The organism is Sheuella amnicola (genome assembly GCF_010499255.1).
Lineage (GTDB): Bacteria > Pseudomonadota > Gammaproteobacteria > Burkholderiales > Burkholderiaceae_B > Zwartia > Zwartia amnicola.
Genome location: NZ_JAAGRN010000009.1, coordinates 1 through 115,343, shown reverse-complemented (window position 1 = coordinate 115,343; position 115,343 = coordinate 1). Strand labels below are relative to the sequence as shown.

Genomic DNA, 115,343 nt, shown 5'->3' with positions numbered 1-115,343 from the left:
TTTTTATTTGAGTTGAGCATTTTTGTCTCCAACGGCTTGTTTTATCCAGCATAGAGAACGGTTGCTCAGCTCACAACATTGAAATATTTATCTTAATGGTTTCAAAAAACGCAATAATCACTGTGTATTTAATTTTATAAAAGTTAATAAGGGTGCCGTTTTATGCAAAATGTGTAATTAATGCGTGAAATAGAAATGACTTGTCATCTATCGGGTTGAAACTCTAACCTTACTGAGAATTAGATTTTCGTTGGACGATCCAATGCTTTCGATGCGTAATGACAGGTTTCCATGAGCGAATCAGATCTTTCCATTCTTACCAGTACAGTTCTTGAAGTCGAAGATGCCTTCGAGGTGAATGAGCTTTATCAGCGTAATGGTTGGACTGATGGCCTGCCGATTGTTCCGCCGACTGAATCCAGGGTCCGGCAGTTTTGCGATTCCATGGGATTGCCGCCTGGGCACACGATTGGAACCGAACCGGTACGTCGACGCCGGATTACAGCTGAGAAAGTTGCAATTGCCGCAGTCATGGCTGGATGTCTGCCTGAATATATGCCTGTTGTCAGGGCTATTGTCGAAGCGATGTGCGAGCCCCAATTCGGTTTGCATGGATCGACTTGTAGTACGGGTGGTGCCGCTCCGATGATCATTGTGAATGGTCCGATTCGCAAGCAGATCGGCATGAACGCGACGCATAATGCCTTGGCCAACGGTAGCCGTGCAAATGCCAGCATCGGACGTACCGTGCGGTTGATGCTATTAAATGTATTAGGAGGCATTCCGGGGCAGCTTGATCGAGCAACGCTTGGACATCCCGGCAAATTCACATTCTGTCTTGCCGAGGATGAGGATGAAAGTCAGTGGATTCCCTTGGCGCAAGAGCGAGGAATCGCAGAAGGTGTATCTGCCGTGACTGTGATGTCGGTCGAGTCGCCGCATCAGGTGATGAACGAATGGACGCATAATCCGAAAGAATTGCTGGACACATATTCAGCTGCGGTTCGAAGCAATATGCTCGAATATTCAATCTGGGAGGGTAACTATGCAATGGTGGTTGCCAAGCAGCATCGGGACATTTTCAATGCCGCAGGTTGGACTAAACAGGACATTCGCGAATATATGTTTGATCGCTGTGAAGTGCGGCGCAAGCAGTGGCGCGATGTGGGCAAGGGAGCGATCGCAGGCCTGAAGGACGAGGAGCGCATATATAAGGCGATGCGTAGTCCGGATGACTTGCTTGTGATTTCTGCAGGAGGTCCGGCGGGAGGTTTTGGTGCGATTGCACCGCCATGGTACGGTAAAAAATCACTGGCAGTGACTATGCCGGTGACCGTTGTTTGATGTTGTGAAAGGAGCAGGCATGACTATTAGAGTCCTGGACCCGCGATTATCGGCTGAGGGGGAGGCGTTGCGCCTTGCTCCTCCCCTGAAGTCGCTGGAAGGTGCCGTCATCGGCATGATTGATAACGCAAAGATCGGTACATCGAAGTTGTTCGACTATATCGCCGAGATTTTGAAAAAAGAGCACGGGGCGCGTGAGTTTTTGCGTGTGCGCAAGCCTGATGCAACCAAACCCGTTCCGCCGGAAATGCTTGCGAGTATCTCAGGCGCGGACGCGATTTTGGCTGCAACCGGCGACTGAGGGTCTTGTTCGTCGTGCAGTCTGCATGACGCCATTGAAGCCGAGCGTCTGGGGATTCCCGCCGTCGGCATTATGACCGATCGATTTGTGCGCAGCGCCGAGGTCATGGGAGAGCTTAATGGCTTGCCAGGGTATCCTTTTGCTGTGATTGGTCATCCCATCGCAAATAATAGCGATGAAATACTTCGCGAGAAGGCAGTAGTTGCGGCTGCGCGTATTGTGTCTTTGTTGACTGAGCGCCAGGCGTAAGGATTGTCAGGCATTATCGACCACCTTGTCTTTAAAAGACGGTGGTCGATTTGTATGAGTCAGTTTGAGTGTTTCACCTGCTTTTTGCCTGTCTGTTTAAGTGGCGCTTTCATTGAACCGACTTCAATGATTCGCCAATCTGATTGAAGATGAGTCAGAAACCCTTTTGCGCTGGGCGTAAGCGCACGATCTTTTAAGGTCAAAATCCCCATTGATCGTTCGAAGTGCGGCTTGACTAGGGGGCGAGAGATGAGTCCCGCACTGACTGCCACCGGCACGGCTCCGCTTGGTACGACCGAAACGCCGACCCCAGCCCGAACGCATTGCATGACTGTGGCGAATTGATGCACCGTGATTGCATGGTGAAGGCTGAAGCCTGCCAAAGATGCGGCACCGTCCAGTAATTTTCGGGCGTGGGCTTCCTTGGGTAGCGACACGAGGGTGCAATCCGCAATATCCTCGATTCGGATTTCATCCAGGCAGGCCAAGCGGTGCTGCTTGGGCATGACGACGTGAAAACCCTCAGTGCTCAGTTCTATCGTCGCGAACTCTCTGGGAACTTCGTCCAGGTATGTGATGCCGAGATCTGCCAGGCCACTGCGTACATCTTCCATGACAGTGCCGTGCACGCCTTCACGTAGCTGGATTTCAATTTTGGGTCGACTAAGAAGATAACTTGCCACTAGTCGAGGCAATTGGGAATATGCTGCAGACATCACTGAGGAAATGATGACACGACCGCGTTGTTCATCGGAAATGTCACGCATGTTTTCATATGAAATCCGCAGGTCGGAGAGAATTCTGTTCGCCAGGTCGATAAATTCCTGTCCTGCGGGTGTTGTTTCGATTCTTCTTGTGGATCGACGAAATAATTCTAGCCCTAGCGCGCTTTCGACACGCTGCACCATGCGGGTGAGGGCCGGTTGAGAGATGCTTAAGGTTAATGCCGCTGCCATGAAGCTGTTGTATTCGGCAATAGTGCAGACTGCTTGAAGTTCGCGGGAACTCAAGTCCGGAATAGTTCCAGATTGGAGTAGAGAGGGGGCGGATTTTTTCTTCATCTTGAAAGCGGTCCTGGTGGCACAAAAGCGTTAAGTAAGAGAAATCACTGGCAGCGGTTAAAACAGTTTAAATGTATTTATGCAATTAATGAAATTAAAAATAGTAAAAGATTAATATTGTAAATAATCGTTGCCAGATTTACTCTGTCGCAAGATTGAAGTTGATATGGAAGAAGGACAAAAGATGACACCCGCGTTTGATTTGATCGTGATCGGAGAAGGTTTTGCAGGCCTGACTTGCGCATCCGAGGCGGCTAAACTTGGCCTTGTCGTTGCGACATTCGAAAGCGAGTTCTACGGCGGCCTTGTAGTCAATGTGAATGAGCTTGAACATTTCGAAGAGGCCGACGGCCTATCCGGCATGGACTATGCCGGTATGCTTGCAATGGGCAATAAAAGGGCTGGAGTAAAAAGTATTCAGGCTGAAGTGCGTTGCGTTCGTCGGGTGGATGGCGGATTCGAAGTGGATACCGACTCAGGGGCTCAAACAGCTCGTTTTGTTGTTATCGCCACAGGAGCGAAGTTGAAAAAACTTGGTGTGCCTGGTGAAGCCGAGCTTGAAGGTCGAGGCGTGTCACATTGCGCGGATTGCGATGCGCCAATGTTTACCGGTGCAGAGGTGGTGGTTGCAGGAAACGGTGATTGGGCCTTGCAGGATGCATTGCTGCTTGCGCAGGAATGTGCCGCTGTACATATCGTATACCCAGGCACTGGATTGAAGGCATGCGACGACTATATTTCGCGCGTTACGTCGGAATCAAAAATCATTCTCCATCCGAATCATTCAATCATCGAAGTTTTAGGGGATGAAACGGGCATGACCGGTGTGACGGTTCGAAACGATCAAGGCGAATCCGCACAATTGAAGGCAACCGGTTTGTTCGCGCTGCCGGGGCTCGAACCCAACGGTGCGATCGCCCCTAAAGAAGTTGAGCGTGATGTTTCAGGCTATTTGAAAGTCGGTCCGGAACTTGAAACATCTATTTCCGGTCTCTGGGCGATTGGTCAGGTTAGATCCGGATTCGGTGGTTGGCTGAAAGACGCCGTTCTAGAGGCTCGGCAGGTGGCCAAGCATGTAAAGTCTAGATCCGCCTAAAATCCGGACCATTGCCACTACTACTTTTATGCCAAACCATGGCATGACATTCGATGATCGTAGCTACTGCAGGACACATAGATCACGGTAAAACAAGCCTCATCAAGGCGCTGACGGGAATAGAAACGGATCGCCTGCCCGAGGAGCGCGCACGCGGCATGACGATTGATCTTGGTTTTGCTCATGCCGAACTTGGCCAGAATAGTTGCGTGAGTTTTATCGATGTCCCCGGACATGAAAGATTTGTGCGTAACATGCTTGCGGGTGTTACCGGGATCAATGCCGCGCTATTGATCGTCGCAGCCGATGATGGTTTGATGCCCCAAACCCTAGAGCATCTTCATATTCTGGACTTGCTCAATGTCGAACGTGCAGCAATCGTGATTACCAAAGTGGATAAAGTGGATGCCGCCAGGGTCGAGGGTGTATCAGCTGATATCACTGCGATGATCCACTCCACATCTATCGCTGGAGCTCCTGTCTTCAGGGTGAATTGCATAACCGGCGATGGCATTTCGACTGTGCGAGATTGGCTGTTTGATTTATCCGGTCGATCTTCTTCCGTAGACGATATTTCTCAGGGATTTCGTATGCCCATCGATCGGGCATTTACCATAGCTGGGAGTGGAACTGTTGTAACGGGTACGGTTCATAGCGGAAAAGTCAGTGTGGATGATCAGTTGATGATATCGCCCGAAGGCATCCAAGTCAGGGTCAGAGGCATACAGGTTCATGGTGTGGCGACTGAATTTGCCTATTCCGGTCAACGATGTGCTTTGAATCTGGTTGGCGTGAACGTGTCTGAAGCTGGTCGTGGTAACTGGATACAGGATTCAAATACGCATGCGCCGACTAATCGTTTGGATGTCAGGCTTAAAGTGATTGAATCAGAGGATCGTTCATTGTTGCACTGGTCTTGTGTTCATCTTCATTTGGGGACGACGGATGTGTTGGCGCGGGTTGTCGTGTCTGGCGAAGGCAAGATTGAACCCGGTCAGACTCGCTACGTCCAGCTGATTACCGATAAGCCAATAGCAGCATTGCATGGCGATCGATTCATTATTCGAGATCAATCGGCAACTCGTACGATCGGTGGTGGCATAGTCATGAATCCCTTTGCGCTCAAACAAAGACGCGGGGCGGGCGTCAGAGAGGCTGAGATGCAAGTCTACGAAAGATCAACGCCTGAGAAAATTCTTTCCGGATTGCTTGATCTGAGTGAAGCAGGCGTGGATATACATTCGTTTTGCCGGGCAATGAATCTGTTGCAACAAAATGTCGGAAGCATGATTCGTGATGCGGATGCGATTGTCTTGGGTAAAGCCATGCCGATTGGAATCTCGCGAGCCGCATCGGATGCTTTGAAAGTGAGTGTGCTGGAAAAAGTCCGCAAGCATCACACACTCTACCCTCAAGACCCGGGTATCGGAGTGTCTGCTTTAAGATCAATGATTACAAAACGCATTCCGTTTGAAGCATTTCAGGCGTTGATACGGGACTTGGCTAACCGAAAGTTGTTGGTGCTATCCAATGATGTCGTCAGTCTTCGCGATCATGATGTATCCGCAAACCCGGAAGACGAAATGCTTTGGAAGCTGGTTCACGAAACATTGCTTTCATTCGGCGTGAATACTCCGTTAGTTGGTGTGCTGGCAGAAAAATTGAAGGTCAAAGAACAGCCATTACGCGACTTTCTTCATCGTAAAAGTAGAACGGGTGACATCAGGCGAGTTACTCCTGATCGATTTTGCTTAAGAGAGACGCTTACAAGGCTCGCGGCAGTTTTGGTTGATGTGGCAAACAAACAGCCGGGCGGTTTTTTCAATGCAGCGCAATTCAGGGACGCCATCGGAACTGGACGTGGGCTTGCAATTCATTACCTAGAGTTCTTTGATCAGCTTGGAGTGACGCAGCGATTTGGCGATCGTCGCAGGATTGGCAAGCGTATTAAAGAATTTCTTTGAGCGATGGTTCGCTATATTTTCCCGGCTATTTTTGTGATCGTCTTGCGGTGCTGATCGTAATACCGGGCAAGCTCCATCAGAGTGTTTAGATTGAGCTTGTTTTTCAGAAGGGAACGATACATTTTTACTGTACGTACCGATATGCCCAGTTTTTTCGAAACTTCACTTTGCTGATGTCCCTGACCGAGTAGTGCCAAAACTTGAGCTTCGCGCTTGGTGATGGGAAGTTGAGACATTGACTCCGATGCATTCGATACTTGTTTTTGTAATAAATGCTGTTTCAATAAATTGAATTGTTTTTCCAGAGCTTCAGTGATCTGTACGGTGGTAAAGGGTTTCAGTACAAAGTCTACAGCGCCATGATGCCAGGCCGTAATGATGTCGGCTTTTTTAGCGTTACCGCTGATGAAGATGATGGGAAAATTGACATTCAGAGATTGAAGACTTGATTGCAATTCGATTCCGTTCATGCCATCCATTTGATAATCGAGAAGAATACAAGTTGGTATTCCGTCATCGGGATCGAATTGATTGATCGCATTTAAAAATGCCTCTCCCGATGAGAAGCATAAAACTTCATATTCCAGGGATAACCACTCTCCAAGACTGTCCCGTATGACTGCTTCATCGTCGACGAGAATGACTCTGGATTTGATCATTCGTGCACCTTAGCTGAGAAACGCTGGGCGAGTGGGATGCAAATTTCAAAGATTGCACCGCCATCGGGATTGTTTTTTGCAGTGATGTTGCCCTGGTGCTTGTCCATGATTTCTTTGCTTAACCATAAACCTATTCCGAGTCCGCCTTTTTTTGTTGTCTTATACAGTTCGAACATGTTTTGCAGCAAAACAGGATCAATTCCACTGCCGCTGTCGGCGATGGAAAGGATGGCGAAAGAATTATTTTGAGATATGTCAAAACGAATCTCTTTCGAATTTGATTCGTCTGTATTCACTTTGCTTTTAATAGAGTCGATTGCGTTGTTAAATACGTTGATCAATACCTGTTGAATTTGAATTGCATCGCCCATGCAGACCAGGTCGTGGTGGTACGTCCTAACAAGATTTATTTTATTGGATTTGAGAGTGGGCTCGATAATTTCGAGAATCCCTTCACTGATCTGAATCAAATTAATTGGTTCAAATTCTGAGTTCTGATTTTCGAAAAGCTTTCTTAGGTTTTTGACTAAATCGGTAACTTTGTTAAGTTCAATGCTCATCTTGTCGAGAGTCGATACTGCTTTTTGATTATTTTCAATCTTTATTAAATCGCGCTTGATAGCCTCTGCTTGAAAATTAATACCAGTTAATGGTTGACTGAGCTGATGCGCCAGTGAACTGGCTAGCGTGCTCATTCCTAACGCTCTGTTTGAGGTGATCAGACCAGTCAATAATTTGTTTTTGTCCTCAAGTACTTTGACCAGGTTTTTATTTAATAGGTTGGCCTGATCTGCGATGGGGTTGACCCAACTGATTCTGAGGGATAGATAGAAAAAATATCTAAAAACATTCACTGAAACAAAAAACGTGTACAACAACACGACCGCCGTTGACGGTTGTCGCGGCATAATTGGAGTCGATGAGAAGTAACTCGCCATTCGAAACAAAGCGAAAACAACCAAAATAATTTCCAGATAACTAATCCATTTCAGAAACAGATTGGACTTCAGTTCTTCATTCGTTGAAGTGATGCAAATATAAAAAGTCGCGATGGCTAAACTTGCGGAGGATATCCCCGAAAGCAGGATGGGTAGCATTGGGTTGATGTGAAAGCGGCAATATTCGATCAATGCGCAATATCCACAACCAATGAATAGGGAGATGCCGAACTTGATAAAGTCCACATTTCTGGTGAGCGTGTAAATACTAAAAAAAATGGCTATTTCGGAAGCAATGTAAAACGCATTTCCGGCGAAAAGTATGTACCACTTCATTCCCAGTTCCGGATACCAGTTCGTTGCGATCACCTGAGACAAGACTGGCAAAACGAGTAATTCAGACGTCAAAAAATATTTCCCTGACGCATCGACTCGTTCCCTGAACGAAAAATAGAGGATGCTTGCCGACCCTATCGTCAGCAGGCCATAAATAATCACCAACGTGATAAATGAATTCATTTCATTGACTTAGAAACTGTGGATTGCTTTGGCGTGAACGTTTGTTTCATAAATTATTCAATTAAATCAATATGTTTTGAAATTACTGTACTCAAGTACATAGTCTTAAATGGGTAAAGTCCTTAATCTTTACGCATTGCTCATGGATTGATGTCACGGATGCCTCAAAGGCTCAAATTTTGATCAATTTCAGCTAAAGAGCACGATGTCCACATGGACTGGTAATTAATTTAAACATCAAGATATCTGATTTTTATCAGTTTTAGTTTTGATTTATTTCGAGCGGTTAGTCCGGAGGACGTTTTATGAAAAATTTTGCCAAATTATCTGCAATTAGCGTGTTTTGTTTTTCTTCGTTGTCTTGCTTCGCCAGTAATTCTGGCGGTACTGCTGACACCATTTTTTATGGCGGCCCTGTCTTGACTGTAAATGCCAAGAATGAAGAGGTTCAGGCATTGGCTGTGCAAAACGGCAAAATTGTCGCTGTCGGAACCAAAGATAGCGTATTGAAGAACTGGAAGTCTGATAAGACCTCAGTTGTCGACCTGAAGGGCCAGACGCTTATGCCGGGTTTTGTCGAGCCACATGTTCATTTCATTGTGACATCGTTGTTTGAGGGGTTATGGACGAACCTGAGCAATTTCAACTTACCGTATGACACGATTGAGACATTGACTGAAAAGTTGAAGGCCAACTTAAAAAACGTTCCCGCTGGCGGATGGTTGACCGCGTTTGGAGTCGATCCGTCACGCACCAATCCTTTCCTGGCTGAGCTAAACGCAGATATTTTGGATAAGGTATCCACCGAAGTGCCCATTTTTGTGGTTAATCAATCCGGCCATATCGCGTATGTCAATCGTAAAGCTTTTGAGTTGGCAGGCATCACGAATAAGACACCTAATCCTGTGGGTGGAGGCGTGTTTGTTAAAGACGCGCAGGGAAATCTCACCGGAAAACTGATTGAACCCACATCTTATTTGCCATTTATGGCGAAAATGCCTCAGCCCTCCGAGGCGCAACTGATTGGTGCCATACAGTCGACCATGAAGAAGGTCGCCGCCACAGGGGTGACAACTGCCTCCGAAATGAGTGTCGGGAGCAATTTGGGAGTGGATCAAGAGATCGCTATCTACAAGAAATTGGCAGCCGCAGATGCATTGCCCGTCAGAGTGCGTGGATATCTATGGGGGGAAGCATTACCCAAGGGTAACTTGAGTATCAAGCCTAACGAAGGCGATGACCGGTTGCGTTTTATCGGAATTAAATACATCGCCGATGGCTCAACGCAAGGAATGACAGCGGCCTTGAATGCTCCTTATATTCATCCGCATGGAACGACTTTCAGTGGCGATCTGGACTACAAGGATGATGAAATCCTGAGCTTGATGAAACCATATTTTGATCAAGGCTGGCAGATTTCGATTCATTCGAACGGAGATAAAGCAATTGATCAGACCTTGAATAATTACGCAAAATTGCTTTCGGGTAGTGCCAAACCGCAAGAGCGTCGCTTGAGGATTGAACACTTCACCGTCAATAACAAGGATCAAGTTAAAAAGGCTGTCGAATTAGGTGTCATTCCAAGTTTTACGATCGATCATGTTCGCTATTGGGGAGAGGCTTTCCACAATCACCTCATTGGATCCGAGCGTGCTGATCGCATTGATCCTACGGGTGATTTCAAGAAGGCGGGTGGTCGCTTTACGCTTCACAGCGATACGCCCGTTTCACCTGTAGGTCCGCTTAGTTATATCTCTGAAGCCGTCACGCGAGAGTGGCAGTTGCCACCCACGAAGGTGTTAGGTCCTGATCAAAGGGTGACAGTGGATGATGCCATCCGAGCCGTCACTATCGATGCTGCTTATCAAGTGATGTCGGATGATAAGGTGGGCAGCCTTGAGGTTGGCAAGCAGGCGGACTTTGTTGTGTTGGCGAAGAATCCCCGAACCACAAAACCTGAAGAGATTCGGGATATCCAAGTGAAAGAAACGTGGATTGATGGAAAAAAGATTAAATGATCATTATTAAAAGGAACAATGTGATGCACAAAATCAAAACAATAGAAAAATCCATTATTTCGGGTTTAGTTTTAAGTTTGATTTCGTGCATTTCTTTTGCACAATCGTCGGGTAATGATGCGAAAGATCTTGCTTCGAAATTGACCAATCCTGTCTCGGACTTGATATCAGTCCCTTTTCAATACAACTATGACGCCAATATTGGAATTGATAAAAAGGGAACGAGCAATTCGTTGATCGTACAGCCCGTTGCCCCGGTCAAACTGAATAATGACTGGAATTACATTCTTCGACCGGTTATCCCGTTTCAAGCTTTAAGTGGAGTGGATGGCTTTAGTGGAACGGGCGTTGGGTCTGTGGTCGTGGAAACATTTTTCTCGCCCCGCGCTGCAAGTGAATATATCTGGGGTGTTGGACCAGTCGTGAGCACTCCATCCTTATCCGGGAAAAATTTCGGAACCGCCCAAACCGGTGTAGGCGTGAGCGCGGTTGGCTTGGCGATGAAGGCACCCTGGACAATCGGCTTACTGACATACAACACATGGAGCACTGGAGGCGATGCCAGTTATGGCACTGCCAACAACTTGTATTACCAACCATTTATCAGTTATGTTACGCAGAATGCGTGGACGTATTCCCTGAATACTCAATCCACATTTAATTGGGACACGCGTCGGGCTGAGAACCCCATGAATTTCACCGTTTCCAAGCTGGTTAAGTTTGGCGAAACACCGGTTTCCCTGTCTGTTGGTGCACGCTACTACCTGAGTAGTGTGCCTGGTGGGCCCAGTGGTTGGGGTGGTCGGGCGAGCATCACCTTTATCATTCCCGAATAAGTTGGAATTTAAGCGCCGTTAAGCGCAAGTGATATGACCGAAGAAAAACGAGATTGCCAAATGCGTAATGCAAGATACTTTAAAAATGCACTGGCCTTATGTCTAGTGACAATGACTTCAGGAGTTGGAGTTGCTGCCTGGGCTGATGAAATAAAGAAACCGGTCGCGATTCCTCAGGTCTCAAATGACTGGCGTGGATCGATTACGCCATATCTTTGGGCCTTGAATGTCAACGGTAGTGTCTATCATGGTGGCAATGAGTTAGTCAGCGCAAATATCGACACCTCTTCATTATTGTCGACCCTGAATATGGGCGCGATGCTAATTGGCGAAGTTCATAAGGGTAATTGGGGCTTATCGGCTGACTTGATGTACGCCGATATCACCAAAACTTCATCGCACCCCGTTGGCAATTATGTCGATCTAGGCTCCAAAACATCATTGTCCCTGGGTATATATACGGTGACGGCGAGCTATACGCTGCACAACTCAAAAGATGTCTATCTGGATGCGTTGCTTGGTGCACGAGTGTTAAACAACAATGGGTCGACGAGCTTTAACGTTGATGGATATCCGCTACTTCGAAAAAACATTAACACCACTGTGACGGACCCTGTTGTGGGCGTCAAAGGACGCTTTCGCATTTCGGATAGCGAGTACTTTGTACCGTTCTATGTGGATGTTGGCGGCGGTGGCGGCAACACACAGGTCACGACCCAAGCTTATTTGGGGGTGGGGCGCGCATTTGATTGGGGCGATGTGGAACTCGTCGTTAAAAACCTTTACTACAAACAGAAGAATCAAGGCGTGACAACCAATCTGGATTTGTTTGGTGCCGGAGTTGGTGTGACATTTAAGTTTTGAGGGTGAAAGAGGGCGTACCCCGGGCAGAAGTAAGTGTGCATGCCGATCGTTTCAGTCAACGATCGGCAATTCGTCCCAACGCGTGGTGTAGCGTGGTGATCTGTTTTCGGACAGCATGGACCATCCCGTCCCGATTCCGCTAGCCCCCCAACGTAGTGTTCCCCGACCGAAGTCGGCGTTGATCAGGTCGACTGTGGACATCAGTTCGCTCGATCTTTGATTTCCGATCGAATCGTCAAACAGGGATGACTGACGCGTATGCTTGTCTGACAACAACATCAGCATCACACCCGCTTTTTTATATCGGTAACCTGGGCGGTAGATGAGGGTGAGTCCGCTTAATGCCGCGCGAGTCAACGTTCGCGTATCGTCGGTCGGATCCATTGTGGGTACTGTCAGGCCGGCACTGTACTGCTTGTCCCGGTTAAACCGATTTGTTTGTATGAAGACGTAAATAGCAGCTGCTACCGAACATTGTCTTCTTAAACTTTCGGTTGCGCGTGTTACATATGTGGCAACAGCCTCTTTTAATTCCTCGATGCATTCAATAGGTCTGCCGAAACTGCGTGAGGACATGATCTGTTGTTTGGGCTGGTGCATCTCTTCGAGTGAAAGGCACGAAATCCCGCGCAACTCATTGCATGTTCTTTCCATGACGACACCGAAGTGGGTGCGGATTTCTTTTGGCGAGGCGTTGCGCAGATCAAGCACGGTCTGTATGCCGATTGCATCGAGACGTTTGCGGATCTGCGCGCCAACGCCCCAGACTTCGCCGACCTCGACCCGACTCATCCATGCAAGACGATCGGGGCGGGGGATAATATGCAGATCGCAGACGCCATTGAATTCCATATTTTTTTTAGCCAGATGATTAGCGAACTTCGCTAGCGTTTTTGTCGGAGCGATGCCGACGCATACAGGCAATCCCGCCCACTGCCGAATTCGTTGACGGATTTGTTGTCCCATCGCCATTGCGCCGCCGTATAGGTGTGCAACGTTTTCAATGCGCAGAAACGACTCGTCGATGCTGTAGACCTCTATGTCAGGGGTGAAGTCCCTAAGAATTTGCACGACCCGGTTGCTCATGTCTCCGTACAGAGCGTAGTTGGATGAAAAGGCCAGAATTCCGTGCTTGCGGGCAAGATCTTTCATCTTGAACCATGGCGTACCCATCTTGACCCCAAGCGCTTTGACTTCATTGCTGCGCGCGACTGCACAGCCATCATTATTCGACAGGACCACAATCGGAATGCCTTCAAGTTCGGGCCTGAATACGCGTTCGCACGAGACGTAGAAGTTGTTGACATCCACCAGTGCGAATTGAGCGCCAATCCTGATCGCCGTCGACATCTTTACCCCCGCATCGCATAGCGACGAACTACGCCGATCACCACCCCCCATACGAACAGTTCTCGTCCGTCTTTGAATTCAATGGCCGGATAGTTTGGGTTTTCCGCGCGAAGTTCGACGCGTCCCCTATGTTGATATAAGCGCTTTAACGTGTAGTCGCCATCGACTACGGCCACCACGATGTCGTTATGTTTCGGATTCAATCCGCGATCCACGATCACTTTGTCGCCTTCTTCGATGCTGGCTCCGCTCATCGAATCTCCCTTGACGTTAAACAGAAAGGTCGCGGGTTTGTTGCGCACGAGGTAATCGTTCAGATCCAGTCCGACTTCGATGTAGTCGGCAGCGGGCGAGGGGAACCCGGCGCTGATGCGATGTGCCATCAGCCGTAAATTGAGTGCAGCCGGTTCCGACGCCACAGTTTGCGGCGTTTGACTCAAAGTGGGCTCCGACTTTGTCGGCAAGATGGCTGATGGCTGTATACTGTACATATATACAGTATACAGCCATCATTAAAACATTCACTCTGTCGTGCTGGGGCTCCAGTACGCCTGGTTGATGCACGCCTGTTGTTGCAGTTTTTGAATGATCATGTCTATCTGATCGCCATCAATGGCTGTTGCCGACAAGGTTGCTTCAATTTGAACGGCGTCATCACCAAAGGCCTCGACTTCAAGGCTATGCGCCGGGTAATTTGCTTGTTCCAACGCATCTGCCAGGCGTTGCATGGCTTCTTTTTGCCGAGCGAGTGGGGCGATGACGTAGACGGTATTGGTGACCTCGACGGACTCGGTGTCCATCGGTTGCCGGTTGATTCGGTTAACTACGGGACGCAGCAAAGTATTTGCAGCGAGTACGAATATCGTGGCGAGTACCGCCTCGACAATCAGATCGGCACCGGCGCAGGCACCAACCGCGGCTGACCCCCACAAGGTTGCGGCGGTATTGATTCCCCGGACATTGCCTTCTTCGCGCATGATTACCCCCGCGCCCAGGAACCCGACGCCCGAAACGACATAGGCTACGACGCGGACAATTCCTTCATTTCCTCCGATCCGGTTTCCTATGTCGATGAAAATGGCTGCTCCTACTGCCACGAGCACGTTGGTTCTCAGACCGGCTGTTCTTTGGCGGTATTGACGTTCCAGACCGATGATCCCGCCCAGTACAAAGGCAGATAACAAGCTGATCAGAGTATCGAGTGCCGAGGCGAGGTTCAAGTTTGCGATGATTTGCATGATGATCCGATGGGTGATTTCACTTGCACAGATCGAAGTTTAATGTATACTTTATCAAATACGAATCATTATCATTACCATTTATTCAGGAAATCATCATGGCACTCAGATTTAACCCGTCGCACCGTCAAAAGATGGCGGGTGTATTGATTTCGGCGGTGCTTGGAGTGTGTTCGCATCCTGCCAATGCGCAAACTTCCGGTTCAATTAATCTCTACACGACTCGCGAGCCAAAACTGATTCAGCCTTTGTTGGACGAGTTTTCCAAATCGACAGGCGTGAAGGTGAATGTTGCGTTCTTTAAGGACGGCATGGCAGAGCGCGTCAAGGCGGAGGGCGTCAATTCGCCCGCCGATGTGCTGATGACAGTTGACATAGGGAATCTGCTTGAGTTGGTGGATAAGGGGTTGACTCAACCCGTTGTCAATAAAGAGCTGGATGAGTCGATTCCGGTGGATTTGCGCGGAGCAAAAGGGCACTGGTTTGCGCTTTCGTTGAGAGATCGTGTTTTGTATGCGAATAAAAATCTGGACATCAAAAGCTTTCAGTATGAAGACCTGGCCAAACCGGAATGGAAGGGTAAGGTGTGCATTCGATCCGGACAGCATCCATATAACTTGGGGTTGATTGCCGCCATGATTGCGCATAACGGAGAAGCGGAAACAGAGCAGTGGTTGCGTGGCGTCAAGAGTAATCTGGCGAGAAAAGCAACAGGCGGTGACCGTGACGTCGCTAGGGACATACTTGGCGGTATATGCGACATTGGTATTGCGAACGCGTATTACGCAGGCCAGATGAAATCGGCATCTGACGGTAGCGATGCCCGCAAGTGGGGCGATGCGATTTCGGTTGTACGCCCAACTTTCAAAAAATCAGGCGCGACATTTGTCAACATTACCGGAGTTTCGTTGGCAAAGTCATCGCCCAATCAGGCGAATGCGATCAAACTGATGGAGTTTTTCGCATCGGACAAGGCGCAGTCAATGTACGCAAAGGTCAACCATGAATATCCGGTCAAGCCGGGCGTTGCGATCGATCCGCTCATGAAGAGTTTTGGTCCATTGCACCCCGACATGAGCGTCATTCACGAAATCGTGAAGAATCGGCAACTGGCAAGCAAGCTTGTTGATCGAGTTGGGTTCGACCAATAAGCCTGTTTAATCCTGCTGCATGTTGGCCTTTTCCGCAATCGGTTTCAACTTTGCAATATCACTACGCACTAAAGGCAGGTAAGCGCCCGGAGGTTGAAAACCGGGCGCGATTCCCGCTGTGGCAAGTTTGCTCAGCGTTTCTTTATTTGCCAAAGTTGTAGCTAGCGCTTTTTCAAGCTTTTGTTGAATATCGGATGGCAGGCCACTTGGCCCAACTATTGCAAACCACGATTCCATCTTGAATCCAGGGAAGCCGCTTTCAGCTATGGTGGGCACATCAGGGAACATTGGCGAACGTGAGGAAGTCGTCACCGCGATAGGTTTGATTCTTCCATTTTTAACTGCAGCGGCGGCAGCGGGAATCGCATCGAATCCAAGAGGGATTTGACCGGCTGCCAAATCGGTCAATGCAGGTGCCCCGCCTTTATAAGGCACATGCACGACATTGACTTTCGCGGAGGACCAAAGCATTTCGGCTGCGAAATGAACCGTCGACCCTTTGCCGTGCGAGCCGTAAGAAAAATCGTTTGGCTTCGCTTTAATCGATTTCAATAACTCGGCCAAGGTCGAGGCCTGCACATTTTGATTTGCCAACAGAACCAATCCGGTCGAACCAACGATACCTATCGGGGTGAAACTTGTTTCTTCGTTGTAAGGGAGTTTTTTATACAGAATCGGATTGACGGAAAACGTCGTGGCAGTTCCCAGCAAGAGCGTATATCCATCAGGAGCCGACTTGGCAACATAATCTGCTCCGACAATTGTGGCCGCGCCCGCTTTGTATTCGATGACGACAGTTTGACCAAGGCTGTCCCCTAGGCCGGGAGCGATGATTCTGGCAACCGTATCGACGGTGCCTCCTGCTGCGAAAGGCACAACCAATCTGATTGGTTTAGTTGGATATTGTGCAAGAGCCGACTGACCAAACAGTACGGATAAGGCGATAAACAGTCCGCTACATAAATTTTTCATGTTCTTCATAATCTTTCTCCGATCAGTTTTTATTGACATCCAGTTCAACGATTCGATTGAAGTCTTCGGTATCTGCTAATAACGCAGCACTATCAGCCCAAGTGCGGCCCGCATTCGAGATAATTGGCAGGTCCAGTCCTTGATCCTGCATCATCGCGACAGCAAGACGGATATCCTTGCGCATGAGTTGCATCGTGAACCCGGAATCAAAGGCGTTATTCAGGATTCGACTGGGATAGTTGTACATCGTCACGCCTGATCGTCCCGATCCAGCATTGATCGATTCGATCAGATTTGCGGTATCCACCCCCGCCGCTTTGGCAACGCGAAAGACCTCGCTTGCGGCCAGCAGGTTGATGCCCGTTAGCATATTGTTCGCCAACTTGGCCACGCAACCGGCACCAACTCCTCCGATATGGAATCGCTTTGTCCCCAATGCGGCCAGAATAGGCGTGGCATATTGGATATCGCTTGCGGATCCTCCCAGAAACATGGTCAGTTCACCAGATGCCGCGCCGCGTGCACCACCACTGACGGGGGCATCGATAAATCTCAGACCTTTATCCGCTAGGGTTTTCGCCAGCTCTTTCGTTGTGTTCGGTTCGGCTGTTGTGGTGTCGATGATCAATATGCCGGGTTTTGCCGTGGCCGCAATTCCCGATGGACCTTCGACAAGTGAGCGAACGATTGCGGAAGTGGGGAGCGATAAAACGATTGCATCACAGGATGCAAGTAACGCATTCACTTGGCTAATTACTTGAATTCCTTCTTCTTTTGCAACCGTTTGTGCGAGCTCGCCATTGGCATCGTTACCGATTACGTGAAAACCTGCACGCTTGAGCGATGCGGCCATGCCCCGCCCCATTTTGCCCAGGCCGATGACGCCGACTGTCTTCAATGTATTCATTTGATTCTTAACCTTGATTCGAAATATTTACTGCTTATCCTGATTGGTGGCGGCCGCATCTATTTCGGCAAACAACTGTTTTGCGATACGGGTGCATTCACTGCCTGTCGGAATGCCGCAGTAAAGAGCAGCCTGCAGAAAGGCCTCTCCGATTTCTTCTCGAGTTAGTCCATTGTTCAATGCACCGCGAATATGGATTTTCAATTCCGCCGGACGATTGGACGCAGCCAGTATTCCGAGATTGATCAAGCTACGTGAACGACGGTCAAGTCCTGGACGATCCCAGATGTCACCCCAAAGGTTTTTGATGGCGAAGGCTCGCATGGGTTCGCTAAACGCATCAGTCGAAGCTGTCGAATTTTTCACATAATCTGCACCAAGCACTTCATTTCTGATTTCTTCGCCGCGCTTGAATAAGTCTTTACTCATTTCGGACTTCCTTTAATTATTTGGTATCGATCGAAAAGAGTGTATTGAGAGGGTGTACATGACGTAAGATGCAACATATGCCATCATGATCGCCATAAGTTCTCGGTATTAACCCTATGACTCTTGATCAGTTGAAAGCCTTTGTTGCCGTAGTTGAAAACGGTAGTATCCGTTCGGCTGCCCGCACGCTGGGAGTGGCTCAAAGTGGTTTGACCAAGCAAATAAAGCGACTGGAGCAAACCATCGGCACCACGCTTTTTGTTCGAGCAAGTAGTGGAATCGTGTTGACAAGCTATGCCACGACGCTACTGGCGCGAGCCAGAATTATTTTGAGCGAGTGCGCGAGGGCCGAACAGGACGTCATTGCATTAAGGGGAGCGGTTTCCGGCAAAATCAATGTAGGTGCTTCATCTGAAGCATTCGCCAGACTGATGCTCAGTAGTGTCGGTCAATTGCGTGTTGCGCATCCGATGTTAAGCATGCATATCGCAAGCGGGCCATCTTCCTTGCTACTGTCCGCATTGCGGGAGGGTAAGCTTGATTTTGTTGTTACCCTGATCACTCGACATAGCGACATGACTGATTTGTCGAGCGTGCGATTGACGGGATCCTCGCCGAAAATTCTGTGCAGAAAAGGGCATCGACTAGAGGCAAAGACATCCATCAGGGATTTGGTCGGCTCCGAGTGGGTCAATACCGGAAGGCTTGATCAGGAGGGAACGCCATCGAATCGTTTGGGCGATTGGTTTGTTCAAAATGGATTACAAAAACCGACTATTGCGGTTTCGGTCGAGTCATTGCTGGATACATTGAATCTTGTTTCAAATAGCGACTATCTGTTTCTTGGTCCGCAATATGTTCTCGAACAAAGTGGATTCGAGCATAAGTTGTCGTCCATTGAGGTTTCGCAAAGCATCCCCGAGTCGGACATATGTCTGGTGCAGCGTAGCGCGGCACCGCTTACTCCCGGTGCACAGGCGTTTGCATCCATGCTGATTTCATACAACCGAATGACGGGATCCGACAGTACGAAGTGATTTCGTGATCCGATCCACTCCGGCCGTCAGGAGTGCGCATACGCAGAAATATGTGATTGCCAGCAAAGCATAAACCTCAAAAGGTTTGGTGAGCAGCTGGCCATTGATCTGATATGCCGCGTTGGTTAACTCATCGACACCGATGATGTAGGCGAGAGACGTGTTTTTAACTACGACAACGAATTGATTCAGTATGCTTGGAATCATGTTGAATAACGCTTGCGGCAAGATAACTTTTTGCATCATTGCCCAATAGGACAGGCCTAACGCTTTGGACGCCTCCGTTTGTCCTTTCGGCAGGGCTGTTATGCCTGCTCGAACCACTTCGCCCAGATACGCAGTTTCGTAAGCGACCAGTGCACATAGCATTGTGGTGAAAGGACTAATTCCTTTGCCGGCTAGCAAGGGAACGGCGAAATATGCCCAGAAAATTACGAGCAACAGGGGAAGGCCGCGAATCGTATTGACATAGATGGCTGCAAGATTTGAAAGCCAGTGCAATGGACTTGTTCTGGCGATTCCTATCAAGATCGCCAAGGGCAGTGTCAGTATGAGCGTAGAAGCGGCCAGGATCAGCGTCATGGTCAACCCGCCAATCGGACCAAGGGGGTACTGACCAATCAGCAGTATTAAGCCGTAGCGTTCGAGAATCTCTATCATGATGCCGCCTTGATCGCTTGGCGACGGGTAACCCACCAGCCAATGCCCATCAATAACCAGGATCCGGCAAGATAACAAATCGAGACAATCAGAAAAGCGTCGAAGGTGCGATAGGTTTCATTCTCTATTCGGCGGGCGGCATGCATCAACTCCGCAACGCCAATCGTCATCGCAAGACTGGTTGCTTTAAACAGGGAAAGGCTTTGATTGACCAGAGGGGCGACTGTCATTCTCAATGCTTGTGGCAAAAGCACGTAAAGCATGGTTTGATAGCCCGACAAACCTAGAGCGCGGGCGGCTTGGGTTTGACCTGGCGAAATCGACCTAAAGCCACTACGGATGTCCTCGGACATGTAGGCTGCGGCATAAAGGCTCAGTGCGATGCACGAAAGAATAAACTCGCCGTTGTGTCGATTGAGCCAATCTTGCCATGGCATCGGTAACAACTGAGGCACGCCGAAGTACCAGACAAATATTTGAACAAGTCCGGGTACATTGCGGTGATAGGCAACAAACAGTCCGACGACCATTTGAACCCAGCGTACGGGTGATAAACGCAAGCTGGCCAGTAAGCAGGCCAGCATCATCGCTGCGATCCAACTGACACAAAACAATTGAACTGTCAGGCCCAGGCCATGCAACAGTAATGTCGTGTAGTCAGGATTGGAAAGCAGTAATGATTTCATTAAAACGATTGCTTAACGACTCACTGAGCAAACGTTTGGATTGGCGTCAATTTTTTCTCGCGCTTAAATGCGAACTTGGTGTTAGGGCCGTACCATTTGTTCCAGATCGCATCGATTTCGCCGTCTTTTTCCATGCCCTCAAGCGCGTTATTAACAGCGGCTAGCAAAGCAGGTTCGTTCTTCTTAACACCCAAAGCAGTAGGTTCCCAGGCAAGACTGTCGTTGATGTACGCACCCTGACCCTGCGTTTCGGCTAAGTAACGCATGCCGGCTGTTTCGGATGTCGAGAATCCATCAACTTTGCCTTGCATGAATGCCAAAAAGGCTGCGGGACCGTCCTGAAATGAAACGATTTCTGTTTTGGGTAAGCCGCGACGAGCAAAGATTTCGGTTGTCGCGCTTTTCACTGCGCTGACACGCTTGCCTTCGAGTTGGGCAAAGTTATTTATGTTCGATGCTTTTTTGACCATGACGCGAATCGGCACTTGGTAGTGCGAAGCTGTGAAGTCAACCTGTTGCGCGCGTTCTTTCGTGTAGCCCAGCGCTGCGGACACCAGATCGACGCGGCCAAGACTGAGTTCAGGAATACGGGCTTCAACCGATAATCCCTTGTGTTCCATCTTCAATCCGAGTCGCTTGGCGATCGCGTTGCACATATCGACATCGAAGCCAACGATTTGGCGTGTTTGTGGATCCTGGAATCCAAGCGGTTCGGTTGTGGTTAACGTGCCGCAAACAAGCGTGCCGCGTGCTTTCATGTCTGCCAATTGATCTGCGCTCGCATGCGCGGTGAGGAGCAAGCCGCCTACCATCAGCGCCGTTTGAAATATCGATTTCAGATGATTCATGATTTCTCCGGATTTGTTTTTTGCATGGATACCGGACGGTAGAATACCTGTTTGACAAGCTTGTTGCCAGTTTTGGCTTCAAAATGCTTGTAAACAGGTACTCCGAACTTGATATTTGCCTTAAATCACGAGATCAATCAAGAAGGGTGATGCTGATTTGAAACTGGTTTTCATGAGTTCGGCGCATTCTTCGAGAGTGGTTGCTCTTGCAGCTTCCACGCCCATGCCATTGGCCAGCTTGACCCAGTTCAGATTTGGATTGCCGAGATCCAGCATGCTCATTGCCGTTTCCCCGGGAACAGCCCCGACGTTCTTATACTCACCGATCAGGATGTTGTATTTGCTATTGTTCAGGATAATGGTCGTGATCGGAAGTTTTTCGCGAGCTTGCGTCCATAATGATTGAACCGAATACATGGCCGAACCATCAGCCTGCAGGCTAATTACGCGACGTTGTTTTCCGGCGCCAATCGCAGCGCCAGTGGCAACAGGTAAGCCATCACCAATCGCTCCACCAGCCAGATGCAACCAGTCATGCGCAGGAGATGCATGGGTAAATGGATAAAAGCCGCGACCAAATGACACGCTTTCATCAGAGATGATTGAATTGTCCGGCATCAGAGCCGCCACGGTCTGAGCGAGTCCCTCGGGCGTCGGCTTTCCGGACGCGGCTTCAGGGCGTGGGCCGGGATCCGGTATTTCGACCTCAGGTGCATTCAGAGCCTTCACCAGAGCCTGCAGCGCTTGAATTGGATCCTGATCCTGACGCGAGAGAGTGTGCAATTGCGCGCTGGACGAATATTGGATCGAAGGCAGTCCGGGGTATCCGAAGAATCCAACGGGCTCTTTTGCATTGACCAGAATGATGTGCTCGTAGGGTGCAAGCGCTTTAATCGCGGCTTCCATGTTGTAAGGAGGGCGCTCCAACTGGAGGCGTCCACGACCACGTTGAACGTGTCCGATGACATAATCGGCCATCAGTTTTGCCCCAGTCGCACTGGCAACGCGCAAAGCCAGTTTTTGAGCTTGCGTGAATACAGCTTGTCCGCCGAGCAAGATCAGAACATTTTTATTGTTTCGCAATATGCGTGCAGCTTGATCTACTGCGTGATTGTCCACAACAGGAGGAGCTGGTGGCGTCAAAGGTGCTGCCACCACGCCTCCTTCGCTCCATGATGCGTCAGCCGGCAGGATCAGTGAAGCGATTCGTCCCGGAAAAGTCTTGGCCTCACGAACTGCTCTAGCCGCATCTTGACCCACGTCAGCTGATTTTGTGCTGGTTTGAACCCAGTGCGATACGGTACGCGCCATGCCTTCAGTGTCAGCAGTCAAAGGAGCGTCGAATGGGCGGTGGTAAGTAGCCTGATCCCCGATGACGTTAATCATCGCGCTTTGTGCCCGTCGCGCATTGTGAATGTTTGCCATGCCATTGGCCAAACCGGGACCACAGTGCAGTAATGTGCACGCGGGTTTGCCCGCGATCCTGTTATAGCCGTCAGCCATCCCGGTCACAATGTTTTCTTGTAGGCCTAGAACGCATTTCATCCCAGGAATCTGATCCAATGCAGCAACGAAGTGCATTTCGCTGGTGCCGGGATTGGCGAAGCAGGTGTCGACACCTGCAGCCAGTAGTGTTTTAACGAGACTTTGCGCTCCATTCATTTTTTCTTGCTCCTTAAAGATTTCATTGCATCCCCCAATCTGATCACGCCTTCTTTTACTTCTTCTAAATTAGGCATGGCAAAAGAAAGGCGAAATGCGGATAAGTCCGGATCACTGATCTGAAAACCGGCGCCTGGGACAAACATGACTTTACGAGGAATCGACTCTTCAAGAAGATCCGTCGCTTTGAATCCATCGTTCAATCGGGCCCAGATGAACATACCACCATTCGGTTCGTTAAAGGAGACTGCGTCGCCGAGTTCTGCGCGCAGTCCGGCCGCCATCGCCCGACATTTTTCTCCATATGCTGCCTGAATTTTCTTGATATGTCCCTCAAGTCGGCCGCCAGCCAGATATTCAGCGGCAATTCCTTGCATCCAGGGCGAGCATCCTACATCAGCGCTCTGCTTGGCGACCGAGCAGCGTGAAGCAATTTCGCTCGGGGCGATGATCCATCCCATACGCATTCCGGGGGCGACGATTTTAGATAGGCTGGCAAGATGAATCACCCAGTCGCTCGCGTTCGGGATTTGTTGCGCAAGCGCGGCCAGTGACGGAACGGGAGGGCCGGAAAAGCGTAGATCGCTATACGGCGCGTCTTCGACAATAATCAATTGATAGCGCACGGCCAGTTCGAGTAGGCGCAAGCGGTGCTCGACCGGCATGGTCACGCCGGAAGGATTGCCAAAGGTCGGAATTGTATAAAGTAGTTTGGGGCGGTCCCCTTTTTCGCTTGCGTTTTTCAGTATTTTTTCCAGCACATCGATATCGAGTCCGTCTTCCAGGACCGGAATGGGGTCGATGCGGGTCTGATAAGTACGAGCGGCTTGTATGTTTGATGAATATGTCGGTTGTTCAATCAGGATGCGATCCCCGGCATTGATCAGTACACGTAGCGTCAGATCAAAACCTTGTTGAGAGCCGGTTGTCACGACAATGTTTTCGGGCTTGGTCTCGATTCCGCGGTCATGCATCAAACGAATGATCTCGGATTTGAATTGTGGTGTTCCGTCCGTATTCCCATATTGCAGGCATGAACGGCTATTTACAAAGGCACGCTCGGAAGCCTCCTTTAGGCCGTCGGTGTCGAATAAGTCCGGGTTGGGGTATCCGCCGGCAAATGAAATCATGCCAGGTTCGCTTAGATACTTGAATAGCGCACGAATGGGTGACCCCTGCGGATTGGCAAATACGTTCGAAAATCTATACACGAATATCCCCTTTCATCGCAAAATAGGGTAAGGCGACCGCTTGGTCAAGGTGTTTCATTTTTACGATTCTCGTAGATGGCGTAAAGCGATATAAAATTACGACATGATGACTTTTAGGAATCAACATGCCCTTGGCACGACTTCCTTCGATGTCCGCACTGATTGCCTTCGAGGCTGCTGCAAGACATGAAAGCTTTACACACGCAGCGCGTGAGCTGTGTCTGACTGAAAGCGCGATTTCCCGTCAAATCAACGGTCTTGAGTCTAGTCTTCAAATTCAATTGTTCGTGCGAGTCAAGCAGCGCGTCATGCTCACAAAGGCGGGTAGTCTATACAGCGAGCAGGTGCGGGATATTCTCCGTACGCTTGAACGCAATACGATTTCGATTGCGGCGCATGGAAGCGGAGAGGGAAGCCTTGAATTGGCCGTCCTTCCCACGTTTGCGACAGAATGGTTGATTCCGCGATTGCCCGGGTTTTATGAGCAACACCCTAAAATGAAAGTGAACATGGGTGTCAAAACCAATCCCTTTTCATTTGAGGAGGAGCATTTCGAGGCGGCCATCCATCACGGCAAACCCATCTGGCCAAGGGCGACATCCGATTTTCTTTTCAGAGAGGAAATGATTCTCGTTGCCAGGGCTGATTTAATTGGAACTTCCATCAAAAAAACGGCCGATGTGCTCAAGTTTCCACTTCTATATTCGACCACGCGGCCGGAGTCATGGAAACAATGGTTTGCAGCCGCCGGGATACCATCAAACTCTACACCAGTACAAAGCTTCGGGTTCGAGTTGCACTCTATGCTGGTGCGTGCAGCACAATCAGGATTGGGAATAGCTTTGGTCCCGGGGTTTCTTGTCCCCGAGCAGGCATGGAGGGACGGGCTTGTTCGGGCCCATGAAATATCCATTCCCGCAGATGATTCTTACTATCTTGTTTATCCCAACAATATGCGCCATAGTGCCCCGCTTGAGGCATTCAGGGAATGGATACTTGAACAGGCACAAAAATTCGGAAACGAAAAACCGAATTAGTTGTGAAATCAAATGCGACTAAATAGCCAATAATCGTCATACCGATCGATGGCTATCACTGCTGTTCAATATCCGCTGCCTTGACAACTTTTTTCCATTCGGCGATGTCATCCGTTAGCCATTTTTTAGCTTGAGCCGGGGTGTCCGCCACTGGTTCCAAACCTTTTTCACTCAGCCATTGCACCATTTTGGGAGATTTCAAAATCTCGACAAATGCTTCATTGAGTTGTTTCACGACCTGTGGCGAAGTTTTGGCCGGTACATATAGTCCGTACCAGACTGAGCTGTCGAATCCAGGCAAAGCTTGTGCGGATACGGTCGACATTTCAGGCCAGAGTTCCGATCGTTTAACGGTTGTGACCGCTAGGGCCCGCACCTTGCCCGACTGAGCCAATTGCTTGGCTGTTGCCAGTGGATCGACGACGATCTGCACCTCATTACCTAAGAGAGCCTGTAGGGCCGCGCTTGCGCCCTTATAGGGAATATGGTTGATATCGATGCCGGCAGCGACTTTGAACTGTTCGCTTGCCAGATGTACAGATGTCCCGATCCCCGGGGTGCCAAAGTTCAGTTTGGCAGGGTTAGCCTTGGCGTAGGCAATTAATTCCTTAACATTTTGAGCGGGGGTCTCATTGCTGACTAAAAGTGCAAATGGACCTTTCACTGCCGTGGTCACCGCAACGAGATCCTTTTCAACATCGTAGGGTAGGGATTTTTTAAGGGCAGGTTCGGTGGCGATCGCGCCGCTATGTAACAGAATGGTCGTGCCGTCAGGCGTAGCACGAACAGTCGCCTCGGTGCCGATTGAGCCTCCTGCACCTGCTTTGTTTTCGACGATCACTGTTTTTCCGAGCCGATCACTTAGGTTTTGAGCGAGCATTCTCCCCAGAATATCGGATGTACCACCCGCGACATACGGCACAATGATTCGAATCGTTTTGTCTGAAGGTAATCCTTGGGATATCGCGTTAAAACATAGGGTCGCCAACCCTATTGCCAATGCAGATTTTTTCAGGAATTCGTACATGCTTGTCGTCCTCGTCTTTTTTATTCGAACCGAATATGCTCGGTTAGTTCATGTTTAAGTCATTTTTATGCTGACTTTTCAATTGTTGCCGTTCCGATAATCTTGTCTTCAGAATTGCGCTCATCTCGTACAAAGACTTCGTATGCAAGTGCTTCTCTTTCCTCTGTAGACTCTTTTAGTCTTCCACCCGCGATCAGGTTGTCTCCCAGTCGCACTGGTTTGATAAATCGGATATCCAGTCGGATATCGGAAAGTAAGTCGGCTCCAAGGCTTTTTTCCAGCGCTTGCCAGATCAAGCCAATAGACATGGTTCCGTGTGCGATGACTCCTCCCATCGGCGTTTTAGCAGCAAACAGTGGATCCAGATGAATCGGGTTGAAGTCATTGGTCAGATCGGCATAAGCTGCAATCACGTTTTGATCGATTGCCAAGTTTGCGCTCTGTAGAGTTTGAGGAAGTTGATTCATGTCGTTTCCTTACGCAGCCCAGATCAGACTCATTCGAGCCTCGTATATCAGATTGCCTGCAGGATTGGTGCCAATCACTTCAAAATCGACATAGCGACGATCTCTTTTGATTTCCTTGTTCAGGCATTTCACTACGCTATGGATAGTTTCATTTAATTTGGGTAGTGCGTGATTTTTGAATTGCTGTCTCGCATGTACGTTGCCGGGTGGCCTGGGTGCAACCACCGTCAACATCGCCCGCATGGCTAGAACGATTGCAATACTTGCATTTTCAGACGCATGAACCTGACGATCATTGATTGAAGATTTGAATATGGATTGCCATTTATCTGACATCTCTTTGGTGTATAGGTCAATGTGTTCACCTATTACCGTGTTTGGTGTCAGGTCTGCATACAAGATTGGTTTTTTCATGGCTTGAATCCTAGCCCGCGGGCAATAAGATTGCGTTGGACTTCACTTGTGCCTTCACCGATGACATAGACCAGAGAATCACGGTGGATTCGCCCGACCGGATATTCGCGCATGATGCCGGCTCCACCGTGAATTCGGATAGCTTGCTCGCTGACGGAAACCGCGGTTTCGCTAGCCATCAACTTGACTCTGGCTGCGGTTGCAGAGTCCAGCTTGCCTTGATCGACACACCAGGCACCGTAGTAGACCATCCATTTAACGGCTTCAATTTGCGCAGACATGTCGGCAAGTTTGTGTGCGATTGCTTGATAGTCACCAATACGCTTATTTGCGACTGTTCGTTCGCTTGCGTAACGATGCGCTGCGTCAAATGCCGCGCGTGCCATTCCTAGCGCATTGGCAGCTACGCCTACCCGGTTTTCGCTCAGGCACTCCAGAATGATTGGATAGGTGCCCTCAATGTTTCCGAGTAGTGCTTCCTCAGGAACGAAAGCTTCGTCTATGTGAATCAGGCCCGTTTCGGATGCTTTGATCGCTTCCTTTTGTAGTTTATGAATGTCGAACCCCGGATTTGGCAATTCGACGATGAACAAGCTGATCGCATCCGCAGTGAATTCGGATTTTGTTCTGGCTGCAAGCATCAAAAAGTCCGCATAGGGTGCATTAGTGATGTAAAGCTTGCTTCCGGTAATTTTCCAACCGCCCGGCACGCGCTCGGCTCTTGTCTTAAGAGCTCTCACGTTTGATCCGCCATCGGGTTCGCTCAGTGCGAATCCCGCAATTTTTTCTCCCTTGAGGGCAGGCTTGAAATATTTTTCTTTTTGTTCGGGTGTTCCAATTTTCCAGATTGGCCAGATTCCGAGATGTGTATGAGCCGACCATGTTGTGGCAAAGGCTTGACTCAGATAACTCAGCTCCTCCCTGACAATACAGTCAGAAATTTTGTCCATGCCACTGCCGCCAACATCTGTCGGGTACCGTACACCAAGCAAGCCTTGTTCACCCCAGAGCTTGAAGACATGCTTTGGAAACGATTCGGACTCTTCAGCCTGTCTGACTAGCGGGGAGAGTTCTTCTTGACATAAACGCTTGACCACGTCGCGCACGGCCACGTGTTCGCTGGAAAATTCAAAAGACAACGACATTTCAGCCTCTTGGTTGTTATTCTACATAGAGAATGATATTCTTCTAAGAAAATATTATTTCCGAGCGTACTGCTTGTCAACAACTGATATGTCAACTTCAAAGACTAGTCTATTACCTGAAAAGCCTGTGGGCGCTTTAATGAGTGGTCTGGCTATTTTGCGATATCTGGCACAAGTAAACGATCCGGTCGGGGTCACTAAAGTTGCAAAGGATTTGAAGCTTAATCCCAGCACCTGTTTCAATTTGCTCAAGACGCTTGTGCATGAAGGTCTAATCAATTTCGACGAGACAACAAAAGCATATTCGATCGGTATCGGATTGATCGAATTGGCGAAAGGGGCATTGGAACGTAATTCCTACGTACAGTTGGTCCGACCGTATTTGCAGGAGATCGCTGATCGATTCGGAGTGACTGCAACGCTATGGCAGCGTGTCCAAAATGAAAGGGTCGTCCTGCTTGACCTTGCGAATAGCGACTCAACAATTCGCGTTCATATGTCGATCGGACAGAGATTGCCGATGTATGTGGCAGCGATGGGACGTTGTTTTATTGCTGTTTCAGAGTTGACACGTGAAGAAGTGAAGCGGAAATTTCAAGCGATACGATGGGAAAGTCCTCCGACTTTCGAAAGTTATCTAAAAGAAATCGATAAGGCCCGCCACAATGGGTACGCGACGGATGTGGGGCATCACGTCAAAGGTGTCACAACCGTTTCATCTTTAGTGATGAATGGTCGTCGTGAGCCAGTCGTCGCGATTAGCGCCGTTGGCTTTAGTGCCCAACTTGATAGTGCGACGGTCGCTGAACTCGGGCGATTTATCAAATCGCGATCAGATCAAATTATTCCGGTTTAAGTTTCAAGAAATGGTTAACCAAAATTCGCGTGCTTCCGAGGTGTCGCAATACCCCCGTTTGGCGATGCTGGCACTTATGAGCGCCTCGGTGCTCGTCTCGCTTGATACAACGATCAGTAATATTGCACTGCCACAAATTGCACGGGAGCTGCAAACAACCGATGCCTCTATCATTTGGGTCGCCAACGCGTATCAGATCGCAATGATTGCCGTGTTGCTGCCGTTTGCGTCACTTGGAGATGCTTTAGGTTACCGTCGCATCTATCTAGGTGGTTTGACACTCTTTATATTTGCATCCCTCATCTCGGGTGTTGCGCAATCCTTTGCCTGGCTGGTTGTAGGACGTACGCTGCAAGGAATCGGCGCGGCGGCGGTCATGAGTGTCACTGCCGCATTTATCCGGCATATTTATCCCATCGAATTGCTTGGTAAAGGATTAAGCCTGAATGCACTTGTTGTCGCAATAGGATTTACGCTCGGACCACCGCTGGCATCCGCAATACTGTTGGCAAGCAACTGGCATTGGCTTTTCTTATTGAATGTTCCGATCGGATTGACTGCATTTTTTCTGTCGCGTCGATTTTTGCCGATTCTGAGTGGCAAACAGCATGCGTTCGATCAATCCGCCGCGCTACTTTGTTTAGTATTCCTCGGCAGTTTTGTCTATGCATTCTGTTCGTTGAAGAATGGTTTCGGGGATATGCTAACGCTGATTGCTATCGCAGTGTCTCTTTTATCCCTGATCGGATTGCTGCGCGTTCAAAGAGGGCACCCCGCGCCCATGCTTGCGCTGGATCTATTGAAAATACCCTTGATCGGGCTGTCATCGGCTACTTCGATCTGTGCTTTCATGACGCAGTCCCTGGCATTGATTTCGCTGCCTTTCTTTTTGCAAAATACGTTGAACATTCCGCTTGTGACTACAGGATTTTTGCTTGCAAGTTGGCCGATTGCTGTGATTGCCATGGCGATTGTCGTGACACCTCTAAGCGACAAATTGTCTGCAGGTGTTCTATGCACGATTGGACTATTGTTGTTGTGTCTGGGAATGATTTCACTTGCAACAATATCAAGTGAATCGAGTCACATTGCAATGGTGATGCGTCTTGTGATCTGCGGGATCGGCTTTTGCTTGTTCCAGGCCCCCAACATGAAATCGATTATGGGCAACGCACCGGCACACCGCAGTGGTGGGGCAAGCGGAATTATTGCGATATCAAGGCTGATGGGACAGACAGCTGGAGCTGCGATTGTTGCCCAGTGCTTTTATATCTGGAACCAGCAGGGCGCAGAGGTGGCACTCTGGATTGGTGTGGGAAGCGCTGCATTCGGAACAATTTTCAGTGCGCTTCGATTGCGGTGAAGCCAATTACAGATGATTTCTCTCGAGTGCATTAAACTCGTAAGGACAGGGCAGATCTTAAGGTTCACTATTCCTATCAAACTACCTATGCCAGCTGACAGCACAAAAAAGAAAAACAGCTCCAAATTCACGATTGCTGATCTCGCGACGGAATTTGATGTGACGCATCGAGCGATCCGATTTTATGAAGATCAAGGCTTGCTCGCGCCAGAAAGGGTAGGCAAAAACTCACAGGTCAGAATGTATTCCGGCTCGGATCGGACTCGCCTCAAACTCATTTTGCGAGGCAAGCGTTTAGGGTTTTCGCTTGCTGAAATCAAAGAAATCCTTGATATAAATCTTTATAACAAGCCAGGCGGTTCAATTCTGCAGCTTGAACGTTTTATTGAAACACTTGCCAAGCATCGGCACGCTTTGGAGCAACAAATGGAGGATTTGAAGGTTCTTCTAGACGAGTTGTCTTCACATGAGATGCAGTGCAAAAAGCTGCTGGCCGATAAAAAAGCTGGCTGAATTACATTCCTGTATTACTTGTTTGCATAGTTTATTTTAGTTTTAACTCACTGATTTTTATTGAAAAACTTAATTGACGTTTACGTTAACGTAAAGTAAATTGAATGCATCTATTCACTGGAGCTTCAGATGAGTGAGTTATCCATCTCGCAAAAAGCGGAAATAGAAGCAAGTTTTGCAAAACAAGGGTTGATGAGGACCTTTGGTGCTGAACTTGATAGCGTCGAATATGGGAAGACAATCATTTCCATGCCGTTTACGGAGGCGGTGTCACAACAGCATCAATTCTTTCACGGCGGAACAATCGGCTCTCTGGCGGATACCGCTTGTGGCTATGCCGCCATTAGCGTGGTTGCGCAGGGTGATGCGGCGCTGACGGCGGAATTCAAAATGAACTTTCTTGCACCGGCTGACGGAGATCGTTTGATTGCAATCGGCAAGGTGATTAAGCCAGGTCGTACATTGATTGTTTGTCAGGGTGATGTGTTTATAGAAAAAAATGGAAACCGCAAGTTATGCGCCACGATGCTCATGACTATGTGTGTTGTTAAAAATCTAGGGCATAAGTGAATAGGAGGATGTATGAGCAATATTCCGGGAATTAATTTTTATCTGGGCGAAAACATCGATTCATTACGCGATGCGGTCAGCGCGTACGCTCAAGCTGAAATTGCTCCGCTTGCTGGCGAAATCGACCGCACCGATCAGTTTCCGATGGAACAGTGGAAAAAAATGGGTGACATCGGAGTGCTCGGCATAACAGTTGCCGAGCAATACGGTGGGGCCGACATGGGCTACCTGGCACACATGATCGCCATGGAAGAAATATCGCGGGCTTCTGCATCTGTTGGATTATCTTACGGTGCGCATTCGAATCTTTGCGTGAATCAAATTCATCGCAATGGCACCGCTGCGCAAAAGCAAAAGTATTTGCCAAAACTGGTTTCCGGCGAGTATATCGGCGCATTGGCGATGAGTGAGCCTAATGCCGGATCGGATGTGGTGAGCATGAAGCTTAGCGCCGCATATAAAGATGGCCATTATGTTCTCAATGGCACAAAAATGTGGATCACCAACGGTCCTGACTGCGATGTCCTTGTGGTCTATGCGAAGACAGAGCCCGATGCCGGCGCCAGAGGAATCACAGCGTTCATCGTCGAAAAGGGTATGCCTGGATTTTCTGTAGCGCAAAAATTGGACAAACTCGGCATGCGCGGGTCGCATACGGGCGAATTGTTATTCGATAACGTCAAGGTTCCTGCCGAAAATATCCTCGGTGCGTTAAATGGCGGTGTGAAGGTTTTAATGAGTGGTTTGGATTATGAGCGCGCGGTGCTTGCGGCTGGCCCGCTAGGAATCATGCAGGCTTGTATGGATGCGGTCGTCCCTTATATTCATGACCGCAAGCAATTTGGTCAGTCCATCGGTGAATTCCAGTTGATACAAGGCAAGGTTGCCGATATGTATACCACTTTGCAAGCGTGCCGAGCCTATTGTTATGCAGTGGGCAGGCAGTTGGACGCGCTGGGCAGCGAACACGCTCGTCAGGTTCGCAAGGATGCAGCAGGCGTCATTCTCTACACGGCAGAGAAAGCAACCTGGATGGCTGGTGAAGCAATCCAGATTTTTGGCGGCAATGGCTATACGAATGAATATCCGGTTGGACGGCTGTGGCGCGATGCCAAGCTGTATGAAATCGGTGCAGGCACATCCGAGATTCGTCGGATGTTGATCGGCCGGGAATTGTTTTCGGAAACCATTTAGTTAGGAAGGCGAGAGAAATGCCGAAACTTGAGACTAAATTGAATAGCCGCAGTCCGGAATTCATTGCCAATACTCAATTAATGCAGACGTTGGTGGATGATCTGAGAAGCAAGATCGAAAAAATTGCGCAAGGTGGTGGAGAACTTGCACGCAAGAAACACACCGATCGATCCAAGCTGTTGCCGCATGATCGCGTACAGTTGCTGCTTGATCCGGGTACGCCGTTTCTTGAATTTTCCCAGTTGGCGGCGTACGGAATGTATCCTGAGAAAAACGGCGAAGATGCCGCACCAGGAGCGGGATTAATTACCGGAATAGGATCGATCGCAGGACAAGAGTGTGTCATTGTCTGTAATGATGCGACTGTCAAGGGAGGTACTTATTTTCCGATGACAGTTAAAAAGCATCTGCGTGCGCAAGAAATCGCCGATCAAAATCATTTGCCTTGCGTTTATCTTGTAGATTCGGGCGGGGCGAATCTGCCCAATCAAGATGAGGTTTTTGCGGATAGGGACCATTTTGGCCGGATTTTTTACAATCAAGCAAATATGTCCGCAAAAGGCATTCCTCAGATCGCCGTTGTCATGGGATCATGCACTGCCGGCGGTGCATATGTTCCAGCGATGAGCGATGAAAGCATCATCGTGAAAGAACAAGGCACAATCTTTCTGGCGGGGCCCCCACTCGTGAAAGCTGCGACAGGTGAAGTCGTGAGCGCAGAAGATTTGGGCGGCGCTGATGTGCATACCCGACTTTCTGGCGTGGCTGATCATTTTGCGCAAAATGATGCGCATGCTTTGGGAATCGCGCGCAATGTGATCGCTAAGCTTAATCGCAAGAAGCCCGAACCCTTAGTCCGTTTGCCTTCTGTTGAACCGCTATACAGCCCAGACGAGTTGTATGGCGTGATTCCTAGCGATACGCGTAAGCCCTACGATGTCAGGGAAGTGATCGCACGCTTAGTTGACGGGTCGGACTTTGATGAATTTAAAGCACGCTTTGGGACTACGTTAGTGACTGGATTTGCCCATTTAGACGGCTATCCAGTTGGCATCATCGCAAATAACGGGATTCTATTTTCCGAAAGTGCATTGAAAGGAGCCCACTTTATCGAGCTGTGCTGCCAGAGAAAGATTCCTCTCATTTTTCTGCAAAACATCACAGGCTTCATGGTGGGCCGCAAGTATGAAAATGAAGGTATCGCAAGAAACGGCGCCAAGATGGTGACTGCGGTAGCCACTGCGCAAGTGCCCAAATTTACAGTCATTATTGGCGGTTCTTTCGGCGCCGGAAATTATGGGATGTGCGGAAGAGGCTACAGCCCGCGCATGTTGTGGATGTGGCCCAATGCGCGCATTTCCGTTATGGGTGGGGAACAAGCTGCTAGTGTTTTAGCAACCATACGCCGCGATGGAATTGAAAGCAAGGGAGGCACCTGGAGTGAGCAGGAAGAGACTGAATTCAAGGCGCCGATCAGAAATCAGTACGAGACACAAGGACATCCTTATTACGCTAGCGCTCGACTTTGGGATGATGGGGTCATTGATCCGAAGGATACGAGAAGAATTTTGAGTTTGGCGATTTCGGCAAGTTTGAATGCACCGATACCTGAAACCAAATTCGGCTTGTTCAGGATGTAATTGACTAGCCAAACAATATTTTGTTTGAAGTATTTTCTGGAGTGAAAATAAGTGTTCAATAAAATACTGATCGCCAATCGTGGAGAGATTGCTTGCCGGGTGGCTAGAACCTGTCGCCGACTTGGCATTAAAACGGTTGCCGTCTATTCCGATGCTGATAAAAATTCGCTCCATGTGCAATCTTGCGATGAAGCTGTTCATGTCGGCGGATCCGCACCCAAAGACAGTTATTTGCTAGGCGATAAGATCATCAAGATCGCGCTGGAAACAGGTGCGCAGGCGATTCATCCGGGATACGGTTTCTTGTCAGAAAATGCCGATTTCGCTCAAGCATGCGAAAAGGCAGGATTGGTGTTCATTGGTCCTCCGGCTTCTGCAATTTTTGCCATGGGATCAAAGTCGGCCGCTAAATCCCTGATGGAAAGTGCGGATGTCCCGCTGGTTCCCGGATATCACGGAGACAATCAGGAGGCTGGTTTTTTACATGCACAGGCCGATCTGATCGGGTACCCGGTACTGCTGAAAGCATCCGCCGGAGGTGGCGGCAAGGGGATGAGAATTGTTGAGTCAAGCGAAAAATTTCCGGCTGCACTCGACTCATGTAAAAGAGAAGCACAAAGCAGTTTTGGTGATCAAAAGGTATTGATCGAAAAGTACCTTAGCCGACCAAGACACATTGAAATACAAATATTTGCCGACAAGCAAGGTAACGGGATCTATTTGTTTGATAGGGATTGCTCTGTTCAACGCCGACACCAGAAAGTGATCGAAGAGGCGCCGGCTCCTCGGGTTAGTGCGGAAATCAAAAAAGCAATGGGCGAGGCGGCAGTCAATGCGGCCAAGACCGTTGGCTATGAGGGTGCCGGAACGGTCGAGTTCATTGTCGAGGCGGATCAGGATGGCAATGCCGGCCGGTTTTATTTCATGGAAATGAACACACGATTGCAAGTCGAGCATCCCGTGACAGAAATGATTACTGGCCAGGATTTAGTCGAGTGGCAACTGCGAGTTGCTGCCGGAGAGCCATTGCCTTTGCTGCAAAACGAGATTCAATCGAACGGACACGCAATCGAGGCCCGAATTTATGCCGAAAATCCAGAAAAGAAATTCCTTCCTTCGACTGGAACATTGTTTGCATTGAATATGCCTGCTGAAGAAAAAGGCAGCATCCGCATCGATACCGGAGTGAGAGTTGGCGATGTCATCAGCCCGTTTTACGACCCGATGATTGCCAAGCTCATCGTGTGGGGCGCGGATCGCAGAACTGCGGTATTCAAAATGAGGTCGGCACTGGATGACTCCCATATCATTGGCTTATCCACCAACGTTGCTTTTTTGGGTCGCCTATTAAGATGCGATGCCTTTATAGATGCAAATCTGGATACTGGGTTGATCGCCAAAAACGAAAAAGCCCTGCTAACGCCCGAAAAAACTGTGCAAATTGTGGATCTGGCATTTTTATTGGCTGCACGTTTGGAAAGCGACATGCTCAAAATCCGGTCTGCTGCACGTGAATTGGATTCTCCTTGGCAACAACAAGATGCCTGGAGAATGAACAAATCATGCATACGCGAATTCTCATTTACGACTGATGGCGGTTCAGCAGTTTATTCCTTGCGTTATTGCTATCAGGACAAAACGATTTCGCTTGGCGATCAGAAATCGAAATTTACTTATCGCAATCTGGGCAATGAAATCAGGTTGGAGTTGGACGGTCTTCACGCAAGTGCGAGCATCGTTTCACATCCACTTAACTCGAACGAATTGCATTTGTTCCGTGAAGGAAGGCATCAAGTCTGGGCATACCAGGATCCGTTGGAGATGTCTTATTCCGAGGAAGCCTCGACGGGTAAGTTGACGGCACCCATGCCTGGCAAAGTGATTGCCATTCATGTAAAACCGGGCGCATTGGTTAAAGTGGGCGATCCATTATTGGTTGTAGAGGCGATGAAAATGGAGCATACGATTACCGCTCCTTTTGATGGCGAAGTCTCGGAGGTGAACTATTCGCAAGGCGAGCATGTCAACGAGGGCGATCAATTGATCATCTTCAAGTCTTGATGACTTGAAAGCGACCGATCAAAAGGGTCGGTCGCTATTGAACTCTTACGCATACGTTCTTGCATCTTCGATCAGCTTGCCGTCAGACGGAAGCGAATTGACGTCTTCGAATGTCACTTTGGCGCGAAGCTTAGTCACCTCTCGGGTAGACTGAATAATCGCTTCCTGTAAGGCATTTAGATCTTGTTTGATCTCTTCTTTGAGTTCGCAGCGTAACGTCATGGTTTCTTCACCGATGTTACCGCTCACCACGACTCTCGCCTTATTGATTTCCGGATGTTTCTTGATGATTTCCTGAACTTGTCCCGGATGTACGAACATCCCTTTTATTTTAGTAGTTTGATCCGCACGACCAAGCCAGCCCTTGATACGAAGATTGTTTCGACCGCACGGCGATGGCGTGGAAAGCGACTCAGGATCAATGGCGGAGAGGTCCCCGGTTCCGAATCGAATAAGAGGGTAGTCTTGATCGAAAATCGTAATCACTACTTCACCGACTTCACCAATGGGCATAGGTTTCGTGCCGTTTGGTTCGACGATTTCAAGGATGATTTCTTCATCGATGATCATGCCATTTGCAAGTTTAGGCGACTCGTAGGCTATCAGGCCGACATCGGCGGTTGCATAAGTGGAAGTCACAATGATGTTGCGGGCCTTAAACCAGGCACGCATGCTGGGCGTTAAGGCTTCTCCCGTCACGACTGCCTTCACGATGCTACTGCAGTCCAACCCCATTTCATCTGCCTTTTCCAGGATGATTTTTAGAAAAGAGGGCGTTCCGGTGTAGGCATTGGGCTTGAGATGATGAATTGTTTGCGCTTGAAGTTCGGTTTGGCCGATGCCGGCCGGGAAAACGCAGCAACCTAGCGCATGTGCACCGCCTTCAAGCATCCACGCCCCGGGGGTGAAGTGGTAAGAAAACGTGTTGTGCACCAAGTCGCCAGCTTGAAATCCCGCTGCGCGTAGCGCCCGAGCCAAACGAAATCCGTCGACATGATTGCCTTGCGGTTCATGAATCGGTCCCGGGGATTGGAAGATTCGCTTTAACTTGTGTATTGGCGTGCTATTCATCCCGCCAAACGGGGGTGATTTCTTTTGTTCTGCACTCAGCTCCGACTTTCGAGTAATCGGGAGTGTCGCTAAAGATTCTCTGGTATTGATCGATTTTGGATCAATATTTTTGAAAATGCGACCGAAGTATTCGGTATGATCTTTAGCGTATTGGACTTGAGTCGCCAATTTTTGCAAAAGCGATTTTTCCCGCTCTTCGTGCGTACGAATTTCAAGTTGATCTAGGTTCATTTCTATCTTCACGAAAGCCAGCGTTTGCGACGACGATAGGATTTGACGTCCTTGAACGACTTCCGTTCTCCCTCATCATTAGCGCCCACACCTAGGTAAAATTCTTTAACGTCTTCGTTGTTTCTCAGATCTTGCGCAGCCCCATCCATCACCACGCGTCCGTTTTCCAGAATGTATCCATAGTCGCTATATTTCAATGCGATCATGGTGTTTTGCTCTGCAAGCAGAAAGCTGACGTTTTCGCGCTTGTTCAAATCCTTAACAATCTCGAAGACCTCTTCCACAATTTGTGGAGCAAGGCCCATTGATGGTTCATCTAGCAGAATCATTTCGGGTTTGGCCATCATGGCTCGCCCGATGGCGCACATTTGTTGTTCTCCGCCAGAGGTATAGGCAGCCTGGGATTTTCTACGCACTTTAAGTCGCGGAAAATATTCGTATATTTTTTCGAGTTCGCGCTTGACCTCAGCGTTGCTGATTTTGCGCGTATAGGCACCCGTTAGCAGATTGTCTTCAATCGATAGGTGGGCAAAACAGTGTCTGCCCTCCATAACCTGGATGACGCCCCGGGTGACAAGTTGATTGGGAGACAGTTTATCCACCCGTTCATTTTTGTATTGAATGCTACCCTTTGTGACATCACCCCTTTCCGCTCCCAATAAGTTTGAAATCGCCTTGAGCGTGGTGGATTTTCCAGCACCATTCGCACCCAGAAGAGCGACGATGTTTCCCTTGGGAACCTCGAGGGAAACACCCTTCAGGACCAGAATGACGTGGTCATAGATGACTTCGATATTGTTAACGGAAAGTAGGGCGGTCATATCAGCCTGGGGTCGGATTAGTTTTTCATGCAAGCGGGCGTAATGTTCTTCTCTTTCGCATATTCAAGCGCGGAAGCTTTGAACAGTGGGTGAATCAAGGATTTATTGCCTTCGATCCAATCCGAAATAATCACCCACTTCGTGCCGTCCCATTGCTGGATCTTGATCATTCCGGATCCTTCATGGTTTTCGCATGAGGTTTTGATTTCCGGCAACAGACCCGTTGCACCCAAGGCATTCAAACGTGCATTGGTGATGTCAAGGTTCTCGAATGCCCAGCGCATTTGTTCGCCTGTCACAGGCTTACCCTTGCCGAATTTTTCCTGCGCCAAGCGATCAGCCTCAACCGTTACGATAGCTGCCGAAACACCACGGTTGTAAAGGATAGTGCCAATCTTCGAGTTGTTGGGAAAGTTTCCTTTTCCTGCGCCATAGACCACTTTTTCGATATCAGCAATCACCGGTACGGTTTTGCCCGCAACGTTCCAGGTTGCGCTCATGTAGCCCTTGGCTGCCGGACCAGCAGGCACTGCATCCTCTTCGGATCCCGCCCACCAGGAGCCAACGATTTTGTCTCTTGGATAACCGACCTTCTGCGCGGCTTTCAGAGCAGTCTGGTTCATGACGCCCCAGCCCCAGAAAATAACGTAGTCGGGCTTTTCTTCACGAATCTTCAGCCACTGCGCACCCTGTTCGTTACCGGGATGTGCGACTGGAATTTCGACAAGCTTGAAGCCATCAATCTTGCTTTCGGCCTGCAACGCGGCGATAGGCTCTTTGCCGTAGGCGGAATCATGGTAAAGGAAAACGATTTTCTTGCCTTTAAGCGAACCGCCATTTTTTTGCGCAAGAAACTTCACGATTGCGGATGCCTGCATTTGGTAGGTGGTGACCAAAGGAAATGCGTAAGGGAACACAGAGCCGTCCACTGCGTCTGTACGGCCATAGCCCATCATGATCAGTGGCACTTTATCCGTCTGTGTTTTATCCAGTAATGCATATGAAATGCCGGTCGACATCACGTGAAGGGCAGTACCTTTGGAGGCGCCTGACTTTCCTTTCAGACGCTCGTAACACTCGACGCCTTTTGCATTGTTATATTCTGTCTCGCATTCTTCCCATGTGAATTTGACGCCATTGACACCACCTTCCTTCATGTTGACATATGTCAGGTAGTCGATGAAGCCTCCATAGAAGGATTGACCGTTTTGTCCGTATGGTCCGACCCGAAAGCTGGGCAGGGACACAAATTGATCTTGAGCAGTCGCTTCAAGCGAATACATGCTGCTGAAAGTTGCCACGGCGGCGAGCATTGAGCTCAGTACAGCGGTTTTAATGCGTTTCATACCTTTATCTCCTGAATGGATCTTGACGATCGTGAGTAATTGTTCTGCGTAAAAATCGACTTAATGCGGGAAAGGCCATAACCTGAGCTTTTCTTTGGCAATTTGCCAGAGTCGGGCCAGGCCATGAGGTTCAACAATCAAAAAGAAAATAATCAATCCGCCAAATACCATGAGCTGAATGTGCGATACAACTGCGCTACCGATTGGCAAGTGAAGCAATTGAGAAATCAAGGGTAGAACAATGTCTAAAAATATGGGCAACAGCAGAATGAAAGCGGCACCTAAAAAGTTACCCAAAATGCTGCCTACGCCTCCAATGATCACCATGAATAGAATTTTGAATGAGAGATCCAGAGAAAAACCGTCCGGCTCCACTGTGCCAAGGTAGCAGTAGGCATAAAGGGCACCGGCAATGCCGCAATAAAAAGAGCTGATTGCAAAGGCCATCAATTTTGTTTTCATCAGTGGAATACCGATGACTTCAGCGGCCACATCCATATCGCGAACGGCCATCCAGGCTCTGCCTGTGGATGAACGAACCAGATTCTTTCCAAGCAATGCCAGACCGGCCACGACGAACAGAACCAGTAGGTATTTCGTTATTGGTGTATCGAAAGCGAATCCGAACAGACTGAGCGTTTGTGCGCTAATGACACCGGAGGCGCTGTTGTTAGAGAACCAGGGGAATTTAGTCAGACACCACACTACGAAAAACTGTGCAGCGAGAGTTGCTACTGCAAGATAAAACCCTTTGATTCTCAAAGATGGAAGCCCGAACAAGATGCCGACGGCAGCTGCACTTAATCCTCCCAAGATGAAGGAAAGGATGAAGGGGATCCCTTCGATGCGAAGTTGAAAGTTATAAGTGGCGTATGCGCCTACTGCCATAAAGGCGGCTGATCCCAGTGACAGTTGACCCGCATAACCTGTCAGGAAATTCAATCCTAATGCGGCAAGCGAAAATATCAGGAAGGGAATCAGAATGGCATTAATCCAATATTCATTGGCGAATAGAGGAACTCCCAGCGCTGCGATCAGGACCAGTATCACCATTCCGATCCTGTCTTGGAGAATCGGAAATATTTGGCTGTCTGATTGATAGGTGGTCTTGAATTGACCGGTTTCACGATAAAGCATGTTTATTCCTTAAACGCGATCAATATGTTTTTCACCGAACAGACCTTCGGGCCTGATCAACAGGAAAAGCAAAGCGAAAATGTACGGGAACCAACCTTCGATACCGCCGAAGTTGCCGCCAAACGCATTCTGAAGGACTGGTGGAATGTAAATTTCCGCAAGTTTTTCTGAAACACCAATAATGATGCCTCCCACGATTGCTCCCGGAACCGAGGTGAATCCGCCAAGAATCAGAACCGGTAAAGCCTTGAGTGCTGTTAAAGAGAGAGCATATTGCACGCCATTTCGTGAGCCCCATAACAACCCGGCCACCAGTGCCACAAACCCGGCAATGGCCCAAACAATTGTCCAAATGTTTTCTAGAGGAATACCGAGAGACAAGGCTGCCTGATGATCGTCTGCTACAGCCCTTAGCGCGCGACCGATCTTTGTGTATTGAAACAATAGCGCCAATAGAATCACTAAAAGAATGATGACTCCGGATGAAAATAAATCCAGCTTCGATATACCTATTCCCGTAAGATCCATGATGGCTTCGATCGGCTCATCGACAATGCCTAAATCGATCGGACGCACATCGTTGCCGAATAGGATAGGCGCCAGTCCGTCGATAAAAAATGTCAAACCGATCGTTGCCATGAACAGCGTGATGGGCGGTTGATTCACTAGTTTTCCGAGGACGAATTTTTCGGTGCAGATTCCGATGATGACCATGAAAACGAACGATGCGATGATTGCCAGCCACATCGGCACACCATAGTCGATGAATCCAACAACCGCCAATGCCGCTGCGTAAACCATCGCGCCTTGCGCGAAATTCAGTACGCCCGATGCTTTGAAGATGAGAACGAATCCCAGCGCAACCAACGAATACATCAATCCGGCGAGGATTCCGCTGATAACGATTTCTAAGAAAAATTGCATGGATGTGTCCTTGTCTACGGATACTAGTGACTGGTGCCCAGGTAGGCGCTAATCACTTCCGGATTGTTTTTAACTTCGTCGGGAAGGCCGTCTCCGATTTTTTTGCCGTAATCAAGAACAACAACACGATCGGAGATATCCATCACCACACCCATATCGTGTTCGATTAAGACGATGGTGACGCCATATTGCTGATTAACCTCCAGGATGAAGCGGCACATATCCTGTTTTTCTTCTACGTTCATTCCGGCCATCGGTTCATCCAGGAGCAGCAACGATGGTTCTGCGGCAAGCGCACGGGCAAGTTCGACACGTTTTTGCAAACCGTAGGGTAATTTTCCGACAGGTGTTTTGCGAATGTGCTGGATTTCCAGAAAGTCGATGACTTCTTCTACTTTGTGACGATTAAGCTCTTCTTCATTTCTGGCTTTGCCGATCCAAAGTGCATTGCTGATGAAACTGCTCGTCATCTTCGTGTTGGGCCCGGTCATAATGTTGTCCAGAACAGTCATGCCCTTGAAAAGGGCGATGTTTTGAAATGTTCTGGCAATGCCCTGTCGCGCGGCTTGTGCCGGATTCATTTGCTTGCGCTTTTCGCCGCGAAAATAGATATCGCCCGCTTGAGGGTGATAAACACCATTAATGACATTCAACATGGAGCTCTTGCCGGCGCCGTTTGGTCCGATAATTGAGCGGATTTCGTGCTCTTTTACATCGAACGAGATATTGGTCAGTGCTTTGACGCCGCCGAAGGACAGCGATATGTTTTCCAGTTGCAAAACGGTGGTTGAGTCTGGAGTGTCGATTATCTGCCCGCTCATGCCAACTCCATTGCTGTTTTGGTATCCTGAATTCGGACAGTCGCGCTGATGCTTCCGTCTCTTCCGTCTTCAAACTTCACTTTGGTTTCTATGTATTGCTCCGGTTTGCCTGAGTACAAAGCATCAAGCAAAGGTGCGTATTTCTCAGCAATAAAGCCGCGTCGTACTTTCCTCGTTCTGGTTAGCTCATCATCATCCGGGTCGAGCTCTTTATGCAAGACAAGAAAGCGTTCGATTTGGGCATGACTGAGCATGGGGTCGTCTGCCAAGTCGATATTGACTTTGTCTATGCATTCCCCAATCATTTCGTAGACTTCTTTTTTTGATGCTAAGTCGATATATCCTGCAAAGGCTATATGACGACGTTCGGCCCAGTTGGCGATTGCCTCGAAGTCAATATTGATGAAGGTGGTGATGCATTGCTTCCCATCGCCAAATACGACAGCTTCTTTGATGAACGGAAAGAATTTGAGCTTGTTTTCGATGTATTTCGGTGCAAATAATTTGCCGTTAGCCATTTTGCCAACATCTTTTGCGCGATCAATAATTCTCAGGTGACCGTCTTTATCCAGAATGCCGGCATCACCCGTGTGAAAGTAGCCCTGTTCATCGATGGATTCTGCGGTGGCATCAGGTCTTTGATAATAGCTATCCATGACGCTGACGCCTTTGACCAAAACTTCGCCCGAATCTGCAAGTTTGATTTCTATCCCCGGAGCGGCTATGCCCACAGAATCGTATTTCACTTGACCGTCGGGTTGCAGGCAGACATATGCGCAAGTTTCGGTTTGCCCGTAAAACTGTTTCAGATTCACCCCGATCGATCGATAAAAGCGGAACAAGTCCGGACCGATCGCCTCACCCGCCGTGTAGGCGACGCGAATTTTGCTCATGCCAAGCGCATTGCGCAAAGGCGTGTAGATTGTTAAGTTATAAAAGCCGTAATGCAGGCGATCAATTAGGCTGACCGGTTTGCCATCCAGAATATCTCCACCGACTTTTTTGGCAAATTCGATCGCATTCGTGAATAATTTGCGCTTTAAGGCGCCAGCATCTTCCATGCGAATGGTGACCTGTGTCAGCAAGCTTTCAAAGATGCGTGGGGGTGCGAAGTAATAGCTGGGCCCAATCTCCCGCATGTCGGACATGACGGTTTCCTTTGATTCGGGGCAGTTCACCGTCAGGCCATTGACCATTGCTTGCGCGAAAGAAAACAAATGGTCTCCTACCCACGCCATCGGCAGATAGGCCAGTATGTTGTCCTTGTATTTAAGGCCATCAAACTGAGAGCTGTTTTTCCCGGTCCGGATAAAGTTGTTATGCGTATGTGCTACACCCTTGGGCTTGCCGGTTGTTCCTGACGTATAGAGAATGACTGAAAGGTCAGATCCTTTGCCTTCTTCAAGTTCGGTCAAGAAGAATTCAGGATGCTCTTCCGAAAATGCTTTTCCAAGCAGCTGAATTTGCTTTAGGGAGTGCAAGTAGCTTTGCACATAATCATTTAGCCCTTTGGGATCTTCATAAATGATTGTCGTAAGAGTCGGAATCTGATCCTTGATTTCAAGAAGCTTATCGACTTGTTCTTGATCTTCGACGACTGCGAATGATATCGCTGCGTCATTGAGGACGTGAATCATCTCGGCAGCTACAGCATCTTGATACAGAGGAACGGGAACACCACCGAGGGACTGAGTCGCCACCATGGCTTGATAGAGTTGAGGACGGTTATCTCCGATAATCGCCAAGTTCATGCCACGTTTGAAGCCCAAAGAAGCCAATCCGCACGCCAGATGTTTGATCTGCTCCAGATTTTCTTTCCAGCTAGTCACTTGCCAAATCCCTAGGTGTTTCTCCCTATATGCAGGGTGGTCCGGAATCGACTTTGCGTGTTGAAGCAGCAGTCTTGGGAATGTCAGCGCATCTTCTAACGTGGTGTTCGCTTCCATACTCGTTATAACCTTAGTAGCAAGATTGAATTTAACAAAGCATAATCCTGAGAAAATTTAATGAGTTGTCATTCAACCGACAAACTAGGGGAAGTCCTGATGTCGCTGGAAGTCTTGTTAAAAAATAGTCCCTGGATGATTGGATTAAATGCTGCAGAGCAAAATAAAGTGCGTACCGATATCCAGGTCAAACACATTCCTGTGGAGGGGTTTGTATGTCGCCGGGGCCAGGCCGCGGATTATTGGTTTGGCGTGATCAGTGGCGTCGTCAAGATCAACAACGTTGCATCGAATGGAAAGTCGACAACTCTGCTAGGCTTGGCACCGGGATCCTGGTTTGGAGAGGGCTCGTTGCTCAAAGAAGAGTCTCGTCGCTACGATGCGTCGACGTTGCGTGATTCAGAACTTGCCCTCATGCCTAAAAGTACCTTTTTATGGTTAATGGATCACAGTATTTTTTTTAATCGCTTTCTAATCTCCCAATTGAACAAGCGTCTTGGACAATTCATTGGCGCGATGGAAAACGAAAGATTGCTGGATGTGGATGCCCGGGTGGCAAGATCATTGGCCGCTTTGTTCGACTCCTGGTATCCGCAGCAAACGATGATGCTTAAAATTTCCCAGGAAGAAATTGGTCAATTGGCAGGCTTGTCCAGACAGCGGGTGAACAGTGCCCTGAAAGTGCTAGAGGCCTGTGGCCTGATTCGTGTCAACTATGGCGAAATACATGTTTTGGATTTAGATAAGCTGAGTACTTTCTACTCTGCGGGCGAGTAGGCATTAGGACTTCCCCTTGGATTGTCTATTGAATGACAGCAATCAAAGCACTGGGGATTTAAGTTAGTTCAAACGTTCTGACTAAAGACCTCTCATTAACAAAGATTTAACAAACATAAGCTGGACTGGAAATGGGTTTTCTTGAATTATCCGAAGAGCAAATCATGGTGCGCGATATGGCCAGGGATTTCGCCCGGAACGAATTAACGCCTCACAGTGAGCGTTGGGACAGGGACGGTTGGATTGACGACTCCGTCATCGCTCAGATGGGAGACTTGGGTTTGATGGGCATGGTCGTGCCGGAAGAGTGGGGTGGCGCGAATGTAGATTATGTCTCCTACGCACTGGCGGTAGAGGAGATTTCTGCCGGCGATGGTGCAGTTGGTGCCATGATGAGTATCCATAACTCTGTTGGTTGCGGTCCTATCCTTAAATACGGCTCTGAAGAGCAAAAGAAGACTTGGTTAGGCGAACTCGCCAGTGGCAGATCCGTCGGTTGCTTTTGCCTGACTGAACCACAAGCTGGTTCCGAAGCCAATAATCTTAAAACTCGGGCAGTTTTAAAGGACGGGAAATGGGTCTTGAATGGATCCAAGCAATTTGTCAGTAACGGTAAACGTGCCGCGTTGGCAATTGTGTTCGCAGTGACCGATCCTGAGCTAGGCAAAAAGGGAATCTCAGCATTTTTGGTTCCGACAAACACACCGGGTTTTATCGTCAATCGTGTCGAAAAGAAGCTGGGTATTCGTGGATCGGATACATGCGCGATAACGCTGGATCAATGTGAAATTCCCGAATCGAATTTGCTCGGACCGCGTGGAAAAGGTTTGGCGATTGCTTTATCCAATCTGGAGGGCGGTCGCATAGGCATTGCTGCTCAAGCTTTAGGAATCGCCCGGGCTGCTTTCGAGTCGGCTTTAAGATATTCGAAGGAACGAATTCAATTCGGTGTCCCCTTGATCGAGCACCAAAGCGTTGCCGGCTTTCTCGCAGACATGCAAACACAGATCAATGCTGCGCGGCTTTTGATATTGCAGGCGGCAAGTATGCGTGAACGCAATGTGCCTTGTATTTCTGAAGCGTCCCAAGCGAAATTATTCGCCTCTGAAATGGCGGAGGCGGTCTGTTCGAAGGCGATTCAAATATATGGCGGATATGGGTATCTGGAAGACTATCCGGTAGAGCGACACTATCGGGATGCGCGTATCACGCAAATTTATGAAGGGACGAGCGAAGTGCAGCGGTTAGTGATCGCCCGCGTACTAAAGGAAACTGATTTTTAATTCATGAGATTTCATTTTCGTCATTCTCAGTCAAATTAAAGCGAATTTAAAATATGACAAAAGATCCTGTCGTTATTGTGTCCGCGGCGAGAACGCCGATGGGAACCTTCCAGGGCGGATTTTCAAGCCTGAGCGCCCCAGCCCTGGGGGCTGTGGCAATTCGTGCCGCGGTTCAGAGATCAGGCATTGATACAAACCTGATTGAGGAAGTCTTGATGGGGTGTGTGCTGCCTGCCGGGCAGGGGCAAGCGCCCACCCGTCAGGCTGCGTTGCTTGCCGATGTGTCTTTGGCTGCCGGCTGTACGACGATAAGCAAAGTATGCGGCTCCGGAATGAAGGCCATCATGGTCGGTCACGACGGATTGGTTGCCGGGTCGTATCCTGCAAGCATTGTCGGTGGAATGGAGTCGATGACCAATGCACCGTATCTATTGCCTAAGGCTCGATCCGGTTATCGACTGGGACATGGACAACTGATTGACCATATGTTCATGGATGGACTTGAAGATGCTTACTCCAAGGAAAATCGCGGACGCTTAATGGGCACATTTGCCGAGGATTGCGCAGGAAACTATGGTTTTAGCCGCGAATCTCAGGACGAGTACGCGATACGGTCCACACAGCGTGCGCAACTGGCAAGCAATAACGGTAGCTTCGAATGGGAAATCGCTCCGGTCACCGTTGCCGGCAGAAAGGGTGATACCGTCATCTCCAAGGACGAGGGGCCGTTTGCCGTCAACATCGATAAAATTCCCGAGTTGAAACCAGCCTTCAAAAAAGATGGTTCGGTAACTGCGGCAAATTCTTCTTCAATTTCGGATGGTGCCGCAGCTTTGATTTTGATGAAAGAATCTTCAGCGCGTGCAAAGGGCCTGCAACCAATTGCCCGTATTGTGGCGCATGCAAACCACGCTTACGTTCCTGCCTTGTTTCCAACTGCACCGGTAGGTGCGATCAGGAAACTTATGTCAAAGACCGGCTGGACTACCGATCAGGTCGATTTGTATGAGATTAATGAGGCTTTCGCCGTGGTGGCCATGGCTGCCATGCATGACTTGAAATTGTCTTCCGAAAAGGTCAATGTCCATGGTGGAGCCTGTGCGCTGGGGCATCCGATAGGCGCATCCGGGGCTCGTATCGTCGTGACTCTGTTAGGAGCACTGAAAAAGTATGGATTAAAGCGCGGCGTCGCGTCACTCTGTATTGGTGGTGGCGAGGCGACAGCTTTAGCTGTTGAAATGTGTTAGCAAAATAGTGATTCGAGAGCTCTATGATATTGACTTCTGAACAAGAGATGATTCGCGACTCGATGCGCGCTTTTGCACAAGAGCGCTTGGCGCCGTTTGCCCGTGATTGGGATAAAAATCATACCTATCCGGAACAGGCAATCAGGGAGCTTGGCGAGCTTGGCGCGATGGGCATGGTTGTTCCGGAGCGATGGGGTGGTGCAGGCATGGATTACATGTCGCTGGTTTTAACCCTTGAAGAAATCGCCGCTGGTGATGGTGCAACCTCAACGATCGTTAGCGTTCAAAATTCGCTCGCTTGCGGCATCACTCTTGCTTACGGCACAGATGCACAGAAGACCGAGTGGCTTATTCCTCTCGCTAGAGGCGAGAAGCTCGGCTGTTTTTGCTTGACTGAACCTCAGACCGGTTCGGATGCTTCGGCCATTACAACCCGCGCCGATCGCGATGGGGATGATTTTGTTTTAAATGGAGTAAAGCAATTCATTACGTCCGGAAAAAATGCCGATGTTGCGATTGTTCTGGCAGTGACTGATAAATCTGCGGGTAAGAAAGGGATTTCATGTTTTCTGGTCCCAACGAACACTCCTGGATTTATTGTCGCAAGTCTAGAGGAAAAAATGGGTCAGCGGGCATCGGATACGGCTCAGATCGTATTTGAGAACTGCCGGGTACCTGAATCTTGTATGTTGGGCAAAGAGGGTGATGGATACAAAATAGCCTTGTCGAATCTCGAGGCAGGGCGCATTGGAATCGCCGCGCAGTCCGTGGGTATGGCACGTGCCGCATTTGATGCGGCAGTGTCGTATGCGAAAGATCGAGTGACTTTCGGGGTGCCGATCATTGAGCATCAGGCTGTGAATTTTCGATTGGCTGACATGGCGACGCAACTTGATGCTGCTCGTCTTTTAGTTTGGCGAGCGGCGATGCTCAAGGATGCCGGCAAACCCTGCCTGACCGAAGCATCAATGGCCAAGCTGTTTGCATCAGAGGTCGCCGAGAAAGTGTGTTCAGATGCGATACAAATTCACGGCGGATATGGATATGTCAGCGATTACCCTGTTGAACGAATTTATCGCGATGTCAGGGTATGCCAGATCTACGAGGGTGCAAGCGATATCCAACGATTAGTGATTGGCAGAGCCATTTCACGTTGATGTGACTTATTCTGGTTTTATATTTGCTTGTCGGATCACATTGCCCCATTTCTTGATTTGTTCATCAACAACCGCTTGAAGTGCTTCTGGCGTGCTGCCTTTGATTTCAATTCCTAACTCGAAAAGTTTTGACTTCAGTTCCGGGTCGAGCAAGACAGCATTAATCTCTTTGTTCAGCTTATCGATGATCGGTTTGGGGGTGCCTGCCGGCACGAAGAATCCATAAACTGCAAGGGAGTCAAAGCCGGGGTAGCCGGATTCGGCAATGGTTGGCACATCAGGCAATAAAGGCGAACGATCTTTAGTCGTAACAGCCAGCACTTTGACTTTGCCATTTTTAAGTAACTGTAGATAAGGTGGAATTGTATCGAGGGTGATACTGACTCGCCCCGATAGCAAGTCCGGGATCAAGAGGGACGTACCTTTATAGGGCACATGCAACACATTGATTCCGGCTTGGGATTTGAACATTTCGCAAGTCAGATGAATTAGGCCACCTGTTCCGGATGAGCCGCAGGTGAGCTCACCAGGCTTAGCTTTAGCCAGTTTGACAAGATCGGCTACGTTATTAGCCGGAAAGTCAGGAGCGACAAAAATCGCATTTCCAAGTGTGCCTGCCGCAGAAACCGGTGCGAGGTCTTTGCGAAAATCGTACCCTGGATTCTTGTGGTAAGTCTGGGCGATTGAGTGTGATCCTACCGACCCCATGAGCATGGTATAGCCATCGGCAGGGGATTTTGCGACAAAAGCGGCACCGATGTTGGCGCCACCCCCCGGTTTATTTTCGACGATTACAGGTTGGTTGAGCCGCATCGCCAGTTTTTCGGTAATGCCTCTAGTCAAAATGTCTGTAGCACCGCCAGCCGGAAAGGGTACGACAACGCGTATTGATTTGCTTGGGTAGGCGTCTTGAGCCTGAGCCGGATGAATCGATGTGGATATTGCTGCCAGGGCGATCAAGGAAGAGGCCAGATTTCGGAACGTGAACATTTTGACGAATACTCCAAACATGGATTAGGAGGCAATGATTGCCTTAGCCGAATTTCAGCTCGATCTTAAATATAAAATATCCGAAATTCAACATAATGCAGTTTTGGGGATTAGAAGGAATAATGAAATGAAAGTAAATGAATTTGATCGCGAGTACCGCTCTCGGCTGATGGCGCTGGCCACATCCAATTTGAGCGATTCGCTTGATCGGTTGGGTATCAAGCTTGGGGCCGTGATCGGTATTACGCCCAGATGGGGTAATACCAAAGTGGTGGGACGAGCCGTGACGATCAAAATGACAGCGGCTGGCGCCGTACCTTCAGTGGCTCATCTAGGGGTGGATGCGATAGCAAACAGCGAGCCCGGAGACGTGATTGTGATCGACAATCGTGGCGATCTCTACAATAACTGCTGGGGGGAAATCCTTGCCATGGGCGCTAAAATGAAAGGCGTATCCGGCGTTGTGGTTGACGGTGCGGCACGCGATGTTGACGCCTGCGAAACATTCGGATTCCCTGTCCATGCCAGAGGAACAGTTCCAACAACAGCGCGCGGAAGAATCGTGCAAGAATCGTGGAATGTGCCCGTCCGGCTTGGCGATGCACCCGTTCGTCCTGGGGATGTGATTGTTGCCGATGTGAACGGTGTGGTTGTAATACCGATCGAGCGATTGGCTGAGGTTGTTCAATCGGCCGAAGACATCTTGGCGAAGGAACTTGCCATGATCAAAGCCTTGGAGTCCGGCCAATCTATGCAGGATGTCGATCGGCAATTCAATTACGAGAATATGCTTCGTCAGCCCGATTAGCCATAAGCTGCCATAAAACGATCGCGCTCATCAACGCCGAAAAAAAGCACCAGACCGAGATAAACCAAAAGTTATAAAAAATATAAGTTATTGCCGACGAGAGAAAAACGATTATTCCAAATACAGCAACACGAGCATGACTTGAGACCATCAAACTGACAGAGGTCGCAAGCAGGTAAAGTGCCATCGTAAGTTCGGCGTAGAAGTATGGTGAGTCATAGGAAATATGGTGTTCTACAACTCGTGCAGTGATTGGCAAGAATAGCAGCAAGCTTAACAGGTACATACCCAACGCGATACCGATGATGGCAATAATTGCAATGACTTTCCGCCTAAGCCCGGCAGGTTCGATTGCCAGTGAAGCCAAGGGTACATATATTGGCCATAATACATGCGAGAAGAAAGAATATGCGTAGGTCAGAATAATGCTCAGAGTAGACATGTGATCATGCAAACCAACCCATAGTGCTCCCTCTAGCCCCTGTTGAATGCCGAACAATACAGGAATAAATGCGAATGGAAGCTCTGCACGAGTTTGCGCTTTGCGTACGGCCAATGTGCCCAGCACGATTAATGTTGCACTGGCTGTAAAGCTCGCTGTAGCAGAGAAGCACATGGAGGTCTCAATTATTTTGGACTAGAGTGTTGATGAGTCGTGATGATCAATACACGATCATCATATAGTCACAACCGGTGCAAAACCTCCGCCCGATGTTCTGAAATTTGTTGTTTGACCTGAATACATTCGGGCAGAGAATAGTTGCACTTTACCTGCATAGGCATATGCGCGAATATCGAATTTCAGTTCTGTTAAAGCATCATTCACCAATATCAGGCGTTCACCCGGGGTAACAATGTTTTGTGCGACAAATTGCCCTTCCAGAATTTCAGCCCAGACTTTTTTTGTCAATTTGTCGCCACGGTATGTTGCCTTTGAACCAAAGCCTGCGACCGGTTTAAAAAAGAGATGCCGGCGTTTTGCCCACATCGTTTCTGCATGATCTGGCGTAACGAGTTCAGTACGCGGAACGGTCTGGCTAAGAATTTCGCGGTCTTTTTCAGAGACCCCCCATGATGAAAGCATGGAATCATCGCTTAAGGTGATGAGGTTTCGCTTGTCTGCATAGAGCGCATGGGCATGGGGTCCGGGGGTGATGACAACCGATCCGCTTTGATAAGCGTTCTTGATTGAGCCGTGTTCAGGGTTCTCCAGATAAAAATCAGTCAGTCGGTTGTAGATCATGTCTACAGTACGGGACTTAAAGATAAGTTGATTATCTAGCCAAAATAATTCAGATGGGTCGGCGATATCGGCACGCACGCCGTAGCTTCGAAACATCTGCCTGAAAAGCTCGAACTCAGGTTCAAGATATTGAGTTGAGGGATTGTCATCAACGATAACAATCGAGCGTAATGGCAATTCACCGCGTTGGCTTTTCCATTCAGACATGAACATATCAAAAAAATTCTTCTCGTGCGATGCAAGAATCGGATTAGGTCGCATGGCTAAGTCCATTTCCTTGCAACAAGACTCTTGTGCACGTGCGAGGGCTGCATTTAACAGAGCGCCACCTGCATTGGTATTGATTTCGATTAGCTTTGGACCATCATGATCCAGATGAAAATCAAATCCCATAAATACACCGATCGGACCAAATACGGATTGGGCGATCAAAGGTGCTTTTTTTAAAGCGCTTTGCTGATAAGCAGGTAACGCAATTACTCTTTCGATAGCAGCAATGGCATTAATGATTTTCTTTTCAATTTCATCGGAGATGAATACAACCGTCGATGAAAATAGATTGGGTCGGCTGGTCCGAATTTCGTGCAATAGTCCGCTTAGGCTGACGTCACGCTCAATTTGTTTTTGAAGCTCCGATTCATTGAGAGTTTTGCAATAGCAACTTTGATTCAGGCTATGGGCAACATCTTTAGCGACTATGTTCGGATTTGACGGAGTTGTTGACATGGCGGTATCCACTCAGTATCTCAAGGTCTTCATATTTCTACCTTGTGTATACCACGCCTGCCGCAAGAAATCGCTTAAAACTGTCAGACTTTCGAACGTGAAACAGGAAGATTCAATGTGAAAACCCAGCAAATAAGCAGCATCATGGCAGATCCGCCAAGCGAATAGAGCAATCCGCCCCATTGGTAAAGTAAGCCTGAGAGTAGCGTGCCCATGAATCGTCCGGCAGCATTGGCTGCGTAATAAAAACCAACATCTTCGGCGGCCTTTTCAGAACCGGCATAAGCAAGAATCAAGTACGAATGCACAGATGAGTTCACGGCGAAAGCAAAGCCGAATAGCCCAAGTCCTATAACAACCACCCATTCCGGATGACTGACTTTAAGCAGAACGAGTATCGCCAATATGGCGGGAATGATTGCGAGCATAAAAGACCATTTTCGGGCCTCGGGAACTTCATTGCTCAAACCATCTTGACTCCGTCTGACTAGCATGGGGGCGATAGCCTGAACTAAACCGTAGCCTATAGTCCAAGATGCAAGAAATCCACCAACCATCGTGAAAGTCCAGCCCGATGCATATAGAAAAACAGGTACCCCTACAACAAACCAAACATCGCGTGCGCCAAATAAAAATACTCGCGCTGCAGCAAGAAGATTGATTGCTTTGTTTTTAGCAAACAATTCTTTAGCGGATTTCGACGCTTTGCTTTTTCCCATCATGGGAGGAAGTGAAATCGCGACACCTATCAGAATGCATAATAGCAAGCCCGCCATTACCCAAAGTGATCCTTGAAATCCTAATTGATCAAGTAGCAATCCTCCCAAAAAAAAGCCAACGCCTTTCATTGCGTTTTTGCTACCGGTAAACCAAGCAACCCATTTGAATAATTGCCCTGATGCTTCTCCGGCCGTGACTTTTATCGCAGACTTACTTGCAGTTTTGGTCAAGTCTTTAGCGATACCGCATACGCCTTGAGACATCACTACCCAAGCAACAGACATTGTCGCGGTCCAATCGGGCGATAGGGTGCTTAGCAAGCCAAAGCCAATGATTTGTGTCGACAAACCGATCATCAACATACGCGCTATACCGAATCGGGTAGCCAGCCAACCACCAATAAGATTGGCCAGAATTCCGGCTGCTTCATATAACAGAAATAAAAAAGCCAGAGTGAATGGTGAAAAGCCGAGACGGTAAAAATGCAACAGTACCAACATGCGCAAAGCGCCATCGGTTAATGTAAAGCCCCAGTAGGCTGAAGTTACGATGGCGTAATTACGAGCCCCATTTTGGGGTGAGTATTTACGATCTGACGCGATTTGAGTCATGTAAATCAGATTCCTTGTCTGCGCATATGGCAGGCAAGATCAACCATACGGCAAGCGTATCCCATCTCATTGTCGTACCAGGAATATATTTTCAATAAAGTACCGTCTGTCACCATGGTCGATGGCGCATCGATGATTGAGCTGCGAGTGTCCCTGGCATAATCAGCGCTGACGAGCGGACGAGTTTCATAGCCGAGAATACCTGCAAGCGCCCCTTTTGCGGCAACTTCAAAAAGGTTGTTCACCTCTTCGACGCTTGTTTCTCTTTTCATCTCGAATACGCAGTCCGTCAAAGATGCATTCAAGACTGGTGCGCGCACAGCATGGCCATTCAGCTTGCCTTTTAGTTCGGGATAGATCAGTGAGATTGCTGTTGCGCTACCGGTTGTAGTCGGTGACAAGCTTTGCATGGCGCTCCGAGCGCGTCGCAAGTCTTTGTGGGGCGCATCGACAACCAAGTTGGTATTTGTCGGGTCATGTATGGTCGTGATTTGACCGTGACGAATTCCGATCGCTTCATGAACAACCTTCACTACGGGAGCAAGACAGTTTGTCGTACAGGACGCTGCAGTGACAATTTTATTTTTTGATGGATCGTATAGATGCTCGTTGACACCGACAACAATATTAAGAACATCTCCGACTTTCACGGGCGCTGCAACGATGACCCGTTTGGCGCCACGATCGAGATGGCCTTGGATCGTCTCTGGAGTTAAAAATTTACCTGTGCATTCCAGTACAAGATCAATCTCTAGATCCTTCCAGGGAATGTCCGCTGGCGTCGAATGGGAAGTAAATCTTAGATTTTTGCTGCCAATATTGATGCTCGAATCACCTTCTGCTTCGATGTTTTCGCGCCAGCGTCCCTGGACAGAGTCAAATGCCAATAAGTGCGCAGTAGCAGCTGCTCCACCCTTGATTTCATTCAGATGAACGATTTCAAGCCTATTATCGGCACGCGGATCATCAGGTTGTCGTTCAGCTGCCCCAAATGCAGCTCGAAGCGCGAGACGGCCAATTCGTCCCATTCCGTTTATGCCAACTTTCATGCTGATTTGCTTTTGAATGCTATAGACTGAGCGATTAGTTGAATTTCATTACACAATTTTCATATGCACGTATTTGAATGATAGGGTCAAAAGATGTCAAATCCATGACAATACATTAACAGTTTTAAAACAATACAGTACTTAATAATTTTAAATGGCAGGTTAAAGGAGCGAGCAAATGAATTTTATAAAAAATCAAAGCCTTATATTCAAATTTATTTGTGCTGCATTTACATGTTTATTCTTTAGCAATGCGAGTGCACAAGCATCGGAGGCAAACTGGCCATCAAAACCCATCAAGTATGTTGTGCCCTTCGGAACTGGTGGTGTTTCGGATAATGTCGCGAGATTGATTGCACAGCATCTGTCAATCATGCTTAAGCAATCTGTCATCGTTGAAAATAAACCCGGTGTTTCAGGCATAGTAGGTACGCAGCTTGTTGCCAAATCTTCTGCCGATGGTTACACAATCATGGGTGGCACTATCACTACCCATGCAGTTAATCCCTTTTTTGCAAAGAATTTAGGTTATGACCCCGTCGTAGATTTCGTGCCTCTAGCGATGGTTGGCACAGTGAGCAATGTTTTGGTCGTACCAGTAAACAGCAAATTTAATAATGTTCAAGAAATCATAAAAGAGTTGAAGCGTAATCCCGATAGTTTGACCTATGGTTCATCGGGTGCTGGCACTTCGCAACATCTTTCCGGTCAGTTATTTCAGAGTTTGACCGGTACAAAAATGCGCCAAATTATGTATAAGGGAGGCTCACAAGCCATGGTAGATCTGGCTGGTGGGCAACTGGATATGGTTTTTGAAACATATGCAGCCGCTCAACCGATGATTGAAGCAAAAAAAGTTAAAGTTTTGGGTGTGACATCAGCTAAAAGGTTGGCAGAGTTACCCAATGTTCCAACTATTTCAGAGGCCGGTGTGCCGGGCTTTGAGATGCAATCTTGGCAAGGTGTTTTTGCACCGGGCGGAACACCATCTCAAGTTGTCGAGAAATTATCGAGGAATTTGTCAGAGATCATAAAATCCCCCGAAGTTGGGATAAAGCTTCGCGCGATGGGGGTCGAGCCAGATGGACGTGAATCCGCACTATTTGCAGCTTTTCAAAAGGCGGAAATTGCAAAATGGGCGAAAGTTGTCTCTGACGCCGGCATAAAAGCGGACTAATGAATGCTAGGCCCTGATCAATATGAATGAAGATGGGCCATGTTTAGTCTTCACGATGCAATGCTTGCGTACTGCACCGAAAACCTCCTCCTAGCGATCGAGAAATCGTAAAGTCAATGTAGTGAACATCAATGTCACGTTTATTAATTTCCGCTCCAATACGTTCAAATATCGGATCCGTAATGTAAACGTTGGGGGATAGGGGAATACCATTTGTTCCAAGAGCGGAAGCTTCTTCCATCGAAACCTCTATTTTTTCCCACTCGCGAAAATATTCCGGAATTCCATCTATAAATGCTTCAGGACAAACAAGCATTAATCCTTGCCTCAATAATCCCATTGCACAATCAAGGTGTAAGAAATTAGGCTTGAGTGCAACCCTGTGGACTTTATATCCTTGCGGAGCAAGAAGTTTGGCTAGATAATTCATCCCTTTCAAGGATGATGCTCTGCCGGAAATTCCGACAAAAACATTTTTATCAAGCACCAATACATCCCCTCCTTCAAGAAAGGGACCTGCTTTGTCGAAATCTGCATCAATCGGTAGGATGTCCGGACGAGGCACTGCAAAATAACCGCATTCAGCAGGCATAACCAATTTTTCGATTAACGGACGACAGGGAAGGATTTCTTCACAACGATGTGGAAACCTGAAGCTTGCTTCGATAACGTTGTTGCCGATTACCATCAATGGGTCGCGAACAAAGTTATTCGAATAACCAGCCTTTCCGCGATTCAACTTTTGCAAAGCAGTCAATTTTTCGGGCCGATACACGGTGACACCAAGTTGCCTGAAAAGATCGACAAGCTTTGACCGTTCCTCTTCCCAGCGTTTTTGTACATCAGGTTTGGAATCCCGCATATCTGTACCGAGAATTGAACGCATAAATTCTTGTTCGGATAACGGCAAGATAGATAGCTCTTTCGCGAGTTGTTCACCTGTCATGAAGTCAGCGTCTGGCAGCCTAAATTCGCATTCAGCAACTATCACTGCGTGTAATGAGGCAAATTCGCTTTGTACAAAAATTCTTTGCATTCTGTTGTTGGCTTCTGATCGTTTATCTGAAACGTTCAATTCAATTGTCTTAAAAATTTTGATTTGATTTGAAAATAAATCCGAATCGAATTGAATTGATTGTTGTCAACCTCATCGAAGTCTACTTTATCAACTTGATATATTCAACATTTAGTAAACAATGTTTACATTTGATTTGTTTCAAGTGTATATTTTTTTTGTAATGTGATGTTCTATTAGCAAATAAGCATCGTACCGGTGGACCGTGGATCTTTAAATTTTTGAACGGAGCAAAAACATGTGAGAAAGTCTTGAAACGTTTGATGGCGGGTAATGAGCGCTATGTCAAAGGTGAATTGATTCTTTATTAACACCGATATTCTTGCTAGTTTGGAATATGGAGTTGCTGTTTTAAATGCACCATTGATCATGGTTTTAGGTCATACAAGTTGTGGCGCGATCAATGCGGCGAGTGTGATTAAGTTAAAAGAGTCAAACCCAATCATTAGTGAGCGAGTGTCTCAAGGTAAATTAAAAATTGTTGGTGGATTGTATGATCTACAAACTGGTCGAGTATCTCTGATTGCGTAATGCCAGTTCCTTAGAGTAGAGGACTTTTGAGTGCCGATTAAACGGTTGCATCAAAGATCCTCTTCAATCAGCGCTTTGATCTTACCGATAGCGATCGCATTCACGAGTTTTTGATAGTCTGCATTATTTTGATCTGCATACGCTACAGAAAAATCGCCAATCGCTTTGTCGAAAGCTACCGATTTACCCATATAACCACTCAGTAACGCAGCATCTCCCGATCTAGCATGCGCACGTGCCAATGTCCAGCCGCACACCTCTGCATAATTATGCAATCGTTGAGGCGTGATTCCGTTAAGTGGCATTGAAAACTTCATGTCTCTTAATTGCCTTGCGTAATATTCAAAGCCCAGACGACTACGTGTCCATCCTAGAAATATGTCACTTGAGGCCTGCATGAGTAGCTGCCCGTTCACAATACGCTGTCCGTTATTTCTATAGACAGTCTTTTGGGCGTATGGTTCAAGTACTGAAGGCCTGGCTTCCTTAAATTGCATCAGAAGGGGGTGATTTTCAGCCGAGAAAAACAATCCAACAAAACAACGTGTACCAACAGAACCGATTCCAACTACCTTGATGGCAATATCTTCAATACGGTAGCGATCCCAGAGTTTGCGTCGCTAATCCGACAACGTCATTCGATATTCTTCAATTGCATGGAGTGTGTTTTCAGATTGGGCAGTATCTTCTACATGAAACAGAACAGGATGTTGATCAACTAGCCTATGTCGGCCATCGACCTTGGTTGCAATCTTGGGTAAGAGATATTCTCCGATACGTTCTCGTGCTTTTCTGGCAATCTGTATCCGATTTTTTCGTGAATCTTCATCCGGGGCATTTTTGATGAGGGTTTTTGCATCAAGTTTGTCGTACCAGACTTCAAGCGGGCTCATTTTGGCGTAGGCGGCCATTTTTTCGCGATATGCACGCACACACGCCATGGCGGCACGTTTCCCTTCTGAATGACTGTGTTCGACGTCTCGGGCAGCTACTATAAAGCTAACTGCCAAACGCTTTACGTCCCACTCCCAAGGTGCTGGTAGTGTTTCGTCAAAATCGTTGATGTCAAAGATCAGATTGCGTTCAGGGGTAGCGAATAAGCCAAAATTCATCAAATGGCAGTCACCGCATGCCTGCACGTATTCTCCGGTGCTTGGCGTCGAGGCAAGATCATAAGCCATCAGGCTTGCCGCACCTCGCAGAAATGTGAAGGGAGTTCGGATCATACGTCCATATCGAATAGGGATTAAATCATTCATCCGCCCCTTGTTTGAATGTTCGAGAATCTTGATTGGATCCTTGCGTTTGAGCTTTGGATTCCATTCAGCATGAGACTCTCGCGGAGTTGACTTTCGCATGCTTTTGCCACGCTTGATACGCTCTTCCAATGAAAGAAATACAGACTGATTGGAGTCGAATTCAGACAGTGATTCATTACGTTTGACTATCTTGTTACCCATTTTTTATTGATGTTTAATGTTGGTATGCGTAAGCATGAATTTTACAGTTATTGACTTGCAATACGAACCACGAACGTGCTCCATGACATTGAAGACGACATTCAAAGGAAACAAGCTAAGCCTGCCTAGCAAGCTTTGTAAAGCCTGTGGGCGTCAGATGACGTGGCGAAAGGCTTGGGCCAAAAATTGGGAACATGTCTTGTATTGTTCTAACGCTTGTCGCAAATCTAAATCAGCTTTATCAAAATGAGTTACGAATTAGTATGGTTCAAGCGAGATTTGCGCTGGCAGGATCATGCTGCCTTGAAACAAGCTGCGCTTTGCGGACGTATTCGTTGTATTTATGTAGTTGAGCCCGAGTTGTGGTTGCAGCCCGATTCTGCATTGCAGCATTTTGAATTCATGCGGGAATCCTTGCAAGAATTAGATGCCGAGCTCCAATTGCATGGAGGTTGTGTCGAGGTACACACGGGTGAGGTGCCCGATGTGTTGACTCGGATTTGGCAGGAAGCTCCTTTTCACCAACTGCACTCGCATCAAGAAACCGGAAACGGTTTCACATATGCTCGCGACTTGCAAGTAGGGGAATGGTGTCGTAACCATGGTGTTAAATGGCACGAGTACCCTCAGTTTGGTGTGGTTCGTGCCCTGAAAAGCCGTAGTCTATGGCAAGCTGCCTGGGAGAATTTCATGGCCGAGCCTGTTCATCATGTTGGTGGACTGAAGTTTTGGCAGCCATCTACAAAAGTAGCGAAACGAACCTCATGGTTTGCGCCATCTCAAATCCAGGCTCCTGATTGTCTTGAACATAACCCTCCATTGCGTCAGCGTGGTGGTCGTCAATTGGCACTCTCTACATTGCAAAGCTTTTTACATGCACGCAGTTTGGGCTATCGCGGAGGAATTTCTTCTCCTCTGTCTGCACCGGACGCATGCTCACGGCTTTCAGCATACCTGGCATGGGGCTGCATTAGCATGCGGGAGGTTGTGCAACAAACTCGTACACAGATTTCTCAGCTACCTCCGTACGCCAGTCGTCACCGTTTGGGTTTAACCGCTTTTATCAGTCGTTTATATTGGCATTGCCACTTCATTCAAAAATTGGAAACTGAACCCGGCATTGAATGGCGCAACATGAATCGTGGATATGATGGCCTACGCGAAAATGATTTCAATGAAGTACACTTTCAAGCGCTTCGAGAGGGACGTACCGGCTGGCCAATGGTAGATGCTTGTGTGGCGATGTTAAGGGAAACGGGTTGGCTAAATTTTCGAATGCGTGCCATGTTGGTCTCTGTTGCCGCCTATCCATTGTGGTTACATTGGCGCCCTGTCGGGGAGTGGCTGGCTACGCAATTTCTAGATTATGAACCTGGTATTCATTGGAGCCAATTGCAAATGCAATCTGGCACGACCGGAATCAATGCTACGCGTGTATACAATCCAATCAAACAAGCGCAGGATCATGACCCTTATGGCCAATTTGTCAGACGATGGATACCTAATTTGCGCAAGATTCCCGATACCTGGCTTTTTGAGCCTTGGTTAATGCCAAATAGTGTTCAGACACATATTGGTATCCGTGTTGGTAGTGACATTGCGCGACCTTTAGTGGATTTATCTCAGGCCACACGTGATGCTAAACAGCGACTACACAGAAGGCGTCAAACTGATGAGGTCAAATCCGCAAAAAGTGCCATCATCGAAAAACATGCATCACGTAAACATCGAGGCGATCGAACGCCATCTCGTCCTACTTCAGGCATCTACTCATCTAAGCAAAATCAGTTGGATTTTGATTTTTAAATGCATCTGACATGACTTCATTTCCTGCTTGTCATGACAATAGGTCGAATCGGCTTAGTCCTGGCGTAATTTTTTGGTTTCGTAATGACTTGCGATTGCATGACCAAGTGGCACTTGCGCATGCAATAGACATCGCCCATCGTTTAGGTGGCTGGCTGTTACCGGTTTATATTCATGACAACCGATTAGATGCAATGACTCCATGGGGATTTAAGCGCATCGGAGCTAAACAAACCGCATGGGTTCGCATGGCTTTGGATGATTTATTCAATCAATTAACCCGATTAGGCAGCACACTAATACAAGTTAGTGGAAACTCTGCGCATGTCCTTGCGAATCTTGTTCATGTGCTTGGTGGTCCGTTGATAGTCTGCGAAGAGATCGCCGCTCCGGAAGAACAGGATCAGGTTGAAGAAATCAGGCGTAATGGAGTATCCGTCGAGACTGTTTGGCAATCCACACTGATTGCTCCTGAATCGCTTCCTTTTAAACCTGAGGATTTGCCGGATACTTTTACTAAATTTCGTCAACTCCTTGAACAATATGCAGTTCGCGCTACACCACCATTAGAAGATGTGAAAGTGCTGCCGCCACTTCCGGGACATTCTGACTTGGCATTATGTAGAGGTGCACTTCATGATCTTGCTGCTTCAATAGATTCAAATCACCCAGAGATTGACCCTCGTTCATCTTTTCCATGGAATCAATTCAGATTTCATGGAGGGGAAAAAGCCGCGCTTGCACACCTCGACCAATATTGTGGTCGAGGCCTGCCTCATTCATATAAATCAACCCGAAACGAACTGATAGGTATCGACTACTCCAGCAAATGGTCTCCATGGTTAGCCACGGGCGCGCTCTCTGCGAGGCGGGCATGGGCAGCTATAGCTAAGTTTGAAGAAATGCATGGCGCAAATGAGAGCACGTATTGGCTTTTTTTCGAGTTGCTTTGGCGAGATCATTTTCGATGGTTGCATCTAAAGTACGGCAAATTACTGTATGCGGCACGAGGTTTAAAAAATATTTCGCTACCAAAGCACGATCATGCAGCCTTTAAGAAATGGTGTGATGGTGAAACGGGTAATTCATTTATTGATGCGGGTATGAACGAACTTGCTTTGACGGGCTATCTTTCTAATAGGATGCGTCAGAATGTTGCAAGCTTTTTAATTCATGATTTGAGATGCGACTGGAGAGCTGGTGCTGCATGGTTTGAAGCTAATCTGATCGATTACGATGTTTATAGTAATCAAGGCAATTGGTTGTATCTTAGCGGGCGAGGGACAGACCCTAGGCCTACTCGCAGATTTAATCCTCAATTGCAAGCAAAAAACTATGATCCAGAAGGTATTTACAGAAAAATGTGGTTGGAAACTTGAGTTGCCGGTGTTCTGTAAATTGATGCAAATCTGAATGATGAAAATGAAATGATTTTCACAGAAAATCATTTCAACTAGGACGTTTAATTAGGGAATTTCGAATGAAAAAGATTCTTATTCTTTTGCTGAGCACAATTGCGTTCAATAGTGCCGCCAATCCAGAGCGACCCTCCGCGAACGTTGATAGTGGGTCGTTGCAAGGGGCGATTGAATACAACATGCACGTTTTTAAGGGCATTCCTTATGCAGCGCCACCAGTTGGTGATTTGCGCTGGCGTCCTCCACAGCCAGCAGTCCCATGGAATGGGGTGCGTGATGCCAGTCAATTTGGTGATTCTTGTCCGCAGCCTTATGTAAAAACCTTGAGCTCCGGCCTTGATTTACCGGGAAATGAAGATTGCTTAAAGTTAAACGTCTTTGCCCCCTCAAAACCTGGCAAAAATTTGCCAGTGATGGTTTGGATACATGGAGGCGGTTTGCTGGTTGATGGTGCCAAGGATGCTCAATTTACACCAATTAGTTTGGTAAAGAATGGCGTTATTGTGGTGACCTTTGATTACCGTTTAGGTGCATTGGGATTTTTTGCTACCAATGAATTGATCGAAGAAGCAAAAGCTAAAGGGGAGCCTGTTGGCAACTATGGCACGATGGATCAGATCGCAGTGCTCAAGTGGGTGAAGCGCAATATTGCTGCTTTCGGGGGTAATCCTGACAACGTGACAATTTTTGGTGAATCAGCCGGTGGGCGAAGCGTCACTTGGTTGATGGTGTCTGATGCTGCCAGGGGTTTGTTTCACAAGGCAATTGCTCAAAGTGCCCAACAAAGTCCATTGCGTGGCATGACAGAGATGCGTCTAGGCATGGCTGCAGAAACAGAAGTTTCAGAAAAGTTTATGAATGGACTTGAAGTGAAATCTCTAAAAGAGCTTAGAAGTTTGCCAACTAAAAAATTAATTCTTACTGCGGCTAATTTTGAAGATGGTGAATTTGGTGGTCCTTTTATTGATGGCCAGATTCTGAAAGGAGATCCTGTTCCTTTATTTGCTGCAGGCCAACAGGCGAAAGTGCCTTTTATGATTGGCACCAACTCCTGGGACTCCAGTTTTTTGGTTCCATCTCAACCCTCTATGGCAGGGCTTGCCAAAACGTTCCGCGAGGATCCAGCAATTCTTGATCGGCTCTACGGAAATGTTGAAGATAAGTGCATAGCGTCATCTGATGCCTTAGGCGATATGCTTTATCGAGGCAGCACTAAATTGTTGGCGGATAGTATGAATGGTATTGCACCAGGGTATGCATACTATTTTGATTATCTAACCAAGAATATTCGACCTGCTTACCCTGGTGTTCCGCACACTTTTGAAATTAACTATGTATTTGGTAGTTATGCGCTGATGCCACAAGCACCTAAGACTATCGAGTCTGGCGCAAATCGTTGCGCTCGTATTGAGAAGTCAAAGGAAGATATCAAGAAAAGGGGCATATGGCCAAAATATTGGTATCCAATTACCGATAAAAATAATCCGCAAGATATCGCGATGTCTGAAATAATGTCCGCTAGTTGGGTTGCTTTTGCCAAGACTGGCAATCCGAATGTAGAGGGACAGGCTCATTGGCCAATCTACAATCTTAAGGATGATGTAATGAGAAAGTTCTCTGATGATAATCAGACAATCACGAACTTGCTCAAAGAGCGCGTTGACTATCAGATCCTACGCTTGCGTGAGATGTATGGCGTAAAGTTGCCCAAAAATACTCACTAATTTTAATTTTTCTGCTGGATACCTCACCGAAACGACTTGTCTCTTTAGAACTTTATCTTCAGAGTTCATCTGATCACAATGAATGCAAGAAAGGATATACTTTTAGGTATATAGAATAAATACGACCATGCAAAATGACATGAGTCGATATAAGTCATCATAATGACTGGAGACAAAATGCAGCACAAGGTAGATAGAGGATCTACAGAGTCGGCGCATCTGACTGTATGCGAGGCGACTTATGTGTGATTGCTCAAAAGCGCGTGGTCATGGCTGGCGTGGATGGATGCCGCTTCCGGATTCTCAATATTTACAAGCAAGTGGCCCTTGGCTGGATCTGACCTATCGTCTCGGACCGAAGGTTCCACGCGCAACCGTGTTTCCGCAGCCAAGTTTTCGTCGTTTGAAAAGCTTGCCCGAGGATCCGTTAAATATCACGGAAATGCAGATGGTTGTGCATATTGGCACACATGTGGACGCGCCTCGCCACTTTTATAGTGACGGACCCGCCTTTCACGAGATCTCTCTCGAGCGCTTGTCTGGTCCCGGTGTTGTACTGCGTGTGATGAAAAAGCCGGGCGAGTTGATCGAGCCCGATGATTTGCGTCGCTGTGCGGTTCAAATTCAGCCAGGAGACATCGTGGCGTTGAACACTGGATGGTCTCAATATGCCGGAACGCCTGCTTATGACGATCATCCATATCTCAGTTCGGAGGCAGCGCAGTGGTTGCTCGAGCAAAAAATAAAACTTCTGGCGTGTGATTTGCCCACGCCGGATATGCCAGTTGGGCGGCGTCCGGCCAACTATAACTGGCCTGCACACCATATCTTGCTAGGGAACGGAATACTGGTTGCCGAGAATATCACTGGCTTGGATGCGTTGGCGGGAGAACGTGTCGAGTTTATGTTTTCAGCCCTCAATATTGAAGATTCGGATGGAGCGCCCGCACGCGTGTTAGCCAGACGACTTGCACGGACGGATGCAACAACATGACAGATACATTCATACAGGCTCTGGTGAGCGGCTTGCTGATTGGCGGAGTGTTCGCGATTATCAGTGTTGGACTGGCTCTTGCTTTTGGCGTGATGGACATTGTTAATTTTGCTCAGGCTGATTTTCTAATGGTAGGCATGTATATCTCATATGTGCTCTTTTCCGTGTTGGGGCTGGATCCAGTGCTTGGGACGCCTCTGGTTATGGCGATCATGTTTGCCTTCGGGGCGATTACCCAACGATTTTTGATCAAGCCGATTCTGAAGGCGCCGATGGTTAACCAGATTTTTCTTACGATCGGTATCTCGCTTGTATTGGTTGGTGTCAGCCAAGTACTGTTTGGGGCAGACTTTCGCTCTGTGAAAACCGCCTATCAAACTGACTCGATCGTGTTTGGACCGATCCGGATGTCTTTGCCTTATTTGTATGCCTTCGCCATGTCCGCTGTGCTCGCTGGAGGTTTATGGCTGTTTCTTGAGAAGACAGACTTGGGGCGAATGATGCGTGCCACGGCGCAAAACAGTACAGCTGCACAACTGGTAGGCATTAATCCGCAACGTATCCATTTAATCGCTTTTGCTGTTGGAACAGCGCTCACTGGAGCCGCCGGAGCAGCGATTTTGCCATATGCATATGTTTATCCAACGATTGGTCATAACTACGGATTAATCATGTTCACAGTCGTGACCTTGGGAGGATTGGGTTCGGTAGGTGGGGCAGTAGCTGGAGGCCTGATAATCGGTGTTGTCTATTCACTCGGTTCAGCCTTGCTGCCGACAGTCTTGCAGAATGGCCTGGTCTACGTAATTTTTATCGGTACATTGATGTTCAGGCCTTATGGTCTTTTCAAGAGATAAGTGATGACAGCTACCGCGCTAAATTCAAATGTAAAACGAGCACTGATTGTTCTCGTGTTTGTCGGGCTGTGCATTCCGCCTTTTCTGCTCGATACCAATGCCTATTCTTTGCGCATCGCAACTTTGATTCTGATGTTTGCAGGAATGGCAACAGCATGGAACATCGTAGGAGGGGAGGCGAATCTGGTTTCCCTGGGCCATACCGCTTTTTTTGGAATAGGTGCCTATTGTTCCACACTGCTCCTGATTCATCTTCAATTGTCTCCCTGGCTGGGCATGATTGCCGCCTTGGTGTTGGCAGGGTTAGCTAGTTTAATCATCGGGTGGCCGAGTTTTCGTTTGCGAGGCCACTACTTTGCGCTTGGCACACTGGCATTTGCGGAAATCATCCGGATCATCGTTTTGTATTACGCCAAAGCAACCGGTGGTGCGCTCGGTATTTCGGTTCCGGCGATGCAGGACGGTTGGTGGTTTATGCAGTTTGTTGGTAACTACGAGTTCTATCTGATTGCGCTTGGGATGTTCGCAGTTGTAATTTTTATTGGTCATACCGTCCACTATGCGCCACTGGGTTATCGACTGCGCGCGTTGCGTTCGAGCCATGAAGCAGCAGAAGTCGTGGGCGTCAATACGCTCAAGACAAAGTTGATCGCCAACTTTATTAGTTGCAGCTTGATGGGAGCGTATGGTGTGCTGTATGCGCAGATGCACTTTTTTATCGACCCCGAGACGGTATTCAGTTTCTGGAACGTCTCGATTAAAGTTGCCATGATGTCGATTCTGGGCGGTCTGACCTATGTCTGGGGGCCGTTTGTTGGCGCAGTTGTGTTGACCTTTTTGGATGAGTGGACCAATGCCGTTTTCTCGGACCAATTTGCAGGTGTTGGCCGTGTGTTGTATGGGGTGTTGTTGATTATTCTGGTTCTGGTTCGACCACGAGGTCTTCTGCACTGGGGCGAGCAGATTTTCAATCGAGTTTTCGCGAGGTTGACAAAGTGAGCGAGCTTTTGCGAGTAGAAGGGCTGACAAAAGTGTTTGGTGGCTTAGTCGCCGTCAAGGATGTGAACTTTTCAGTTAAAAAAGGCGAAATCCTAGGTCTGATTGGTCCGAATGGCGCAGGTAAAACGACAACTTTCAATATGTTGGTCGGTTTAGCCAAGCCTACTACGGGTCGCATTGTTTTTGATGGGCAGGAGGTGCAGGGTTTAGCACCGCATTCGATTGCTAAGCTTGGCATGACAAAGACTTTTCAGACTATTGCGCTGTTTGAAGACTTAAGTCTGGTCGAAAACGTGATGGTTGGAGCGTTGCTCAGAACAAATTCTGTGCGGGAAGCAAGAGTGGCTGCGCGCAACGCCCTAATTCTGGCAGGAATGAATCCCGACTCGACAGCATCGGCCAGAGACCTGACCATGGTTGATCGCGCCCGCCTTGAAGTTGCCAGGGCTTTGGCCACGCAGCCGAAAATGCTTTTGCTTGATGAAGTAATGGTTGGCTTGACGCCGTCGGAAACCTTATTGGCAATGGATTTTATCCGGACGATGCGAGATCAAGGCATTACGCTCATCGTGGTTGAGCATAATATGAGAGCAATCATGGCGCTATGCGACAGGATTATTGCTTTTCAGCAAGGCGAATGCATTGCGGATGGCACACCGTCCGATGTTGCCAACCATCCGTCTGTCATCGAAAGTTATTTAGGTCGAGGCGCAAGTGCTGCTACAAATTGATTCCATTGCGGTAGATTACGATCGGATTCCGGCTCTGACGAATGTGTCTATCCACGTCAATCCAGGCGAGTTTGTCGGCGTGATTGGTGCTAATCGCGCAGGCAAGACGACTCTACTGCGCGCGATTTCCGGTCTGGTGCCGGTTCATGCCGGCCATATTATGTTCGCTGGTGAGCGGATTGATGGATTGGCATCTCATCGTCGACCTGAACTAGGGATTGCGCATGTGCCCGAGGGGCGTCAGGTTTTTCCGCGTTTGACCGTTGAAGAAAATCTTATACTTGGGGCAATCACGCCTGCCAGCAAGCCGGCGCGCAATCAACGCATCGAAACCGTCTATGCCTTGTTCCCAAAATTGGCCGAGCGTCGTAAGCAAGCGGCAGGAACGCTATCGGGCGGAGAGCAGCAAATGCTGGCGATTGGCCGTGCCTTGATGCTGGATCCGAGGCTGCTTTTGCTTGACGAGCCTTCGATGGGTTTGGCCCCTATCATTGTTGATGAGGTGTATTCAAAGATTTGTGAAATTCAGAAGCTAGGTTTGTCGATTCTTCTGGTTGAACAAAACGTACCTATGGCGCTGGGCGTGATTTCGCGAGCCTATGTTCTTGAACATGGCGAAGTGTCCATCAGCGGTAGCGCAGAGGCCCTGAAGACGGATCCCGGAGTCAGGACAGCTTTTCTCGGACTTTAAAAAGTCATGCAGCACATTCTTAAAACAATTATGGAGACAACTATGAAAGGCAAATCTTTATTCATGGGCTCGTTGCTCTCAATGAGCCTGGCTTTTTCTGCAGGAGTTGTTCAGGCTGCAGATCCTGTCACGGTCGGTGTGGCTATCCCCTTGTCAGGTCCGATGGCACTATCCGGGCAAAACATCAAACGTAGTATCGATATTGCGGTTGATAACATTAATCAGAAGGGCGGCATCAAGTCCCTGGGCGGCGCACCATTGAAAATGATTTATGCCGATACAACCTCGGATCCTTCAACAGGAGCGAACGTTGTCTCACGCATGATCAGCAACAATCGTCCAGTCGCGATTCAAGGCGCATACGGCAGCTCGATCACCTTTGCCGCAACCGGTGTGTCCGAGCGACAAAAGATTCCCTTTCTGACGATGTCCTTTTCGGATGACATCATCAATCGTGGCTACAAGTTTGTTTATCAGGTGGTGGCCACTGCCAGTTCGATGGGTAAGAATCAAGTTGAACACACCCTTGAGTTGGGTAAAAAGGCAGGGGCTCCTCCAATCCAGTCTATCGCCGTAATTTTTGAAGATACAGCCTTTGGCAAGTCGCAAGCCGATAGCGTCAAGAAAACGGCAGAGGCGGCAGGCTTGAAGGTTGTGCTGTTCGAATCGTACGCGCCAGGTTTGGCGGATGCAGTGCCGTTGGTCAATAAAATAGTGGCAGCCAAGGCACAGGCTTTGTTTATTAACGCGACGATTTCGGACTCGGTTCTGATCATTCGTGGTTTGCGACAGCAAGGCGACAAGACTCCTATCGTCGCGGGTGGTGCCGGATTTCTTGAGCCGGATTTTTATAAAGCGATTGGCGCCGAATCAGAAGGCATTTTTGTCGAAACTCCCGCCCTTGCAATCGGTCCTTTGAATGAACAGTATCGTGCCAAATACGGTACCTTCATGTCGCATGCAGGTTTTGAACATGCCGTCATTACAGAGTTGATTGCAGAGGCGCTGGAAAAAACCAAGTCACGCTCACCAACAGATTTAGCTAATGCATTGCATGAAATGACTTTTAAGAGCGGTAATGCTCAATACATGCCGGGCGGTGGCGTCAAGTTTGATGCTCGTGGCGCCAATACGATGACCTATTCGATCATGGCGCAGTGGCAGAATGGCGAGCTTGTACCAATCTGGCCACAAGGTCCGCAGACTAAGCCTTTCCTGTGGGAAGGCAAAAAAATTCAATAAATATGGATTGAATTGAAATCAAGCCGGGGCAATGTTTTAACTTGCCCCGGTTTTTTTATGTCGCTGGTGGTATTGTGTGCGAAGCCTCATTTACATCAGCTTGTTTTAAAAAATTGGAAGAAATATGGCTGAAATTCAATATGGTTTTGTCGGTATCGGCAATATGGGTACGCCAATGGCTACACGTTTGCTCAATGCGGGTAAGCGTGTTTGCGTCTTTGACCCCAATCAACAGGCGGTGTCCGCTTTGGTTGCACGGGGCGCCATAAAGGCGGAATCCGCTGCTGAAGTGGCTAATCAGGCTGAAACAATCTTTATGAGTTTACCCACGCCGGAGATCGTATTGAGTGTTGTGACAGGGCCTCAAGGTGTTATCGAGGGGACACGGGTCAAGCATGTCGTTGACTTTTCTACGATCGGTCCACAAGCGGCAGTCAAAGCAGCGCAAGCTTTAAATGCTAGAAGTATTGACTATGTCGACGCACCAGTGAGTGGAGGCGTTCCAGGGGCTCGAGCGGGAACGCTTGCCGTGATGGTGTCCTGTCCCTCAGGTGTGTTTGCAGCATTGCAACCCATACTCTTAACCTTTGGCAAAGTATTTCATTTGGGTGAGGGGGCAGGGCAGGCGCAGACGATGAAACTTGCAAACAACTTGCTGGCTGCTGCCGCCATCGCGGTCTCTTCGGAAGCGATGGTTATGGGCGTGAAAGCAGGCTTGGATCCCAAAGTGATGCTGGAAGTGATCAATGCGGGTTCGGGGCGTAACAGTGCTACCCAGGATAAGTTCACCCGTTCGATTTTGACGGGCGGTTTCGATTTTGGCTTTGGTACAGGACTTGCGTACAAAGATATTCGCTTGTGTATCAATGAAGCTGAAGCGCTAGGCGTTCCGATGGTAATCGGCGCTGCAGTACGTGAGATGCTCGCTATTACGAACGCGATGTATGGCGCCGAATCCGATTACACCTCGTTGTGCCGCGTCGTAGAGTCTTGGGCAGGAGTTGAGGTTCGCGGGTGAGTCCAGAAGACTGATGGAGCATACTTTTAAAGCCCTTGTTGGCTAAGGATGGTTTTCCCTTTAGTTGACCCTTCTTATATTTATCTTGCGCGATATCGACTGATTTTGCACAAAATTTCTATGTCAATGAATTCACTCGGATAGTTACATACGAACTAAGAAGCATGAAATAAAGCCATACGCACCCGTATGGCGTAAGAGCAGGGCCAGAAAGAATACACGGTATTTACTACCGTGCGCTTAATTTAAAATTTGAACGTTACACCAACTGCGGCACCATAGAAATTCAGATTGCTCGTCGTAGCGCCATTTTTAGTCTGGTAGTAAACGTCATTGAACACCAGCATCAAATCACCCCAGTCGTACGCTTTACCTATTCCAAGAATACCTTGCGTTGTCAATTGTGTACCGTCAACACCACCACCCACATCAATATAAAACGGCACGAAATAATCAGACTCACCAAGGCGGTATCGACCCTTGAGCCCGACGATAGGATTCGTCAATGTGGTATTAGATTTCAAAGTAGTGCCCAAAGGGGTACCCTGGGCATTGACATTTACTTTTGCATCATTGGATAAAATCCTCACGCCTAGCAATGCATCCACATAAGCTTGTTTGCTACTTAAAAGTGTATAGGTGGCTGTTAGGTTATAAATGCCCATCTGGGCTGTAGTGGTTGAACCAAGATCCACAACGCCTCGCATGCGGGAACTAGAATTCTGAATGCTTGAGTAAAGCAGGTTTGCTGCAAAACCCCAGTTGCCATTATGTACCTCGCCTTCAATCATGCCGCCGTATTGAAGTTTGGATAACAGCTCACCAGTAGAAATATTCTGATCGATGAGTGTTCGGTCTTTATAGGCAATATCTCCACCAACGTTGACCGCCCAAAGATATGGGGTCAAAGAGTAGCGAAATCCATCTGATACCTGTGGAATAGCAATTGGCGCCGATTTATCAGCGGCAAAAGCAGGGGCGTTTAATATGCCGATAAAGAGTAGATATGCGAGCTTAGTAAGTAAGTTCTTTTTCATGGTGGATAGATTTAAGTGGAGTTAATTATTTTCTGAGCAAAGCGATTTTGTTGGCTTGAAAGTTAATGCCCATTTTTTAAATTTTTGACTAAAAACAAATGCGTAGAGTTTTTTTCACGGCGATAAATTTTATGAAAATCAGGGTAAGTTGAATATATTCCTACATGATCATCGTCCTTCAGGTATGAACTGATTAGAAAAAATCCGGCAATTTAAGTTGTTACTTTTAAGCGTTCAGCATGTTCAGAGCGAATGATTTTCGTTTGTTTACGTAAAGCATCCAAAACCATTTGGACTTGAGGCGATGGGGTTTTATCTCTCCACATCATGCCAATAGAATTTGATAAATAAGAAAGCACGAGCGGTAATGTTCGAATGATTCCAAAGGATTCGTAATGCCGTGCGGCTGTGGTGGAACTGATGGCTAGACAATTGCTCTGGCGCATTAATGACATGTTTGCGGTAATCGATGTCGACTCTACCCATGGCGTTGGATATGCTAATTCATTTGCAGCAAAATTCATTTCAATCGCTTGCCGCAGCGGGGTATCTGACGGAGGAAGAATCCATGGAAAATTCAATGTGTCTTTCCATGTTGGTTTTCTTTTTTTAGTCAGAGGGTGATTGGGCCCACAAAAAACGCAATGTTGATCATCAAGTAATACTTCATGAAAGTATTTTGAGGTCAACATCAGAAAATCGATGCGTCCGATGATGATATCGAGTTCATTGTTTTCAAAACGAGTGACCAAGTTAACGTTGAGGTCTTCAATCACCGAAAATTGCAAATTTGGGTGTTCGGCCATCAGGCTTAGCAAGGTCGCGGGCAATATCTTTGTTGCTCCAACAAGAAGCGTTCCGATACGCACGATCCCGGAAGATCCTTTTTGCATCGCAGAGATTTCTTCATGCATTCGGCTTGATTCGCCTAGCATGACATGCGCGTGTTTGATCAGGATGTCTGCGTAAGGAGTAGGTTTGAGCCGACGGCCTCGTGTGTAAAGCGTGACGCCAATGGCACTTTCAATATCGCTCAACCATTGCGATACCGCCGGTTGACTCATATTCATTGACTCGGCAGCCGCAGTCAGACTGGAATGTTTCGAGATGTTCAACAACATAGCTAAATGTCGCAATCTAAGTCGATTGGTCCAAGATGCAAAGCTAGGCAGATCATTAGAGGACGTTTTTTTAACCATAACCTAATACTTATACATATATCCTAATTAATAAGTTTTATTTTATTCTAGTTTTATCTAAGCTATATACATTCCTGTAGGAGTGAATAATGATCTGGCGAAAGTGTTTGGCTTTGGTTCTTTGCCTGTATTTTTGTTTGAGTGGGCATTATTCGGCATTTGCACAAACAGATTTTCCGAGCAAGCCAGTCAAAATTGTTGTCCCATTCCCTCCGGGAGGCGGGGCCGATATCATTGCGAGAATGATTAGTGCCAGATTAAATGAAAAATGGAAGCAGCCAGTTATTGTTGAAAATCGAGCTGGCGCAAGTGGCAATATTGGTGCCGAGTTTGTGTCCAAGCAGCCGGCAGATGGTTATACCTGGCTTCTGACATCCGCTCCATTTGCGATTGCACCAGCGGTTTTTTCTCAACTAAATTTTGATCCTATTAAAAGCTTTACTCCTATTACGCAGATTGCGACAGTTCCATTGATTCTGGTGACCCGTCCTGACTCTCCCATTAAAAACATGGAGGATTTGATTGCACTTGCTCGCAAGGATGGAGAAAAAGTCACGTTCGGCAGTTTTGGCAACGGATCCCCGGCGCATTTAGTCGGTGAAAGCATTAATCAGATTGCCAAGCTAAAGATGACGCATGTTCCTTACAAGGGCAGCAGCGCTGCATTGCCTGATGTTATTTCGGGACAATTGTCTTTTGCCATACTGGATGCCATTTCAATTACACCTTTGATTAAGAGTGGTCAGTTGCGAGCAATTGCTATTATGGGGCGGCAACGCTCTCCTTCATTGCCTGATGTGCCCACTCTTGCGCAATCAGGAATTCCATTTGAGACCGTTGGCTGGCATGCAGTATTTGCCCCTGCTGGAATGTCGAAAGCCCTAGCGGATCAATTGAATCAGGACATCAATACTGTGATCGCATCTCCGGAAATTCAGGAGAAGATCATCGCTGGCGGCTCCATACCTCCATCGCCGCCATGGACAGTGGATGGTTGGAGCAAACAATTTGCTCAGGATGTCAAAATATGGGGCGATATTGCCCGGCAATCTGGTGCAAAAAACGACTGAAAATGCCTAACTTCAAAGAAAAAATATACGAAGTTGAAATCATCCATGATGTGAAGTACGGCACTGGTGGTATCAACCATACAACCGTACCTAAGTCCCGTGCGTTATGCATGGATGTTTATCTGCCTCGATCAGTTCCAACAAAAAGCGTGATGGCTCCACAATCAGGGCGTCCCGCATTGATCATGGCGTTTGGTGGTGCATTTCATCGCGGATCAAAAGAAGCGGATGAATTTGATATTGAAGGACATCGAAATACGCCCGTTTCGGAATACTGTCATGAATTCGCAAAGCGTGGCTATGTCACATTCTCAATAGATTATCGGTTAGTGCAAGAAGATCCCGATCCGGGTAGCAATAACATTATTTTGGATAAAAATACGATTTCTCGATCACGGATGGATCATGTACGCAATATTTTAGGATTGGAGCCGGCCACGTCATACATGCTTTGGGCGGGCGTCGAAGCTGCGGTTGATGATATGCGCAAGGCATTTGAATATGTCTACGATCATGCATCAGAATACGGAATTGATGTCACTAGAATTGCTGTCGGCGGGTTTTCTGCGGGCGCACGCATGGCTGCCAGTGCTGCTTATGGCAAAAAGGTACCAGCTGCGGCCATTGTTGCGCTTTCGGGAATGATCGGAACAATAGATGGAAAAAGATTGATTCGGTCAGATGATAAAAATCCACCGATCATGATGGTGATGGGTGAAATTGATCTGGATCATATCAAAACACTCTGTCAAGAGTCGCATGCATACTTGAGTGAACTCGGGGTAATCAATCAATTATGGAGGGCTCCGGGCGCAACACATTTCTATCCATCAACGAGTTCGATCCATCGCATAGAAAACCCAAATATTGTTAATTCTCTTGAGCCAGCCATGTCGGATTTTCTTTACCGGTCCATGCGGTTAGATGAGTTAAATCGTAGTAAAGCCCAGAAAAATATGAGCGTTTCTATTGAACAGTTGAAGGGCTTTGCTCGCGCATGGAATGATCATGATATCGATGCATTGATGAGTTACATGCATCCTGATTGTGCCTTTGAAACCTGGACCGGCACGTTAGTGTGCGGAACTAGGTTTGTTGGATTAGAAGAGGTGCGAAAAGGTTTTCAAAATGCGTGGAAAGTCTTTCCTGATGCAAAGTGGAGTCATGATAGGCATTTTGTGAGTGGTGATCGTGGTTTATCCGAGTGGGTGTTTACAGGTACATCTATAGATGGAAAAAAGATGGAAGTTAATGGGTGTGATGTGTTCACCTTCAGAGATGGCAAGATTCTATTGAAAAACTCATTTCGTAAAAATCGAGTTTAAAAAGCGAATTATTTAGAAGGTTCAAAATTTTTATTTAAATGCAGGGGATTTATGAAAAATTACGTTCAATCGTTATTGTTAGCGATCGGTTGTGTTGCAATGTTTACCTCTTCCAGCCAGGCAGAGCCGCCCGTTCCTCCGTTTTATGAAGCGGTAATGAAATTGGCTCCAGAAGGCAAACTTGGACAGATTGTTAAAAAAGAGCAAATTCCGACTTCGCTCAAAGGTACACAAGCCTGGAAAATTGCCTACATTTCATCTGATGTTGCGGGACGTAAAACGATTGCTACCGGATTAATTATTGCTCCAGTCGGACCAGCCCCAAAAGAAGGAAGACCTATTTTGGCTTGGGCTCACGGCACAACCGGAGCGGCGCAAAACTGTGGGCCATCCCAAATCATTGATCCAACTCGTGAACTCAATGAGTATTTTCTAATGGATGGAAATTCCTGGACCGACTTCGGGATTCCAAATGGTCAAGCGTTTATCGATGAAGGGTATGTTGTAGTCTCTACAGATTACCAAGGTCTGGGTGGCGGCGGTAAACATCAGTACGCTGTTGCTGCTACAAATGGCAGGGACGTTATTAATTCTGCCAGAGCTGCCAGTGCAATGAAAGAAGTTGGTGCCGGTAAGAAGACTATTATTTATGGATGGTCACAAGGTGGTGGTGCGACGATTGCCGCTGCAAGTCTGCCGGACTATCAAGCTGAACAAGGTACTGCCGCAGATAACCTGGAATATCTTGGATTTGTTGCGCTGGCGCCTGAAGACGTTGCAGCCATGCTTCCAAAACCACCCACCGATGAAGCTGGCGCGAGCAAGCTCATGAATGAATTTACTCAGGCAAATGTTCCGAATGTATTCTTGTTTGCTCACTTTATGATGGGTCTTTGGGGGACTCAAGCAGCCTATCCCGATCTTAAATTGACCGATGTACTAACTGAAGAGGGCGTAAAGGTTGCGGATACATTATCAAGTAATAAATGCGTGCATGTGATGGCCGATTCTATTGGTTATGCATATGGAGATCAGTACAAGTCTCTAATCAAACCTCAAACTAACAATTCATTGGCTTGGATTAAGGCATTTGTTGATGGTAGTGTGAAACCAGTAAAACCGGTTGCACCTGTAGTTATTTATTGGGGTACAAAAGACACTGCGGTTCCACCAATCATGCATGAGCTTTATCAGAAGCAAATGTGTTCGATGGGGGCGAGTATCGAAAGGATTCAATTGCCCGGAGAGCAAACCCATTTCACAACTCCCGGAGTGTCGGCTCCAATGTATCTCTCATGGGTTAAAGATCGCATAGCTGGCAAGCCTGTCACCAATGGTTGTAGCAAAATCCAATAAATGTTGAGTTGATCAGGCTAAGTTATGAATCTTTTGAATAAATTTAAGAAGTCAATATTTGCATCGTTGTTGCTTGGTGTTACATGCATAATGGCCAACTCTGCAGCCGCCCAGTCCTCAGAAAAATCAAAATCTGATGCGAATGATATTGCTACAAAATTAACTAATCCAGTTGCTGATCTGATTTCATTTCCAATTCAATACAACTACGATGCGAATATCGGAATCGATAAAAAAGGGACCGCCAATTCGTTGATTGTTCAACCTGTTGTACCGATCAAGTTGAATAATGATTGGAACTATATTCTGAGACCGGTCATTACGCTTGAATCTCTTAGCAATGTAAATGGATATACAGGATCTGGTGCAGCACCAATCACGTTAGAGACATTTTTCTCGCCAAGGGCGGCTAGCGATGTCATTTGGGGTGTGGGGCCGATTGTGACTACCCCGTCGCTTTCCGGGCGTAATTTTGGTACAGCTCAAACTGGGGTTGGCGTTACTGCGGTTGGACTTGTGATGAAGGCCCCGTGGACGGTTGGTCTTTTGACCTATAACACGTGGGGTACGGGCGGAGATACCACATCTGGTACTGCAAACAATTTGTATTATCAGCCATTCATTTCCTACGTGACACATGATGCTTGGACTTATTCTTTGAATACCCAATCAACCTATAACTGGGACACAAAACAATCTGAAAATCCTATGAATGCGACGATATCCAAATTGGTTAAATTTGGTGAGCTACCTGTTTCATTTACTGTGGGTGCCCGTTATTACTTGAACAGTATGCCCGGCGGACCTTCTGGATGGGGTGCGCGCGCAAGTATGACATTCGTATTCCCTAAGTGATCTGTAAACATTCAGTATGTTTACCGTGCGATATTCGAGGGAGTTTTTGTCCAAAATCCTTTGAGTTTATTTATTTTTAACTCGAGTGATTTTGGCAGCTTTGCCTCAAAGACCGACATCCGACTGAACCGGGTCTTCAACCAAAAAAAAGGGCCCAGAGATTATCCGGACCCTTCGCGGTATTGGTGGTGGGATGAGGACCGATTTAAAAGATCAGTAGTTCAAGGGCTTAGGGTCGTTGATAATTATTGTTAGTTGGTGAGGGCTTGGTTGACTTTTCCTGTCTCACCATTAGGCTGACGAACCAGTTCGATGAACGCGCGTACGTAATCTATAGTTATATCCGCTTCCCGTGCTCCCAGAAATATCTGATTGTCTATATCGCGTGCGCCCAGCCGCACAGGTACCACATCCATCTTGACTGCGTATTCTTCGACAAGCCAACGGAGCAGGGCGGCCACACTGCGACCGCTGGCCACCATCTGCAGCATGATATCGGTCGTTTCGATGGTCTTATGGTGCTTGCGGTGGTCCCGGTTGGCAACAGGAATTGGTTATAGATGTCTAGGCGCTGAATATCCACGGGATAGAGGATCTTTACTTACCGGGACAGCTGCTGGGGTTTTACATGGGCAGCCGAAGCCAACGCATGGCTTTTGCCCACAACAAATACTTGCTGGTATTCAAACACAGGTTCGAACTTCAAACCAGATTTATAAAGCGGATCGAGAGTGACTAGCAGGTCGATTTCGTAACCGCAAGGCGTGCCAATTCCACCGAACTGGAATTTTTATTTGACATCTGTTGGCGATCGCTCAAAGCTGACCCATCTTAGGCAATATTTTTCACCCAAGATTGACCCATGTGATTGAATGATCTTCTCAAAAATGAGCAGGAGAATTTGGAGTGATCACAGTTGACATGAGTCGAGTGCATGGCACTACCTCGTACTCACAAATGAGCTCAAAATTTATTAATTCTCTTTTAAGTGTATTGCAGTTATAAACAGCAGCCTTACATAAATTGTAGTGATCGCGGCTTGATCTGACATTTCCCAGTTTGCGGCACTTGTTTATCAGATCAAATCACTATTTCAAATTATTTGTTCGCCGAGCCGGAGTCTGTTGTTTGTCTGGGTGTTGATACTGTTGAAGTCAGCATGGCTCCGCCCAGCGCTTGATATAATGCGACGGTATCGATTAATCGCTGCGCTTGAGCGGCTATCAGTTCAAAACGTGTCCTTTGATCCTGAAGTTGGGCAATCAGTAACTGTAAATAACTTGCACTGCCCAGCGTGTATTGACGCTCGACGGACTTTGCCAGATCTCTCGCCGCAGAGTTTGCCGTTGATTGCGATTTAAGAGTCATGGCATCGTTTTCCAGCGCTTTCAATACATCGGCGACATTGCGTAACGCATCCAGAACGGTCATTTGATAGTTCGAAGCGGTTGCTTCGAAGGCGGCTAAAGCGGCACGACTTTCTGCAGGAAGTCCTGGATTGAATACAGGTTGGGACAGTTGACCAAGAACTTGCCAGAAAAGAGCTCCTGTTCCGAAGAGTGAGGCAGGTGCAAGCGCAAGAGATCCGATGCTCGCACTCAGATTGAGTTGAGGATACATTTTAGCGATCGCGGCACCATATTCTGCATTCGATGCACGCATCAGTGCTTCGGATGCCTGTATGTCCGGGCGTTGTCGCACGAGCTCAGACGGGATCAGCAGAGGAAGGTCTGTCGGTAGAGTGAAATCTGACATGACAAAAGTGGGCAATGCCGATTGTCCTGGAGCTTGACCGGACAGGGTCGACAATAAGTGCCTGGTTTGTTCATATCTTGTACGGAGGACAGGAATGCCAGCACGCGTTTGTTCGGCCTCTGTTGTCAGCGCCAGGACATCGTCCTCGGATGCTTGACCAAGCCTGAGTCGATTGCGCGCAACGATGAGCTGATCCTCTTGCGCCTTCAGACTGGTTTCATTGGCCTTTATCTGACCCGCCAGCTTGGCTTGAGTGATTGCCGTCGTTGAGATGTTTGCTGCGAGTGTCAGCTTTGCCGCCAACAACTGATATTGCTGATAGTCGGCGCGTGAAGCAAGGGCTTCGAGGATTCGGCGATTCCCGCCGAAAATGTCGAAGTTGTATGTCACCCCAACAGTAGCATTGTACAAATTGAAGACATTCGGGCTGGTGGATAAACCCTGTGTTGCTCCATTTAGTTGCACCCGTTGATCGCTGAGTGTTGCATTGAGTTGCGGGTAAAGGGTCGATCCTGCTCTCGCGCTGTACAACTCTTGAGCTTGTTTGAGGGTTGATTGTGCAGCCAGAAGTGTGGGATTGGCTTGCATGGCACGAGCAATTACTTCGTCCAGTTTGGATGATCCGAAGGTTCGCCACCATTGTTGTTCCAGGACATTGTTGCGATCAAAGCGTTGCTCTTGTCCAAAAGTGAATTCGGAAGAAGTTGTTTTACCAGGGAAATTCTTGATCGTATATGACTCGGCGCTCGGATCAGCAGGGCGCGTAAAGTCCGGGCCAACGGTGCAAGCCGTCAGCGCGATCAGGCATAGCGAAGCAAGGAGTTTTTTCATTCGAAAGACCGTCCTTCACCCACTTCCTCGTGTGTCACCCCTTCGCGTATGTGATAAATCCGTTTGAATGTTGGGATGATCTTTTCATCATGCGTGACGACGATAATCGCGGTTTCGAACTGCTGCGCCAATTGATTCAGCATTCGAATGACTGTCAGGGCACGCGCACCATCAAGCGGTGCGGTCGGCTCATCAGCCAAAATCACAGGAGGTCGGTTGACAAGCGCTCTAGCGATCGAAACGCGTTGCTGTTCTCCACCTGATAGTTGTGCAGGCATCGCTTTTGCCCGATGACCGATATCAAGTGCTTCAAGCAGTTCAATAGCCATTTGCCTTGAAACATCATTCGACCTACCCGCAAGCATGGGCAGCAAAGCAACATTATCAGTTACATCAAGAAAAGGGATCAAGTACGGCGCTTGAAATATAAATCCGATTTTGTCTCTTCTCAGTGCTCTCAGATCGGGTATCTTCCATTCATTGTCATAAATGACCTCGTCTCCCACTGACATGCGACCTTCCGTGGGCTCGATGACTGCTCCCAGACATTTCAGAAGTGTACTTTTGCCGGAACCCGAAGGTCCGATCAGTCCGACGACTTCGCCCGGAGCAATAATCATATTGACTTTTTTAAGTGCATCAAATGCCATATCACCGGTGCCGAATCGTTTTCTAAGGTTTTCAATGCGAATACCGGCTGTATACATGTCAGCCACCAATCGCTTCGGCTGGGTCGACTTTGAGCGCGGCCCAAATGGCAACAATACTGGCCAGAATACAAATCAGGGCGATTGCTATGAAGCCTCTGACCGCATCGCCTTGTTCGAGTAAGACATATTTTGGAAAAAAGGGAGCCCAGAATGTGGCTGAGACCTTGCCGACTACAAATCCAATGATGCCTAGTCCAAGAGCCTGCTGGACGATCATTGATGCAATTGTCCGATTCTTGGTGCCGATCAGCTTCAGGACTGCGATTTCACGAATTTTCCCCATTGTCAATGTGTAGATAATGAACGCGACAATTGCGGCGCTGACAATGGCCAAGATAGCCAGGAACATTCCAATCTGTTTAGCCGATGTCGCGATCAGTTTGCTCACCAGAATCTCTTCCATCTGGTCACGGTCATATACTTGTAGCCGATGCCAGCGTCGGATCGAATCCGCGACTTCCTGTGTCGAATATCCGGGCTTGACTCTGATCAGAACGGCATTGACAAATGGATTTGCAGATTGTGTTGCGATGACTGCATCCAGTAAATCAGGCAATCCCGGTCTGTTTAAGGCAGGGTTTTGTTCCGTCCGTCGACGCTGTTCGAGAATGGCATCGTTATCCTTCAAGAATTGAGCCTGTTGTGCGTCTTTGATCGGGATGAAAATCATCGGGTCACCGCTTGAAGAAATCATACGGCGAGTCAAACCGACAATGGTGTAAGTGTTGCGCCTGATTTTGATTTTTTCACCTAAACCGATTCCCGCCGCAACGTCGGCAACGGCCTCGTAGTGTCCGCGTGTGATTTGCCTTCCATCAATCAAATAAGGAGGCCATCCGGGTGCACCAACATCTCCCATAACAACCCCACTTACCATGGCGCGTACATCCCTCTCGGCATATCGTATCTGCATGGTCAGGTACGTCACATTCGTTGCATCCGAAACGCCCTGAATCGTGCGAATGCTCCGCCAATGATCATCGTATACGCTTGATGGTTCTGCATAAGGGCCGAGCGTATCTTTCTGAACTACCCATAAATCGGCGCCACTGTTATCGAGTAGGGCCTTTGCGTCATCCACCATGCCTCGATAGACCCCAGCCATGGTTAACGTGACGCCAATCAGTAGCCCAAGACCCAATCCAGTAAAAACGAATTTGCCCCATCCATGCAAAATATCGCGTCCGGCAAGACTGATCATTTTTTTGTGCCCGAGATATGATCAACGACTCGAATGCGACTTTTTGGGGTTAAAGCCTGTTCGCTGTATACAACGATTTGTGATTTGGTGTTCAGGCCCTCAAGAACTTGTACCGTACCACTCAAGTCTGCGGCACCAAACTTGACAGAGGCGAAGTTGAGATTGCCATTTTTGATTTCCCACACGCCGGACTTACCGCCGAGGCGTTTGATGCTTGCGTTGGGTACGACGAGTGTAGAAGATTGTTCAGGGAGCATCACCGTGATTTCGGCAAGTTCTCCGACAGGAGGAAGCGTGGTCAGCGGCTTGTCGAACGATATTTTCGCCGACATCTCTTCGGTTATGGCATCGGCCATGGGTTCAATCCTCGTAACGTGTCCCTCAAGCAAGCGATTTGTATCCGAACGAAGCACCACTCTCGCCGGCAGTCCTGTTTTTAATCCCTTCGAATTAACTTGATCGAATCTCGCATTTACCCAGATCGTTTTTGGATCGATCATTTCCACCGCAGCTTGACCGGCAACGAGCGTTGTGCCGGGGTCGGCCTTTCTGATCGAGATGATACCGTCGACAGGAGCAATCAGTTTCAAGTTTTGGCGCTGTGCAATCAGCGCTTCATAATCCGATCGGACACGAACATATTGTTGTTCGGCGGCGTTTAAATTTGCTTCGGATAAACGGTATTCATGCTGCTTGGTTGTGTAATTCTCTTCGCTGGTCGATTTTGCGGCAAACAATTGTTCATAACGTCTTGCCTGTGTTTTTGCATAGCTTTGGCGAGTTTGTGCATCCAGACGTTGTGCTTCACTCTGCTTGAGTGCGGCGGCCTGCGCCCGTATCTTGTCATACAGATCGACAGGATCCATTTCCCCGATAACTTGTCCTGCTTCGACTTTGTCACCCACATCCACATCAATCTTCAACAAGCGTCCTGCAGCGGTCGGGCCGATTTTGTAGGTGCGACGCGATTCGACAGTTCCGATACCGAAAATAGCAGGAGAAATCGCTTTGTTTTCAACTTGTGTCACGGTTACGGCGATGGATGCCATTGGCCCTGAACGGAACAGGACATAAACGAAAAGCAGTACAAATGAAATTACGCCCAGCAGCAAAAGAAGCATGCGCTTGCTTATGTTCGGTTTCTTGAGCTTCATGTGAGGGGGGCCAGTTATACATGTGGAGGGGAGTATGAAGCAAATCGAGGCTAATTGACTTGACTTTGATCATATCAGCTTAATTTTCCAAAGTGACAGGTTTAATGCTTCCTACACTTTTCTAGACAAGATCAATGAACATTCGAGTCGTTTTAGTGAATTTGACCTGTTTTCTGGTAATTAAATTCATATGTGTTTGAATGTCTATGTTTTCAGAGGTACAAGCGATGGAAGGCCCGTTAGATTTTGTTTTGCCAAACTGGCTGGGGCACAGGCAATCTCTAGACCACGTTTGACGATAAGTAACATCGGTAGGGTTTCGATCTCTCGATAGATTACATTGGGGGTGAAGCCAGAGGTCTGACAGGCTGCGATCAGACTATCGAATATTCCACTCCCCAGCGGCGAGCTATGAAGGATGAAGCTTCCCTTGCTCAAATCGATTAATCGAACGTGGCGCCTTTTTTCAAACCTATGACCGGGAGGATGGGCCACAAGCAATGGTTCGCGCATCAGGATACATTTTTACTATCTTCTAAGGCCACATCAGGCACTTACCCTTAAAATTCCCGCGAAAACCAACGCGTCATTTAAATTTGCAGCCCGACCTTTGCAGAAAATGCTGGATCATTACAGATTGATTTTACATAGCAGTAATAAGCGGTCGGGATTGAATTAAACCTTAAGTGGTTTGTAGCCATCGCTTACAGATTAACCGTAAATGGTTTAAGTCTGGAATGCACAATGTCTCTGTCATCATTTTGCCAAAGTCCTTTCTGTGTCTATGAGACTTGTGCCGGGAGTACCTGAGGCGCGTAATAATGCATTGATTGTGATCAGATCATCTTCAGACAAAATTCCACTATTTGCTCTTAAACGAAGCCCCATAATCACGGTGTTATAGCGTGCGAGCGCAAGCTCTCGCATGGTGGTATACAACTGCTGCTGCGCATTCAGAACATCAAGATTGATCCTTACGCCAACTTCATAACCTGTACGATTGGCTTGTAAAGATGCATTGCTGGACTTTTCACTTGCCTCCAGGCCTTTGATGCGAGCAAGTCCGGCCGTCACTCCATTGAAATACTGTTGGGATTGTTGCAATGCAAGACGTTTCGCTGCCTCAAGATCGAATACCGATTTTTCGTGAAGCGCACTTTTTTCAGAGACACGCGAACTCGTCATTCCGCCCGAATACAACGGTACATTCACCATGACACCCACAACGTTGTCCACCGTACGGCCGTTATAGTAGGGTTGCACATACATATTGCCCAGCGTATTGCTCGATGTTGATGCGAACGCACTAACGGTTGGGTAGTGTCCGCCTTTTGCAATGTCAACATCGGCTTCGGCAATGCGGGTTTGAAAATGGGATCGGATGATTTCTAAATTGGCCGTTTGCGATTGTTCAGACCATTTTTTCAATTCATTTGGAACAGGTGATGGTAACGTGACGCTATATGGGAGCACCGACAGATCATCGACCGGACGACCAATGATTCTACTGAGTACATCTTTCGTATTCTGCACTGTGTTTTGGGCAGCGATAATGTTTGCACTGGCAAGATCGTAGCGAGATTGCGATTCATGCGTATCAGTGATGGTTGCTTTACCCATATCGAATCGCCGCTTGGCAGAAGCGAGCTGCTCGGCGATGGCTCGCTGCTCGGCTTGAAGGGCCATTAGGGCATCTTGGGCAGCAAGGACCTCGAAATAAGCTTGCCCGACACGGAGAACCAGATCTTGATAGGAAATTTGCAATTGAATTTCTGCGCTTGCAACAACAAGTTTTGATTGCTCGTAAGATTGCCAGGCCGACCAGTTGAAAATCGGTTGAGATAAAGTAAGCGCCCAGGCTGTATTGGAGTTTTGATAAACCTGAGTGAACGCCGTATTGGCGCGACTATCCAGATAGCCAACCGCCGCGGATGCAGAAACCCGGGGAAGCAAGGATGATCGCGCCTGAGGCATTTTCTCCATCATGGCGCGATAGTTGGCTCGTGCTGCCGCGTAAACGGGATCGTGTGTCAACGCAAGCTGCCAACATTGCTTCAAATCGATTGCGGCACTCATTTTGGATGAGAGCACCAGAGTCACCGTTAAAACAACGGTCGCGATACGACTGATGGTTATTTTTTCACGATTCAAAACTTACTCCTTACGCCCGAACCTGATGATGCGGCGGGGCAAGATTAGACAATGCCGATGTTTTGAAGTCAGCAGCAACGGCTACTATTGCAGCTTGCATTTTAAGCATCGGGGACGCCTAGCTTTCTCAGAAAAAATCCCAGCGGACAAGCATTCGTAAAACCAAACTGGAACAGATTCAGACCGACAAAGGCGGTGAAGGCCAAGGCCCACTTGCTGACAAACAAAGGACTTTGCTCGACACCCAGCGCCAGCGAAATCAAGATGAATAAACCGGCGAATATACGGATATAACGTTCTACAGTCATGGGATGCTCCCAGGATAAGTTAGAGAGTGATGTGTTGCTTGCGATATAGGGCGAAATACATCACCGGTATCACCACAAGAGTCAAAATAGTTGAAACAAGAATGCCGAAAATAAGTGAAATCGCCAAACCATTGAAGATAGGATCGTCCAGAATAAAGAAAGCCCCAATCATGGCGGCCAGTCCAGTAAGCGCAATCGGTTGAGCGCGTACCGATGCCGACTGCATCACAGCCTGCTTGAATTCAACGCCGCGCGCGACTTGTAGTTCTATAAAATCCACAAGCAGAATCGAATTTCGGACAATGATCCCCGCTAGCGCAATCATCCCAATCATTGAGGTCGCCGTGAATTGCGCCCCAAGAAGGGCATGACCTGGCATGACGCCAATCAGTGTCAATGGGATCGGAGCCATGATCACCAACGGAGTGAGATAGTTTTTGAATTGAGCAACGACAAGCAGATAGATAAGAATCAACCCCACTCCATAGGCTGCGCCCATGTCCCGAAAAGTTTCATATGTGATCTGCCACTCGCCATCCCATTTGATCGCATATTCTTTATATGTATCTGAAGGCTGGCGTATCCAGTATTCGCCGAGCTGGCCCGTGTCGGGCAATGCGGCGATTTGCAACTTGGGACGAATCGCAAATAGTCCATATAGCGGCGAATCAAGTTTGCCCGCCATGTCGCCAAAGACATAAGAGAGTGGTTTGAGATCTTTCGTGTAAAGCGGTTTGTCTATAAAGTTGCGCTCGACGGTTACCAGTTCCGACAGCGGAACCATGCTGCCGCCGGTGGTCCGCAGTGGCAGTGCAAGCAACGCGTCAAGACCGACCTGAGATTCACGCGGCAGGATCAGCTTGACAGGAATCGGGTACTTGCTATGCTCGTCATGCATATAGGCGGCGTTCATCCCTGAAAGCGCGCCATTGACTGTCTGGGCAATCGCTGCAGCCGAAATGCCCAGCACTTCCGCACGCTGACGATTCACGCGCAGGTGCACACGAGGAGCGTCTTCTTTGAGCGTCGTATCGATAGCGACAATATCGTCTGTTGTGGCGAAGGCCTGTCCGATATGTTGAGCTAGCTTTTGGCGCCCTGCCTCGTCGGGTCCATAAACTTCGGCAACAAGCGGACTCATGACCGGAGGTCCGGGAGGCACTTCCACTACCTTGGCTCGTCCGCCGTGACGCTGTGCAATCTTTTCTATTTCAGGACGTAACCGCTGCGCGATGGCGTGACTTTTTTCGCTGCGATGATGCTTGTCAATCAGGGTGACTTGCAGATCACCCAATTCAGATTCAGCACGAAGATAGTATTGACGAACCAGGCCGTTAAACGTAATTGGACTAGCAGTTCCTGCATAGCCTTGAAGATTAAGCACTTCAGACTGGTGCGACAGAAACGCTCCTATATCATGCAATGTTGCCGCCGTATCTTCCAGCGGTGTGCCGGCAGGCATATCCAGAACAACCTGAAACTCGCTTTTATTATCGAATGGCAACATTTTGAGCACAACAAGCTCAACAACCGCTAGTCCGACGGATAGTAGCATCGCCGCAAAAATGCCGCCAAGCAGATACCAGCGCCTGCGAGTACTTTCCAATAGCGGGGAAAGAATGTCTGAAAATACATTCTGAAGTTTGGATGATTGCGCCGATGCATGCACACTATGGTTTTTCATCAGCTTCAGTGAAAGCCATGGTGTGACTGTAAAAGCGATGGCCAGAGAGATGGCCATACCTAAGCTTGAATTGATGGGAATCGGACTCATGTACGGCCCCATCAATCCCGAAACAAACGCCATTGGCAGCAAAGCGGCAATGACCGTCAGCGTAGCGAGGATGGTTGGTCCACCAACTTCGTCAACCGCTTCCGGAATGATTTCCCGCAAGGTTTTTTCAGGATAGAGCTGCTGATGGCGATGTATGTTTTCGACGACGACGATTGCGTCATCGACAAGAATGCCGATCGAAAAAATCAAAGCAAATAGCGATACGCGATTCAGGGTAAAGCCCCATGCCCAGCTAGCAAACAGGGTTGCCGTCAATGTCAGGATGACAGCACTGCCTACAATGACGGCTTCCCGCCTTCCGAGCGCAAAGCCGACAAGCAAAATCACCGAACCTGTGGCAAAGGCGAGCTTCTGAATGAGTTTATTGGCTTTTTCGGCTGCAGTTTCACCATAATCCCGTGTGATTGTCATCTCAATATTTTCAGGAATCATGCTATTGCGTAGCGACTCAATCTTTTTACGCGTCGCAGTGGCTACATCGACTGCATTTTCACCAGGTTTTTTTGTAACTGTGACTGTAACTGCAGGGTAGACATTTCCCGCATTCGGTTCTCTCTGTCCGGCTTCGCTCACCGATCCGGGCGTGAACCAGACGTACCGCTGGGGCAGTTCTGCGCCGGCCTCAATGCGGGCAACTTCACGCAGGTAAACAGGCTTGCCCTTGTTGACACCAACGATCAACTCGCCGATGTCCTGAGCTGAGCGTAAAAATTCACCCGACTCCACCACTAACATCTGATTGCCAATTTCGTTCTTCTCAAGAACGGCACCCGATGGCATGCGGAAGTTTGCCGACGACAAGGTGTTTTTCAGGCTGAGCACGTCAACACTTCGCTCGCGAAGACTTGTCGGATCCAGCCATACGTGAATTGCGCGCCCAGGTCCACCGATAGTCTGAACCTCACGCGTACCGGGAACGGATTTCATTTCCTGCTCGATATTGCGTGCAACCTGTTCAAGCTCGACTCCGGACATGAAGTCCTTGCTCCAGAGAGTGACGGCCAAAACAGGCACGTCATCAATTCCCTTGGGTTTAACAATAGGGGGCAGGGCACCAAGTTCGCGGGGCAACCAATCTTGATTGGCGTTTAAAACTTCGTAAAGTCTGACAAGCGCCTCGGTTCGAGGAACACCTACTTTGAACTGAACTGTCAGCACGGCCACACCCGGTCTTGCGACAGAATAGGTGTGCTCTATGCCATTGACCTGACTGAGTACCTGTTCGGCAGGACGCGCAATCATGTTTTGCACATCCTGGCTGCTCGCGCCCGGAAACGAGATCAGCACATTGGCCATCGTGACATTAATTTGCGGCTCTTCTTCGCGGGGGGTAACGAGGACAGCGAAAATACCCAACAGTAATGCCACAAGTGCCAACAATGGCGTAATTGCATTGTCTTGAAATGTCGAAGCAATACGTCCTGAAAGACCCATTTTCCCAGCATTTGGATGATTTGATTTCATCTTTGCGCCTTAGGGTTTGGATGTGTCGGAGGAAGCCGGGTTCGCCAAAGGGCGGGCTCCTGATAATCCTGCCCTGATGGGATCAAGCGCAATACGGTCTTCAGGAGATAAGCCGGCCAGCACTTCGATACCCTCTGCACCAAAATCATGCCCTAGACGAACAATTTTCAGCACAAAACCTTGCTTGCCTGCCACATACACAGCGGTTAATTCGCCTCGTCGCAAAACCGCAGAGGCGGGTATGACCGGCCGCTTAGCTGCAGTTCCGGTAAAGCGCACCCGCACCTGCTGACCGGGAACCAATCCTCTTACGTCATCTGTCGGTAAATCAAGCCGCCAAGTGATTGTTTGGGCAATAGGATCCGCGGCTGAAAGAATTTGTTTGGAAACAGGCACAACCCAGTGCTGTTTGGACTGCACATCTGGCACGAGCACTTCAACCTTCCCACCTTCTTTTACTGCGTTAGTCAGCGTGACGGGCACATGCACAATGGCACGAAGCGGAGAAGGCGCATACAGAATGAGCAAAGGTCGACCAGGCGTCGCTAGGTCGCCCGCTTGGGCCATCGTTTCCGAGATATATCCATCATAAGGAGCCGTGACACGACTATATTCTCTGGCAAGACTGGCTTGACGTACGGCAGCACTTGCCTGATCGCGTCCTCCGAGAGCGGCTTTATACTGAGTGTCCGCCGTATCAAGCGCAGCTTTGCTGACAAAACCTTCGGACTGCAACTGCCGGGTCCGCTCCAGGTTCACGCGTGCATTGCGTAGTTCAGCTTCGGCCTGTATCAACTGCGCCTGAGCTTTTTGTTCGCCAGCCATGACTTCCCTGTCGTCGATGATTAGCAGCAGTTGCCCAGCTTTAACCTGGTCACCCGCCTTTATTTCCAGAGATGAGATTTGTCCCGAAATTTGCGCTGAAATTACGCTTTGCTTGACTGCCTCTATTGCTCCATCCAATTCGAAATTAGCTGCGATGGATTGACTGTCCAACTGGATCGTTTGCACCTCGATCGGCGATACGGCAAACGCATCCGTTGTTGCGACCAAAGACAATAACGCAAAGACAGCGTATTGCAGTTTTTGCAAAGTCATGTTGCGCGACATATCAGTGGACTCCAGTAACCCGGTGATCAGAATATTTAGACGATTCTCTTATTGAACTTGCTCGCCAAGCTTCCGATGCCTCCGCCGTTGAACACTTGGGTGTAACCCATTTGTATCAAGGCGTTGCGGGCAGAGGATGATCGCATGCCACTGGCGCAGAATACAACGATATTAGTTGTTTTATCAGGACAGTGCGCCTCGATATGGTTGGTAATTTCTCCAACAGGAAAATTAACAGATCCTTCAATTCGACTCTGGGAAAATTCCCCCGGTGACCTGACATCAATCAAAATGGCATTAGCCGGCAAAACGGTTTGCTCGCGAGCAGTCGAAATTGCATCGCGAATAGATTGAAAAATACCCATTTGTTCTTCCTTGTTCGCTATGAAATATTTGTCGAAAGATTAAACATTATATACATTTATATAATATATAAATGTATATAATTGAGCAAGATTTTTTTCTTTTGCACCTTGCGTGTTGGTGATCGCTCAAAACTGCGTAGTTTCTGTGTCGTTTTGTAGCGGTTTGTGAAAATTCTGGGGTACTTAAGATTTTTGTAGAAGGGCATAAAAAAAGGGGCTTCTCATAGGAGAAACCCCTTCGCGGTATTGGTGGTGGGATGAGGACCGATTTAAAAGATCAGTAGTTCAAGGGCTTAGGGTCGTTGATAATTATTGTTAGTTGGTGAGGGCTTGGTTGACTTTTCCTGTCTCACCATTAGGCTGGCGAGCCAGTTCGATGAACGCGCGTACGTAATCTATAGTTGTATCCGCTTCCCGTGCTCCCAGAAATATCTGTTTGTCGATACCGCGTGCGCCCAGCCGCACAGGTACCACATCCATCTTGACTGCGTATTCCTCGACAAGCCAACGGGGCAGGGCGGCCACACCGCGACCGCTGGCCACCATCTGCAGCATGATATCGGTCGTTTCGATGGTCTTATGGTGCTTGGGGGTGATCCCGGCCGGCAACAGGAATTGGTTATAGATGTCAAGGCGCTGAATATCCACGGGATAGCTGATTAGTACTTCCTGGGACAGTTGCTGGGGTTTTACATGGGCAGCCGAAGCCAACGCATGGTTTTTGCCCACAACAAGTACTTGTTCGTAGTCGAACACAGGTTCGAACTTCAAACCGGGTTTATAAAGCGGATCGGGAGTGACTAGCAGGTCGATTTCGTAACCGAAAAGCGCGCCAATTCCGCCGAACTGGAATTTTTGTTTGACATCCACATCCACGTCAGGCCATGCGGTCAAATAGGGTGAAACCACTTTGAGTAACCACTGGTAACAAGGGTGGCATTCCATGCCGATGCGCAGCGCACCTCGCTCGCCCTTCGCAAATTGGCCAAGGCGCTCTTCTGCTAGGTCTAGTTGCGGTAGTACCCGGCTTGCCACTGCCAGTAAGTACTGACCGGCTTGGGTCAGGCGCAGACTTCGTCCTTCGCGTAACCAAATGTCGGTACCCAGTTGTTGCTCCAGTTTTTTCATGGTGTGGCTTAAGGCTGACTGGGTCAGGTGCAGCGCGCCCGCAGCGGCAGTCAACGAGCCTTGCTCCTCGACCTGCTGAACGATGCTGAGATGAATGCGCTCAATCATTTAAATGAATTATTTTCATGGATTTATGAAATAAGACCATTTTACTTCATGATTTATCGAATCTAACATCTGAACCATTATTCATGAGAATTTTCGGAGCGTTGATGGACTTCAAAAACAACCTCGCATTGCAGTAGAGCAAAAGCAGGGGTTGGAGTTCAGCCATAGCATCCGTTTAGTCCTTGATTGGAAACGAAAATGACACATCCACTGCGTGTAGTAGCGATTTCTGGCGGACTGCAAAGCCCTTCCAAGTCTGCAGCCCTGACAGAGCACATCTTGAATCTAATTGCGGAAGAAATTTCGATCGAACAACATTCGGTTGAACTTGGGCAACTCGCACCACTTTTTGCTGGCGAGATCTGGCGAACCCAACTGCCCGATGCAGTTGAGCGCAAGCTTGCTCTAGTTGAGCAAGCCGATATCCTCGTGGTGGCAACACCAGTCTATCGCGGCTCTTACACTGGGCTGTTCAAGCACTTTTTCGACTTCATTCATCAGTACGCCTTGGTCGACAAGCCGGTTTTATTGGCGGCCACGGGGGGAAGCGAGCGCCATGCGTTGGTGATCGATCATCAGCTGCGGCCGCTGTTCAGTTTCTTCCAGGCGCGCACATTGCCATTGGGCATATATGCGACTGACAAGGATTTTGTCGACTATCGAGTGCAGGACGTAGTGCTGATCGAGCGGATTAGACTGGCGGTGCAACGAGCATTGCCCTTGCTGGAGTTGACACGCGCAGCCAAACACGCTTTTGTGGAGCAATTAGTTGTGGCCTAAAACAGAAATTGGCTTTTTTTTTTCTTAAATATTCAAAAATTAAATCGTAATGAACCAAGAACTCATTTTTAAAATTAAAAGAATTTGTTTCGATGAAAATTATCATCCATCGGACAGCACGCGTATCACCACGAATTTTGCCAATCTGGCACGGGGTACAAATCGGCAGCAAAATTTGCGCAATACGCTGAAAATGATCGACAACCGCTTCAATAACCTGGCTCATTGGGATAATGCATCGGAAGATCGATACTCTGTTGAACTGGAGATTATCTCCGTCGAGATGAGTCTTGGTTCGGGGAGTAGCGAGGCTGCATTTCCATTGATCGAAATGCTCAATACCAGCATTCTTGATAAGAAGACAAACAAACGCATCAATGGGATTGTTGGGAACAACTTCTCCTCCTACGTGCGTGACTACGACTTCAGTATATTGCTTCCGAGCTTCAACGTGGATCGCCCGCAATTCAGTATTCCAGAAGATTTTGGAGACTTGCATGGAAAACTGTTCAAACAATTTGTATGTTCGAACACTTACAAACATCACTTCAGCAAGCCACCCGTCATTTGCATCAGTGTGTCGACTAGCAAGACCTATCAGCGGACCCTGAATCAGCACCCGGTACTGGGTGTCGAGTATCAACAGAGTGAACTGTCCCCGACTGACCATTACTTCGCAAAAATGGGAATGCAGGTTCGCTTTTTCATGCCTCACAATGGTGTTGCACCATTGGCTTACTACTTTTACGGCGATTTATTGGGTGACTACACAAATCTCGAACTGATCAGCACCATCAGCACCATGGAAACTTTTCAGAAGATCTATCGCCCCGAAATCTACAACGCCAATTCTGCAGCCGGAAGACTATACCGACCCAGCTTGAAATATCAGGATTATTCGTCAACACAGATAGTCTACGATCGGGAAGAGCGCTCACAACTGGCTGTCAATCAAGGAAAATTTGCGCAAGAGAACTTCATCACGCCATACAAGAACGTACTTGACCGGTGGGCGGCTGAATGCGCGCATTAATTGTTCGGCTCATTTGAATTCATTCAATTTCCATACACTTACCAAAAGGAATTCTCAGATGTTTGAAACCTCGATCGCAGGCAGCTTGCCCAAACCAGCTTGGCTAGCTGAAACTAACAAGCTCTGGCCGCAATGGAGGAGCGAGGGCGCTGCACTTCTTCAAGCCAAAGCCGATGCGACCCTGCTGTGGATCAAGGCTCAGGAAGACGCTGGGCTAGACATTGTGAGTGATGGTGAGCAATCGCGTCAGCATTTTGTGCACGGTTTCCTTGAACAGATCGAGGGCATCGACTTCGATCACAAGGTGAAGATGGGCATCCGGAACAACCGCTATGATGCGATGGTGCCGCAGGTGGTATCGGCTCTCCGACTGAAAGGTCGCGTGCATGCCTTCGAAGCACAGCTGGCGCGTGCGCACACTAAAAAGAAGTTGAAATTTACATTACCTGGCCCGATGACTATTGTTGATACTGTCGCCGACCGATTCTATGGCGACAAGGTCAAGATGGTATTTGCATTTGCAGAGCTACTCAATCAGGAGGCGCTCGCATTGCAAGCAGATGGCGTGGACATCATCCAGTTCGACGAGCCCGCTTTCAATGTCTATATGAAGGATGCGGCTGATTGGGGTGTTAAGGCGCTGGAGCGTGCTGCCCAGGGATTGACCTGTACAACGGCGGTGCACATTTGCTACGGCTACGGCATCAAAGCCAATACCGACTGGAAGAGCACGCTTGGTGACGAATGGCGCCAATACGAAACGGTGTTCCCTGCGCTGGCCCACAGCAGCATCGACCAAGTGAGCCTTGAATGTATTCATTCACATGTACCTCCAGATCTGATGAAACTGCTGGCAGGTAAGGATGTGATGGTAGGTGTGATCGATGTGGCGAGCGATGTGGTCGAGACACCTGAGGAAGTGGCTGATACCATCGGCCTGGCGCTGGAGTTTGTGCCGAAGGAGCGGTTGTTCCCGTGCACGAATTGTGGCTTGGCCCCGATGGAGCGAGAAGTTGCGTTGCGCAAACTTCAAGCATTAGCTGAAGGTACGAGGCTGGCAAAGGAGCGATTTTCCAAAGATTGAGGCGCTCAGGACCGTTGCCTAATGCCACTGAGTCACGCTTTCTGTCGCGAGATCCATCCGGCGATTGCATAGAACATCTAAAGTAGTTGAAGATGGTCGGCTGAGCCATGAAGCATATTCAGCGAAAATGTAGATTCCACTCTTGGTAAAAGGAACTCGTCGATAGGAATGCCTGAAACTGCTTGTTTTCTAATAAGATTTTTTTGGCAAAAAAGTTATGAAGACCAGAAAATCATTACTTGCAGAGAAACTTACCATTGAGCAAGCCATACACGCAATAGAGGCTAAAGCTCAGAATAAAACAATAATCAAAAATCTGGACGGAACGGTTTCTCTCCAGATTCCGATTGCACCAACTGATATCAAGCAGATGGCTTCTCTACGCTCTAATCTTGCTCAGACTGAGTTGCGTTTAGGAAAAAGTAAGTCGAGTGCCCGAGTGATAGCGAATCCTTCTTCCAGCCAGTCAATGGACCTGTTAACCGAGCAAATGTTGGCTGGGCGTTGGCACTGCTCAACATCTCGCCTTCAGCGTTGGCGCGCCGCTAATACTGGTCCAAATTATTTGAAGATAGGTGGTAAGGTCTTGTATCGTCGAGAAGACATCTCTGCATACGAGGATGCACATGTCGTCAAAACCTTTGTAAAAGTCTGATTTTGTATTAGGCAATTCATGCTGGATACAAATAGTTCACGAAATTTCCGAGAACTCTATCCTGCGGACTTAAGTCCGCAATAGACCATTGATTTTATTGGCTTTTTTTATTTGAGTTGTAAATGTATTTTGGGTAGCGAAGGAAATAACATAAAAAACAATGAAAATGCGGGTTCATGAGGGTCTTATGAACCCTCATGAACCCGCATGAATTAGCAATAACTAGCGGACCAAAATATGGTGGAGATGTGGGGACTATATAGAGTTTTTGTTAGTACAAGGGGTTAGGCCAGTTGATATCGGCTGAGGAGTAACCACTATTCATAACAATTCCTAATTGCCAAATTAATTAAAAATTAATTAGTTCATTTGAAGTTGTTTCGTTTTGATCTGAAAAATAGGTATTCAATCATGGGGAACAGTTAGATCTAATCGCGATAACTACCCATCAGAATCGATTTTGCTATTTTTTCTTAAGCTACCAGGCGTAAAGCCGAATTTCTTAGTAAACATTGTTATGAAGTGATTGACGTGTGAATAGCCTAATTCGTATGAAATTAACTTAAGAGGTATGTCTGAATTGATTATCTTTTCTTTAGCTTGATTCAGCCGATGGGTTGTCATGTATGAATAGACTGAATCGCCGAAGGCATCAATAAATTTTTCATTTAATTTTCGTGCTGATACGCCGTATTTTTTTGAGAGATCATCTAAGTTTGGTAATTTACCTTCGTAATTAACCAAGTAACTGTGTAAGTGTCTCGCTAGATCATCACGATTGTTCGCGTGATTTTTATCAGAGAAGGTGAAGGTTGATTTTGGTGCTGGTTGCAATAACAAACGACGGCTTAAAGCTTCAATCGCTGCTTCAAGTTCGTCGATAGATGTCGGCTTAGTTAAATAGAGATCTGCACCGTTGGTATATCCGCTGATCTTATCTTGAAGGTGCTCTCGAACCGTTACCATGATGATTCCAATATTGGGGCGCGCATTTCGCATCCTTTTTGCAATATTTAAACCATCTTCACCAGGAAGGTTTAAGTCAAGTATAAGTAAATCAGCGTTAAATTCATTTAACGTCGTATAGAGCGCAATGGCATTTTCAACACCTCGAACTTCATATCCAAGTTTGTGCAATGCTAAAACTGTAACTTGTCTAAGTTCACTATGATCTTCAACTACGATAATTTTTAAAGTGGAATCCATAGTTCGAAAGTAATGAGATGATTGGTTGCGTGCATTCTAAGGTCACCTTTTATTTTTTTTGAAAATCCCTTCGCAATAAACAAACCTAATCCAGAGCCTGTTTTACTTTGAGAATGTGCATCACGATAGAATTTTTCAAATACCCTTTTTGAATTCGGAATGCCTGATGTTCCAGGTGAATTCGAAACATTAATTAAAACTCCCAAACTTCCATTTTTTGGAAACTGTTGGGCAGTCATCTTTATTTTTTCATTTGCTGGACTATATTTCAGCGCGTTTTCTATCAAATTAGATAGGATAACGTTTAGTAATTGAATGTCAGTTTTAACGGTCAGTTTTTTTTCAACATCAGCTTCAATCCTGGTTGGTGCTGAGCTATTCATAATGCCGGTATCAATTATTTCGTCTATGCTCAGATAGGAGAGTGATAATTTAATATTTCCGTGTTGTAGTTTGTCTGATTGCATACAGCGATCGATGACAGAACTCATATCATCAATCGCACGACTGATGGCAATTTTTAATTTATCAGGAAAGGTATTTGTATCTGTCGCAATTCGGATGACTGACATTGGTGTTTTAAGTTCATGATTCAGCATTGCCATAAACTGCATTTGATCTTCTCGTCGCTTGATTTCAGCAGTCAGTAATAAGGCCATAAAAACAGTAAATAAAACAATCACAATCGAGACGATAGCAAACCAAAACATTCTTAAATGAACTGTGTTCGACAGTCCTTGGTTGGATAGACTCGTCATGATTACGAGCGAGGTGTTATCTATGCTTGTGTATGCAAATAATTGTTTTAAACCTGTATCGGAGTCTATAGATTCAAATAAACCTTGAGATGCATTGTTTAATGCTGCCCATAGAGGTTCTATTAGTTTTAAGTCTATATTTTTTACGTTATCGGGAGCAATCGCTTTAATGCTTCTGTTAGTTTTATCAATCAGTACAACTGATATATTTTCTAATTCTGCTATTCCGCGATAAAAGTGAGTGAATACATCTGTAATTTTTGATTCTGCTGATGAAGCAACGCTCTTATTATTATTTTTATCAAAAATAATGCTATTCGTAATCTGATTTGTTGTGATAACGAAAGATTCGTTGATGATTTCTGTTGAATTTAACCATCTGTTTCTTTCTACCTCATAAAAATTTCCATAAGATATACCAAGCAAGCATACGATTCCAAAAATCATTACTGAGACACAACTCCAGAGCAATAATACTTTTTGTCCGTAGTGTTGAATGAATTTGAAATTTTCTTTATTTTTTTGAAAGAATGTTTGTTGATATCCATCGCGGAGTGTGGATTCCATCCACATGACACAGACTGTCATCAGGGACACTAGGATGATATAGCCAAGTAATGATTTCCAATCGGTTGGGTTGCTTGCTCTAATACTTGGTGCAGTATCGAGTTGCAGCATATATATGCCTCGAACAAGCATCCAGACGGTGGCTGTAGCGAATAACAAAAAAAGAATCCATGCAGCAAAGTTTTTAAAATTGTTTTTTGCGATTCTAAAAAGTAGTTGAGTATTTAATCCATTAATCACTGCAACCGCGAATGAAAAAAGTGCGCTTCTGAATGGCCCATTGGGATCAACTATTCCCCAGTACCAAAATCCAGGTGCTGTGCCGATGGCAAGTATCCAACAAAAGTGAGATGGGCGCTTGTTATATAAAAATTTATATAAGCCCCGGTGAAAAAATGCGCTTGAAATGGTCAGTATTATGTTTGTACCAATAAGCGTTGCCCAGATAGGAAGAGCGTGCCCAAATCCAGATATAAAAAATCCAGTTCCTAAAGAAAGTACGCTGTATCCAAAGCTGCGAATAATGTTTGAATTTGTTTGAAATTTTGCGTATATGAAGATGACAGCGAAGAGCCCAAGGCTCATTCCGGAGGCGATCAAGTAAAGGTTTAAGGTACTAAAGTTCAAAATCCTAAGTCCTAAAATTCAAAAATTTACTATTTTTATCAAAGATATTTAGATCGACTTTCATGTTGTCAGATGAGTAATGCAGGCCAGTGATGGCGCAGCACGCATAAATAGGGAGGTAAGCAACTGAAACTTATTTATTGCTAACTGAATTCGGTGTAGATGAGATAGGCCTTTGAATTTACCGGATTGGCTTTAATCTCAGTGTAAAAAAAATCAGCTTGCAATATTTCGTATCATTTAGAAGTTAATTCGTAGAAAGTCAAACAGGTAAATGATGTGAATTTAACTTAGTATTTTCGGACTAATAATCCGTAGGTACTTGGCATGAATTACTGCGCAGTCTTCAATTTGAAGTTTATAAACTTAAAGTTTAAAAACAAATGTGAATTTAATATAAAGCTACTGATTATTATGATTTTTGTAGGTGTTTTAAATCATCAAAACACTTATGCGATCGATTGCACGCAACTCGGCTCGGCAGGAAGTACGATCGTTGCAAGTACTGATACTTGTACAAATAATGGAAATTGGTCAACAAGCGGTTTCACAATTGATAGCGGTGCATTATTAGATAAAAATACTTCAGGTGGTGCGGCTCTTGGTACGAGTCAAAACAGAAGTTTAGGTACGCTAGTAAACGGCGGCACCATACAGGGAACAGGGTCAGGCTCTGCTGGTCTGTGGGTCAATAATTCGACAATTTCTCAATTAACTAATAATGGCACGTTAAAGGCAACGTCTGCAGGAAGTGCGATTACGTTGACAGATACGTATGGATATTTGGGTTGGTTTCAACCGACTATCACTACATTAACAAACACGTCATTAATAAAAAATACGGGAAATAATTCTGCTATTAATAACTATGGTGGAACAATCACAACTCTAAACAATCAAGCCAGTGGATCAATTATTTCTGATAACAATATAGCTATAGATAACTATAACAATACAAGAGCTGCAACGATTGGAACGATTGCTAATGCGGGTTTAATTCAAGGTTCTAGTTATGGTGTTAGTAATCAATCTGGATCAACTATTACTACCATTACGAATACTGGTTCAATCACTGGCTCGACAAAGGGTATTACCAATGCAGGTACGATAACTACTCTAAGCAACAGTCAGGGATTAGGCAACGTGAATGGAGCATTAACGTTCACTGGTAATTTGCCAACTAATTATAAAATTATCGTTAATAGCACTTCATCTTATGGCAAGCTAAGTGCTGCAAGTCCTGGGGCAACAACAACTACATTTAGTATTAATTCAACCTCAACAATTGCTGCGAATACTTATACATCAGTATTGCAGGGGCTGACTCTTTCGAACTTAAGTGGTGTGAGTGGAACATATACAGGTGGTTATTCTTGGACACTTGTAAATAGTTCTGGAACACTTTGGGATTTGGTGGTCACAGGTGGAAGTAATAGTGGGGGCGGGGGCAGTGGCAGTGGCGGCTCAACAGTTGGCAATATTGATCCTAACAATATTGTTTCTCTTTCGAGCATAGGTGTTTCAGCAAATCCTGTTTTTAACGGTGGAACATTATCTCTCGTTACAGGCAATTCATCTTCACAATCTTTTACAGTCAATTCTGCTGGCGGCACAATTCAGTCTCCGAGTTCCGGAGTTGCGACATTGTCAGGTATATTTTCAGGGTCTGGTGGCATGACATTTACCGGCACTGGTACAACTGTGATGAATGGCTCTAATACATATAGTGGTGGTACCACTGTTCAGTCTGGCACATTGTCTATTCAAGGTTCTAGTCCGACAGGTTCAGGTAACGTTTACGTTCAAAATAACGGTACATTGATGGGAGCTGGAACGATTAATGGTACTGTGACTGTTGCAGGTATTCTCAAGCCTGGTAATTCGCCTGGATATCTGGCGGCAAATAATACAGTCACCATGAATAATGGTTCAATTTATCAGCAAGATATTGCAGGTACGATTAAAGCTACAGATGCTACACCGGTTGGTGCGACAGGTTACTACTCGAACTTGAACGTGAGTGGTGGTCTGTTTGTCATCAATTCAGGTGCGACACTGACGCCACGGCTTTCTAATCTATTTACAGCTAATGAATCAGGTTACGGAACCACACCATACACACCAGTCCTTGGTGACTTATTTCGCATCGTGACGGCCGATGGCGGCATTTCAGGCAAGTTTTCAACAGTCACACAACCAGCGGAGTTGACCTCAGGTACGCAATTTTTGCCTTTCTACAACATGGCTGGAAGCAATAGCGTTGATCTGGCACTGATCCCAACATCCTATAAAACAACGATTGCTGCTGCTTCAGGCAATAAGAACGCACAATCGGTTGGTAGTGCTTTAGATAAAATGGTCGTTGCTGCACAGAATGGCACATCGACCGCAGCACAAGATCAGTTGCTTTATGCAGGTTCAACCAAACCTGCAGCAGCTTTGTCGGGTTATGCACAAAGCCTATCTGGTGAAGTCTACCCAGCTGCTGTCGCCGCAATCGCTCAGACTACACAGCGTGTACAACAAGCCGTTATGACACGTCTTGGCGACACGATGGGTATTGGTTTACCAAACTCCAATCCCACTGGTAACACGGGGTTAATGGCAACAACAAATACGGCCTTATCTGGTGGCGTGGCTATTTCAGCGGTTAGCACGAACCCAAGCGTCAATCCCAATGCGGATGCAAAGACATTCTCCAACGGCAATGTCTGGGGTGATTTGGCCTATCAGTACGGCAACCGTAACAGCGACAGTAACTCTGGCGGTTGGAACAGTAACTTGTACCAACTGGTGTTTGGTTCAGACTTCTACACCGCAAATGGCATGAAGATTGGCGGCGGCTTAGCTCTTTCCAGCACCACATTGAACCCAACTTATGGCTCAGGCACGATTCAGCAAGGATCCATCTTTGCTTATGGAAAGATGCCAGTACAAGAGTTCGTGGTGGATGGCATGGCCAGCATTGGTCTGAACTCAAGTGATCTGTCTCGTGGTGATGCGACAGGCCTGAGTAATGGGTTCAAGAGCAAGTCTGTCTCTGGTAACGATGCCTTGCTCAGCTTGGGATTAAGTCGTCCAATCGACACTGAAGAGGTTCGCATTACGCCTTATGCTCGTGTGACATGGCAGATCGTTTCACAGTCAGGTGTCAATGAAGGTGATGCAGCATCGGCACTCAGCGTGAAGTCATTTACAGGCAATGGCGTGCGTGGTGTGATTGGTGCGGCGGTTGGCTCAAAAACAAATAATCCAATGACCGAAAAGTATACGTATCGTGCTTATGTCGGAGTGGGTGCTGATTCGTCTGGATTGTTAAATCCAACGCTTAATGCATCAATTGGCGGCATGGGTACAAACATCACAACGCCAAATGCGAGTACGACCTTTGTACAAGCTGGTTTATATGGCACAGCGAAGTTTTCGGATAACGCTTATGCGTATGCTGGTCTGTCTGGTGAAGCACGTAGTGGCCAGACACTAGGCGCAGTCAATGTTGGGGTGAGGTTACAGTTTTAAGTAATGACCTTTGTGCGTGTTAACAGTCCTCTGGCTTGTTAACACATTCCTTCCGGATCAATACTATGGTGAAGCATCCACGCCATAATTGTCTTCAAAATGCCCCTCGTAACTCATTGATTTATATAGAAGGGAGACTGCGCCTACCCGCAAGCTAATCGGAGACAAGAGACAAAATCGCCGTGAAATTCGCTCTTTTTTTGATTTATCCGGCTGACCTCATCCTCAAGCCTTTTGCCCAGAACCCCGTATTTACCGGGCCTTTAGCCCAAAAAAAGGGCCCGGAGATTATCCGGATCCTTCGCGGTATTGGTGGGCCGGGGGGAATTGAACCCCCGTTCAGATGTACAAATTTTTATTCTTGAACAGCAAATCCTCGCAACCAAATGCCGAAGGGCGGTGAGTACTTCAGGTGATGCTTGCGAGGAAAACTTTTCACATACAGCTGAAGTCATGAATATCTCCTTCATGATTTATCTTGATTTGTCAGCGTGAGAGCAGCTCCACATAGTCCTGGTAACTGTAGCTTCTGTTCTTTTTCTGTCCAGTCATTTCTGTCACGATGCCCAGATCCTCAAGCATCTTGACTGCTGCTGTTGCCGTGGGAAACGTGGTGTCGAGTTGTTGTCGCACTCGCTCGATCGTGAAGCGCGGCATCATTGGAAGCATTTCAAAGAGACGGTAACTCGCTGGACCTGCTTTGGGTGACTGAAGCAGGCGCTTGCGGTCAGCCGCCACCAGACTGGCCACTTCAATGATGTTGCGCTCTGCATCCCCAGCTGCCACGCACACGCCCTCCAGGAAGAACGTCACCCAGGCTTCCCAGTCACCCTCGGTACGGATGGCGGAGAGGAGGCGATAGTACTCAGCCTGGTGTTGCTTGAGATAACCACTGAGGTACATCAGGGGTTCCGCTAGCAATCCCCAGTGTTCGAACAAAGCTGCGATCAGTAGGCGCCCAATGCGCCCATTGCCGTCCAGAAAAGGATGGATAGTCTCAAACTGAGCATGGATAAGCGCTACCTTGACCATAGGCGGCAACTCTGTCGCCTCATCGTCATGAATAAAATGCTCCATATCGGCCAGTAAGACAGGCACATGCTCCGGAGGTGGTGGCACAAAAGCGGCATTGCCAGGCCGCGTACCGCCAATCCAGTTTTGTGAACGACGCAACTCTCCCGGCTGTTTGCCGGCACCTCTGACGCCATCAAGTAGCAGACGGTGAGCGTCGCAAAGTAATCGTATGCTGACGGGCAGTCCTTGGTTATCGCGTAATTGACCTTGAACCAACCGGAAGGCCCGTAAGTAATTGGTGACCTCTTCTACATCCTCGGTGTTGCTGACTTTGAAACCAGCCTCTTCATCGAACAAATCGGTAAGGGTGGCTTGCGTGCCTTCGATCTGTGATGTTAGCAACGCTTCCTTGCGGATGGCACTGTATAGAAGCCAGTCCACCGACGGAACCAAGCCAGATACGCCGGCAAGGCGAGCGAGCGCCAATTCGGCTTGTCGATTGAGCTCAGCATAGACACCAGAAGCAAGAGCTGGCCCCGTGGGCGGCAAGGGGTGGGGCACGAACGCCCGCACTGACTCACTCAGAGTCGTGGTGATGACATAGGTCCCAGTGTTTCGATTCATTTAAAGTTCGCTTTTGCTGTAGCCACCAAATTAAACCATTCTTTAATTTGACTTGCAACTATGAAAAATCTCTTTCATATGGAGTTGGATGAATTGGGATTGCTCCCCATAATTGTCTACAAAATGCCCCTCGTAACGAATTGATTTATATAGAGGGGAGGCTGCGCCTATCCGCAAGCTAATCGGAGAAAAGAGACAAAATCGGCGTGAAATTCGTTCTTTTTTTGATTTATTCGTCAGAACTCATCCGCAAGCCTTTTGCCCAGAACCCCGTAAACACTGGGCTTTGAGCCAAAAAAAAAAGGGCCCGGAGATTATCCGGACCCTTCGCGGTATTGGTGGTGGAGTGGGGACCGAGTATAAAGGTCCGTAGCGCAGGGGGTTAGGACGCTTAATAAAACCTGTGTACTGGTAATAATCTTTGAGGTTTTAAGCGGAAATTATCTACACTGATCGTACAAGATTCACATTTCTCCTATCTTCTCGGAATTTTATAGGGTCTTGAACTTACTGTGTTCACTCACAATTTATTGACTAAGAGGGTTGTTTTGTGTTGTTTATTAAATTTTGATCGTTGAAAAGAGTCGGTGCCAAGTGGAATCAAACAAAGAAATTCCCCTTGATATAAATCAAGAATCAATTTGAAAAAACAGAAATTTCAACAAAACATGTCAACTTTAAATTTCCATAATGTATAATTTGGCTATGAAATGTTCGATTCGTCGTCTTCTCTTTGTCTGCATTTTGCTAGTAGCGATTCCATTCCAAGGTATCGCTTCTACGCTTATGTTTGCATGCGAGATGAGTCATGGATTGATCGTCTCGGATCACACTCATGATTTTCAAGTCACGCCTCATGATCATCCAGACTCAGCTCAAGAGGCGCATTTATCATCTGATGACCATGCTCCATCAGATTTGATTAAGGCTAGTTTGGATGTTGAACATCATTCCTCTAGTTCTGACCCACATAAAAATCATCTCAAGCACAATACATGCGGATCAAGCACGGCTTCTGGTGCGATTGCACATCCTGTGCAGTTATTAGCAATTTCGGTTACTAATAGTTCCGAATTTACTTACATTTCATCCCTACATCTGCCACCCGTCCTGGCTGGCTTAGATCGCCCCCCTCGGCAGACTCTCGCTTAGCGACGCAACCTTTAGTGGTTTAGTGCGTTTTCTCGCTCTGCTAATACCAATTAGGTTCGTTGCGACCATTCTGTAATTCCGTATTTTTCTTACGGATCACTGATTGTTCTCACACGAGGGTTTCATGTCTTTACACTTTGTCTTTAGGGCTATTCCAGTAGCCATTCTTGCTGCTTTTGCCGTTACCGTCGTGATGGCACAGCCAGTAGTCGATGCCAATATCGTAAGTAACCGGGGTGACCAGAACTTCGCTCAGGTTCAGTACAAATCGGCATTTTCTGACTATGTTCCGTATTCAGAACAAACAATTGAATCTTGGCGTCAAGCAAACGATACCGTTGGTGAAATAGGAGGCTGGCGAACTTATGCCAAAGAAGCTCGACTGCCGGATGCTTCTGCAGATCAACGGCAATTAAATACTTCTTCTCTTGATCATTCAGATACAAAAGAGGTTAAGTGATGAGGCAAATTAATTGGGTAAAACGCTTTCGTCTTGTTAGTACGTTGGTTTCTATTACTGTCCTAACTGGTTGCGCAAGCGTCAATTTTGATCGCTCAATAAGTCAAACAAATGAAAATATTCCAGGCTTTACTCAAGGAAAGCTGGAACTTGCTTTGACGGAAGAGCAACACATCGCTCGTAAACAAAGTACGCAGGAACTGCTTCAGCGAGAGCTTGGTCAAGGAGAGGCTGTACAGTTGGCGCTGCTAAATAGCCCTGCAATGCAAACACTTCTCGCGGATAACTGGAGTTTTGCAGCAAAAGCTGCGCAGTCTGGGCGTATATCGAACCCAGTCTTCATGTTTGAGCGCATGTCTTATCCAAACGAGCTTGAGCTGGTTCGGATGATTAGTTTTGGATTGTTAGATGTTTTAACGCTGCCACAGCGATATGGAATTGCTGAAAAGCAACTTGAACAAGCTCAAACAAAACTTGTCGCGGATGTTGTCGATGAGATCACCCGCGTCAGACAATCATGGGTGAGGGCCGTAGCGGCACAGCAAACTTTGATTTACGCCAGACAGGTAAATGAGGTGGCAAAGGTCAGCGCTGAGCTTGCTCGCCGACTGCAATCGGTTGGGAATTTCACAAAAATTCAACGCGCAAGGCAACAGGCATTTTATGCTGATTCTGCGACGCAATTAGCGATTGCTGAGCATGCAGTGACCGCATCGAGAGAGGCGTTAATTAGGACGCTTGGTCTCACTTTTGATCAGGCCCAGAAGCTAAGGCTACCAGAGCGGCTTCCAAATTTACCAAAAATGCCACTGAGTCCGCAGGAAGTTAGTCAATCCGTTAGCTCGAATCGTATCGATATCAAACTTGCACAATCTGGACTTGAAGTTGCTATGAAAAAGCAAGGACTAAACAATGTCACAAGTTTTACAGATATTGAGCTGGGTTTGAGAAATAAGAATGTATACGACAACGAAACCGGATCCAATACTCCTGGGCGTGGATATGAAGTCAGCATCAGATTGCCGATATTCGACTGGGGTGATATGCAGCGTGACGCGATGAATGCTCAAACATTGGCTGCGGTAAATCGTCTGGAATCTGCATATCGTGTAACTGAATCCAGTTTGAGAGAAAACTATTCTGCATACCGTACGAACTTCGATATTGCAAAGCACTATCGAAAAGAAGTTGTTCCCCTTCGTAAAGTGATTTCAGAAGAAAATCAGCTGCGTTACAACGGGATGATGATTGGTGTGTTTGAGCTATTAGCTGATGCGAAAGATATGGTCAATAGCGTGATGCTTTCAATCAATGCCGATCAGCAGTTTTGGTTAGCTGATGCTGCTATGCAAGCCACGCTTCTTGGGCGACCAACAGCAACCACAAGTGACAGTATCAAGACTCAGGTTAGTGGAGGTTCTAGTGATGCGGTCCATTAATAAGTTGTCTGAAACTAAAGATATAGAAAAGGATTTAAAAATGAGTTCTCGAAGGCACTTCATACAATCTGCAGGACTTGCCGGAGGAGCTGTTGCTATGGCGGCAGTCGGTCGAGTTGCTATGGCAGCGATTCCTGAGCCTGTCATTCAAAAGAATCCACAGACGATGCCTCCATTGATTCCTGAAACAGGGATTCCTTATAACCCGGTTGTGACCTTGAATGGTTGGACACTTCCGTGGCGCATGAATAATGGTGTTAAAGAATTCCACCTAGTTGCTGAGCCGGTGGTGCGTGAAATGGCACCTGGGTTTAAGGCGCATTTATGGGGATACAACGGACAATCGCCAGGCCCGACGATCGAAGTAGTTGAAGGTGACCGTGTTCGAATTTTTGTCACAAATAAACTGCCAGAACACACTAGTATCCATTGGCATGGGCAACGTTTGCCTAATGGTATGGATGGTGTTGCTGGTTTAACGCAAAAAGCAATTCCATCCGGTAAAACGTTTGTCTATGAGTTTGAGGCAAGGCGTCCAGGTACTTTTATGTACCACCCGCATGCTGATGAAATGACACAGATGGCGATGGGTATGATGGGGAGTTGGATCACGCATCCAAAGGGGGATCATCCCATCATTGATAAGGTTGATCGGGATTTCATTTTTTTGTTGAGTTCCTTCGACATTGATCCTGGCAGCTATACCCCCAAGATTATGACCATGCTTGACTTCAACATTTGGAGCTGGAACAGCCGCGTTTTTCCAGGGATTGAATCCTTAAATGTTCGATTAAACGATAAGGTGCGGATACGTGTGGGTAATCTGACCATGACAAACCACCCGATCCATATTCATGGCCATGAATTTGAGGTTACAGGGACAGATGGTGGCCCTGTACCAAAAACGGCCCGTTGGCCGGAAGTAACAACCGATATTGGCGTTGGTCAGATGCGACAGATTGAGTTTGTGGCGGATGAGCTTGGTGACTGGGCGTTTCATTGTCATAAAAGTCATCACACGATGAATGCGATGGGACACACGCCACCAACGATGATTGGTGTCGATCATCGTGGAATCTCGCAAAAAATTTCAAAATTGATCCCAGACTATATGGCAATGGGGGAGAGAGGCATGGCCGACATGGCTGAAATGGAAATGCCATTGCCTGATAACACAATACCGATGATGACAGGTCAGGGGCCATTCGGTAGTGTAGAAATGGGTGGTATGTTTAGTGTATTGAAGGTGCGCTCTGATCAGCCTGCCGGTGATTATAAGGATCCAGGTTGGTTTAAGCATCCACCGGGCACTGTTGCGAGTCAGTATGTAGGCCCAGTTCAAGAGCCAGCAAGATCAAAATCATCCGGTGGACAATCTATGCCAAGAGTTAAACCTGCGGTTAAAGATACCGAGGTTCAAGTACGTAAGCCTACGAATCACTCTGACCATTGAAATCACTAATTTCACAACTTCACTAAATACAAATTTTAATGAGAAATAAAAATGCTTGATCACTTTAAAAATATACGATTGGTTCTAATGATTGGCTTAATTGGTTTTGCAGCTTCGAGTTGGGCTGCCGGTAACCATGCTGGCGGTCATTCTCATGGAACTGATAGTAGTGCGATAGGACAACCAGGGCAGGTGGATCAGGTGATGAGAACCATACAGGTTGATATGTCAGATGCAATGCGTTTCAGTCCATCTAGAATTTCAGTCAAATCAGGCGAAACGATCAAGTTTGTACTAACTAACAGTGGAAAAGTGAAGCACGAGTTTGTGTTGGGTACGGAAAAAGATCTTAAAGAACATTATCAGCAAATGCTGAAAGTGCCGGAGATGGAGCATGATGAGCCAAACATGGTGACTGTGGAGCCTGGAAAATCAGGCACAGTGATATGGAAGTTTTCTACATCCGGAATAGTCGATTTCGCATGTTTGTTGCCTGGTCACTACGATGCTGGGATGAAAGGTTTGGTTCAAGTTGGCGCAACTAAGTAAACACATTTTTTAGAGAAATCATGATGAAAAAAAATATGAATCTCATACGTCGTGGAATGCTTTTATCAGCTCTTGTTGCCGTTTTTCCCCACGCATGGGGAAAACCTTCACAGGTTATGGAAGTTTGGAAAGGACCTAGCTGCGGATGTTGTCAGGAATGGATAGATATTGTTCAAAAAGCAGGTTTTAAAGTGATTGTGCACTACACGGGTAATACCGATGTGCGTAGAAAAAGTGGCATACCCGTTGAATTAGGATCTTGCCATACGGCTCTGATCGCAGGCTATGCCATTGAGGGGCATGTACCCGTTCGTGAGATTCAGAGATTGCTCTCAGAGAAGCCAGATGCAATTGGTTTGGCAGTACCCGGTATGCCAATAGGATCACCTGGTATGGATGGAGTCGCTTACGGAAACCAATCTCAATCATACGCCGTACTACTCATCAAGAAAGATGGTGGTACGAATGTATATCAAAAATATATATAAAGGAGTGTAAGTTAATGGATAAGAATAGAGGTACTTTAGTTTCAATCTTCTTGGGAACATTGGTCGTGATTTCAACGCCCGCAATTTCTCAAGTTAACGAAATGACAAATGGCATTGTTAGAAAGATTGATATAGAAAATTCAAAAATCACGATTAAACATGAAGAAATTAAAAACCTTGATATGCCACCAATGACGATGGTGTTTCAGGTCAAGAATAAGGCGTTGCTAGACAAGATTCAAGTCGGTGAAACAGTGAAGTTCACCGTTATTCAAGAAGGCGGAAAAATAGTTGTAACGGATCTTAAACCCGCCCCTCAGTGATATTAATTTCAGTGGTGACTTTGATGCCGCTATTCTCATTCAATTTATAGGAAATTATCATGAAAAACTTAAATTCATTCGTCGTGGCCAGTCTTATCGCGGTTTCGTCATCTGCAGTGATGGCTCAAGCAAAAGATGAACATGCAGGTCATCATCCAGAACCAGCATCGCCAGCAGCAACAGCAACACCAAAAGCAAATATGCCATCCAATCAAGTGTCACAAGACATGATGAAAAAAATGGATGAGCAAATGAAGGCCATGCAGGAAATTCATCAAAAAATGATCAATTCAAAAACGCCTGAAGAGCGTAGCGCAATCATGACAGAGAATATGAAAGCCATGCAGACTGGAATGTCAATGATGCGTGATGCTGGAATGATGGGAATGCCAATGAAAGATGGTATGCCAATGAAGGATGGCATGTCGATGAAGGATGGTATGCCAATGAAGGACGGCATGCCGATGATGGAAGGGATGCACATGCAACATCAAATGATGCAGAAACGTATGGAAATGATGACAAACATGATGCAGATGATGATGGATCAAATGAGTAATTCCAAGAGTAAATAAGATCAGATAGTTTTAACCGTTTATTTATCTAAGAATGGGCCAAAACCATGAATATTCATAACCACACCTCGACTGAGCAAACCAGTATCAAATCCTTTTGGCGTCGCCCTGTAGGTATAGCATTACTTATGGCGATACTGATTCTGGCGTTTTATGCACTTAGAGAGCACGGCGGGCATATTTTTGGTTATTGGCCCTATCTCATATTGTTAGCTTGCCCACTCATGCATCTCATGCATGGTCACGGTGGACATAATCATGCTTCACATCAAAATCAATCAACAGACGAAAATAAAAAAGGACTTTGAAATGAATAAAATTAATTTAAATGTTGCTGGCATGACTTGCGGATCATGCGTCAAGCACGTAACTAAGGCTCTTGAATACTTTGATGGCGTCACTGATATTGATGTGGATTTACAAAATGGAAAAGTGCATTTACAGCGTTCTAAACCGCAGTCAGATGATCTGATTCTAGCGCTTAATGAAGAGGGCTATCCGGCGTCAGTCGATATCGATAGCAGCGTAAAAGCACCACAAAAAAAATCTGATGGTTGTTGCTGCGGGTAAGTTGGACAAACAACATTGAGAGAAAAACATTGATTAATAGCAACTTAGAATTGATTTTAATGAGTGTCAAATAAGCAAGGATCTATCAATGAGCATTCAGAATGGAACTCATAGCCATGAACATCACCATGCACATAATCATGGTGATATGCATCATATGCATACCTCTGCTGATGATTCCATAAAGGATCCCGTTTGCGGCATGGCAGTTAAGAATCAGTCGAATTACAGCTTTTCATTCAAGGATGTCATGTATTATTTTTGCAGCAGTGGTTGCAAAGATAAATTTTCTAGATCACCTGAAGAGTATCTCGCTGAAAGCTTGAAAGATTCTCCAGTTTCTGTTCCAAAGGCAGGCACAATCTATACCTGTCCGATGCATCCACAAATCAGGCAGGATCATCCTGGGAACTGTCCAATTTGCGGCATGACCTTGGAGCCTTTGTTACCTGAGTTGGAGGAAGAGGAAAATCCGGAATTAGTCGATTTTCAAAGACGTTTCTGGTGGACATTGCCATTAACAATCATTGTCACCCCACTTGCAATGTTCGGTCACAAGTTGAATTTATTTGAATCCCATATTCAAACTTGGGTAGAGATGGTTTTGTCTATCCCAATTGTTTTATGGGCGGGCTGGCCGTTCTTTTATCGAGGCTGGCAGTCTGTTGTTAATCGAAGCCCCAATATGTGGACACTGATCGGTCTTGGAACGGGCGCTGCGTTTTTGTATAGCGTAATAGCAACTGTGGCGCCTCAACTATTCCCTTCGTCATTTATGTCGATGGGGCGAATTGGGGTTTATTTCGAGGCCGCTGCCGTCATTATCTCTCTTACATTGCTGGGCCAGGTTTTAGAACTCAAAGCACGCTCTCAAACATCCGCTGCGATAAAATCTCTATTAGGATTGGCACCAAAGACAGCAAGAAGGCTTAAGTCAGATGGGACAGACGAAGATATTCCTTTAGCTAATGTTCATGTTGGGGATTTACTGAGGGTGCGTCCGGGCGAAAAAGTGCCAGTAGATGGGATCGTAACTGAGGGATCAAGTGCGTTGGATGAATCAATGCTGACAGGTGAACCCTTGCCAGTCAGTAAGCGCACTGGAGATAAAGTTATTGGCGCCACGATGAATACAAATGGTGCGTTAGTCATTAAAGCTGAACGAGTTGGCTCAGCGACAATGTTGGCACAAATTGTTCAAATGGTTGCTCAAGCCCAACGCTCCAGGGCACCGATGCAGCGAATGGCCGATATTGTTGCGGGTTACTTCGTTGTAACTGTTGTGGCAATCGCAGTCTTGACCTTTTTTATTTGGGGATTTTTCGGCCCCGAGCCAAGCTGGGTCTTTGGCCTAATTAATGCTGTATCAGTATTGATCATTGCCTGCCCTTGCGCTTTAGGCCTTGCTACTCCAATGTCCATCATGGTCGCCACAGGCAAAGGTGCAACAAAAGGGATTTTGTTTCGCGATGCGGCTGCAATTGAAAATTTACGCAAAATCAATACGCTAATTATTGATAAGACGGGCACTCTGACTGAGGGCAAACCAATTTTTGATAAAGTGATTGCAGCTCCCGGATTTACTGATGACGAGATCTTAAGATTGGCAGCAAGTTTGGATCAGGGTAGTGAGCATCCACTCGCTAATGCGATTGTTCGTGCCGCAAGAGATAGAAATCTTTCGCTTGTAAATCCCGAAAACTTTGAATCTAGCTCCGGCATCGGAGTCCAAGGCAGTGTTGATGCGCGTCATTTGGTTCTTGGCAATACGGCGTTAATGGATAAGTTAGGTGTATCTGTCGATACTCTAAAGTCTCAGGCAGAGGAGTTACGATCCGAAGGTGCGAGCGTTATGCATTTGGCGATTGATGGAAAGCTCGCCGGTTTGTTGGCAGTATCTGATCCCATCAAAGTTACCACTGCGGAGGCGTTGCAGACGCTAAGGAATGCAGGCTTGCGAATTGTGATGGCAACGGGAGATGGTCTAACCACTGCCAAATCGGTAGGTAAGCGTCTCGGTATCGATGAAGTGTATGGTGAAGTTAAGCCAGCGGATAAATTGGAGTTAGTTAGCCGATTACAAAATGAAGGTCGAATTGTTGCGATGGCTGGCGATGGCATCAATGACGCACCGGCATTGGCAAAAGCCAATGTTGGCATTGCCATGGGTACAGGCACTGATGTCGCCATGAATAGCGCTCAAGTTACTTTAGTGAAAGGTGATCTTAGAGGCATCGCTATTGCAAGGACCCTTTCTGATAATACAGTGGGGAACATGAAGCAAAATTTGGTTTTTGCTTTTTTGTATAACGCATTAGGCATTCCTGTCGCTGCGGGCCTACTTTATCCTTTGACGGGATGGTTGCTTTCCCCGTTGATTGCAGCACTTGCAATGAGCCTAAGTTCAGCCTCAGTGATTACAAATGCATTACGTTTAAGAAGGGGAGCGTAGTGGATAAGTCGTTTCATCGTTTCACAGAATTGTTCGAGCAGCTTGGCTTGCAGTCTGATCCTGTCAGTATTAAACAATTTATTGCTAAGCATTCGCCGCTAAGCGCTGCAGTTTCATTAGAAAATGCAAGTTTCTGGACGAAAGCACAATCAACATTCATTCGTGAGCAATTACTTTTGGATGCTGATTGGGCGGAGATCATAGATCAATTAAACAAAGATTTACGCTGAGTCATCATGTCCCAGAGCCCTTCAAGTGGATCGTCGTCGAATGAAATTGCTCTAACCAATCACGCAGACTTAAGCGTCGTTCAGTTAAGTTGGTTGGCTGCAGCCGTATTTGTTGTTTCGGCCGGATATGGTGCATTGATGCCTTTGATTCCCGATTGGCTGCGGTCTTTAATGAGTGATGCAGATCCACAGGTGCTCTCTCGTCATGTTGGTTACCTCAGCGGCATCTATACCGCTGGGATTCTCATGGGTGCCCCGCTATGGGGTGTTCTAGCTGATAGGTTAGGACGTACTCGCGTGTTATTAGTTGGCATGGTCGGCTACGTAGCGAGCCTTCTTTTTTTACTTCGACCCGATTCAATTGGAGTAGTAGGTATCTATGTTCTACGCGGAGCTACAGGATTCTTCGTGGCCGCTGTTGTTCCTGTGGTGCCAGCTCTAGTCGCTCAGTACACGCCGAAAGCATTACGAGCTAAACGCTTTGCTTGGCTGGGTGCTATGTCTTTACTTGGATTCCTGTTCGGGCCTGGCCTTAATGCTATTGCGGATCGTTTTGTTGGTTTGAGTCTATTTAACGAACCCCTGAATGGATCATCGACCAATATCGTGATCGGACTTTCAGCTGCGCTAGGTGCGTTGATGATGTTAGGTTTAGCAATTAACCTTCCCACACATACGACTATTCAAGACACGGAAATGGGGGCTGCTGATGAATCAGCTATGCGTCAATCTCTTACACTTTGGCTGCTCAATGGCGTAGTTATGTTTGTACTGGCTGGTTTTGAGCTTGGTATCATGCTACAGGGCCAACGTCATCCTGAACTTACTTCGCGTGAAGTGTCGATAATGTTCGCAGAATGTAGCCTTGTAATGTTGGGTGTTAACGCTGTTTTGTTCTTCACAAGCTTGCTTGAACGTGCTGATTCGCGTCGTGTATTGGTTGCAGGCATGACCCTGGGTATCGCGGGACTCATAGTAATGGCGTTTCATACTAATCAGACTTGGATGTATTTAGGCGTGAGCCTCACGGCGGCGGGCACCGGTATCGTACTGCCAACTGTCGCCTATCTTGCGGCGGGTTCTGCTCGTCCTCGGCTCGGAACAGCGATGGGCGGCCTTGCCGCGGCAGCAGGTTTCGGACAAACGTTGGGATCGGCTGTTGCCGGATGGATGTTTGGCACCGTCATGCAAATCAGCTTCGTGTGGCTCTCCATCCCTTTAATAGCCACTCTTACTATCTTGTTGATTCCTTCGCTCTGGTGGCCAGCAAATCCGCTTTTGCTCACGGCTTCCTCTTCTCCAACAATAACAGCATCGAAACCATGAGGCTCCCCATGATGATTCAGTTTCTAGGTATTTCGCTTTTCGCAAAACATGCCTAGGACGAGCTGTTTTGAGCGAATGGTAGCAATTACGCTGATTTTCTCGGAATCCACGTTTTCACTATTTGCATCTCGTCTTAATTCGTCCTGGCACACGCTTATGGTGAGAAGGATATTGATGATGTTTGACCTGAAACCATGTTCGTCATGAGTTAAGGTATAAATAGTTTGTTTGCGAGGTCCATTTCGAGTCAATATAGATAAATTTCAATCCACACTCTTAGCGAGTCTAATGCGTTTGAAATGCAATGATCTTCATGCCAACAAGAGCCATAGTTACACTTAACACATCTCAACTTAATGGACGAATTCCGTTAACTAACCTAAGCCAGATAGCGGCCATACCCGTGTAGATGCGTATGCGTCCGGCCAACCCATCTTGACCATCTGACTGTGATGCAAGTTTGGAATTGACGATATTAGAAGTGGATTAGTTGTAATGCTCCGGTCATTACCGTCTTGCAATAACAATAATATTCAAATACTGCGTGGTTAATGCCAATTCCGGATTATCGTGACCGATGATTCCGATTTATCGTGACCAGGCCAGAGCACAAATTTCA

Annotated in this window: 104 protein-coding genes and 2 pseudogenes (1 of these 106 running past the window's edge); 56 read left to right on the top strand and 50 right to left on the bottom strand. The window is 47.3% G+C overall.

Going from position 1 to position 115,343, the window contains the following annotated elements:
* Positions 1 to 20, bottom strand: the 5' end (the start) of a protein-coding gene (locus G3I67_RS12925; protein WP_235931922.1) for a Bug family tripartite tricarboxylate transporter substrate binding protein. 991 nt of this gene lie to the left of the window's left edge; the window shows 20 of its 1,011 coding nt (coding positions 1-20); it begins with the start codon at positions 18 to 20; its stop codon lies off the left edge, out of view.
* Positions 21 to 291: 271 nt separating this feature from the next.
* Here G3I67_RS12925 and G3I67_RS12920 point away from each other — a divergent pair, with 271 nt between their 5' ends.
* On the top strand, positions 292 to 1,344 hold the full coding sequence (locus G3I67_RS12920; RefSeq protein WP_163655942.1) for a hypothetical protein: 1,053 nt from the start codon (positions 292 to 294) through the stop codon (positions 1,342 to 1,344).
* A gap of 19 nt (positions 1,345 to 1,363) precedes the next feature.
* Positions 1,364 to 1,894, top strand: a complete 531-nt coding sequence (locus G3I67_RS15155; protein ID WP_273701386.1) for a UGSC family (seleno)protein — start codon at positions 1,364 to 1,366, stop codon at positions 1,892 to 1,894.
* 59 nt (positions 1,895 to 1,953) lie between these two features.
* On the opposite strand, the gene G3I67_RS12905 is transcribed toward G3I67_RS15155, so the two are convergent.
* Entirely contained in the window at positions 1,954 to 2,955 is a 1,002-nt protein-coding gene (locus tag G3I67_RS12905; protein WP_163655939.1) for a LysR family transcriptional regulator, read from the bottom strand.
* 166 nt (positions 2,956 to 3,121) lie between these two features.
* Here G3I67_RS12905 and G3I67_RS12900 point away from each other — a divergent pair, with 166 nt between their 5' ends.
* Positions 3,122 to 4,051 carry an NAD(P)/FAD-dependent oxidoreductase gene (locus tag G3I67_RS12900; RefSeq protein ID WP_163655938.1) on the top strand — a complete coding sequence of 310 codons (930 nt, stop codon included), beginning with the start codon at positions 3,122 to 3,124 and terminating at the stop codon, positions 4,049 to 4,051.
* Between the two features lie 53 nt (positions 4,052 to 4,104).
* Positions 4,105 to 6,015 carry a selenocysteine-specific translation elongation factor gene (selB, locus tag G3I67_RS12895; RefSeq protein WP_163655937.1) on the top strand — a complete coding sequence of 637 codons (1,911 nt, stop codon included), beginning with the start codon at positions 4,105 to 4,107 and terminating at the stop codon, positions 6,013 to 6,015.
* Between the two features lie 11 nt (positions 6,016 to 6,026).
* Here selB and G3I67_RS12890 read toward each other — a convergent pair whose 3' ends face one another.
* The gene (locus G3I67_RS12890) at positions 6,027 to 6,674 is read right to left on the bottom strand and encodes a response regulator transcription factor (protein ID WP_163655936.1); all 648 of its coding nucleotides are present in this window, start codon (positions 6,672 to 6,674) and stop codon (positions 6,027 to 6,029) included.
* A complete protein-coding gene (locus tag G3I67_RS12885; protein WP_163655935.1) occupies positions 6,671 to 7,804 on the bottom strand; it encodes a sensor histidine kinase in 1,134 nt (377 codons plus the stop codon). Before G3I67_RS12885 ends, G3I67_RS12890 begins: the two co-directional genes overlap by 4 nt.
* Before the next feature lie 632 nt (positions 7,805 to 8,436).
* On the opposite strand from G3I67_RS12885, the gene G3I67_RS12880 reads away from it, so the two are divergent.
* From G3I67_RS12880 to G3I67_RS12870, 3 genes are read left to right on the top strand one after another with little or no spacing between them, the layout of a single operon-like run.
* Complete coding sequence (locus tag G3I67_RS12880; RefSeq protein ID WP_163655934.1) at positions 8,437 to 10,149, top strand: amidohydrolase; 1,713 nt, start codon at positions 8,437 to 8,439, stop codon at positions 10,147 to 10,149.
* 23 nt (positions 10,150 to 10,172) lie between these two features.
* Positions 10,173 to 10,985: a transporter gene (locus tag G3I67_RS12875; protein ID WP_163655933.1), complete on the top strand. Its 813-nt coding sequence runs from the start codon at positions 10,173 to 10,175 to the stop codon at positions 10,983 to 10,985.
* Between the two features lie 60 nt (positions 10,986 to 11,045).
* Positions 11,046 to 11,849: a hypothetical protein gene (locus tag G3I67_RS12870; protein WP_163655932.1), complete on the top strand. Its 804-nt coding sequence runs from the start codon at positions 11,046 to 11,048 to the stop codon at positions 11,847 to 11,849.
* 51 nt (positions 11,850 to 11,900) lie between these two features.
* Here G3I67_RS12870 and G3I67_RS12865 read toward each other — a convergent pair whose 3' ends face one another.
* The 3 genes from G3I67_RS12865 to G3I67_RS12855 form a co-directional block, all read right to left on the bottom strand.
* On the bottom strand, positions 11,901 to 13,199 hold the full coding sequence (locus tag G3I67_RS12865) for a Y-family DNA polymerase (protein ID WP_163655931.1): 1,299 nt from the start codon (positions 13,197 to 13,199) through the stop codon (positions 11,901 to 11,903).
* 2 nt (positions 13,200 to 13,201) lie between these two features.
* Complete coding sequence (locus G3I67_RS12860; RefSeq protein ID WP_235931921.1) at positions 13,202 to 13,639, bottom strand: LexA family protein; 438 nt, start codon at positions 13,637 to 13,639, stop codon at positions 13,202 to 13,204.
* Between the two features lie 81 nt (positions 13,640 to 13,720).
* Positions 13,721 to 14,437, bottom strand: a complete 717-nt coding sequence (locus G3I67_RS12855) for an MgtC/SapB family protein (protein ID WP_163655929.1) — start codon at positions 14,435 to 14,437, stop codon at positions 13,721 to 13,723.
* 134 nt (positions 14,438 to 14,571) lie between these two features.
* On the opposite strand from G3I67_RS12855, the gene G3I67_RS12850 reads away from it, so the two are divergent.
* Positions 14,572 to 15,588, top strand: a complete 1,017-nt coding sequence (locus tag G3I67_RS12850) for an extracellular solute-binding protein (RefSeq protein ID WP_163655978.1) — start codon at positions 14,572 to 14,574, stop codon at positions 15,586 to 15,588.
* Positions 15,589 to 15,594: 6 nt separating this feature from the next.
* On the opposite strand, the gene G3I67_RS12845 is transcribed toward G3I67_RS12850, so the two are convergent.
* From G3I67_RS12845 to G3I67_RS12835, 3 genes are read right to left on the bottom strand one after another with little or no spacing between them, the layout of a single operon-like run.
* A complete protein-coding gene (locus G3I67_RS12845) occupies positions 15,595 to 16,569 on the bottom strand; it encodes a Bug family tripartite tricarboxylate transporter substrate binding protein (protein ID WP_163655928.1) in 975 nt (324 codons plus the stop codon).
* A 13-nt stretch (positions 16,570 to 16,582) separates the two neighbouring features.
* Positions 16,583 to 17,458 (bottom strand): NAD(P)-dependent oxidoreductase, encoded by an 876-nt coding sequence (locus tag G3I67_RS12840; protein ID WP_163655977.1) that lies wholly within the window; start codon positions 17,456 to 17,458, stop codon positions 16,583 to 16,585.
* A 36-nt stretch (positions 17,459 to 17,494) separates the two neighbouring features.
* Positions 17,495 to 17,896: a carboxymuconolactone decarboxylase family protein gene (locus tag G3I67_RS12835; RefSeq protein WP_163655927.1), complete on the bottom strand. Its 402-nt coding sequence runs from the start codon at positions 17,894 to 17,896 to the stop codon at positions 17,495 to 17,497.
* Between the two features lie 116 nt (positions 17,897 to 18,012).
* On the opposite strand from G3I67_RS12835, the gene G3I67_RS12830 reads away from it, so the two are divergent.
* Complete coding sequence (locus G3I67_RS12830; RefSeq protein ID WP_163655926.1) at positions 18,013 to 18,933, top strand: LysR substrate-binding domain-containing protein; 921 nt, start codon at positions 18,013 to 18,015, stop codon at positions 18,931 to 18,933.
* On the opposite strand, the gene G3I67_RS12825 is transcribed toward G3I67_RS12830, so the two are convergent.
* From G3I67_RS12825 to G3I67_RS12805, 5 genes are all read right to left on the bottom strand, one after another.
* Positions 18,895 to 19,593, bottom strand: a complete 699-nt coding sequence (locus G3I67_RS12825; protein WP_163655925.1) for an amino acid ABC transporter permease — start codon at positions 19,591 to 19,593, stop codon at positions 18,895 to 18,897. The genes G3I67_RS12830 and G3I67_RS12825 overlap by 39 nt on opposite strands.
* Positions 19,590 to 20,279 (bottom strand): amino acid ABC transporter permease, encoded by a 690-nt coding sequence (locus tag G3I67_RS12820; protein ID WP_163655924.1) that lies wholly within the window; start codon positions 20,277 to 20,279, stop codon positions 19,590 to 19,592. The genes G3I67_RS12825 and G3I67_RS12820 overlap by 4 nt, the downstream gene beginning before the upstream one ends.
* Before the next feature lie 20 nt (positions 20,280 to 20,299).
* Entirely contained in the window at positions 20,300 to 21,091 is a 792-nt protein-coding gene (locus tag G3I67_RS12815; protein ID WP_163655976.1) for an ABC transporter substrate-binding protein, read from the bottom strand.
* Between the two features lie 156 nt (positions 21,092 to 21,247).
* A complete protein-coding gene (locus G3I67_RS12810; RefSeq protein WP_163655923.1) occupies positions 21,248 to 22,789 on the bottom strand; it encodes an acetolactate synthase large subunit in 1,542 nt (513 codons plus the stop codon).
* A complete protein-coding gene (locus tag G3I67_RS12805) occupies positions 22,786 to 24,000 on the bottom strand; it encodes an aminotransferase-like domain-containing protein (RefSeq protein ID WP_163655922.1) in 1,215 nt (404 codons plus the stop codon). The genes G3I67_RS12810 and G3I67_RS12805 overlap by 4 nt, the downstream gene beginning before the upstream one ends.
* Positions 24,001 to 24,125: 125 nt before the next feature.
* Here G3I67_RS12805 and G3I67_RS12800 point away from each other — a divergent pair, with 125 nt between their 5' ends.
* On the top strand, positions 24,126 to 25,037 hold the full coding sequence (locus G3I67_RS12800; RefSeq protein ID WP_163655921.1) for a LysR substrate-binding domain-containing protein: 912 nt from the start codon (positions 24,126 to 24,128) through the stop codon (positions 25,035 to 25,037).
* A gap of 55 nt (positions 25,038 to 25,092) precedes the next feature.
* Here the strand turns inward: G3I67_RS12800 and G3I67_RS12795 are convergent, their stop codons facing one another.
* The 4 genes from G3I67_RS12795 to G3I67_RS12780 all read right to left on the bottom strand — a co-directional run bounded on the left by G3I67_RS12795 (position 25,093) and on the right by G3I67_RS12780 (position 28,090).
* Positions 25,093 to 26,064, bottom strand: a complete 972-nt coding sequence (locus G3I67_RS12795) for a Bug family tripartite tricarboxylate transporter substrate binding protein (RefSeq protein WP_163655920.1) — start codon at positions 26,062 to 26,064, stop codon at positions 25,093 to 25,095.
* Between the two features lie 65 nt (positions 26,065 to 26,129).
* Complete coding sequence (locus tag G3I67_RS12790) at positions 26,130 to 26,531, bottom strand: MaoC family dehydratase (RefSeq protein ID WP_163655919.1); 402 nt, start codon at positions 26,529 to 26,531, stop codon at positions 26,130 to 26,132.
* A gap of 9 nt (positions 26,532 to 26,540) precedes the next feature.
* Positions 26,541 to 26,945 (bottom strand): hypothetical protein, encoded by a 405-nt coding sequence (locus G3I67_RS12785; protein WP_163655918.1) that lies wholly within the window; start codon positions 26,943 to 26,945, stop codon positions 26,541 to 26,543.
* The gene (locus G3I67_RS12780; protein WP_163655917.1) at positions 26,942 to 28,090 is read right to left on the bottom strand and encodes an acyl-CoA dehydrogenase family protein; all 1,149 of its coding nucleotides are present in this window, start codon (positions 28,088 to 28,090) and stop codon (positions 26,942 to 26,944) included. The genes G3I67_RS12785 and G3I67_RS12780 overlap by 4 nt, the downstream gene beginning before the upstream one ends.
* 88 nt (positions 28,091 to 28,178) lie before the next feature.
* On the opposite strand from G3I67_RS12780, the gene G3I67_RS12775 reads away from it, so the two are divergent.
* From G3I67_RS12775 to G3I67_RS12745, 7 genes are all read left to right on the top strand, one after another.
* Positions 28,179 to 28,946 carry an IclR family transcriptional regulator gene (locus tag G3I67_RS12775; protein ID WP_163655916.1) on the top strand — a complete coding sequence of 256 codons (768 nt, stop codon included), beginning with the start codon at positions 28,179 to 28,181 and terminating at the stop codon, positions 28,944 to 28,946.
* A gap of 10 nt (positions 28,947 to 28,956) precedes the next feature.
* Entirely contained in the window at positions 28,957 to 30,309 is a 1,353-nt protein-coding gene (locus G3I67_RS12770; protein ID WP_203583656.1) for an MFS transporter, read from the top strand.
* 87 nt (positions 30,310 to 30,396) lie between these two features.
* A complete protein-coding gene (locus tag G3I67_RS12765; protein ID WP_163655915.1) occupies positions 30,397 to 30,822 on the top strand; it encodes a MerR family transcriptional regulator in 426 nt (141 codons plus the stop codon).
* 129 nt (positions 30,823 to 30,951) lie between these two features.
* Positions 30,952 to 31,392, top strand: coding sequence for a PaaI family thioesterase (locus G3I67_RS12760; RefSeq protein ID WP_163655914.1), 441 nt, complete (start codon positions 30,952 to 30,954; stop codon positions 31,390 to 31,392).
* A 12-nt stretch (positions 31,393 to 31,404) separates the two neighbouring features.
* On the top strand, positions 31,405 to 32,586 hold the full coding sequence (locus tag G3I67_RS12755; RefSeq protein WP_163655913.1) for an isovaleryl-CoA dehydrogenase: 1,182 nt from the start codon (positions 31,405 to 31,407) through the stop codon (positions 32,584 to 32,586).
* A 17-nt stretch (positions 32,587 to 32,603) separates the two neighbouring features.
* The gene (locus G3I67_RS12750; protein ID WP_163655912.1) at positions 32,604 to 34,226 is read left to right on the top strand and encodes a carboxyl transferase domain-containing protein; all 1,623 of its coding nucleotides are present in this window, start codon (positions 32,604 to 32,606) and stop codon (positions 34,224 to 34,226) included.
* Positions 34,227 to 34,277: 51 nt separating this feature from the next.
* A complete protein-coding gene (locus G3I67_RS12745; RefSeq protein WP_163655911.1) occupies positions 34,278 to 36,287 on the top strand; it encodes an acetyl/propionyl/methylcrotonyl-CoA carboxylase subunit alpha in 2,010 nt (669 codons plus the stop codon).
* 45 nt (positions 36,288 to 36,332) lie between these two features.
* Here the strand turns inward: G3I67_RS12745 and G3I67_RS12740 are convergent, their stop codons facing one another.
* The 7 genes from G3I67_RS12740 to G3I67_RS12710 all read right to left on the bottom strand — a co-directional run bounded on the left by G3I67_RS12740 (position 36,333) and on the right by G3I67_RS12710 (position 44,584).
* Positions 36,333 to 37,589, bottom strand: a complete 1,257-nt coding sequence (locus tag G3I67_RS12740) for a phenylacetate--CoA ligase family protein (protein WP_163655910.1) — start codon at positions 37,587 to 37,589, stop codon at positions 36,333 to 36,335.
* A gap of 8 nt (positions 37,590 to 37,597) precedes the next feature.
* Positions 37,598 to 38,410 carry an ABC transporter ATP-binding protein gene (locus tag G3I67_RS12735; protein WP_163655909.1) on the bottom strand — a complete coding sequence of 271 codons (813 nt, stop codon included), beginning with the start codon at positions 38,408 to 38,410 and terminating at the stop codon, positions 37,598 to 37,600.
* Positions 38,411 to 38,427: 17 nt separating this feature from the next.
* Positions 38,428 to 39,723, bottom strand: a complete 1,296-nt coding sequence (locus tag G3I67_RS12730; RefSeq protein ID WP_235931927.1) for an ABC transporter substrate-binding protein — start codon at positions 39,721 to 39,723, stop codon at positions 38,428 to 38,430.
* 93 nt (positions 39,724 to 39,816) lie between these two features.
* The gene (locus tag G3I67_RS12725; RefSeq protein ID WP_163655907.1) at positions 39,817 to 40,893 is read right to left on the bottom strand and encodes a branched-chain amino acid ABC transporter permease; all 1,077 of its coding nucleotides are present in this window, start codon (positions 40,891 to 40,893) and stop codon (positions 39,817 to 39,819) included.
* A gap of 9 nt (positions 40,894 to 40,902) precedes the next feature.
* Positions 40,903 to 41,817 (bottom strand): branched-chain amino acid ABC transporter permease, encoded by a 915-nt coding sequence (locus G3I67_RS12720; RefSeq protein WP_163655906.1) that lies wholly within the window; start codon positions 41,815 to 41,817, stop codon positions 40,903 to 40,905.
* 23 nt (positions 41,818 to 41,840) lie between these two features.
* A complete protein-coding gene (locus G3I67_RS12715; RefSeq protein WP_163655905.1) occupies positions 41,841 to 42,638 on the bottom strand; it encodes an ABC transporter ATP-binding protein in 798 nt (265 codons plus the stop codon).
* Positions 42,635 to 44,584, bottom strand: coding sequence for an AMP-dependent synthetase/ligase (locus G3I67_RS12710; RefSeq protein WP_163655904.1), 1,950 nt, complete (start codon positions 44,582 to 44,584; stop codon positions 42,635 to 42,637). Before G3I67_RS12710 ends, G3I67_RS12715 begins: the two co-directional genes overlap by 4 nt.
* A gap of 60 nt (positions 44,585 to 44,644) precedes the next feature.
* On the opposite strand from G3I67_RS12710, the gene G3I67_RS12705 reads away from it, so the two are divergent.
* From G3I67_RS12705 to G3I67_RS12690, 4 genes are all read left to right on the top strand, one after another.
* Positions 44,645 to 45,361, top strand: coding sequence for a Crp/Fnr family transcriptional regulator (locus G3I67_RS12705; RefSeq protein ID WP_235931920.1), 717 nt, complete (start codon positions 44,645 to 44,647; stop codon positions 45,359 to 45,361).
* A gap of 131 nt (positions 45,362 to 45,492) precedes the next feature.
* Positions 45,493 to 46,644, top strand: a complete 1,152-nt coding sequence (locus G3I67_RS12700; protein WP_163655903.1) for an acyl-CoA dehydrogenase family protein — start codon at positions 45,493 to 45,495, stop codon at positions 46,642 to 46,644.
* A gap of 53 nt (positions 46,645 to 46,697) precedes the next feature.
* Positions 46,698 to 47,891, top strand: coding sequence for an acetyl-CoA C-acyltransferase (locus tag G3I67_RS12695; RefSeq protein WP_163655902.1), 1,194 nt, complete (start codon positions 46,698 to 46,700; stop codon positions 47,889 to 47,891).
* 23 nt (positions 47,892 to 47,914) lie between these two features.
* On the top strand, positions 47,915 to 49,048 hold the full coding sequence (locus G3I67_RS12690; protein ID WP_163655901.1) for an acyl-CoA dehydrogenase: 1,134 nt from the start codon (positions 47,915 to 47,917) through the stop codon (positions 49,046 to 49,048).
* Between the two features lie 6 nt (positions 49,049 to 49,054).
* Here G3I67_RS12690 and G3I67_RS12685 read toward each other — a convergent pair whose 3' ends face one another.
* Positions 49,055 to 50,038 (bottom strand): Bug family tripartite tricarboxylate transporter substrate binding protein, encoded by a 984-nt coding sequence (locus G3I67_RS12685; RefSeq protein WP_163655900.1) that lies wholly within the window; start codon positions 50,036 to 50,038, stop codon positions 49,055 to 49,057.
* A gap of 127 nt (positions 50,039 to 50,165) precedes the next feature.
* On the opposite strand from G3I67_RS12685, the gene G3I67_RS12680 reads away from it, so the two are divergent.
* Complete coding sequence (locus G3I67_RS12680) at positions 50,166 to 50,846, top strand: RraA family protein (protein ID WP_163655899.1); 681 nt, start codon at positions 50,166 to 50,168, stop codon at positions 50,844 to 50,846.
* Here the strand turns inward: G3I67_RS12680 and G3I67_RS12675 are convergent.
* From G3I67_RS12675 to G3I67_RS12660, 4 genes are all read right to left on the bottom strand, one after another.
* Positions 50,812 to 51,462 carry a DUF6629 family protein gene (locus G3I67_RS12675; protein ID WP_163655898.1) on the bottom strand — a complete coding sequence of 217 codons (651 nt, stop codon included), beginning with the start codon at positions 51,460 to 51,462 and terminating at the stop codon, positions 50,812 to 50,814. The two genes, G3I67_RS12680 and G3I67_RS12675, sit on opposite strands and share 35 nt — an antisense overlap.
* A gap of 60 nt (positions 51,463 to 51,522) precedes the next feature.
* The gene (locus G3I67_RS12670; protein WP_163655897.1) at positions 51,523 to 52,815 is read right to left on the bottom strand and encodes a hypothetical protein; all 1,293 of its coding nucleotides are present in this window, start codon (positions 52,813 to 52,815) and stop codon (positions 51,523 to 51,525) included.
* Positions 52,816 to 52,898: 83 nt separating this feature from the next.
* Positions 52,899 to 54,146: an organoarsenical effux MFS transporter ArsJ gene (gene arsJ / locus G3I67_RS12665; protein WP_163655896.1), complete on the bottom strand. Its 1,248-nt coding sequence runs from the start codon at positions 54,144 to 54,146 to the stop codon at positions 52,899 to 52,901.
* A gap of 5 nt (positions 54,147 to 54,151) precedes the next feature.
* Positions 54,152 to 55,195 (bottom strand): ArsJ-associated glyceraldehyde-3-phosphate dehydrogenase, encoded by a 1,044-nt coding sequence (locus G3I67_RS12660; protein ID WP_163655895.1) that lies wholly within the window; start codon positions 55,193 to 55,195, stop codon positions 54,152 to 54,154.
* 178 nt (positions 55,196 to 55,373) lie between these two features.
* On the opposite strand from G3I67_RS12660, the gene G3I67_RS12655 reads away from it, so the two are divergent.
* The gene (locus tag G3I67_RS12655) at positions 55,374 to 56,372 is read left to right on the top strand and encodes a Bug family tripartite tricarboxylate transporter substrate binding protein (RefSeq protein WP_163655894.1); all 999 of its coding nucleotides are present in this window, start codon (positions 55,374 to 55,376) and stop codon (positions 56,370 to 56,372) included.
* A gap of 43 nt (positions 56,373 to 56,415) precedes the next feature.
* On the opposite strand, the gene G3I67_RS12650 is transcribed toward G3I67_RS12655, so the two are convergent.
* Positions 56,416 to 57,318, bottom strand: a complete 903-nt coding sequence (locus tag G3I67_RS12650) for a dimethylarginine dimethylaminohydrolase family protein (protein ID WP_203583655.1) — start codon at positions 57,316 to 57,318, stop codon at positions 56,416 to 56,418.
* A 435-nt stretch (positions 57,319 to 57,753) separates the two neighbouring features.
* Between G3I67_RS12650 and G3I67_RS12645 the strand changes: the two genes are divergently transcribed.
* Complete coding sequence (locus G3I67_RS12645; protein WP_311197121.1) at positions 57,754 to 57,978, top strand: carbonic anhydrase; 225 nt, start codon at positions 57,754 to 57,756, stop codon at positions 57,976 to 57,978.
* A 50-nt stretch (positions 57,979 to 58,028) separates the two neighbouring features.
* Here G3I67_RS12645 and G3I67_RS12640 read toward each other — a convergent pair.
* Positions 58,029 to 59,237 (bottom strand): annotated as a pseudogene (locus G3I67_RS12640) (DUF2252 domain-containing protein).
* A 283-nt stretch (positions 59,238 to 59,520) separates the two neighbouring features.
* Between G3I67_RS12640 and G3I67_RS12635 the strand changes: the two are divergent.
* The 11 genes from G3I67_RS12635 to G3I67_RS12585 all read left to right on the top strand — a co-directional run bounded on the left by G3I67_RS12635 (position 59,521) and on the right by G3I67_RS12585 (position 70,918).
* A complete protein-coding gene (locus tag G3I67_RS12635; RefSeq protein ID WP_163655892.1) occupies positions 59,521 to 59,688 on the top strand; it encodes a DUF2256 domain-containing protein in 168 nt (55 codons plus the stop codon).
* Positions 59,685 to 61,244 (top strand): cryptochrome/deoxyribodipyrimidine photo-lyase family protein, encoded by a 1,560-nt coding sequence (locus G3I67_RS12630; RefSeq protein ID WP_163655891.1) that lies wholly within the window; start codon positions 59,685 to 59,687, stop codon positions 61,242 to 61,244. The genes G3I67_RS12635 and G3I67_RS12630 overlap by 4 nt, the downstream gene beginning before the upstream one ends.
* A gap of 11 nt (positions 61,245 to 61,255) precedes the next feature.
* Positions 61,256 to 62,623: a DASH family cryptochrome gene (locus G3I67_RS12625; protein ID WP_163655890.1), complete on the top strand. Its 1,368-nt coding sequence runs from the start codon at positions 61,256 to 61,258 to the stop codon at positions 62,621 to 62,623.
* A gap of 101 nt (positions 62,624 to 62,724) precedes the next feature.
* Complete coding sequence (locus G3I67_RS12620) at positions 62,725 to 64,386, top strand: carboxylesterase/lipase family protein (protein WP_163655889.1); 1,662 nt, start codon at positions 62,725 to 62,727, stop codon at positions 64,384 to 64,386.
* Between the two features lie 241 nt (positions 64,387 to 64,627).
* Complete coding sequence (locus tag G3I67_RS12615; RefSeq protein WP_163655888.1) at positions 64,628 to 65,380, top strand: cyclase family protein; 753 nt, start codon at positions 64,628 to 64,630, stop codon at positions 65,378 to 65,380.
* A complete protein-coding gene (locus G3I67_RS12610) occupies positions 65,377 to 66,237 on the top strand; it encodes a branched-chain amino acid ABC transporter permease (RefSeq protein WP_163655887.1) in 861 nt (286 codons plus the stop codon). Before G3I67_RS12615 ends, G3I67_RS12610 begins: the two co-directional genes overlap by 4 nt.
* A gap of 3 nt (positions 66,238 to 66,240) precedes the next feature.
* Positions 66,241 to 67,236, top strand: a complete 996-nt coding sequence (locus G3I67_RS12605) for a branched-chain amino acid ABC transporter permease (RefSeq protein WP_163655886.1) — start codon at positions 66,241 to 66,243, stop codon at positions 67,234 to 67,236.
* Complete coding sequence (locus G3I67_RS12600; RefSeq protein ID WP_163655885.1) at positions 67,233 to 67,967, top strand: ABC transporter ATP-binding protein; 735 nt, start codon at positions 67,233 to 67,235, stop codon at positions 67,965 to 67,967. Before G3I67_RS12605 ends, G3I67_RS12600 begins: the two co-directional genes overlap by 4 nt.
* Entirely contained in the window at positions 67,954 to 68,658 is a 705-nt protein-coding gene (locus G3I67_RS12595) for an ABC transporter ATP-binding protein (protein WP_163655973.1), read from the top strand. Before G3I67_RS12600 ends, G3I67_RS12595 begins: the two co-directional genes overlap by 14 nt.
* A 42-nt stretch (positions 68,659 to 68,700) precedes the next feature.
* Positions 68,701 to 69,900 carry an ABC transporter substrate-binding protein gene (locus G3I67_RS12590; protein WP_163655884.1) on the top strand — a complete coding sequence of 400 codons (1,200 nt, stop codon included), beginning with the start codon at positions 68,701 to 68,703 and terminating at the stop codon, positions 69,898 to 69,900.
* Between the two features lie 124 nt (positions 69,901 to 70,024).
* Positions 70,025 to 70,918 (top strand): NAD(P)-dependent oxidoreductase, encoded by an 894-nt coding sequence (locus G3I67_RS12585; protein WP_163655883.1) that lies wholly within the window; start codon positions 70,025 to 70,027, stop codon positions 70,916 to 70,918.
* 245 nt (positions 70,919 to 71,163) lie between these two features.
* Here G3I67_RS12585 and G3I67_RS12580 read toward each other — a convergent pair whose 3' ends face one another.
* Both G3I67_RS12580 and G3I67_RS12575 read right to left on the bottom strand, forming a co-directional pair.
* Entirely contained in the window at positions 71,164 to 71,955 is a 792-nt protein-coding gene (locus tag G3I67_RS12580) for a hypothetical protein (protein WP_163655882.1), read from the bottom strand.
* A 212-nt stretch (positions 71,956 to 72,167) separates the two neighbouring features.
* A complete protein-coding gene (locus G3I67_RS12575) occupies positions 72,168 to 73,154 on the bottom strand; it encodes a LysR family transcriptional regulator (protein WP_260074523.1) in 987 nt (328 codons plus the stop codon).
* Positions 73,155 to 73,243: 89 nt separating this feature from the next.
* On the opposite strand from G3I67_RS12575, the gene G3I67_RS12570 reads away from it, so the two are divergent.
* From G3I67_RS12570 to G3I67_RS12555, 4 genes are read left to right on the top strand one after another with little or no spacing between them, the layout of a single operon-like run.
* Entirely contained in the window at positions 73,244 to 74,224 is a 981-nt protein-coding gene (locus G3I67_RS12570; protein ID WP_163655880.1) for a Bug family tripartite tricarboxylate transporter substrate binding protein, read from the top strand.
* Positions 74,225 to 74,226: 2 nt separating this feature from the next.
* The gene (locus tag G3I67_RS15150) at positions 74,227 to 75,549 is read left to right on the top strand and encodes a nuclear transport factor 2 family protein (protein WP_163655879.1); all 1,323 of its coding nucleotides are present in this window, start codon (positions 74,227 to 74,229) and stop codon (positions 75,547 to 75,549) included.
* Between the two features lie 51 nt (positions 75,550 to 75,600).
* Entirely contained in the window at positions 75,601 to 76,905 is a 1,305-nt protein-coding gene (locus tag G3I67_RS12560; RefSeq protein WP_163655878.1) for a lipase family protein, read from the top strand.
* Positions 76,906 to 76,929: 24 nt separating this feature from the next.
* On the top strand, positions 76,930 to 77,760 hold the full coding sequence (locus tag G3I67_RS12555) for a transporter (protein ID WP_163655877.1): 831 nt from the start codon (positions 76,930 to 76,932) through the stop codon (positions 77,758 to 77,760).
* A gap of 251 nt (positions 77,761 to 78,011) precedes the next feature.
* On the opposite strand, the pseudogene G3I67_RS12550 reads toward G3I67_RS12555, so the two are convergent.
* The 12 genes and pseudogenes from G3I67_RS12550 to G3I67_RS12495 form a co-directional block, all read right to left on the bottom strand.
* Positions 78,012 to 78,550: pseudogene (locus G3I67_RS12550) on the bottom strand (LysR substrate-binding domain-containing protein); the annotation flags it as partial.
* Positions 78,551 to 78,858: 308 nt separating this feature from the next.
* Positions 78,859 to 80,346: an efflux transporter outer membrane subunit gene (locus G3I67_RS12545; protein ID WP_163655876.1), complete on the bottom strand. Its 1,488-nt coding sequence runs from the start codon at positions 80,344 to 80,346 to the stop codon at positions 78,859 to 78,861.
* Positions 80,343 to 81,053 (bottom strand): ABC transporter ATP-binding protein, encoded by a 711-nt coding sequence (locus G3I67_RS12540; protein WP_163655875.1) that lies wholly within the window; start codon positions 81,051 to 81,053, stop codon positions 80,343 to 80,345. Before G3I67_RS12540 ends, G3I67_RS12545 begins: the two co-directional genes overlap by 4 nt.
* A gap of 1 nt (position 81,054) precedes the next feature.
* Complete coding sequence (locus G3I67_RS12535; protein ID WP_163655874.1) at positions 81,055 to 82,257, bottom strand: ABC transporter permease; 1,203 nt, start codon at positions 82,255 to 82,257, stop codon at positions 81,055 to 81,057.
* Complete coding sequence (locus G3I67_RS12530) at positions 82,254 to 83,411, bottom strand: efflux RND transporter periplasmic adaptor subunit (RefSeq protein ID WP_163655873.1); 1,158 nt, start codon at positions 83,409 to 83,411, stop codon at positions 82,254 to 82,256. The genes G3I67_RS12535 and G3I67_RS12530 overlap by 4 nt, the downstream gene beginning before the upstream one ends.
* Before the next feature lie 204 nt (positions 83,412 to 83,615).
* Positions 83,616 to 83,924, bottom strand: coding sequence for a LysR substrate-binding domain-containing protein (locus G3I67_RS15175; RefSeq protein WP_163655872.1), 309 nt, complete (start codon positions 83,922 to 83,924; stop codon positions 83,616 to 83,618).
* A 243-nt stretch (positions 83,925 to 84,167) separates the two neighbouring features.
* Positions 84,168 to 85,562 carry a TolC family outer membrane protein gene (locus tag G3I67_RS12520; RefSeq protein ID WP_235931917.1) on the bottom strand — a complete coding sequence of 465 codons (1,395 nt, stop codon included), beginning with the start codon at positions 85,560 to 85,562 and terminating at the stop codon, positions 84,168 to 84,170.
* Positions 85,563 to 85,663: 101 nt separating this feature from the next.
* Entirely contained in the window at positions 85,664 to 85,870 is a 207-nt protein-coding gene (locus tag G3I67_RS12515) for a YgaP family membrane protein (protein ID WP_163655871.1), read from the bottom strand.
* A 19-nt stretch (positions 85,871 to 85,889) separates the two neighbouring features.
* The gene (locus G3I67_RS12510; RefSeq protein WP_235931914.1) at positions 85,890 to 89,129 is read right to left on the bottom strand and encodes an efflux RND transporter permease subunit; all 3,240 of its coding nucleotides are present in this window, start codon (positions 89,127 to 89,129) and stop codon (positions 85,890 to 85,892) included.
* A 9-nt stretch (positions 89,130 to 89,138) separates the two neighbouring features.
* On the bottom strand, positions 89,139 to 90,239 hold the full coding sequence (locus G3I67_RS12505) for an efflux RND transporter periplasmic adaptor subunit (protein WP_163655870.1): 1,101 nt from the start codon (positions 90,237 to 90,239) through the stop codon (positions 89,139 to 89,141).
* Positions 90,240 to 90,274: 35 nt separating this feature from the next.
* Entirely contained in the window at positions 90,275 to 90,604 is a 330-nt protein-coding gene (locus tag G3I67_RS12500) for a rhodanese-like domain-containing protein (RefSeq protein WP_203583653.1), read from the bottom strand.
* A gap of 315 nt (positions 90,605 to 90,919) precedes the next feature.
* Positions 90,920 to 91,840 (bottom strand): LysR family transcriptional regulator, encoded by a 921-nt coding sequence (locus G3I67_RS12495; protein ID WP_163655868.1) that lies wholly within the window; start codon positions 91,838 to 91,840, stop codon positions 90,920 to 90,922.
* A 198-nt stretch (positions 91,841 to 92,038) separates the two neighbouring features.
* Here G3I67_RS12495 and msuE point away from each other — a divergent pair, with 198 nt between their 5' ends.
* The 4 genes from msuE to G3I67_RS15015 all read left to right on the top strand — a co-directional run bounded on the left by msuE (position 92,039) and on the right by G3I67_RS15015 (position 95,392).
* The gene (gene msuE, locus G3I67_RS12490; RefSeq protein ID WP_163655867.1) at positions 92,039 to 92,620 is read left to right on the top strand and encodes an FMN reductase; all 582 of its coding nucleotides are present in this window, start codon (positions 92,039 to 92,041) and stop codon (positions 92,618 to 92,620) included.
* Positions 92,621 to 92,669: 49 nt separating this feature from the next.
* The gene (locus G3I67_RS12485; RefSeq protein WP_163655865.1) at positions 92,670 to 93,653 is read left to right on the top strand and encodes a DUF1852 domain-containing protein; all 984 of its coding nucleotides are present in this window, start codon (positions 92,670 to 92,672) and stop codon (positions 93,651 to 93,653) included.
* Positions 93,654 to 93,711: 58 nt separating this feature from the next.
* On the top strand, positions 93,712 to 94,737 hold the full coding sequence (locus G3I67_RS12480) for a methionine synthase (RefSeq protein WP_163655863.1): 1,026 nt from the start codon (positions 93,712 to 93,714) through the stop codon (positions 94,735 to 94,737).
* A gap of 217 nt (positions 94,738 to 94,954) precedes the next feature.
* The gene (locus tag G3I67_RS15015) at positions 94,955 to 95,392 is read left to right on the top strand and encodes a helix-turn-helix transcriptional regulator (RefSeq protein WP_235931913.1); all 438 of its coding nucleotides are present in this window, start codon (positions 94,955 to 94,957) and stop codon (positions 95,390 to 95,392) included.
* 441 nt (positions 95,393 to 95,833) lie between these two features.
* Here G3I67_RS15015 and G3I67_RS12470 read toward each other — a convergent pair whose 3' ends face one another.
* Positions 95,834 to 96,598, bottom strand: coding sequence for a response regulator transcription factor (locus tag G3I67_RS12470; protein WP_163655861.1), 765 nt, complete (start codon positions 96,596 to 96,598; stop codon positions 95,834 to 95,836).
* A complete protein-coding gene (locus tag G3I67_RS12465; RefSeq protein ID WP_163655859.1) occupies positions 96,583 to 98,550 on the bottom strand; it encodes a cache domain-containing sensor histidine kinase in 1,968 nt (655 codons plus the stop codon). The genes G3I67_RS12470 and G3I67_RS12465 overlap by 16 nt, the downstream gene beginning before the upstream one ends.
* A gap of 327 nt (positions 98,551 to 98,877) precedes the next feature.
* Between G3I67_RS12465 and G3I67_RS12460 the strand changes: the two genes are divergently transcribed.
* Complete coding sequence (locus G3I67_RS12460; RefSeq protein WP_163655857.1) at positions 98,878 to 102,069, top strand: autotransporter outer membrane beta-barrel domain-containing protein; 3,192 nt, start codon at positions 98,878 to 98,880, stop codon at positions 102,067 to 102,069.
* A gap of 486 nt (positions 102,070 to 102,555) precedes the next feature.
* Here the strand turns inward: G3I67_RS12460 and G3I67_RS12455 are convergent, their stop codons facing one another.
* Entirely contained in the window at positions 102,556 to 103,656 is a 1,101-nt protein-coding gene (locus G3I67_RS12455; RefSeq protein ID WP_311197112.1) for a Fic family protein, read from the bottom strand.
* A 1,327-nt stretch (positions 103,657 to 104,983) separates the two neighbouring features.
* On the opposite strand from G3I67_RS12455, the gene G3I67_RS12450 reads away from it, so the two are divergent.
* From G3I67_RS12450 to G3I67_RS12395, 12 genes are all read left to right on the top strand, one after another.
* Positions 104,984 to 105,319: a hypothetical protein gene (locus G3I67_RS12450; RefSeq protein ID WP_163655853.1), complete on the top strand. Its 336-nt coding sequence runs from the start codon at positions 104,984 to 104,986 to the stop codon at positions 105,317 to 105,319.
* The gene (locus tag G3I67_RS12445; RefSeq protein ID WP_163655851.1) at positions 105,319 to 106,758 is read left to right on the top strand and encodes a TolC family protein; all 1,440 of its coding nucleotides are present in this window, start codon (positions 105,319 to 105,321) and stop codon (positions 106,756 to 106,758) included. The genes G3I67_RS12450 and G3I67_RS12445 overlap by 1 nt, the downstream gene beginning before the upstream one ends.
* A gap of 40 nt (positions 106,759 to 106,798) precedes the next feature.
* Positions 106,799 to 108,211 carry a multicopper oxidase family protein gene (locus G3I67_RS12440; RefSeq protein ID WP_163655968.1) on the top strand — a complete coding sequence of 471 codons (1,413 nt, stop codon included), beginning with the start codon at positions 106,799 to 106,801 and terminating at the stop codon, positions 108,209 to 108,211.
* 51 nt (positions 108,212 to 108,262) lie between these two features.
* Positions 108,263 to 108,760, top strand: a complete 498-nt coding sequence (locus G3I67_RS12435; RefSeq protein WP_163655849.1) for a cupredoxin domain-containing protein — start codon at positions 108,263 to 108,265, stop codon at positions 108,758 to 108,760.
* A 20-nt stretch (positions 108,761 to 108,780) separates the two neighbouring features.
* Complete coding sequence (locus G3I67_RS12430) at positions 108,781 to 109,248, top strand: DUF411 domain-containing protein (protein ID WP_311197111.1); 468 nt, start codon at positions 108,781 to 108,783, stop codon at positions 109,246 to 109,248.
* A 14-nt stretch (positions 109,249 to 109,262) separates the two neighbouring features.
* On the top strand, positions 109,263 to 109,571 hold the full coding sequence (locus G3I67_RS12425) for a copper-binding protein (RefSeq protein ID WP_163655847.1): 309 nt from the start codon (positions 109,263 to 109,265) through the stop codon (positions 109,569 to 109,571).
* Positions 109,572 to 109,630: 59 nt separating this feature from the next.
* Positions 109,631 to 110,146: a hypothetical protein gene (locus tag G3I67_RS12420; protein WP_163655845.1), complete on the top strand. Its 516-nt coding sequence runs from the start codon at positions 109,631 to 109,633 to the stop codon at positions 110,144 to 110,146.
* Between the two features lie 47 nt (positions 110,147 to 110,193).
* A complete protein-coding gene (locus G3I67_RS12415; RefSeq protein WP_163655843.1) occupies positions 110,194 to 110,454 on the top strand; it encodes a DUF2933 domain-containing protein in 261 nt (86 codons plus the stop codon).
* 1 nt (position 110,455) lies between these two features.
* A complete protein-coding gene (locus G3I67_RS12410) occupies positions 110,456 to 110,716 on the top strand; it encodes a heavy-metal-associated domain-containing protein (RefSeq protein ID WP_163655841.1) in 261 nt (86 codons plus the stop codon).
* A gap of 88 nt (positions 110,717 to 110,804) precedes the next feature.
* On the top strand, positions 110,805 to 113,168 hold the full coding sequence (locus G3I67_RS12405; RefSeq protein ID WP_375539321.1) for a heavy metal translocating P-type ATPase: 2,364 nt from the start codon (positions 110,805 to 110,807) through the stop codon (positions 113,166 to 113,168).
* Positions 113,168 to 113,398: a DUF2789 domain-containing protein gene (locus G3I67_RS15010; RefSeq protein ID WP_163655838.1), complete on the top strand. Its 231-nt coding sequence runs from the start codon at positions 113,168 to 113,170 to the stop codon at positions 113,396 to 113,398. Before G3I67_RS12405 ends, G3I67_RS15010 begins: the two co-directional genes overlap by 1 nt.
* 6 nt (positions 113,399 to 113,404) lie before the next feature.
* Positions 113,405 to 114,724, top strand: coding sequence for an MFS transporter (locus G3I67_RS12395; protein ID WP_163655836.1), 1,320 nt, complete (start codon positions 113,405 to 113,407; stop codon positions 114,722 to 114,724).
* The last annotated feature ends 619 nt before the right edge of the window (positions 114,725 to 115,343 follow it).

What these genes read in the sequence shown, in the direction of transcription:
- G3I67_RS12920 (WP_163655942.1), top strand. Translation starts at nt 292, where the DNA reads ATGAGCGAATCAGATCTTTCCATTCTTACCAGTACAGTTCTTGAAGTC.
- G3I67_RS12905 (WP_163655939.1), bottom strand. Translation starts at nt 2,955, where the DNA reads ATGAAGAAAAAATCCGCCCCCTCTCTACTCCAATCTGGAACTATTCCG.
- G3I67_RS12900 (WP_163655938.1), top strand. Translation starts at nt 3,122, where the DNA reads ATGGAAGAAGGACAAAAGATGACACCCGCGTTTGATTTGATCGTGATC.
- selB (WP_163655937.1), top strand. Translation starts at nt 4,105, where the DNA reads ATGATCGTAGCTACTGCAGGACACATAGATCACGGTAAAACAAGCCTC.
- G3I67_RS12890 (WP_163655936.1), bottom strand. Translation starts at nt 6,674, where the DNA reads ATGATCAAATCCAGAGTCATTCTCGTCGACGATGAAGCAGTCATACGG.
- G3I67_RS12880 (WP_163655934.1), top strand. Translation starts at nt 8,437, where the DNA reads ATGAAAAATTTTGCCAAATTATCTGCAATTAGCGTGTTTTGTTTTTCT.
- G3I67_RS12875 (WP_163655933.1), top strand. Translation starts at nt 10,173, where the DNA reads ATGCACAAAATCAAAACAATAGAAAAATCCATTATTTCGGGTTTAGTT.
- G3I67_RS12870 (WP_163655932.1), top strand. Translation starts at nt 11,046, where the DNA reads ATGCGTAATGCAAGATACTTTAAAAATGCACTGGCCTTATGTCTAGTG.
- G3I67_RS12865 (WP_163655931.1), bottom strand. Translation starts at nt 13,199, where the DNA reads ATGTCGACGGCGATCAGGATTGGCGCTCAATTCGCACTGGTGGATGTC.
- G3I67_RS12855 (WP_163655929.1), bottom strand. Translation starts at nt 14,437, where the DNA reads ATGCAAATCATCGCAAACTTGAACCTCGCCTCGGCACTCGATACTCTG.
- G3I67_RS12850 (WP_163655978.1), top strand. Translation starts at nt 14,572, where the DNA reads ATGGCGGGTGTATTGATTTCGGCGGTGCTTGGAGTGTGTTCGCATCCT.
- G3I67_RS12845 (WP_163655928.1), bottom strand. Translation starts at nt 16,569, where the DNA reads ATGAAGAACATGAAAAATTTATGTAGCGGACTGTTTATCGCCTTATCC.
- G3I67_RS12835 (WP_163655927.1), bottom strand. Translation starts at nt 17,896, where the DNA reads ATGAGTAAAGACTTATTCAAGCGCGGCGAAGAAATCAGAAATGAAGTG.
- G3I67_RS12830 (WP_163655926.1), top strand. Translation starts at nt 18,013, where the DNA reads ATGACTCTTGATCAGTTGAAAGCCTTTGTTGCCGTAGTTGAAAACGGT.
- G3I67_RS12825 (WP_163655925.1), bottom strand. Translation starts at nt 19,593, where the DNA reads ATGATAGAGATTCTCGAACGCTACGGCTTAATACTGCTGATTGGTCAG.
- G3I67_RS12820 (WP_163655924.1), bottom strand. Translation starts at nt 20,279, where the DNA reads ATGAAATCATTACTGCTTTCCAATCCTGACTACACGACATTACTGTTG.
- G3I67_RS12815 (WP_163655976.1), bottom strand. Translation starts at nt 21,091, where the DNA reads ATGGTAGGCGGCTTGCTCCTCACCGCGCATGCGAGCGCAGATCAATTG.
- G3I67_RS12810 (WP_163655923.1), bottom strand. Translation starts at nt 22,789, where the DNA reads ATGAATGGAGCGCAAAGTCTCGTTAAAACACTACTGGCTGCAGGTGTC.
- G3I67_RS12800 (WP_163655921.1), top strand. Translation starts at nt 24,126, where the DNA reads ATGCCCTTGGCACGACTTCCTTCGATGTCCGCACTGATTGCCTTCGAG.
- G3I67_RS12795 (WP_163655920.1), bottom strand. Translation starts at nt 26,064, where the DNA reads ATGTACGAATTCCTGAAAAAATCTGCATTGGCAATAGGGTTGGCGACC.
- G3I67_RS12790 (WP_163655919.1), bottom strand. Translation starts at nt 26,531, where the DNA reads ATGAATCAACTTCCTCAAACTCTACAGAGCGCAAACTTGGCAATCGAT.
- G3I67_RS12785 (WP_163655918.1), bottom strand. Translation starts at nt 26,945, where the DNA reads ATGAAAAAACCAATCTTGTATGCAGACCTGACACCAAACACGGTAATA.
- G3I67_RS12780 (WP_163655917.1), bottom strand. Translation starts at nt 28,090, where the DNA reads ATGTCGTTGTCTTTTGAATTTTCCAGCGAACACGTGGCCGTGCGCGAC.
- G3I67_RS12775 (WP_163655916.1), top strand. Translation starts at nt 28,179, where the DNA reads ATGTCAACTTCAAAGACTAGTCTATTACCTGAAAAGCCTGTGGGCGCT.
- G3I67_RS12770 (WP_203583656.1), top strand. Translation starts at nt 28,957, where the DNA reads ATGGTTAACCAAAATTCGCGTGCTTCCGAGGTGTCGCAATACCCCCGT.
- G3I67_RS12765 (WP_163655915.1), top strand. Translation starts at nt 30,397, where the DNA reads ATGCCAGCTGACAGCACAAAAAAGAAAAACAGCTCCAAATTCACGATT.
- G3I67_RS12760 (WP_163655914.1), top strand. Translation starts at nt 30,952, where the DNA reads ATGAGTGAGTTATCCATCTCGCAAAAAGCGGAAATAGAAGCAAGTTTT.
- G3I67_RS12755 (WP_163655913.1), top strand. Translation starts at nt 31,405, where the DNA reads ATGAGCAATATTCCGGGAATTAATTTTTATCTGGGCGAAAACATCGAT.
- G3I67_RS12750 (WP_163655912.1), top strand. Translation starts at nt 32,604, where the DNA reads ATGCCGAAACTTGAGACTAAATTGAATAGCCGCAGTCCGGAATTCATT.
- G3I67_RS12740 (WP_163655910.1), bottom strand. Translation starts at nt 37,589, where the DNA reads ATGAACCTAGATCAACTTGAAATTCGTACGCACGAAGAGCGGGAAAAA.
- G3I67_RS12735 (WP_163655909.1), bottom strand. Translation starts at nt 38,410, where the DNA reads ATGACCGCCCTACTTTCCGTTAACAATATCGAAGTCATCTATGACCAC.
- G3I67_RS12730 (WP_235931927.1), bottom strand. Translation starts at nt 39,723, where the DNA reads ATGCTCGCCGCCGTGGCAACTTTCAGCAGCATGTATTCGCTTGAAGCG.
- G3I67_RS12725 (WP_163655907.1), bottom strand. Translation starts at nt 40,893, where the DNA reads ATGCTTTATCGTGAAACCGGTCAATTCAAGACCACCTATCAATCAGAC.
- G3I67_RS12720 (WP_163655906.1), bottom strand. Translation starts at nt 41,817, where the DNA reads ATGCAATTTTTCTTAGAAATCGTTATCAGCGGAATCCTCGCCGGATTG.
- G3I67_RS12715 (WP_163655905.1), bottom strand. Translation starts at nt 42,638, where the DNA reads ATGAGCGGGCAGATAATCGACACTCCAGACTCAACCACCGTTTTGCAA.
- G3I67_RS12710 (WP_163655904.1), bottom strand. Translation starts at nt 44,584, where the DNA reads ATGGAAGCGAACACCACGTTAGAAGATGCGCTGACATTCCCAAGACTG.
- G3I67_RS12705 (WP_235931920.1), top strand. Translation starts at nt 44,645, where the DNA reads ATGAGTTGTCATTCAACCGACAAACTAGGGGAAGTCCTGATGTCGCTG.
- G3I67_RS12700 (WP_163655903.1), top strand. Translation starts at nt 45,493, where the DNA reads ATGGGTTTTCTTGAATTATCCGAAGAGCAAATCATGGTGCGCGATATG.
- G3I67_RS12695 (WP_163655902.1), top strand. Translation starts at nt 46,698, where the DNA reads ATGACAAAAGATCCTGTCGTTATTGTGTCCGCGGCGAGAACGCCGATG.
- G3I67_RS12690 (WP_163655901.1), top strand. Translation starts at nt 47,915, where the DNA reads ATGATATTGACTTCTGAACAAGAGATGATTCGCGACTCGATGCGCGCT.
- G3I67_RS12685 (WP_163655900.1), bottom strand. Translation starts at nt 50,038, where the DNA reads ATGTTCACGTTCCGAAATCTGGCCTCTTCCTTGATCGCCCTGGCAGCA.
- G3I67_RS12680 (WP_163655899.1), top strand. Translation starts at nt 50,166, where the DNA reads ATGAAAGTAAATGAATTTGATCGCGAGTACCGCTCTCGGCTGATGGCG.
- G3I67_RS12675 (WP_163655898.1), bottom strand. Translation starts at nt 51,462, where the DNA reads ATGTGCTTCTCTGCTACAGCGAGCTTTACAGCCAGTGCAACATTAATC.
- G3I67_RS12670 (WP_163655897.1), bottom strand. Translation starts at nt 52,815, where the DNA reads ATGTCAACAACTCCGTCAAATCCGAACATAGTCGCTAAAGATGTTGCC.
- arsJ (WP_163655896.1), bottom strand. Translation starts at nt 54,146, where the DNA reads ATGACTCAAATCGCGTCAGATCGTAAATACTCACCCCAAAATGGGGCT.
- G3I67_RS12660 (WP_163655895.1), bottom strand. Translation starts at nt 55,195, where the DNA reads ATGAAAGTTGGCATAAACGGAATGGGACGAATTGGCCGTCTCGCGCTT.
- G3I67_RS12655 (WP_163655894.1), top strand. Translation starts at nt 55,374, where the DNA reads ATGAATTTTATAAAAAATCAAAGCCTTATATTCAAATTTATTTGTGCT.
- G3I67_RS12650 (WP_203583655.1), bottom strand. Translation starts at nt 57,318, where the DNA reads ATGACAGGTGAACAACTCGCGAAAGAGCTATCTATCTTGCCGTTATCC.
- G3I67_RS12635 (WP_163655892.1), top strand. Translation starts at nt 59,521, where the DNA reads ATGACATTGAAGACGACATTCAAAGGAAACAAGCTAAGCCTGCCTAGC.
- G3I67_RS12630 (WP_163655891.1), top strand. Translation starts at nt 59,685, where the DNA reads ATGAGTTACGAATTAGTATGGTTCAAGCGAGATTTGCGCTGGCAGGAT.
- G3I67_RS12625 (WP_163655890.1), top strand. Translation starts at nt 61,256, where the DNA reads ATGACTTCATTTCCTGCTTGTCATGACAATAGGTCGAATCGGCTTAGT.
- G3I67_RS12620 (WP_163655889.1), top strand. Translation starts at nt 62,725, where the DNA reads ATGAAAAAGATTCTTATTCTTTTGCTGAGCACAATTGCGTTCAATAGT.
- G3I67_RS12615 (WP_163655888.1), top strand. Translation starts at nt 64,628, where the DNA reads ATGTGTGATTGCTCAAAAGCGCGTGGTCATGGCTGGCGTGGATGGATG.
- G3I67_RS12610 (WP_163655887.1), top strand. Translation starts at nt 65,377, where the DNA reads ATGACAGATACATTCATACAGGCTCTGGTGAGCGGCTTGCTGATTGGC.
- G3I67_RS12605 (WP_163655886.1), top strand. Translation starts at nt 66,241, where the DNA reads ATGACAGCTACCGCGCTAAATTCAAATGTAAAACGAGCACTGATTGTT.
- G3I67_RS12590 (WP_163655884.1), top strand. Translation starts at nt 68,701, where the DNA reads ATGAAAGGCAAATCTTTATTCATGGGCTCGTTGCTCTCAATGAGCCTG.
- G3I67_RS12585 (WP_163655883.1), top strand. Translation starts at nt 70,025, where the DNA reads ATGGCTGAAATTCAATATGGTTTTGTCGGTATCGGCAATATGGGTACG.
- G3I67_RS12580 (WP_163655882.1), bottom strand. Translation starts at nt 71,955, where the DNA reads ATGAAAAAGAACTTACTTACTAAGCTCGCATATCTACTCTTTATCGGC.
- G3I67_RS12575 (WP_260074523.1), bottom strand. Translation starts at nt 73,154, where the DNA reads ATGGTTAAAAAAACGTCCTCTAATGATCTGCCTAGCTTTGCATCTTGG.
- G3I67_RS12570 (WP_163655880.1), top strand. Translation starts at nt 73,244, where the DNA reads ATGATCTGGCGAAAGTGTTTGGCTTTGGTTCTTTGCCTGTATTTTTGT.
- G3I67_RS15150 (WP_163655879.1), top strand. Translation starts at nt 74,227, where the DNA reads ATGCCTAACTTCAAAGAAAAAATATACGAAGTTGAAATCATCCATGAT.
- G3I67_RS12560 (WP_163655878.1), top strand. Translation starts at nt 75,601, where the DNA reads ATGAAAAATTACGTTCAATCGTTATTGTTAGCGATCGGTTGTGTTGCA.
- G3I67_RS12555 (WP_163655877.1), top strand. Translation starts at nt 76,930, where the DNA reads ATGAATCTTTTGAATAAATTTAAGAAGTCAATATTTGCATCGTTGTTG.
- G3I67_RS12545 (WP_163655876.1), bottom strand. Translation starts at nt 80,346, where the DNA reads ATGAAAAAACTCCTTGCTTCGCTATGCCTGATCGCGCTGACGGCTTGC.
- G3I67_RS12540 (WP_163655875.1), bottom strand. Translation starts at nt 81,053, where the DNA reads ATGTATACAGCCGGTATTCGCATTGAAAACCTTAGAAAACGATTCGGC.
- G3I67_RS12535 (WP_163655874.1), bottom strand. Translation starts at nt 82,257, where the DNA reads ATGATCAGTCTTGCCGGACGCGATATTTTGCATGGATGGGGCAAATTC.
- G3I67_RS12530 (WP_163655873.1), bottom strand. Translation starts at nt 83,411, where the DNA reads ATGAAGCTCAAGAAACCGAACATAAGCAAGCGCATGCTTCTTTTGCTG.
- G3I67_RS15175 (WP_163655872.1), bottom strand. Translation starts at nt 83,924, where the DNA reads ATGCGCGAACCATTGCTTGTGGCCCATCCTCCCGGTCATAGGTTTGAA.
- G3I67_RS12515 (WP_163655871.1), bottom strand. Translation starts at nt 85,870, where the DNA reads ATGACTGTAGAACGTTATATCCGTATATTCGCCGGTTTATTCATCTTG.
- G3I67_RS12510 (WP_235931914.1), bottom strand. Translation starts at nt 89,129, where the DNA reads ATGAAATCAAATCATCCAAATGCTGGGAAAATGGGTCTTTCAGGACGT.
- G3I67_RS12505 (WP_163655870.1), bottom strand. Translation starts at nt 90,239, where the DNA reads ATGTCGCGCAACATGACTTTGCAAAAACTGCAATACGCTGTCTTTGCG.
- G3I67_RS12500 (WP_203583653.1), bottom strand. Translation starts at nt 90,604, where the DNA reads ATGGGTATTTTTCAATCTATTCGCGATGCAATTTCGACTGCTCGCGAG.
- G3I67_RS12495 (WP_163655868.1), bottom strand. Translation starts at nt 91,840, where the DNA reads ATGATTGAGCGCATTCATCTCAGCATCGTTCAGCAGGTCGAGGAGCAA.
- msuE (WP_163655867.1), top strand. Translation starts at nt 92,039, where the DNA reads ATGACACATCCACTGCGTGTAGTAGCGATTTCTGGCGGACTGCAAAGC.
- G3I67_RS12485 (WP_163655865.1), top strand. Translation starts at nt 92,670, where the DNA reads ATGAACCAAGAACTCATTTTTAAAATTAAAAGAATTTGTTTCGATGAA.
- G3I67_RS12480 (WP_163655863.1), top strand. Translation starts at nt 93,712, where the DNA reads ATGTTTGAAACCTCGATCGCAGGCAGCTTGCCCAAACCAGCTTGGCTA.
- G3I67_RS15015 (WP_235931913.1), top strand. Translation starts at nt 94,955, where the DNA reads ATGAAGACCAGAAAATCATTACTTGCAGAGAAACTTACCATTGAGCAA.
- G3I67_RS12470 (WP_163655861.1), bottom strand. Translation starts at nt 96,598, where the DNA reads ATGGATTCCACTTTAAAAATTATCGTAGTTGAAGATCATAGTGAACTT.
- G3I67_RS12460 (WP_163655857.1), top strand. Translation starts at nt 98,878, where the DNA reads ATGAATTACTGCGCAGTCTTCAATTTGAAGTTTATAAACTTAAAGTTT.
- G3I67_RS12450 (WP_163655853.1), top strand. Translation starts at nt 104,984, where the DNA reads ATGTCTTTACACTTTGTCTTTAGGGCTATTCCAGTAGCCATTCTTGCT.
- G3I67_RS12445 (WP_163655851.1), top strand. Translation starts at nt 105,319, where the DNA reads ATGAGGCAAATTAATTGGGTAAAACGCTTTCGTCTTGTTAGTACGTTG.
- G3I67_RS12440 (WP_163655968.1), top strand. Translation starts at nt 106,799, where the DNA reads ATGAGTTCTCGAAGGCACTTCATACAATCTGCAGGACTTGCCGGAGGA.
- G3I67_RS12435 (WP_163655849.1), top strand. Translation starts at nt 108,263, where the DNA reads ATGCTTGATCACTTTAAAAATATACGATTGGTTCTAATGATTGGCTTA.
- G3I67_RS12430 (WP_311197111.1), top strand. Translation starts at nt 108,781, where the DNA reads ATGATGAAAAAAAATATGAATCTCATACGTCGTGGAATGCTTTTATCA.
- G3I67_RS12425 (WP_163655847.1), top strand. Translation starts at nt 109,263, where the DNA reads ATGGATAAGAATAGAGGTACTTTAGTTTCAATCTTCTTGGGAACATTG.
- G3I67_RS12420 (WP_163655845.1), top strand. Translation starts at nt 109,631, where the DNA reads ATGAAAAACTTAAATTCATTCGTCGTGGCCAGTCTTATCGCGGTTTCG.
- G3I67_RS12415 (WP_163655843.1), top strand. Translation starts at nt 110,194, where the DNA reads ATGAATATTCATAACCACACCTCGACTGAGCAAACCAGTATCAAATCC.
- G3I67_RS12410 (WP_163655841.1), top strand. Translation starts at nt 110,456, where the DNA reads ATGAATAAAATTAATTTAAATGTTGCTGGCATGACTTGCGGATCATGC.
- G3I67_RS12405 (WP_375539321.1), top strand. Translation starts at nt 110,805, where the DNA reads ATGAGCATTCAGAATGGAACTCATAGCCATGAACATCACCATGCACAT.
- G3I67_RS12395 (WP_163655836.1), top strand. Translation starts at nt 113,405, where the DNA reads ATGTCCCAGAGCCCTTCAAGTGGATCGTCGTCGAATGAAATTGCTCTA.